This window comes from Pseudomonas sp. OTU5201, from assembly GCF_038440135.1.
Taxonomy (GTDB): domain Bacteria; phylum Pseudomonadota; class Gammaproteobacteria; order Pseudomonadales; family Pseudomonadaceae; genus Metapseudomonas; species Metapseudomonas resinovorans.
In genome coordinates this window covers 1-112,465 of sequence record NZ_JASATC010000001.1, presented here as the reverse complement: position 1 = coordinate 112,465, position 112,465 = coordinate 1, and the positions used below count along the sequence as shown (strand labels likewise).

102 protein-coding genes, 6 tRNA genes and 3 pseudogenes (1 of these 111 cut by a window edge) are annotated in these 112,465 nt (G+C 61.1%); 63 read left to right on the top strand and 48 right to left on the bottom strand.

Annotated elements, in window-relative coordinates; translation table 11 throughout:
* The 9 genes from ppsA to AAHM40_RS00515 all read left to right on the top strand — a co-directional run.
* Window positions 1–1,300 carry the 3' portion of a phosphoenolpyruvate synthase gene (ppsA, locus tag AAHM40_RS00555; protein WP_342242963.1) on the top strand. The gene continues 1,070 nt to the left of window position 1, outside the view, so only the last 1,300 of its 2,370 coding nucleotides appear in the window; the start codon falls outside the window, past its left edge; the stop codon is at window positions 1,298–1,300.
* A gap of 65 nt (window positions 1,301–1,365) precedes the next feature.
* On the top strand, window positions 1,366–2,352 hold the full coding sequence (locus AAHM40_RS00550; protein ID WP_342242962.1) for an alpha/beta fold hydrolase: 987 nt from the start codon (window positions 1,366–1,368) through the stop codon (window positions 2,350–2,352).
* Window positions 2,353–2,546: 194 nt separating this feature from the next.
* Window positions 2,547–2,735: a Rieske (2Fe-2S) protein gene (locus AAHM40_RS00545; RefSeq protein ID WP_342242961.1), complete on the top strand. Its 189-nt coding sequence runs from the start codon at window positions 2,547–2,549 to the stop codon at window positions 2,733–2,735.
* Window positions 2,736–2,755: 20 nt separating this feature from the next.
* Window positions 2,756–3,244: a ribonuclease E activity regulator RraA gene (gene rraA, locus AAHM40_RS00540; protein ID WP_342242960.1), complete on the top strand. Its 489-nt coding sequence runs from the start codon at window positions 2,756–2,758 to the stop codon at window positions 3,242–3,244.
* 47 nt (window positions 3,245–3,291) lie between these two features.
* Window positions 3,292–4,287, top strand: coding sequence for a zinc transporter ZntB (locus AAHM40_RS00535; RefSeq protein ID WP_342242959.1), 996 nt, complete (start codon window positions 3,292–3,294; stop codon window positions 4,285–4,287).
* A 48-nt stretch (window positions 4,288–4,335) separates the two neighbouring features.
* Window positions 4,336–4,590, top strand: a complete 255-nt coding sequence (locus AAHM40_RS00530) for a CrfX protein (protein WP_169338769.1) — start codon at window positions 4,336–4,338, stop codon at window positions 4,588–4,590.
* A 2-nt stretch (window positions 4,591–4,592) separates the two neighbouring features.
* Complete coding sequence (locus AAHM40_RS00525; RefSeq protein WP_280284234.1) at window positions 4,593–5,417, top strand: mechanosensitive ion channel family protein; 825 nt, start codon at window positions 4,593–4,595, stop codon at window positions 5,415–5,417.
* A 95-nt stretch (window positions 5,418–5,512) separates the two neighbouring features.
* Window positions 5,513–6,103, top strand: a complete 591-nt coding sequence (sigX, locus tag AAHM40_RS00520; RefSeq protein WP_280284233.1) for an RNA polymerase sigma factor SigX — start codon at window positions 5,513–5,515, stop codon at window positions 6,101–6,103.
* A gap of 108 nt (window positions 6,104–6,211) precedes the next feature.
* Entirely contained in the window at window positions 6,212–7,264 is a 1,053-nt protein-coding gene (locus AAHM40_RS00515) for an OmpA family protein (protein WP_342242958.1), read from the top strand.
* A 133-nt stretch (window positions 7,265–7,397) separates the two neighbouring features.
* On the opposite strand, the gene cobA is transcribed toward AAHM40_RS00515, so the two are convergent.
* The 12 genes and pseudogenes from cobA to acnB all read right to left on the bottom strand — a co-directional run bounded on the left by cobA (window position 7,398) and on the right by acnB (window position 21,974).
* Window positions 7,398–8,135: a uroporphyrinogen-III C-methyltransferase gene (gene cobA / locus AAHM40_RS00510; protein WP_342242957.1), complete on the bottom strand. Its 738-nt coding sequence runs from the start codon at window positions 8,133–8,135 to the stop codon at window positions 7,398–7,400.
* 136 nt (window positions 8,136–8,271) lie between these two features.
* Window positions 8,272–9,273 (bottom strand): annotated as a pseudogene (locus tag AAHM40_RS00505) (NAD(P)/FAD-dependent oxidoreductase); the annotation flags it as partial.
* 253 nt (window positions 9,274–9,526) lie between these two features.
* Window positions 9,527–11,197: a bifunctional protein-serine/threonine kinase/phosphatase gene (locus AAHM40_RS00500; RefSeq protein WP_342242956.1), complete on the bottom strand. Its 1,671-nt coding sequence runs from the start codon at window positions 11,195–11,197 to the stop codon at window positions 9,527–9,529.
* 92 nt (window positions 11,198–11,289) lie between these two features.
* Window positions 11,290–12,501: a nitrate/nitrite transporter gene (locus tag AAHM40_RS00495; RefSeq protein WP_342242955.1), complete on the bottom strand. Its 1,212-nt coding sequence runs from the start codon at window positions 12,499–12,501 to the stop codon at window positions 11,290–11,292.
* A gap of 416 nt (window positions 12,502–12,917) precedes the next feature.
* Window positions 12,918–13,361 carry a thioesterase family protein gene (locus AAHM40_RS00490; protein WP_280284228.1) on the bottom strand — a complete coding sequence of 148 codons (444 nt, stop codon included), beginning with the start codon at window positions 13,359–13,361 and terminating at the stop codon, window positions 12,918–12,920.
* 80 nt (window positions 13,362–13,441) lie between these two features.
* Window positions 13,442–14,128: a polysaccharide lyase family 7 protein gene (locus AAHM40_RS00485; protein ID WP_342242954.1), complete on the bottom strand. Its 687-nt coding sequence runs from the start codon at window positions 14,126–14,128 to the stop codon at window positions 13,442–13,444.
* Window positions 14,129–14,365: 237 nt separating this feature from the next.
* Entirely contained in the window at window positions 14,366–15,025 is a 660-nt protein-coding gene (locus tag AAHM40_RS00480; RefSeq protein ID WP_342242953.1) for a hypothetical protein, read from the bottom strand.
* Between the two features lie 462 nt (window positions 15,026–15,487).
* Window positions 15,488–16,732 (bottom strand): alanine transaminase, encoded by a 1,245-nt coding sequence (alaC, locus tag AAHM40_RS00475; protein WP_342242952.1) that lies wholly within the window; start codon window positions 16,730–16,732, stop codon window positions 15,488–15,490.
* A 210-nt stretch (window positions 16,733–16,942) separates the two neighbouring features.
* Window positions 16,943–17,521: an ANTAR domain-containing response regulator gene (locus AAHM40_RS00470; RefSeq protein WP_342242951.1), complete on the bottom strand. Its 579-nt coding sequence runs from the start codon at window positions 17,519–17,521 to the stop codon at window positions 16,943–16,945.
* A gap of 21 nt (window positions 17,522–17,542) precedes the next feature.
* On the bottom strand, window positions 17,543–18,757 hold the full coding sequence (locus tag AAHM40_RS00465) for a CmpA/NrtA family ABC transporter substrate-binding protein (RefSeq protein ID WP_342242950.1): 1,215 nt from the start codon (window positions 18,755–18,757) through the stop codon (window positions 17,543–17,545).
* A gap of 189 nt (window positions 18,758–18,946) precedes the next feature.
* Window positions 18,947–19,156 carry a YgdI/YgdR family lipoprotein gene (locus tag AAHM40_RS00460; RefSeq protein WP_280284222.1) on the bottom strand — a complete coding sequence of 70 codons (210 nt, stop codon included), beginning with the start codon at window positions 19,154–19,156 and terminating at the stop codon, window positions 18,947–18,949.
* Window positions 19,157–19,364: 208 nt separating this feature from the next.
* Entirely contained in the window at window positions 19,365–21,974 is a 2,610-nt protein-coding gene (gene acnB / locus AAHM40_RS00455) for a bifunctional aconitate hydratase 2/2-methylisocitrate dehydratase (protein ID WP_342242949.1), read from the bottom strand.
* Between the two features lie 400 nt (window positions 21,975–22,374).
* On the opposite strand from acnB, the gene AAHM40_RS00450 reads away from it, so the two are divergent.
* A complete protein-coding gene (locus tag AAHM40_RS00450) occupies window positions 22,375–22,851 on the top strand; it encodes a DUF1289 domain-containing protein (protein ID WP_342242948.1) in 477 nt (158 codons plus the stop codon).
* 49 nt (window positions 22,852–22,900) lie between these two features.
* Here the strand turns inward: AAHM40_RS00450 and AAHM40_RS00445 are convergent, their stop codons facing one another.
* Window positions 22,901–23,764, bottom strand: a complete 864-nt coding sequence (locus AAHM40_RS00445) for a universal stress protein (RefSeq protein WP_028627774.1) — start codon at window positions 23,762–23,764, stop codon at window positions 22,901–22,903.
* Window positions 23,765–23,938: 174 nt separating this feature from the next.
* Here AAHM40_RS00445 and miaE point away from each other — a divergent pair, with 174 nt between their 5' ends.
* Window positions 23,939–24,541, top strand: a complete 603-nt coding sequence (miaE, locus tag AAHM40_RS00440) for a tRNA-(ms[2]io[6]A)-hydroxylase (protein ID WP_342242947.1) — start codon at window positions 23,939–23,941, stop codon at window positions 24,539–24,541.
* Window positions 24,542–24,614: 73 nt separating this feature from the next.
* Here miaE and AAHM40_RS00435 read toward each other — a convergent pair.
* From AAHM40_RS00435 to AAHM40_RS00425, 3 genes and pseudogenes are all read right to left on the bottom strand, one after another.
* Window positions 24,615–24,815: pseudogene (locus AAHM40_RS00435) on the bottom strand (SPFH domain-containing protein); the annotation flags it as partial.
* A gap of 102 nt (window positions 24,816–24,917) precedes the next feature.
* Window positions 24,918–25,640: a UDP-2,3-diacylglucosamine diphosphatase gene (gene lpxH / locus AAHM40_RS00430; RefSeq protein WP_342242946.1), complete on the bottom strand. Its 723-nt coding sequence runs from the start codon at window positions 25,638–25,640 to the stop codon at window positions 24,918–24,920.
* Window positions 25,637–26,131 (bottom strand): peptidylprolyl isomerase, encoded by a 495-nt coding sequence (locus tag AAHM40_RS00425; RefSeq protein ID WP_028627769.1) that lies wholly within the window; start codon window positions 26,129–26,131, stop codon window positions 25,637–25,639. The genes lpxH and AAHM40_RS00425 overlap by 4 nt, the downstream gene beginning before the upstream one ends.
* 122 nt (window positions 26,132–26,253) lie before the next feature.
* Between AAHM40_RS00425 and AAHM40_RS00420 the strand changes: the two genes are divergently transcribed.
* The gene (locus AAHM40_RS00420; protein WP_342242945.1) at window positions 26,254–27,921 is read left to right on the top strand and encodes a glutamine--tRNA ligase/YqeY domain fusion protein; all 1,668 of its coding nucleotides are present in this window, start codon (window positions 26,254–26,256) and stop codon (window positions 27,919–27,921) included.
* A 2-nt stretch (window positions 27,922–27,923) separates the two neighbouring features.
* The gene (cysS, locus tag AAHM40_RS00415) at window positions 27,924–29,306 is read left to right on the top strand and encodes a cysteine--tRNA ligase (RefSeq protein ID WP_342243072.1); all 1,383 of its coding nucleotides are present in this window, start codon (window positions 27,924–27,926) and stop codon (window positions 29,304–29,306) included.
* A gap of 67 nt (window positions 29,307–29,373) precedes the next feature.
* On the opposite strand, the gene folD is transcribed toward cysS, so the two are convergent.
* Window positions 29,374–30,228, bottom strand: a complete 855-nt coding sequence (folD, locus tag AAHM40_RS00410) for a bifunctional methylenetetrahydrofolate dehydrogenase/methenyltetrahydrofolate cyclohydrolase FolD (RefSeq protein WP_342242944.1) — start codon at window positions 30,226–30,228, stop codon at window positions 29,374–29,376.
* 263 nt (window positions 30,229–30,491) lie between these two features.
* On the opposite strand from folD, the gene AAHM40_RS00405 reads away from it, so the two are divergent.
* The 10 genes from AAHM40_RS00405 (at window position 30,492) to AAHM40_RS00360 (ending at window position 39,716) form a co-directional block, all read left to right on the top strand.
* Window positions 30,492–30,568, top strand: a tRNA-Arg gene (locus tag AAHM40_RS00405).
* A 34-nt stretch (window positions 30,569–30,602) separates the two neighbouring features.
* Window positions 30,603–30,678 (top strand) — tRNA-His (locus tag AAHM40_RS00400).
* A 56-nt stretch (window positions 30,679–30,734) separates the two neighbouring features.
* A tRNA-Leu gene (locus tag AAHM40_RS00395) sits at window positions 30,735–30,819 on the top strand.
* A 116-nt stretch (window positions 30,820–30,935) separates the two neighbouring features.
* Window positions 30,936–31,011, top strand: a tRNA-His gene (locus AAHM40_RS00390).
* Window positions 31,012–31,253: 242 nt separating this feature from the next.
* Window positions 31,254–32,564 carry a trigger factor gene (gene tig, locus AAHM40_RS00385; protein ID WP_342242943.1) on the top strand — a complete coding sequence of 437 codons (1,311 nt, stop codon included), beginning with the start codon at window positions 31,254–31,256 and terminating at the stop codon, window positions 32,562–32,564.
* Window positions 32,565–32,660: 96 nt separating this feature from the next.
* Window positions 32,661–33,302, top strand: a complete 642-nt coding sequence (clpP, locus tag AAHM40_RS00380; RefSeq protein ID WP_028627764.1) for an ATP-dependent Clp endopeptidase proteolytic subunit ClpP — start codon at window positions 32,661–32,663, stop codon at window positions 33,300–33,302.
* A gap of 109 nt (window positions 33,303–33,411) precedes the next feature.
* Window positions 33,412–34,692, top strand: coding sequence for an ATP-dependent Clp protease ATP-binding subunit ClpX (gene clpX / locus AAHM40_RS00375; protein WP_342242942.1), 1,281 nt, complete (start codon window positions 33,412–33,414; stop codon window positions 34,690–34,692).
* A gap of 133 nt (window positions 34,693–34,825) precedes the next feature.
* On the top strand, window positions 34,826–37,222 hold the full coding sequence (gene lon / locus AAHM40_RS00370; protein ID WP_342242941.1) for an endopeptidase La: 2,397 nt from the start codon (window positions 34,826–34,828) through the stop codon (window positions 37,220–37,222).
* A 135-nt stretch (window positions 37,223–37,357) separates the two neighbouring features.
* Window positions 37,358–37,630 carry a nucleoid-associated protein HU-beta gene (gene hupB, locus AAHM40_RS00365; RefSeq protein WP_003087931.1) on the top strand — a complete coding sequence of 91 codons (273 nt, stop codon included), beginning with the start codon at window positions 37,358–37,360 and terminating at the stop codon, window positions 37,628–37,630.
* Between the two features lie 211 nt (window positions 37,631–37,841).
* Complete coding sequence (locus AAHM40_RS00360; protein WP_342242940.1) at window positions 37,842–39,716, top strand: SurA N-terminal domain-containing protein; 1,875 nt, start codon at window positions 37,842–37,844, stop codon at window positions 39,714–39,716.
* A gap of 132 nt (window positions 39,717–39,848) precedes the next feature.
* On the opposite strand, the gene fabI is transcribed toward AAHM40_RS00360, so the two are convergent.
* The 6 genes from fabI to AAHM40_RS00330 are packed head-to-tail and all read right to left on the bottom strand — an operon-like array spanning window position 39,849 to window position 48,051.
* Window positions 39,849–40,643, bottom strand: a complete 795-nt coding sequence (gene fabI / locus AAHM40_RS00355; RefSeq protein ID WP_342242939.1) for an enoyl-ACP reductase FabI — start codon at window positions 40,641–40,643, stop codon at window positions 39,849–39,851.
* 20 nt (window positions 40,644–40,663) lie between these two features.
* The gene (locus AAHM40_RS00350) at window positions 40,664–42,271 is read right to left on the bottom strand and encodes an ABC transporter ATP-binding protein (RefSeq protein ID WP_342242938.1); all 1,608 of its coding nucleotides are present in this window, start codon (window positions 42,269–42,271) and stop codon (window positions 40,664–40,666) included.
* Between the two features lies 1 nt (window position 42,272).
* Window positions 42,273–43,292, bottom strand: coding sequence for an ABC transporter permease (locus AAHM40_RS00345; RefSeq protein WP_342242937.1), 1,020 nt, complete (start codon window positions 43,290–43,292; stop codon window positions 42,273–42,275).
* A gap of 2 nt (window positions 43,293–43,294) precedes the next feature.
* A complete protein-coding gene (locus tag AAHM40_RS00340; protein WP_342242936.1) occupies window positions 43,295–44,380 on the bottom strand; it encodes a microcin C ABC transporter permease YejB in 1,086 nt (361 codons plus the stop codon).
* Window positions 44,381–46,228, bottom strand: coding sequence for an extracellular solute-binding protein (locus AAHM40_RS00335; protein ID WP_342242935.1), 1,848 nt, complete (start codon window positions 46,226–46,228; stop codon window positions 44,381–44,383).
* Window positions 46,225–48,051, bottom strand: a complete 1,827-nt coding sequence (locus AAHM40_RS00330) for an extracellular solute-binding protein (RefSeq protein WP_342242934.1) — start codon at window positions 48,049–48,051, stop codon at window positions 46,225–46,227. The genes AAHM40_RS00335 and AAHM40_RS00330 overlap by 4 nt, the downstream gene beginning before the upstream one ends.
* Window positions 48,052–48,287: 236 nt before the next feature.
* On the opposite strand from AAHM40_RS00330, the gene AAHM40_RS00325 reads away from it, so the two are divergent.
* A complete protein-coding gene (locus AAHM40_RS00325) occupies window positions 48,288–49,730 on the top strand; it encodes an HDOD domain-containing protein (protein WP_342242933.1) in 1,443 nt (480 codons plus the stop codon).
* Window positions 49,731–49,826: 96 nt separating this feature from the next.
* On the opposite strand, the gene AAHM40_RS00320 is transcribed toward AAHM40_RS00325, so the two are convergent.
* Window positions 49,827–51,413 carry a LysM peptidoglycan-binding domain-containing protein gene (locus tag AAHM40_RS00320; RefSeq protein ID WP_342242932.1) on the bottom strand — a complete coding sequence of 529 codons (1,587 nt, stop codon included), beginning with the start codon at window positions 51,411–51,413 and terminating at the stop codon, window positions 49,827–49,829.
* A 98-nt stretch (window positions 51,414–51,511) separates the two neighbouring features.
* On the bottom strand, window positions 51,512–52,291 hold the full coding sequence (gloB, locus tag AAHM40_RS00315; protein WP_342242931.1) for a hydroxyacylglutathione hydrolase: 780 nt from the start codon (window positions 52,289–52,291) through the stop codon (window positions 51,512–51,514).
* Window positions 52,292–52,352: 61 nt separating this feature from the next.
* Here gloB and AAHM40_RS00310 point away from each other — a divergent pair, with 61 nt between their 5' ends.
* The 5 genes from AAHM40_RS00310 to AAHM40_RS00290 all read left to right on the top strand — a co-directional run bounded on the left by AAHM40_RS00310 (window position 52,353) and on the right by AAHM40_RS00290 (window position 58,081).
* Complete coding sequence (locus tag AAHM40_RS00310; protein ID WP_342242930.1) at window positions 52,353–53,117, top strand: methyltransferase domain-containing protein; 765 nt, start codon at window positions 52,353–52,355, stop codon at window positions 53,115–53,117.
* On the top strand, window positions 53,118–53,561 hold the full coding sequence (rnhA, locus tag AAHM40_RS00305) for a ribonuclease HI (protein WP_342242929.1): 444 nt from the start codon (window positions 53,118–53,120) through the stop codon (window positions 53,559–53,561).
* 40 nt (window positions 53,562–53,601) lie between these two features.
* Window positions 53,602–54,339: a DNA polymerase III subunit epsilon gene (gene dnaQ / locus AAHM40_RS00300; protein ID WP_342242928.1), complete on the top strand. Its 738-nt coding sequence runs from the start codon at window positions 53,602–53,604 to the stop codon at window positions 54,337–54,339.
* Between the two features lie 104 nt (window positions 54,340–54,443).
* Window positions 54,444–56,699 (top strand): arginine/lysine/ornithine decarboxylase, encoded by a 2,256-nt coding sequence (locus tag AAHM40_RS00295; protein WP_342242927.1) that lies wholly within the window; start codon window positions 54,444–54,446, stop codon window positions 56,697–56,699.
* A gap of 20 nt (window positions 56,700–56,719) precedes the next feature.
* A complete protein-coding gene (locus AAHM40_RS00290) occupies window positions 56,720–58,081 on the top strand; it encodes an amino acid permease (protein WP_342242926.1) in 1,362 nt (453 codons plus the stop codon).
* Here the strand turns inward: AAHM40_RS00290 and nhaB are convergent.
* Window positions 58,065–59,567, bottom strand: coding sequence for a sodium/proton antiporter NhaB (gene nhaB, locus AAHM40_RS00285; protein ID WP_342242925.1), 1,503 nt, complete (start codon window positions 59,565–59,567; stop codon window positions 58,065–58,067). The two genes, AAHM40_RS00290 and nhaB, sit on opposite strands and share 17 nt — an antisense overlap.
* A 219-nt stretch (window positions 59,568–59,786) precedes the next feature.
* Between nhaB and AAHM40_RS00280 the strand changes: the two genes are divergently transcribed.
* From AAHM40_RS00280 to nudC, 3 genes are read left to right on the top strand one after another with little or no spacing between them, the layout of a single operon-like run.
* Window positions 59,787–60,599 carry a crotonase/enoyl-CoA hydratase family protein gene (locus AAHM40_RS00280; protein WP_342242924.1) on the top strand — a complete coding sequence of 271 codons (813 nt, stop codon included), beginning with the start codon at window positions 59,787–59,789 and terminating at the stop codon, window positions 60,597–60,599.
* A gap of 38 nt (window positions 60,600–60,637) precedes the next feature.
* Complete coding sequence (locus AAHM40_RS00275) at window positions 60,638–62,317, top strand: ferrous iron transporter B (RefSeq protein ID WP_342242923.1); 1,680 nt, start codon at window positions 60,638–60,640, stop codon at window positions 62,315–62,317.
* Window position 62,318: 1 nt separating this feature from the next.
* Window positions 62,319–63,152 (top strand): NAD(+) diphosphatase, encoded by an 834-nt coding sequence (gene nudC, locus AAHM40_RS00270; protein ID WP_342242922.1) that lies wholly within the window; start codon window positions 62,319–62,321, stop codon window positions 63,150–63,152.
* Here the strand turns inward: nudC and AAHM40_RS00265 are convergent.
* Window positions 63,126–63,905 (bottom strand): TSUP family transporter, encoded by a 780-nt coding sequence (locus AAHM40_RS00265; RefSeq protein ID WP_342242921.1) that lies wholly within the window; start codon window positions 63,903–63,905, stop codon window positions 63,126–63,128. The genes nudC and AAHM40_RS00265 overlap by 27 nt on opposite strands.
* A gap of 100 nt (window positions 63,906–64,005) precedes the next feature.
* On the opposite strand from AAHM40_RS00265, the gene AAHM40_RS00260 reads away from it, so the two are divergent.
* On the top strand, window positions 64,006–64,656 hold the full coding sequence (locus tag AAHM40_RS00260) for a hypothetical protein (RefSeq protein WP_028627743.1): 651 nt from the start codon (window positions 64,006–64,008) through the stop codon (window positions 64,654–64,656).
* Between the two features lie 264 nt (window positions 64,657–64,920).
* Here AAHM40_RS00260 and AAHM40_RS00255 read toward each other — a convergent pair whose 3' ends face one another.
* The 4 genes from AAHM40_RS00255 to AAHM40_RS00240 form a co-directional block, all read right to left on the bottom strand.
* On the bottom strand, window positions 64,921–65,688 hold the full coding sequence (locus AAHM40_RS00255) for an SDR family oxidoreductase (protein ID WP_028627742.1): 768 nt from the start codon (window positions 65,686–65,688) through the stop codon (window positions 64,921–64,923).
* A gap of 25 nt (window positions 65,689–65,713) precedes the next feature.
* On the bottom strand, window positions 65,714–66,784 hold the full coding sequence (locus AAHM40_RS00250) for a phosphotransferase family protein (RefSeq protein ID WP_342242920.1): 1,071 nt from the start codon (window positions 66,782–66,784) through the stop codon (window positions 65,714–65,716).
* A gap of 210 nt (window positions 66,785–66,994) precedes the next feature.
* The gene (locus tag AAHM40_RS00245) at window positions 66,995–67,309 is read right to left on the bottom strand and encodes an SCP2 sterol-binding domain-containing protein (protein WP_028627740.1); all 315 of its coding nucleotides are present in this window, start codon (window positions 67,307–67,309) and stop codon (window positions 66,995–66,997) included.
* Between the two features lie 60 nt (window positions 67,310–67,369).
* Complete coding sequence (locus AAHM40_RS00240; protein WP_342242919.1) at window positions 67,370–68,080, bottom strand: histidine phosphatase family protein; 711 nt, start codon at window positions 68,078–68,080, stop codon at window positions 67,370–67,372.
* A gap of 211 nt (window positions 68,081–68,291) precedes the next feature.
* Between AAHM40_RS00240 and sohB the strand changes: the two genes are divergently transcribed.
* A complete protein-coding gene (gene sohB / locus AAHM40_RS00235) occupies window positions 68,292–69,317 on the top strand; it encodes a protease SohB (protein WP_342242918.1) in 1,026 nt (341 codons plus the stop codon).
* A gap of 21 nt (window positions 69,318–69,338) precedes the next feature.
* Here sohB and AAHM40_RS00230 read toward each other — a convergent pair whose 3' ends face one another.
* Window positions 69,339–70,193 carry an alpha/beta hydrolase family protein gene (locus AAHM40_RS00230; RefSeq protein ID WP_342242917.1) on the bottom strand — a complete coding sequence of 285 codons (855 nt, stop codon included), beginning with the start codon at window positions 70,191–70,193 and terminating at the stop codon, window positions 69,339–69,341.
* 111 nt (window positions 70,194–70,304) lie between these two features.
* Between AAHM40_RS00230 and AAHM40_RS00225 the strand changes: the two genes are divergently transcribed.
* A complete protein-coding gene (locus AAHM40_RS00225) occupies window positions 70,305–70,886 on the top strand; it encodes a TetR/AcrR family transcriptional regulator (RefSeq protein WP_342242916.1) in 582 nt (193 codons plus the stop codon).
* Window positions 70,887–70,972: 86 nt separating this feature from the next.
* Here the strand turns inward: AAHM40_RS00225 and AAHM40_RS00220 are convergent, their stop codons facing one another.
* Both AAHM40_RS00220 and AAHM40_RS00215 read right to left on the bottom strand, forming a co-directional pair.
* Window positions 70,973–71,473, bottom strand: a complete 501-nt coding sequence (locus tag AAHM40_RS00220; protein ID WP_342242915.1) for a DUF934 domain-containing protein — start codon at window positions 71,471–71,473, stop codon at window positions 70,973–70,975.
* Complete coding sequence (locus AAHM40_RS00215) at window positions 71,457–73,115, bottom strand: nitrite/sulfite reductase (RefSeq protein ID WP_342242914.1); 1,659 nt, start codon at window positions 73,113–73,115, stop codon at window positions 71,457–71,459. Before AAHM40_RS00215 ends, AAHM40_RS00220 begins: the two co-directional genes overlap by 17 nt.
* A 436-nt stretch (window positions 73,116–73,551) precedes the next feature.
* On the opposite strand from AAHM40_RS00215, the gene AAHM40_RS00210 reads away from it, so the two are divergent.
* A complete protein-coding gene (locus AAHM40_RS00210; RefSeq protein ID WP_342242913.1) occupies window positions 73,552–74,637 on the top strand; it encodes an ABC transporter substrate-binding protein in 1,086 nt (361 codons plus the stop codon).
* Window positions 74,638–74,641: 4 nt separating this feature from the next.
* Here the strand turns inward: AAHM40_RS00210 and AAHM40_RS00205 are convergent, their stop codons facing one another.
* From AAHM40_RS00205 to AAHM40_RS00195, 3 genes are all read right to left on the bottom strand, one after another.
* Entirely contained in the window at window positions 74,642–74,860 is a 219-nt protein-coding gene (locus AAHM40_RS00205; RefSeq protein ID WP_342242912.1) for a DUF2970 domain-containing protein, read from the bottom strand.
* Between the two features lie 55 nt (window positions 74,861–74,915).
* The gene (locus AAHM40_RS00200) at window positions 74,916–75,956 is read right to left on the bottom strand and encodes an RNA methyltransferase (RefSeq protein WP_342242911.1); all 1,041 of its coding nucleotides are present in this window, start codon (window positions 75,954–75,956) and stop codon (window positions 74,916–74,918) included.
* 66 nt (window positions 75,957–76,022) lie between these two features.
* Window positions 76,023–76,631 carry a hypothetical protein gene (locus tag AAHM40_RS00195; protein WP_342242910.1) on the bottom strand — a complete coding sequence of 203 codons (609 nt, stop codon included), beginning with the start codon at window positions 76,629–76,631 and terminating at the stop codon, window positions 76,023–76,025.
* A 173-nt stretch (window positions 76,632–76,804) separates the two neighbouring features.
* On the opposite strand from AAHM40_RS00195, the gene AAHM40_RS00190 reads away from it, so the two are divergent.
* Window positions 76,805–77,098 carry a DUF1883 domain-containing protein gene (locus AAHM40_RS00190; RefSeq protein WP_342242909.1) on the top strand — a complete coding sequence of 98 codons (294 nt, stop codon included), beginning with the start codon at window positions 76,805–76,807 and terminating at the stop codon, window positions 77,096–77,098.
* Window positions 77,099–77,259: 161 nt separating this feature from the next.
* Here AAHM40_RS00190 and metH read toward each other — a convergent pair whose 3' ends face one another.
* Window positions 77,260–80,952, bottom strand: coding sequence for a methionine synthase (metH, locus tag AAHM40_RS00185; protein WP_342242908.1), 3,693 nt, complete (start codon window positions 80,950–80,952; stop codon window positions 77,260–77,262).
* Between the two features lie 173 nt (window positions 80,953–81,125).
* Here metH and AAHM40_RS00180 point away from each other — a divergent pair, with 173 nt between their 5' ends.
* Both AAHM40_RS00180 and nfuA read left to right on the top strand, forming a co-directional pair.
* Window positions 81,126–83,411, top strand: coding sequence for a fatty acid cis/trans isomerase (locus tag AAHM40_RS00180; protein ID WP_446731518.1), 2,286 nt, complete (start codon window positions 81,126–81,128; stop codon window positions 83,409–83,411).
* Between the two features lie 239 nt (window positions 83,412–83,650).
* Window positions 83,651–84,235: a Fe-S biogenesis protein NfuA gene (nfuA, locus tag AAHM40_RS00175; protein ID WP_028627725.1), complete on the top strand. Its 585-nt coding sequence runs from the start codon at window positions 83,651–83,653 to the stop codon at window positions 84,233–84,235.
* 244 nt (window positions 84,236–84,479) lie between these two features.
* Here the strand turns inward: nfuA and AAHM40_RS00170 are convergent, their stop codons facing one another.
* From AAHM40_RS00170 to AAHM40_RS00160, 3 genes are all read right to left on the bottom strand, one after another.
* Window positions 84,480–84,722, bottom strand: a complete 243-nt coding sequence (locus AAHM40_RS00170; RefSeq protein WP_342242907.1) for a DUF1272 domain-containing protein — start codon at window positions 84,720–84,722, stop codon at window positions 84,480–84,482.
* A 10-nt stretch (window positions 84,723–84,732) separates the two neighbouring features.
* Window positions 84,733–85,740, bottom strand: coding sequence for a GlxA family transcriptional regulator (locus AAHM40_RS00165; RefSeq protein WP_342243070.1), 1,008 nt, complete (start codon window positions 85,738–85,740; stop codon window positions 84,733–84,735).
* Between the two features lie 218 nt (window positions 85,741–85,958).
* The gene (locus AAHM40_RS00160; RefSeq protein ID WP_028627722.1) at window positions 85,959–86,228 is read right to left on the bottom strand and encodes a hypothetical protein; all 270 of its coding nucleotides are present in this window, start codon (window positions 86,226–86,228) and stop codon (window positions 85,959–85,961) included.
* Between the two features lie 313 nt (window positions 86,229–86,541).
* On the opposite strand from AAHM40_RS00160, the gene AAHM40_RS00155 reads away from it, so the two are divergent.
* Window positions 86,542–87,210, top strand: a complete 669-nt coding sequence (locus tag AAHM40_RS00155; protein WP_342242906.1) for a PA2778 family cysteine peptidase — start codon at window positions 86,542–86,544, stop codon at window positions 87,208–87,210.
* A gap of 59 nt (window positions 87,211–87,269) precedes the next feature.
* On the opposite strand, the gene AAHM40_RS00150 is transcribed toward AAHM40_RS00155, so the two are convergent.
* Window positions 87,270–88,553: an NAD(P)/FAD-dependent oxidoreductase gene (locus AAHM40_RS00150; protein WP_342242905.1), complete on the bottom strand. Its 1,284-nt coding sequence runs from the start codon at window positions 88,551–88,553 to the stop codon at window positions 87,270–87,272.
* 184 nt (window positions 88,554–88,737) lie between these two features.
* Here AAHM40_RS00150 and AAHM40_RS00145 point away from each other — a divergent pair.
* A tRNA-Val gene (locus AAHM40_RS00145) sits at window positions 88,738–88,814 on the top strand.
* 201 nt (window positions 88,815–89,015) lie between these two features.
* On the opposite strand, the gene AAHM40_RS00140 is transcribed toward AAHM40_RS00145, so the two are convergent.
* Window positions 89,016–89,609, bottom strand: a complete 594-nt coding sequence (locus AAHM40_RS00140; RefSeq protein WP_342242904.1) for an LPD29 domain-containing protein — start codon at window positions 89,607–89,609, stop codon at window positions 89,016–89,018.
* Window positions 89,610–90,091: 482 nt separating this feature from the next.
* Between AAHM40_RS00140 and AAHM40_RS27165 the strand changes: the two genes are divergently transcribed.
* Window positions 90,092–90,292 carry a DUF4160 domain-containing protein gene (locus tag AAHM40_RS27165; protein WP_446731522.1) on the top strand — a complete coding sequence of 67 codons (201 nt, stop codon included), beginning with the start codon at window positions 90,092–90,094 and terminating at the stop codon, window positions 90,290–90,292.
* 3 nt (window positions 90,293–90,295) lie between these two features.
* Entirely contained in the window at window positions 90,296–90,727 is a 432-nt protein-coding gene (locus AAHM40_RS00135) for a DUF2442 domain-containing protein (RefSeq protein ID WP_342242903.1), read from the top strand.
* A 624-nt stretch (window positions 90,728–91,351) separates the two neighbouring features.
* On the opposite strand, the gene AAHM40_RS27160 is transcribed toward AAHM40_RS00135, so the two are convergent.
* Window positions 91,352–91,477, bottom strand: a complete 126-nt coding sequence (locus tag AAHM40_RS27160; RefSeq protein WP_446731521.1) for a hypothetical protein — start codon at window positions 91,475–91,477, stop codon at window positions 91,352–91,354.
* 247 nt (window positions 91,478–91,724) lie between these two features.
* Entirely contained in the window at window positions 91,725–92,333 is a 609-nt protein-coding gene (locus tag AAHM40_RS00125; RefSeq protein WP_342242902.1) for a LysE family translocator, read from the bottom strand.
* A 64-nt stretch (window positions 92,334–92,397) separates the two neighbouring features.
* On the opposite strand from AAHM40_RS00125, the gene AAHM40_RS00120 reads away from it, so the two are divergent.
* On the top strand, window positions 92,398–93,312 hold the full coding sequence (locus AAHM40_RS00120) for a LysR family transcriptional regulator (protein ID WP_342242901.1): 915 nt from the start codon (window positions 92,398–92,400) through the stop codon (window positions 93,310–93,312).
* A gap of 216 nt (window positions 93,313–93,528) precedes the next feature.
* Here the strand turns inward: AAHM40_RS00120 and AAHM40_RS00115 are convergent, their stop codons facing one another.
* Complete coding sequence (locus AAHM40_RS00115) at window positions 93,529–94,401, bottom strand: LysR family transcriptional regulator (RefSeq protein WP_342242900.1); 873 nt, start codon at window positions 94,399–94,401, stop codon at window positions 93,529–93,531.
* 124 nt (window positions 94,402–94,525) lie between these two features.
* Between AAHM40_RS00115 and AAHM40_RS00110 the strand changes: the two genes are divergently transcribed.
* On the top strand, window positions 94,526–95,605 hold the full coding sequence (locus AAHM40_RS00110; RefSeq protein ID WP_446731520.1) for an alkene reductase: 1,080 nt from the start codon (window positions 94,526–94,528) through the stop codon (window positions 95,603–95,605).
* 12 nt (window positions 95,606–95,617) lie between these two features.
* Entirely contained in the window at window positions 95,618–96,013 is a 396-nt protein-coding gene (locus AAHM40_RS00105) for a hypothetical protein (RefSeq protein ID WP_342242898.1), read from the top strand.
* A gap of 301 nt (window positions 96,014–96,314) precedes the next feature.
* Here the strand turns inward: AAHM40_RS00105 and AAHM40_RS00100 are convergent, their stop codons facing one another.
* On the bottom strand, window positions 96,315–96,518 hold the full coding sequence (locus AAHM40_RS00100) for a hypothetical protein (protein WP_342242897.1): 204 nt from the start codon (window positions 96,516–96,518) through the stop codon (window positions 96,315–96,317).
* Window positions 96,519–96,759: 241 nt separating this feature from the next.
* On the opposite strand from AAHM40_RS00100, the gene AAHM40_RS00095 reads away from it, so the two are divergent.
* The 10 genes from AAHM40_RS00095 (at window position 96,760) to AAHM40_RS00050 (ending at window position 104,886) form a co-directional block, all read left to right on the top strand.
* A complete protein-coding gene (locus tag AAHM40_RS00095) occupies window positions 96,760–96,939 on the top strand; it encodes a hypothetical protein (RefSeq protein ID WP_245586481.1) in 180 nt (59 codons plus the stop codon).
* 499 nt (window positions 96,940–97,438) lie between these two features.
* A complete protein-coding gene (gene thrS / locus AAHM40_RS00090) occupies window positions 97,439–99,361 on the top strand; it encodes a threonine--tRNA ligase (RefSeq protein ID WP_342242896.1) in 1,923 nt (640 codons plus the stop codon).
* Window positions 99,361–99,912 (top strand): translation initiation factor IF-3, encoded by a 552-nt coding sequence (gene infC, locus AAHM40_RS00085; RefSeq protein WP_171016514.1) that lies wholly within the window; start codon window positions 99,361–99,363, stop codon window positions 99,910–99,912. Before thrS ends, infC begins: the two co-directional genes overlap by 1 nt.
* A 61-nt stretch (window positions 99,913–99,973) precedes the next feature.
* The gene (gene rpmI / locus AAHM40_RS00080; RefSeq protein WP_016493509.1) at window positions 99,974–100,168 is read left to right on the top strand and encodes a 50S ribosomal protein L35; all 195 of its coding nucleotides are present in this window, start codon (window positions 99,974–99,976) and stop codon (window positions 100,166–100,168) included.
* Between the two features lie 29 nt (window positions 100,169–100,197).
* Window positions 100,198–100,554, top strand: coding sequence for a 50S ribosomal protein L20 (gene rplT / locus AAHM40_RS00075; RefSeq protein ID WP_069084431.1), 357 nt, complete (start codon window positions 100,198–100,200; stop codon window positions 100,552–100,554).
* Between the two features lie 94 nt (window positions 100,555–100,648).
* The gene (pheS, locus tag AAHM40_RS00070) at window positions 100,649–101,665 is read left to right on the top strand and encodes a phenylalanine--tRNA ligase subunit alpha (protein ID WP_077526030.1); all 1,017 of its coding nucleotides are present in this window, start codon (window positions 100,649–100,651) and stop codon (window positions 101,663–101,665) included.
* Between the two features lie 37 nt (window positions 101,666–101,702).
* Complete coding sequence (gene pheT, locus AAHM40_RS00065) at window positions 101,703–104,081, top strand: phenylalanine--tRNA ligase subunit beta (protein ID WP_342242895.1); 2,379 nt, start codon at window positions 101,703–101,705, stop codon at window positions 104,079–104,081.
* Window positions 104,082–104,084: 3 nt separating this feature from the next.
* Window positions 104,085–104,387, top strand: a complete 303-nt coding sequence (gene ihfA / locus AAHM40_RS00060) for an integration host factor subunit alpha (RefSeq protein WP_003282572.1) — start codon at window positions 104,085–104,087, stop codon at window positions 104,385–104,387.
* Window positions 104,368–104,724 (top strand): MerR family transcriptional regulator, encoded by a 357-nt coding sequence (locus tag AAHM40_RS00055; RefSeq protein ID WP_028627713.1) that lies wholly within the window; start codon window positions 104,368–104,370, stop codon window positions 104,722–104,724. Before ihfA ends, AAHM40_RS00055 begins: the two co-directional genes overlap by 20 nt.
* Window positions 104,725–104,809: 85 nt before the next feature.
* Window positions 104,810–104,886, top strand: a tRNA-Pro gene (locus AAHM40_RS00050).
* Window positions 104,887–105,206: 320 nt separating this feature from the next.
* Here the strand turns inward: AAHM40_RS00050 and AAHM40_RS00045 are convergent.
* Entirely contained in the window at window positions 105,207–106,052 is an 846-nt protein-coding gene (locus AAHM40_RS00045; RefSeq protein ID WP_342242894.1) for an XRE family transcriptional regulator, read from the bottom strand.
* Window positions 106,053–106,179: 127 nt separating this feature from the next.
* Between AAHM40_RS00045 and AAHM40_RS00040 the strand changes: the two genes are divergently transcribed.
* The 7 genes and pseudogenes from AAHM40_RS00040 (at window position 106,180) to AAHM40_RS00005 (ending at window position 112,389) form a co-directional block, all read left to right on the top strand.
* Window positions 106,180–106,968, top strand: a complete 789-nt coding sequence (locus tag AAHM40_RS00040; RefSeq protein WP_342242893.1) for a helix-turn-helix transcriptional regulator — start codon at window positions 106,180–106,182, stop codon at window positions 106,966–106,968.
* A 169-nt stretch (window positions 106,969–107,137) separates the two neighbouring features.
* Window positions 107,138–107,308: a YhfG family protein gene (locus AAHM40_RS00035; RefSeq protein ID WP_342242892.1), complete on the top strand. Its 171-nt coding sequence runs from the start codon at window positions 107,138–107,140 to the stop codon at window positions 107,306–107,308.
* Complete coding sequence (locus AAHM40_RS00030) at window positions 107,308–107,904, top strand: putative adenosine monophosphate-protein transferase Fic (RefSeq protein WP_342242891.1); 597 nt, start codon at window positions 107,308–107,310, stop codon at window positions 107,902–107,904. Before AAHM40_RS00035 ends, AAHM40_RS00030 begins: the two co-directional genes overlap by 1 nt.
* Before the next feature lie 239 nt (window positions 107,905–108,143).
* Window positions 108,144–109,558, top strand: a pseudogene (locus AAHM40_RS27155) (aldehyde dehydrogenase family protein); the annotation flags it as partial.
* A gap of 65 nt (window positions 109,559–109,623) precedes the next feature.
* Window positions 109,624–111,012 carry an amino acid permease gene (locus AAHM40_RS00015; RefSeq protein ID WP_342242889.1) on the top strand — a complete coding sequence of 463 codons (1,389 nt, stop codon included), beginning with the start codon at window positions 109,624–109,626 and terminating at the stop codon, window positions 111,010–111,012.
* Between the two features lie 62 nt (window positions 111,013–111,074).
* Entirely contained in the window at window positions 111,075–111,914 is an 840-nt protein-coding gene (locus AAHM40_RS00010) for a phytanoyl-CoA dioxygenase family protein (protein WP_342242888.1), read from the top strand.
* 109 nt (window positions 111,915–112,023) lie between these two features.
* Window positions 112,024–112,389 (top strand): STAS/SEC14 domain-containing protein, encoded by a 366-nt coding sequence (locus AAHM40_RS00005; RefSeq protein ID WP_342242887.1) that lies wholly within the window; start codon window positions 112,024–112,026, stop codon window positions 112,387–112,389.
* Window positions 112,390–112,465 lie beyond the last annotated feature (76 nt).

Below are 112,465 nucleotides of genomic sequence, written 5' to 3'. Positions count from 1 at the left end.
GGAAGGCCGCGCCATCGGCCAGCGCATTGGCGCCGGCAAGGTCCGCGTGATCCACGACGTATCCGAGATGGACAAGGTCCAGCCGGGTGACGTGCTGGTCTCCGACATGACCGACCCGGACTGGGAGCCCGTGATGAAGCGCGCCAGCGCCATCGTCACTAACCGTGGTGGCCGTACCTGCCACGCGGCGATCATCGCCCGTGAACTCGGCATTCCGGCGGTCGTGGGCTGCGGCAATGCTACCCAGGTGCTCCAGGATGGCCAGGGCGTGACCGTCTCCTGCGCCGAGGGTGACACTGGCTTCATCTTCGAAGGCCAGCTGGGCTTCGATATCCGCACCAATTCCGTCGACGCGATGCCTGACCTGCCGTTCAAGATCATGATGAACGTCGGCAACCCGGATCGTGCCTTCGACTTCGCCCAGCTGCCCAACGAGGGCGTGGGTCTGGCTCGTTTGGAATTCATCATCAACCGCATGATCGGCGTGCACCCGAAGGCGCTGCTGAACTTCGCCGGCCTGCCGGCTGAGATCAAGGAAAGTGTCGAGAAGCGTATCGCCGGCTACAACGACCCGGTTGGCTTCTACGTCGAGAAGCTGGTTGAAGGCATCAGCACCCTGGCCGCGGCCTTCTGGCCGAAGAAGGTCATCGTGCGCCTGTCGGACTTCAAGTCCAACGAATACGCCAACCTGATCGGCGGCAAACTGTACGAGCCGGAAGAAGAGAACCCGATGCTGGGTTTCCGTGGTGCTTCCCGCTATATCAGCGAGTCCTTCCGTGACTGCTTCGAGCTGGAGTGCCGCGCGCTGAAGAAAGTGCGCAACGAGATGGGCCTGACCAACGTCGAAATCATGGTTCCGTTCGTGCGTACCCTGGGCGAAGGTAGCCAGGTGGTCGAGCTGCTGGCCAGCAACGGCCTGAAGCGCGGCGAGAATGGCCTGAAGGTCATCATGATGTGCGAGCTGCCGTCCAACGCACTGCTGGCCGAAGAGTTCCTCGAGTTCTTCGATGGCTTCTCCATCGGCTCCAACGACCTGACCCAGCTGACCCTGGGCCTGGATCGTGACTCCGGCATTGTCGCCCATCTGTTCGACGAGCGTAATCCGGCGGTCAAGAAGCTGCTGGCCAATGCCATTTCTGCTTGCAATAACGCCGGCAAGTACATCGGCATCTGCGGTCAGGGCCCGTCCGACCACCCGGATCTGGCGAAGTGGCTGATGGAGCAGGGCATCGAGAGCGTTTCCCTCAACCCGGACTCCGTGCTGGATACCTGGTTCTTCTTGGCGGAAGGTCAGGCCTGACCCTTCGTTAGTCGAAACGAAAAGGGCGGGTTCGAAACCCGCCCTTTTTTGTGCAAGCAGCAATCATGCAAAGCAGTAGTGATCTCTTTCCCGTTGCGCTGATGAGCGCAGAACTCCGTGGCGACCTGACCGAAGACGTCTATCGCCTGAAGCCCGGTAACAGCCCGGACGCAAGTGTAGAACTGGTTCTGACCCGTCTTGGTCGCTTTGGCCAGGAGGATGAGCGTGGCGTACCAGTCATCCTGGTGCACGGCAGCTTTTCCAATCGGCGCTTCTGGTATTCGCCCAAGGGGCTTGGACTCGGACCTTACCTGACACGCGCTGGCTTTGACGTGTGGATCGTCGAGATGCGTGGCCACGGCCTGTCGCCGCGTAACCAGCACTACCGACGCAACCGAGTAGCGGACTACGCGCGCTATGACCTGCCAGCCATCGCTGCTTTCGTTCGCGAACAGTGTGGGCAGGTGCCGCACTGGCTTGGTCACTCGTTGGGCGGAACGACACTCGCTGCGGCCTTGGGTGGGCACTACCTGAGTGACGGAGATGCGGCGTCGGTCGCGCTGTTCGGCAGTCAGATCAGTCGCAACTACTGGCCGCTCAAGGTGCCGCCAGTGGAGTGGACTGGCCGTCTGTTGCTCAAGCGGTTCGAGGTGCTCTCCGGAGCATGGCTCAAGCGCGGGCCTGAGGACGAACCAATCGGTCTTGCCCTGGAAAGCATGCGCTGGCACGGTCTGTTCGGTCGTTTCGGCGATGCGGAGCGGGACTGGTGGGCCGGGCTAGCGGACGTGCGGATTCCAGTATTGGCTGTTGCGGCCGCAGGCGACCTGCAAGACCCGGTCTGGGCCTGCCGAAAACTGGTGGAGCAAGTCCCCGAGGAGAACCGTCACTTCCTGCGCTTGGCGCGGGACGCGGGGTTCAGCGACGACTTCGGCCACATCGAGATGCTGGTGAGCAAGGTCGCCGAGCGCGAGGTCTGGCCGCTGGTGGCGCATTGGCTGGGGCATCAGTCCCTGCCGGTCGCTGCTCAGGGAGCTGAGGTCGTGACGCTCTAGCTCGCTGCCTGCCGACGGTTTCCAGTTTCGGATGGCAGGAGGCTGTGCTAAAGATGGCGGAATCGCGGAGCGGTGGAGGCTTCGTGTTCGTAGCGCTGGAACGACTGATCAATCTGCAGAACGGCTATCGAGGTGATTTTCAGGTTCAAGGGCGGCATTTGTTGCTGATCGTCGTTGATCAGTAGCTGATCCTCATGGAAAATCGTTGCCCACACCAGGGCGCGCCCTTGCACATCGGCACCCTCGAAGGCGGGGTGCTGCGCTGTTCCAGGCATGGCATCGCTATCGACCTGGCCAGCGGCCGTCCGGTCAATGCGCCTTGCCCTCCATTGCAGCGCCTGCCGCTGGCCTACGACGGCGACCGCATCGGTCTCGATCTGTAACTGCTATCAAGGAGAAGTCCATGCAATACGTTACCCCTGATCTGTGCGATGCCTATCCGGACCTGGTCCAGGTCGTCGAACCCATGTTCAGCAACTTTGGCGGTCGCGACTCCTTTGGCGGTGAGATCGTCACCATCAAGTGTTTCGAGGACAACTCCCTGGTCAAGGAGCAGGTCGACTTGCCGGGCAAGGGCAAGGTGCTGGTGGTAGACGGCGGAGGCTCCCTGCGTCGTGCCCTGCTGGGCGACATGCTGGCCGAGAAGGCCGCGAAGAGCGGTTGGGAAGGGATCGTGGTCTACGGCTGCATCCGTGATGTCGACGTGATCGCCCAGACCGACCTGGGTGTCCAGGCTCTGGCCAGCCACCCGATGAAGACCGACAAGCGAGGCATCGGCGACTTGAATGTCGTGGTCACTTTTGGTGGCGTCACCTTTCGCCCGGGTGAGTATGTATATGCCGACAACAACGGCATCATCATTTCGCCGAAACCCCTGGAAATGCCGGCCTGATCAAAGTAGCCCGGCGAGAGCCGGGCTTTTTCTTCCAAGGAGACTGAATGTTCGAGGAGCTGAACGCCCAGTGGGGGCTGGTACATGCCTTCTTGCTGGACGGGCAGGGTGGTGCCGAGCCGATCTCCCGGGAGGCGCTGGCCAACTTGCAGCTCGCGCCTGCACAGAGCCTCTGGTTGCACTGGGATCGCAGCCATCCGCTCGCGCGGCGCTGGCTACGAGAGCAAAGCGGGCTGTCCGAGTTCGCTTGCGACCTGCTTCTGGAGGAAAGCACCCGGCCGCGGATGCTGGCTCTGCCCTGTGACGAGTTACTGCTGTTCCTGCGCGGCGTGAACCTGAATCCCGGCGCGGTCCCGGAAGATATGGTCTCTGTGCGGATCTTCGCCTCGGCGCAGCGCATCCTCTCCCTGCGCCTTCGGCCATTGCACGCCACGGATGAGCTGATCGAACAATGGGCGCGGGGTACCGGGCCGAAGGTGGCTTCCGAGGTGCTGCTGTACCTGGCGGAGCACCTGACCGACAAGGTTGATTCGCTGGTCGCCGACCTGTCAGAGAAGGTCGATGAGCAGGAGGAGCACCTCGATAACAACGAACGGTTCCGTCCGAACCATGACCTGATGCTGCAGGTTCGCCGCCGGGCCGCTGGGCTCAAGCGGTTTCTGGCTCCCCAGCGCGATATCTACGGGCAACTGGCGCGCAGCCGTATGCCCTGGTTCGTCGAACGCGACAGCGAGTACTGGAACGAACTGAACAATCGCCTGACCCGTTACCTGGAGGAGCTGGAGCTGATCCGCGAGCGCATCGGCCTGGTACTGGAAAGCGAAAGCCGTCGCCAGAGTGAGCGCACCAGCCGCACCATGTACCTGCTTGGTATTACTACCGGTTTTTTTCTGCCGCTGAGCTTCATCACAGGCCTGCTGGGCATGAACGTAGGCGGTATCCCGGGCGATGAGGCGCGTTATGGCTTCGTTCTGGCCTGCGTATTGATCCTGGGAATTGCCGGTTTCCAGTTGTGGCTTTTCCGTCGGCTGCGTTGGCTCTGATGTGACCTGGGCTGCTCCTGTCTCGTCTAGCCGACATATCCACGCGAGGTGCGCATGCACGATCCGTTCGAAGAATCCCTGCGGGACCTGCTCAAGGCGTCACCGCAACCCGATCACGATGATGACGCCACGCTGGGTCGGGTGCTCAAGACCGCCAACCGCCAGGTAGGCGCTGGGGATCTGTTCAGTCTGATGGGCCATTGGCTTGAGGCCATGATGATCGCCCTGAACAATGGCTCGCCTCACTTGGCGCCTGTTTCGCGCCGCAATGCTTCTGTCCGTTCTGCAGATAAGGCTGATTGAACATGGAATTCGACCCCTGGACTCAAGGACTCGTTAACGCCATGACCTCGGTGTGGGCACCGGTGGCGGGCTTCATTCCGCGCCTGTTCGGCGCGCTGGTGGTGGTACTGCTGGGCTTCGTGGTAGCCAAGTTGCTGGATACCCTATTGTCGAAGCTGTTGGCCAAGGTGGGGCTGGATCGCCTGATGGCAGGCACGGGCCTGACCAAGATGCTGTCCCGCGCTGGCATCCAGGTACCGGTTTCCACCCTGATCGGCAAGATCGTCTACTGGTTCGTGCTGTTGATTTTCCTCGTGTCTGCTGCCGAGTCCCTTGGGCTGGACCGCGTTTCGGCGACCCTGGACGTACTGGCTCTCTACCTTCCCAAGGTGCTGGGCGCAGCCCTGGTGCTGCTGGCCGGTGTGCTGCTGGCGCAACTGGTCAGCGGCGTGGTGCGTGGCGCCGCTGAAGGTGTGGGGTTGGAATACGCCCACGGACTTGGCCGCATTGCCCAAGGCTTGGTCATCATCATCAGCATCTCTGTGGCCATCGGCCAGCTGGAGGTCAAGACCGATCTGCTGAACAATGTCATTGCCATCGTGCTGATTTCCATCGGCCTGGCAGCGGCGCTTGCGCTGGGATTGGGCAGCCGCGAGATCGCCGGTCAGATCCTCGCCGGCATCTATGTGCGCGAGCTTTATCAGGTCGGGCAACAAGTGAAGGTTGGTGATGTCGAAGGTCAGATCGAGGAAATCGGCACGGTGAAGACCCTGCTGCTTACCGAGGAAGGTGAGCTGGTATCGGTGTCGAACCGTACTTTGCTCGATCAACGGGTAACCAGCCGCTAACACGACGGCTTTTCCCTGCTAATGTATGCCGCCAGACAGGGTGCGCGAACCTCGCGCCCCGGCGGCTTTTGACCTGACTGTCGGCCCGACCCGTTTTGAACAAGCCCCAATCGCTTTCCTTGCGCTATGACCCACGCGAGCTCTCTGATGAGGAGCTGGTGGAGCGCGCGCATGTCGAGCTGTTCCATGTCACGCGCGCCTATGAAGAATTGATGAGGCGCTATCAGCGCACTTTGTTCAACGTCTGTGCCCGCTATTTAGGCAACGACCGCGACGCCGATGATGTCTGCCAGGAAGTGATGCTGAAGGTGCTCTATGGATTGAAGAACTTCGAAGGCAAGTCGAAGTTCAAGACATGGCTATATAGCATCACGTACAACGAGTGCATTACCCAATATCGGAAAGAGCGCCGAAAGCGACGCTTGCTCGATGCGCTGAGTCTGGATCCTCTTGAGGAGGCTTCGGAAGAGAAAGCGCCCAAAGTCGAGGAGCGGGGAGGCCTGGAACGATGGCTGGTACATGTCAATCCCATTGACAGGGAAATTCTTGTGCTACGTTTTGTCGCAGAGCTGGAATTTCAGGAGATCGCCGACATTATGCATATGGGCTTGAGTGCCACGAAAATGCGCTACAAGCGTGCATTGGACCGACTGCGCGAGAAATTTTCGGGCCTTGCCGAAACTTAGTTCGGGAAAAATTATCTCTTAAGGGCCGGTATGTTCTGCTAGAATTGCCGACCAAGTTGTCTGGAGATTGTTCGACAACTTCTGACCACCAATGATGGGGATTTACGGATGAAACTGAAAAACACCTTAGGCGTAGCCGTTGGCTCTCTTGTTGCCGCTCTCTCGATGAACGCGCTGGCTCAGGGCCAAGGCGCAGTTGAGGTGGAAGCTTTCGGTAAGCGTTACTTCACCGACAGTTCTCGCAATCTCGAGGACGGCAACCTTTACGGCGGCTCGGTAGGCTATTACCTGACCGACGACGTTTCCCTGGCTCTGTCGTACGGCGAGTACCACGACATGACCTCCGACGATGCCTTCGGCGTCGACGGCCACAAAGACATCAAGGGCAGCCTGGCTTCCCTCGACGCTGTTTACCACTTCGGTACTCCGGGTGTTGGTCTGCGTCCCTATGTTTCCGGCGGCTTTGCTCACCAGAGCATCAGCAACCTGCCGCCGCGCACCGGTCGTGATCACAGCACCTTCGCCAACGTTGGCACCGGTCTGAAGTACTACTTCACCGAGAACTTCTTCGCCAAGGCGAGCCTGGACGGCATGTACAACCTGGACGCCCAGGAAGCCGAGTGGATGGCTGGTGTAGGCGTTGGCGTGAACTTCGGTGGTTCCACCAAGCAAGCCGAGCCGGCTCCGGCTCCGGTTGCCGAAGTGTGCGCTGATAGCGACAACGACGGTGTTTGCGACAACGTCGACAAGTGCCCGGACACCCCGGCCAACGTTACCGTTGACGCTGATGGCTGCCCGGCTGTTGCCGAAGTCGTACGCGTTGAGCTGGACGTGAAGTTCGACTTCGACAAGGCCAAGGTGAAAGAAGAAAGCTACGGTGACATCAAGAACCTGGCTGACTTCATGAACCAGTACCCGGCTACCACCACCACTGTTGAAGGCCACACCGACTCCGTCGGTACTGACGCCTACAACCAGAAGCTGTCCGAGCGTCGTGCCGACGCCGTACGCGACGTGCTGGTTGACCAGTACGGTGTAGGTTCCGAGCGCGTGAACGCTGTTGGCTACGGCGAAACCCGCCCGGTTGCCGACAACGCCACCGCTGACGGCCGCGCTGTTAACCGCCGCGTAGAAGCTGAAGTGGAAGCCCAGGCCAAGTAATTGGTTTGAGCCTCAGAAAAACCCGGCCTCGGCCGGGTTTTTCTTTGCCCGAAGAAAGTGTCGTGCGCTGATCCAGGTGAAAAAAAGCCCGGCATGGCCGGGCAAACACTACTTCGCAGGAGCGAAGAGAGATTCAGGCGCTTCGTGCCATTGGGAGGACCGCTTCGGCTGCGGCAACCTCGCCGATGACCAGGATGGCCGGGCTTTTCAATTCGAAAGCCTGGGCGTCTGCCTGCATCTGCCCAAGGGTGCTGCGGCATTCGCGTTGATGGGGCAGGGAGGCATTCTCGATCATGGCCACGGGCATGGCACCGGACATGCCGCCCGCCAGCAGCCCCTCGCGAATATCGGCAAGCTTGGCGACGCCCATGTAAACCACCAGTGTCGTGCCTGACTGCGCGAGAGCCCCCCAATTGAGGCTGCTGTCGTCCTGGGTGTGGGCGGTGACCAGGGTGACACCACGGCTGATTCCGCGCAGCGTGAGGGATATGCCGCAGTTGGTGGCGCCTGCCAAGCCCGCGGTGATGCCATTGATCAGTTCGCTCTCGATGCCACGCTCGGCCAGCCATTCGGCCTCTTCACCGCCGCGGCCGAAAATGCACGGATCACCGCCCTTCAGCCGCACCACGCACCTGCCTTGGCGCGCATAGCGCAGCATCAGTCGATGGATAAACGCCTGGGGCGTTGAGCGGCAGCCGCCGCGCTTGCCCACGCGGATAACCCGGGCATTGGGGCAGTGCTCCAGCACCACCGGATTGACCAGGTCATCGATCATCACCACCTCCGCCTGATTGAGCGCTTTTACCGCCTTCAGGGTGAGGAGTTCGGGATCACCGGGGCCCGCACCTACCAGCCAGACTTTGCCGTTCATCGGGGTTCTCCTCGGCGCAACTCGCGCCCTAAATGATTCAGGTCCAGGCCAGCACGTCGTTGTTGGTTAGTTCGATCTGCCAGTCGTGCAAGGGGCAGGCGCCACGCATGCCGGCGACCTGGCCGGGGTGGGGCGCGTCACCAGCACTCAGCATCTCGATGCCGGCCACCTTGAGCTGGGTTCCCGTGCTGGAGCCCTGGTAGCGTGCGAAACCGAGCATGGCCAGATGATTGGCGCAGACCTTGGCCTGCTCCATCAGCGGGGCGACCAGCCCGTAGGAAATACCGCGGTGGTTTGCGCATTCGCCGATGGCGTATATGCGCGGGTCATAGGTCTGCAGGGTGTCGTCGACCAGGATGCCGTGGCTGCAAGGTAGGCCCGCCTGTTCGGCAAGTTCGGTGTTGGGCTTGATGCCGGCCGCCATTACCACGAGGTCCGCCGTGATCACCTCGCCGCCAGCCAGTTGCACGGCGCAAACACGGCCGTCGCCGTTGTCGATCAGTTCTTCGGTGGCGGTGCCCAGGCGGAAACGGATACCGCGAGCCTGCAGCGCGCGCAGTAGCTTCTTGCCGGCCAGCGGGTCGAGCTGTTTTTCCAGCAGCCAGTCAGCCAGATGTACGACCGTGACGTCCATGCCGCGCTGCTTGAGGCCATTGGCTGCTTCCAGACCAAGCAGTCCACCGCCAATTACCGCCGCGTGGCTGTGAGTGCGGGTCGTTTCGATCATGGCGCGGGCCCCGGCGATATCGCGGTAGCCAATCACCCCTTGCAGACGGTTGCCGGGGATGGACAGGCGGCTCGGCGTGGAGCCGGTGGCAATGACCAGGCGATCGTATGCGGCAGTGGTACCGTCTTCGGCGATCACCTGACGGCGCTGGCGGTCGATTTTTACCACCTTGCGATTGAGTAGCAGATCGATGCTGTTCTCCGCGTACCAGGCCAGGTCGTTGAGGATGATTTCCTCGAACGACTGTTCGCCGGCCAGAACCGGGGAGAGGAGGGTACGGTTGTAGTTCGGATGGGGTTCGGCGCCGAACACTGTGATCTGGTACTGCTCTGGCGCGAGACGCAATAGCTCTTCGAGGGTACGCACTCCGGCCATGCCGTTTCCGATCACCACCAGCTTGGATGTCTTCATGCCAGGACACTCCTGCATAAGCGTCGAACAAACAAAAAAGGCGTCCCGCTGTTTCCAGTAGGACGCCTTTGTCCAAGTCCCGTTCGATCGGGAAAGTGCCGTCTCGTCGTTGAGTCGGGCGCTTTTGTAGATTGTCGAAGTGGATCCTGCAGGCGCCGTGCCAACCCTGGGAGGCCACGTACGTCGCGGTCATGCGTAATGACTCGTGGGTCGTCTCGCACTTGCCTGGGGCGCATTGCCCTGATTTGGTGCGTCAGCCTTGCAGCAGGACGATCAGCAGTGCCAGGTTGAGCAGCAGGGATAGGAGGGCCAACCCGCGCCAAACCTTTAGCGGCTCACGCTCCAGTAACGGCTTGGGCTTGGCGGCAAGGGCACGGCGCTCGCCTTGCTCCAGGGCCAGCAGCCATTCTTCCATCGTTTCGTAGCGTCCGGAGGGGTCGGCGACGACGGCGCGAGCCAGGCACTCGTCCAGCCAGGCGGGCAGGTCGGGCCGATAGCGGCTGGCCGGAGTGGGCGTGCCAAAGCGCGGATGCTGGAAGGCTTCGACTTCACCATAGGGATAGTGACCGGTTAGCAGGTGATACAGAGTAACTCCCGCGGCGTATAGATCCTGTCGGGGGGACGGCTGCGCTCCGGCGAAGGCTTCCGGGGCGATGTAGCTGGGCGTACCGGGCAGGCTGTGGGCCTGGTCTTGGGACAGTCCGGGGCAATAGGCCAGGCCGAAATCCAGTAGGCGCAGCTCGCCGTCATCTCCCCAGAGCAGGTTTTCTGGCTTGATGTCTCTGTGCAAGATGTTGCGCCGGTGCAGCTGTCCCAAGGCCTTGAGCAGGCGCGGGGCAATATCCAGCCACTCCGGCAGCGCCATCGTGCCGCTAAGTCGCAGATGTTCGGCCAGGGTTTGTCCTGCGTACTCGCGCTGCACGTAGTACAGGTGCTGGCGTTGGGGTAGCGGATGCGCTTCGGGAAAGTGGCGGCCGGCGACGCGGCGCAGGAACCACTCTTCCAGCATCAGCGCCGGGGCGGCTCCAGGTTCGTCGTGACGGCTGGTGGGCAGGGTCTTCAGCAACCAGCGCCGTTCCTGGCCGTCGCGTACCCGATAGACCATGGACTGGCGGGATTCGGCGATCAGGCGATCGACCTGCCAGCCCTCGAAGTCCTGCCCCTCCAGCAGACGGGGCGGCAACGGCCAGTGATCCAGCTGCGCCAAGGTATCGGCCAGTCCAGTCTGCGGCAGGTTTTCCACGCGAATCAGCAACGCGCTGGCATTATCCTGGCCGCCCGCCAGGTGCGCTGCGCTGACCAGCGCCTGAGCGGCAGCGGGGAGGTCCTGTTCATCTTGGAGGATGCGCTGAATACCCTGGTCGCCGAGAACGGCCCAGACGCCATCGCTGACCAGGACGAATCCCTCGCGTTCCGCCAGCTCACCGTCCAGGTAGTCCACCACCAGGTGCTGGTCCAGGCCGAGCGCGCGCTTGAGCACGTGCTGCATGCCGGGCTGTTCCCAGACATGGTCCTCGCTGAGGCGAAGCAACTGCTGGCCGTCCCAGCGATAGGCACGACAGTCGCCCACGTGGGCCAGGGTGAAACGGCGTCCGCGCAACACCATGGCGGTCAGTGTGGTGAGCAACGGTTGGCCGCCGCCATTGGCCTGGAGCCAACGGTTATGGGCCACCAGCAACCGATCCAGGGATTGGGCCACGGCCCAGGTTTCCGGGGTGGAGTAATAGTCCAGCGCCAGCGCCTGCAATGTGGCACGAGCGGCCAGACCGCCGTCGGCGCATTGGCTGACGCCATCGGCCAGTGCGAAAAGGTAGCCCTTGCTGGCGGCCAGGGCAGGCGCTGGTGTGACTACGCGCAGGGCGTCCTGGTTCTCCGTGCGCGGACCGGTGGCGCTGGCCTCACCGAAGCTGAGTTGCAGGGTCATCTGGATGAGCGTCCTGTATGGCGAAAGGAGCGCGAGGCGCTCCTTGTCGGATCGGGTTCGGCGCCGCTGTTGGCGCCGAAGTCGGCATCAGGTCAGACGCGCGCAGCGGTGACGGCGGCCGAACCCCAGGTGGTGCGCCAGCGCTGCTTGACGCCGTAGAGGCCGAACCACGCCACCACGCCCAGGCTGGCAAACAGCCACAGGCCAAGTTGGTAGTCGCCGGTGTTCTGCTTGATGGCGCCCAGGCCTGCGGTGAGGCAGAAGCCACCAATCCCGCCGGCCATACCAATCAGGCCGGTCATCACGCCGATTTCCTTGTGGAAGCGCTGGGGCACGAGCTGGAACACTGCGCCATTGCCGGCGCCGAGGCTGAGCATGGCGACTACGAAGAGGGCGAGCGCGACGGTGGAGCTTGCGATGTGGAAACCCACGGCGGCGATGCATATGGAGGCTACGGTGTAGACCACCAGCAGGGTCCGGATGCCGCCGATGCGGTCGGCGAAGGCGCCGCCCAGCGGGCGCATCAGGCTCCCGGCGAACACACAGGCGGCGGTGTAGTAGCCGGCGGTGACCGGGGCCAGGCCGTACTGGTCGTGGAAGTAGCCGGGCAGGGTGCTGGCCAGGCCGAGGAAGCCGCCGAAGGTCACACTGTAGAACAGCATGAACCACCAGCTGTCCCGATCGCCCAGGGCTTTGAGGTAATCACCAAGCGCTTTGGGGGCCGGACGGTTGGGTGCGTTGCGAGCCGCGAAGGAGAAGATCGCCAGGGTCAGTACCAGTGGGATCAGCGCCAGGCCGAAAACGTTGTTCCAGCCGTAGAGGGCAGCCAGGCCCGGTGCGAAAAGAGCGGCCAGCACAGTGCCGGAGTTGCCGGCACCGGCAATACCCATGGCCTTGCCCTGGTGCTGCGGCGGATACCACTGGGATGCCAGCGGCAGCGCCACGGCGAAGGATGCACCGGCGAATCCAAGGAAGAGGCCAAGGAGCAGCGCCTGCTCATAGGTGCGCACCCCCATTTGCCAGGCAACGAACAGTGCGACGATCACCACCACCTGACCGATCAGGCCGGCGGTCTTGGGCGAGGTGCGGTCGGCCAGCATGCCCATCAGGAAACGCAATACGGCGCCAGCCAGGATGGGTGTGGCGACCATCATGGCGCGCTGCTGCGTGGTGAGTTGGAGGTCGGTGGCGATCTGCACGCCCAGCGGGCCAAGCACGTACCAGACCATGAAGCTCAGGTCGAAGTAGAGAAAGGCGGAGAATAGGGTAGGCGTGTGGCCGGCTTTCCAGAAACTCGTTGTCATCGAACACCTCATCTGCAGTTAGGGGCCGGGAGGCGCGCCTGTCGTGATCGTGGGCACGGCGGTCGCACCTCCCGGTAAAACGTCGCGCTTGTGGCGCTTCGTCCTGCGGCACAAGCCGCAGCGGGAGTGAGTGAGCTGCAAGCGAACGTCCGGATCCCGGCCCGTCCACCACCCCATCGCTGGGGCCGGAACGAAAAAGGCGTCGCACCACTGCCCGCAATGCTGCGGAGTGACGCGACGCCTTTGTCGTGTGATGGGCAACCGCCGTTGGCTACCTCTGCCAGATACACAGCAAGAGCCGGGCCAATCTTTGGAATACCTATTCCAGGGCGGTTAGCGGGTGTCTGATGGAAACCTGGTCTGATTCAAAAAGGGGCGTGGGGAGGCGGGGTGCACCGAGTTGAGGCCGCTCGGCCTCAGTCCAGCCAGTTCACCTTGGGAAAGGTGTTGCGGAAACCATCAGGCATTGTGACCACGCAAGACGCCCGGTAGTTGAAGAAGACGAAGCCGGACTTGGCCATGGCGACCAGTCGGCCATCGGCCGGGCGGGTGATGCGGAAGGTGATATCGCCACCGTACTTGTTGAAGTCCATGACACCCACCTCGAACAACAACTGATCGCGGGCGTGGGCTTCGGCCCGGTAGGTGGTGGCCAGGTCGGTGACGATTATCCCGGTACCGTCTTCGGCAGTCTCGCTGACGCCGAACTCGAACAGGAATCGCGCGCGGGCTTCCGAGATCATCGAGATCATAGAGTCGTTGCCAAGGTGGTTTGCCCCGTTGATATCGGTGACGCGCACGGTCAGGTGGGTGGAGTAGCAGTACTGGTCTTCCGGGAAGTTCAGGGATAGGCGGGCCATGGGAATCTCGGGCGTAGAAGCGGCAAAGCGCTGATTCTACGCCGGCGAGATCGGATAGCCCGGCATTTCGAGTCTGAATGTCAGCGGTGCAGCCCGTTCAACCAGTAGAAGGTGACGCGGCCGCCTTCGTTGTCGGCTCCGTAGTTGTCCTGGATATAGGCGCCGGCCTTGAAGTAGAGCTGCTGGGCCCCCCAGTAGCCGCTCAGTTCGCGATAGAGATTGCCATCATCGCCGTTGCTGGTGACGGTAATACCCAGTTTGCCGGTAGGCGTGATGCGCAGGTCGTAGCCGAAGCGCTCGCCCAGGTCGACGTTCTCGGCAAGCAAGATGTTCTCCACCTCCTTGTCCCCTGGGCGCTTGCGAAGCAACGCCTCGACCCGGCCGTTGCCGCGCAAGTAGTGGTACTGAATCTTGAGCAGGGGGTCGTTCTCGCTGCCGGGTTCGTCCTTGCTATGGATCTGGCCGATGATGATCTTGTTTTGGCTGGGTACCTGCTCTACGGAGAGCACCGCGCTGAGGTAGTTATCGGCGCTGGCGTGGTACCAGTAACTGAGGGTGCCATCAGCCTGGGTTTCCCGCAGTTCGGTTCGGGGGTATCTGGCATCTTCGGTGCGGGACCCATTCACGGGTACCCAGAAGCTGATACTACCGTCAGCATTTCGCCGAAAGTATTGGCTTTCGTAGCCATTGTTAAGGCGATCGGTGGTGATGAGAGTATTGGAACTGGTGGCTGGGACCGTGAGGTTCCAGGTGCTTAGGTCGATCACTTGATGTCCTTACTGCTGAATACCTAGGGGCAGCAGTTCGTACATGCAGAGGGTGGAAAAGTTCCGGACCAGCTTGAACGAAGGGGGATTCTGGACTTTGGTGCCTGTTCGCGAGGAAGAAGCAGGGGAGTTTTTTTGCAGGGGCGTTGTATCGATTAAAAGTGGGTAATGCAGTTAATGGGTAAACAAGCTGATGAGGCTGTGAGCTGAAACTGGGCATCCCTGCCCAGTCATCTCTTACAGCGAGGCGAGTGCGGGATTCACTCGAGAAGGAGTGACATTTTCAGCTCTGTTGCTTGCCCACTTCACCAGCAGCGTCATCGCGACGAAGCCAAGGCAGATGAACAGCGGGTAAGCGAACATGATTTCGCCAAGGGAGTATTTCCAGCTAAGCGGACGAGCGATGCCCAGCATGGCTCCATAGAACCAGGAGACTCCGGAGACGACACCCGCGAACACCGCGAGGGTACGGGCGTTGGTTTCCATCTTGACCAGCGTGCCGGCTTTTTTGATGGCAGGCAGTACAGCGCTGTGAAGCAGGAAACCGTTTACGGTCAACAGTGTCACGACCAGGATTTTCGCCTGGAGTTTGGGGTTGAGGAAATACACCGCGCCTTTGACAGAGTAGTCCAGCAGTACGATACCTATCCCTGTTACCCAGAGTGCCGCAAGTGCAAGCAGTACAGTTTTCTTCAGAGTATCAAGATGGGTTTTGTCGCTATGGGTAGCATCGTCTTTGCCAGTGATCATTTGCTTGATCATGGCATAGTCGCTGGTCAGGACCAGGCCGATTGCCACGCAGCAAGCGATCAAGTGGGCATAAACAACACCCATGCGCATTAGTTCCATGGTTGCTTCCTGTTTGAACAGGGAAGTAATGAGATGGTACAGCTCCATGGTTTACCTCTTGTTTTACAAAGTAAGTTGGTGTGCTGATGCAGTAAGGGCACCGATATATGTTATTTTCTTACTCTTTAGTCTCTTTGGACTTTGAGTGGTGGTCAGGTTTTTCTACATCTCTATGTATGTTTCATGTCTTCATACGCACTCCTCCTTTTTTGAGACACAGAAACCTCTTGCACATGAACTTGTGCATTTGGAATCGCTCCGGACTCAAGGGGAATAAGACATGCGCGCCATCCACCGACCATGGCTCAAAAGTGACGCGATGTACTCAGGCTATCATCAGAGTGGTGAACCCCTGATTTTGTTCAAAATAACGATCCGAAAGCCGACGAGCGGAGGTGCGTGGGAGGGGGCTTGAAACGCTTGAAAAGGCAAGGAAACCTTGCCGGGCGCAGGTTTCGGGAAAGTTCAGCGGAGAGTGTGTCCCCTGTGACCAGGGGACGTAATCGGGCGTCAGGCCTTGCCGGACTTCCGGGGTTTGGGCGCTGCCGGCGACTCAAGGATTCCATCAGCACGGAACATGCCCTTGATGCCGCGAACGGCCTGGCGAATTCGGTCCTGGTTCTCGATCAGGGCGAAGCGTACGTGATCGTCACCGTAGTCGCCAAAGCCCAGGCCGGGCGATACGCAGACCTTGGCTTCGGCCAGGAGCTTCTTGGAGAACTCCAGGGAACCCATGGCGGCGTAGGGCTCGGGAATCTTGGCCCAGACGTACATCGAGGCCTTGGGGTTTTCCACCATCCAGCCGATTTCGTGGAGGCCCTTCACCAGGACGTTGCGGCGCTGGCGGTATTGCTCGGCGATATCGCGGACGCACTGCTGGTCGCCTTCCAGAGCGGCAATGGCGGCAACTTGCAGCGGTGTGAAAGTGCCGTAGTCGTGGTAGCTCTTGATTCGTGCAAGGGCGCTGACGAGTTCCTGGTTGCCGACCATGAAGCCGATCCGCCAGCCTGCCATGTTGTAGCTCTTGGACAGGGTGAAGAACTCCACCGCAATGTCCTTGGCGCCGGGGACTTGCATGATCGAGGGCGCCTTCCAGCCGTCGTAGACGATGTCGGCGTAGGCCAGGTCGTGCACGACCAGAACGTCGTACTGCTTGGCCAGGGCCACCACGCGCTCGAAGAAGTCCAGTTCCACGCACTGGGCGGTGGGGTTGGAGGGGAAACCGATGATCATCATCTTCGGCTTCGGGATGCTCTCGCGAATCGCCCGCTCCAGTTCGGCGAAGAAGTCCACGCCGGGTACCAGGGGCACTGAGCGTACCTGGGCGCCGGCGATTACCGCACCATAGATGTGGATCGGGTAGCTGGGGTTTGGGACCAGCACCGTGTCGCCATGGTCCAGGGTGGCGAGCATCAGGTGCGCGAGGCCTTCCTTGGAACCGATAGTCACGATGGCTTCGGACTCTGGATCGATCTCCACGTCGTAACGGTCCTTGTACCAGCGCGAGATGGCTCGGCGCAGGCGGGGAATACCGCGGGAAGTGGAGTATCCGTGGGTGTCTTCACGCTGGGCGACCTGCACGAGCTTTTCCACGATATGCGGCGGAGTGGCGCCGTCGGGGTTGCCCATGGAGAGGTCGATGATGTCCTCACCGCGTCGGCGTGCTGCCATCTTGAGTTCGGCGGTGATGTTGAAGACGTAGGGGGGAAGACGATCGATGCGCGCAAAACGGCGCGGTGAACGCTGGTCAGCCATGCTTTCCTCGGATACGTAAGCGCCCGGAACCGTCCGAGCGACGTCGGCCACTGTGGTGGCCTGGCGGCGAAGATAAGGGCTTCGCGGTGCCTTTGTCGAGGGCTGTTTCGCCTGCGCCCGCGGATTAGCCTGATGGCACACCGTCGGGCAGGAGCGGGCTGCGCCTCCCTGAGCGGAGCCCGCGCTTACAAGTAGGGCTGTGTCCGGGTTTCAGTTTCCGAGCATGTCGTGCATGGCGATGATCTGTTCGGCTACCTGGATCAGCTTCTGCTGGCGACTCATGGCCTGGCGCCGCATCAGGGTATAGGCCTCTTCCTCGTTGCAGTTTTTCATCTTCATGAGCAGCCCCTTGGCCAGTTCGATGCGCTTGCGCTCGGCCAACTGCTGATCGCGCACGGTCAACTGGGCGCGCAGGGCTTGGTCGCTCTCGAAGCGGGCCATGGCGACATCGAGGATCGGCTGCAGGCGGTCGGTCTGGATGCCTTCGACGATGTAGGCGCTGACGCCGGCTTGAATGGCCTGGCGCATGACCTTGGGGTCGTGCTCGTCAGTGAACATGACGATGGGGCGGGGCTGGTCACGGGTGACCAGAACAACCTGTTCCATCACGTCTCGGCCCGGGGATTCGGTGTCGATCAGGACCACGTCCGGGCGAATGGCCTCGACTCGGGCCGGCAGGTCGATGGTCAGACCGGATTCGTCGATGACCTCGAAGCCGGCTTCCACCAGGGCGGCCTTGAGGCGGCCGACTTTCTTGGCGGTGTCGTTGATCAGCAGGATGCGCAGCATGGCGGCGGTCTTCCCTAACGGCTACAGGGCAATGGCGCGGGCATTGCCGGCCAGGGAATGGATGGGGAAGCTGCGGGCGTAGCCAGCGGGGTCATTGCCGTCCCAGGTACGACCGTCAATCAGTGTGGCGCTGCGCATCGGGGCGGGAACGGGGATACCGAGGGCTTCGGCGGCTTCGCGGTAGCGATCCAGCTGCTGGACGCGCTGGGCGATGGCGAGATAGTCGGGGTCGTACCGCAACAGGCCCCAGCGGCGGAACTGGGTCATGAACCAGATACCGTCAGAGAGATAGGGCATGTTCACCTGGCCGCCCTCGAAGAAGCGCAGCGGGTGATCGTCCTTCCAGGCGTTGCCCAATCCATCCTCGTAGTGGCCGAGGAAGCGCGGCTCAACGGCCGACAGCGGGACGTCTACGTAGTCGCTGCCGCTGATCAACTGGGCGGTGCTGCTCCTGTTCTCGAGGCTGGCGTCGATGAAACGGCTCGCTTCTAGGACGGCCATGGTCAGGGCGCGGGTAGTGTTGGGGTATTGCTCGGCGAACTCGCGGGTGACGCCGAGGACTTTCTCCGGATGGTCCGGCCAGATCATCTGGCTGGTGGCCAGGGTGAACCCCTGGCCCTGGTCCACCGCCAATGCGCCCCAGGGGCCGCCAGCGCAGAAGCCGTCGATGCGAGCGGCCTTGAGGTGAGCGACCATCTGCGAGGGCGGTACAACGACCGTATCGACATCCTGCAACGGATGTATGCCCTGGGCGGCCAGCCAATAGTTCAGCCACATGGCGTGGGTGCCGGTGGGGAACGTCTGGGCGAAGGTCAGACGTGCACCGTCATGGCGCACGTGGCGGGTCAGTGCCTCGGAACTGGTCACGCCGATGCGCTTGAGTGGTTCGGAGAGGTTGATGGCCTGGCCGTTCTGGCAGAGGCCCATGAGGATGGCCATTTCGGCGCAGGGGCCGCCAATGCCCAGCTCTATACCGTAGATTTGTCCGTAGAGTGCTTGCGCGGCGTCCAGTTCGCCGGAGAGCAGCTTGTCGCGCAGCGTGGCCCAGGAGGATTGGCGCTGGAGGTCAAGGGTGAGGCCGTATGGCTGGGCGAAGCCCTGGGTGGCGGCGACTATGAGTGAGGCCGAGTCGGTCAGGGGCATGAAGCCCAGGTTGAGCATGCACTTCTCTGGCGCGTCGCTGCCTGCGACCCAGGCCAGATTGTCTGCGCGCGTGGTGTTTTGCTTGTCTGTCATCTTGGTTGCCGCCTATCAGCAAAATGGCGCCGATCCGGAGCAGCCGGGGCCGGCCGGAATCGACGCCATTGTCATCAACTCGCTCCGCCGTTGGAGTGAGTATTGTTGATGCTGAGCAAGCAAGCGATATGCCAGAGGGTAGGTAAAGAAGCCGCCGCGACGGGGTAGTGGTTCGAGCTCGGGGCTGCCTCAGCGTTCGATGATCTGTTTCACCTGCGCTTGCGGGATTTGCTGGCTGCGGCCTTCGTCATCTTCGAACTCGAGCATGCCGGTGTCCCGGTCCAGTTCGGGTTTCTCGTGGGTCGTGATGATCTGGCCATCGGTCGTTGCGATCAGGTATTCGCTGGAGCAGCCAACCAGGCCAAGGGCGCAGAAGAGGATCAGGTTCCAGAGTTTCATGACGACGCTCCCCGTCGTGGTAACTGATAACTGGAACATAGCTGCTGACGGGGCAGCTGCAAGGCAGAGAGGGCACCCTTCTGTCGAAAGTGTGTGGCCTTCGGCGGAGTCGTTCGATGCGGCTCCGATTGATCTGCGGTTGCCTGAAGCGCAAAGAAGAAGCCCCGCACGGGCGGGGCTTCTTCGTTACCGGGATACCGATGTAGGCTTAGGCCTGGACCACCGGGATCTTGGCGTTTGCAGCGGCTTCCTTGTACTCGGCGATCTGGTCGAAGGACAGGTAGCGGTAGATATCGGCAGCCATGCTGTCGATGTTCTTCGCGTATTCCATGTACTCCTCGACGGTCGGCAGTTTGCCCAGGATCGAGGCAACGGCCGCCAGCTCGGCAGAGGCCAGGTAGACGTTGGTGGCGTCGCCCAGGCGGTTCGGGAAGTTACGGGTGGAGGTGGAGACCACGGTGGCACCGGTCTGTACGCGAGCCTGGTTACCCATGCACAGCGAGCAGCCCGGCATTTCCATGCGCGCGCCAGCCTTGCCGTAAATGCCGTAGTAGCCTTCTTCGGTCAGCTGGTGCTGGTCCATCTTGGTCGGCGGGGCCAGCCACAGGCGGGTCGGGATACCGCCCTTGACCTTGTCCAGCAGCTTACCGGCAGCGCGGAAGTGACCGATGTTGGTCATGCAGGAACCGATGAACACTTCGTCGATCTTGTCGCCGGCCACGGTGGACAGCAGGCGGGCATCGTCCGGGTCGTTCGGCGCGCAGAGCACGGGCTCCTTGACATCGGCCAGGTCGATCTCGATCACGGCAGCGTATTCGGCGTCCTTGTCGGCTTCCAGCAGGTTCGGCTTGGCCAGCCAGGCTTCCATCGCCTGGGCACGACGTTCCAGGGTGCGGGCGTCGCCGTAACCTTCGCCGATCATCCAGCGCAGCAGGGTGATGTTGGAGCGCAGGTACTCGGCGATGGCCTCTTCCGGAAGCTTGATGGTGCAACCGGCAGCGGAACGCTCGGCCGAGGCGTCGGACAGCTCGAAGGCTTGCTCGACGGTCAGTTCGTTCAGACCTTCGATCTCGAGGATGCGGCCGGAGAAGATGTTCTTCTTGCCCTTCTTCTCGACAGTCAGCAGACCGGACTGGATGGCGTAGTAGGGGATGGCATGCACCAGGTCACGCAGGGTGATACCGGGCTGCATCTTGCCCTTGAAGCGCACCAGTACCGATTCCGGCATGTCCAGCGGCATTACGCCGGTAGCGGCGGCAAAGGCAACCAGGCCGGAACCGGCCGGGAAGGAGATGCCGATCGGGAAGCGGGTATGGGAGTCGCCACCGGTACCGACGGTGTCCGGCAGCAGCATGCGGTTCAGCCAGCTGTGGATGATGCCGTCGCCCGGACGCAGGGACACGCCGCCGCGGGTCTTGATGAAGTCCGGCAGGGTGTGGTGGGTGTTGACGTCGATGGGCTTCGGATAGGCCGCAGTGTGGCAGAAGGACTGCATTACCAGGTCGGCGGAGAAGCCGAGGCAGGCGAGGTCTTTCAGCTCGTCGCGGGTCATCGGGCCGGTGGTGTCCTGGGAACCGACGGTGGTCATCTTCGGTTCGCAGTAAGTGCCCGGACGTACGCCCTGGCCTTCTGCCAGACCGCAGGCGCGGCCAACCATCTTCTGCGCCAGGGTGAAGCCTTTGCCGCTGTCAGCCGGGGATTCCGGCTTCTTGAACAGGTCGGAAGCACCCAGGCCCAGTTCGGCACGGGCCTTCTCGGTCAGGCCGCGGCCAATGATCAGCGGGATACGGCCGCCAGCGCGGACTTCGTCCAGCAGGACCGGGGTCTTCAGTTCGAAGGTGGTGACTACTTCGCCGCTGTCGTGGCGAACGACCTTGCCTTCATACGGGTACACGTCGATGACGTCGCCCATGGCCAGGTTGGTGCAGTCGAATTCGATCGGCAGGGCGCCGGCGTCTTCCATGGTGTTGTAGAAGATCGGGGCGATCTTGGTGCCGAAGCAGAAGCCACCAGCGCGCTTGTTCGGAACGTACGGGATGTCGTCGCCGAAGAACCACAGCACCGAGTTGGTGGCGGACTTACGGGAAGAACCGGTACCGACCACGTCGCCGACGTAGGCAACCGGGAAGCCCTTGGCCTTGACCGCTTCGATCTGATTCAGCGGGCCGACGGAGCCCGGCTGGATCGGCTCGATGCCGTCGCGGGCCATTTTCAGCATGGCCAGGGCGTGCAGCGGGATGTCGGGGCGGGACCAGGCGTCAGGAGCCGGAGACAGGTCGTCGGTGTTGGTTTCACCGGGGACCTTGAACACGGTCAGGGTGACTTTTTCCGGTACGGCAGGCTTGTTGACGAACCACTCGCCGTCGGCCCAGGACTTGAGCACGGCTTGCGCGGAGGCATTGCCATTCTTGGCACGCTCGGCGACGTCGTGGAAGGCGTCGAACATCAGCAGGGTGTGCTTGAGCTGTTCGGCAGCAGTGGTGGCCAGTTCGGCGCTGTCCAGCAGCTCGACCAGGGTGGCGATGTTGTAGCCGCCCTGCATGGTGCCCAGCAGTTCGGTCGCGCGGGCCTTGCTGATCAGCGGGGAGGTGGCTTCGCCTTTGGCGACAGCGGAAAGGAAACCGGCTTTGACGTAGGCGGCTTCGTCGACGCCCGGCGGAACACGGTTTGTAATCAGGTCGAGGAGGAAGGCCTCTTCACCGGCTGGCGGGTTCTTCAGCAGTTCGACCAGGCCTGCGGTTTGTTCGGCGTTCAGCGGCTGGGGCACAACGCCCTGGGCGGCACGCTCTTCTACGTGTTTGCGATAGGCTTCAAGCACAGTTTTACCCTCATCAGTGGCCCTGGAATGTCCAGGGCGCTCATCCAGGAATCCGCCGAACGCATGCGCCGCACAGCTTTTTGGGCTGTCTGGCCAAGGTTTCGGCGGCCTCCATCGAGAAGCTGTTTTCAAAGTTTTACGCCGGAAGGAAGACCTGATGAGGGCTGGCGGCGGACATCCCTGGCGGGATGCCCGGCGCCATTATTTCCTGCCGGATGAACTGTGCTCGTGACGCTTTGAAAACAGCTTCCAACGGATATCGGCGCCTTAAAAGGCGGGCTGATTCTAAAGGAAAGGCTCGGCAAAGTTAAGACGAAATCCCGAATTCACTGAGGGTGACCCTGATTAGACAAAGGACTAAGATGGAGCGCCTGTTTCACCTGCCGAATCCTCCTTCATCATGTCCAACCAGCGCATCAAGACGCCTTGCGTCGGCCTCTGTTCTACTGTCTATGGCGACCATGTCTGCCGGGGCTGCAAGCGTTTTCACCATGAAGTGGTGAACTGGAATCTGTACAGCGAGGACGAGAAGCGAGCGGTGTGGCGGCGTCTCGAAATCCTCCTGGTGCAGGTGATGGCGGCCAAGCTGGAAGTATTCGATCCAGCGCGACTGCGTCATCAGTTGGAGCAGCACCAGGTGCGATTCGTGCTCGAGCAGTCCCATTACTGCTGGGCGTACCAGTTGATCGCGCGGGCATCACGCATGATCAGTCGCCTGGATGCCTATGGAATAGTGCTCCTCCCCGAGTTTCGCGACTGGGCTTTGCCGGACGTGCGGGAAGCCATCGATCGGGAGTTCTTCCTGCTGTCCGAGGCTCACTACGAGCGTTACATCGCGCCGCGCTTCCTGCGCGAAGGTGTCGAGATTCGCGTCTGACGTCACGAAAAAAAGCCGCCAACAGGCGGCTTCTTTCGTTCAGGGGGAGTCAGCGCTGGGCGACCAGCTCTTCCAGGTGGGCGATGATGGCCTCGGGCTTGAGCACCAGCACATCGCTCTCCAGAGCATCCAGCACCACCTCAGCGGTATTGCCAATCAGCGCGCCGGAAAGGCCGGAGCGGGCTACGGTGCCAATCACCGTGACCACCGCTTCCAGCTTGTGAGCGACATGGGGGATGAGTACATCTGCCGGACCTTCCTCGATATGCAACCGTTCGTCGCTGACGTCGTACTCGGCCTGGAAAACGCGACATTCGTCGCGATAACGGGCTTCAATGGTCTCCTTGAGCTGGAACGTTGGGTCCGCCGCCGAGAGCATGGGGGAGGGGTGGGCGCTGATCACGTGCAGGGTGCCGTGGGCGAGTCCGGCGATGTCGTAGCCGTGGCTAACGATGGTGGCGTGCAGCGTGCGATGCTCGCCATCGCTATTGCCCACGTCGACCGCGGCGAGAATATTGCCGTTGGTCCAGGGTTTGTCAGTCTTTACCATCAGCACGGGGCCTGGGCAGTAGCGCAGGAGCTTCCAGTCATCGGGAGTGAGCAGGGCCTTCTTCAGCGGATTGTCCGGCACATGCTGTTTGATCACCAGGCCGCAGCCCTCGGCCTGCTGGGACGCGATGATGGTCTGGTGCTGGCTGTCCAGCCAGCTCTGCTGGGTGCTGACGCTATAGCCCTCGGCCTTGAGCGAATCGGCCAGATCGCTGAGGTAGTCGGTATGGTCGCCCTTGCGGTCGCAGATCAAGAGGTGCAGGTGAGATTGAGTCACCCCTGCGATCAGTTTTGCCCTTTTCAGGGCAAGGCCTTCCGGCCGGTCCGGTTCCAATACCACCAGAATGCTGCGAATGGCTTGCATGGTCCTCATCTCCCTGTCGATGGCTTATAGCCAAATCAAATGTAGTCTCGATTCGGCTTTTGCGTTCTTGACATATATCAAGTGTGTCGGGCTGGTCGTCGCGTCCTGCATTCGTATAATGCTCCGCCTCCGGGAGCCCGGCCAGCGCGGCGCCCAGCATGATGAGAGCTACTTGTGAACTTTCCTGAGATCCATGAATTTCTTGGCTGCCGTACCCCTGATGCCTGGGTAACGGCTGCACTGGCCGATCAGGAAACCCTGCTGATCGACCACAAGAACAACGAGTTCAAGGCGGCGTCCACGGCCATGGCGCTGATGGCCAAGTACTCCACTCATCTGGATCTGATCAACTTCATGTCGCGACTGGCTCGCGAGGAGCTGGTGCACCACGAGCAGGTGCTGCGCATTATGAAGAGGCGCAGGATCGACCTCATACCCGTGTCTGCGTCGCGCTACGCTTCTGGACTGCGCAAGCTGGTACGCAGTCATGAGCCTCAGAAGCTGGCGGATACGTTGGTGGTGGGCGCTTTCATTGAAGCTCGGTCCTGCGAGCGCTTCGAAGCCTTGGTGCCGCATCTGGATGAGGAGCTGGGCAAGTTCTATGGTGGCTTGCTGAAGAGCGAGTCCCGTCACTACCAGGGCTATCTGAAGCTGGCCTATCAGTACGGCGAGACTCAGGACGTTGATCGCACCATCGAGAAAGTGAGGGCGGCCGAGCGGGAGCTGATCGAGTCGACGGATGAGGAGTTCCGCTTCCACAGCGGCGTGCCGGCCTGACCGGCATACAAAAAGCGCCCTGGTGGGCGCTGTCGTTCGGTTGGGTTCTAATCCTTGACCTTCATGTCCAGGGCCAGGCCTTCGCGCGACCAAACCACTTGGTGGCGTAGCCGGCGTCATCTACTGCCTTTTCCTCGCCGAAGATGGTTCGCACGTGAGTGGAGAAGCCGGCTTCGTTATAAAAGAAGATGCCGTTGAAGAGGGCGAAGGCGAGGATGGCGAGGACTACGGGGCCGCCTGCACATTTGATGAGTTGGGCCTTGGTAAGTGGCATGGTCGCTCCTTGACGTTGAATCGGAGCGGCGATGCTGCTGGCCGATAGCCACCCCCTCAAGAGGCGGCGAGTCGGCCTGCGAGGAACACCTCGCAGGAAATGTCAGACGAGGTTGAATGGGGTCTGCAGGAATCCCTGCTCGTCTACCTGAAGCGCCCAGCCTTGTCGGTCCCAGTCTCCCAGGACGATGCGTCGGGCCGATTGACCGTCAAGGTCCAGTTCGTGGATGCCCGGGCGGTGAGTGTGGCCGTGGATCAAGGTCCTGACGCCGTGCTGGCGAAGGATGCGCGGGATTTCTTCCAGGGTGACGTCGGTGATTTCCGCAGCTTTCTGGCGGGTTTGCATCCGACTTTCCTTGCGCAACTTGCGTGCGAGCTTATGGCGGGTGGCCAGCGGCAGGTGGCGCAGGATAAACAGGGTCACGGGATTGCGCAGCCACCGGCGCAAGCGCATGTAGGCTTCGTCCTGGGTGCACAGGCTGTCGCCATGCATCAGCAGCACCGGTTCGCCATTCATCTGTACCAGGCTCGGGTCCGGCAGCAGTGTGCATCCTGCTTCGCGACAGAAGTCATTGCCGATCATGAAGTCGCGATTGCCATGCATCACGTAGATGCGCGTGCCGCCATCGGCCAGCGTGCGCAGCTCCCGGGCGATGGCGTGCTGGAACGGTGTCATGGCGTCGTCCCCGATCCAGGCTTCGAAGAAGTCGCCGAGTATGTACAGGGCTTCAGCGCGCGGGGCGCGGGTCTGCAGGAAAGAAAGAAACGCCCGGGTGATGTCCGGGCGTTCCTCTTCAAGATGCAGATCGGAGATCAGCAATATCACTCGACGATCTCGGCCTTCTCGATGATCACGTCATCAACCGGAACGTCCTGGTGGCCGGACTTCATGGTGGTGGCCACGGCTTTGATCTTGTTCACCACGTCCATGCCTTCGGCTACTTCGCCGAACACGGCATAGCCCCAACCCTGGACGGTCGGCGCGCTGTGGTTCAGGAAGGTGTTGTCGGCGACGTTGATGAAGAACTGCGCGGACGCCGAGTGCGGCTCCATGGTGCGGGCCATGGCGACGGTGCCGACCTTGTTGGACAGGCCATTGTTGGCCTCGTTCTTGATCGGGGCACGGGTGGACTTCTGCTTCATGCCCGGCTCGAAGCCGCCGCCCTGGATCATGAAGTTGCCGATCACGCGGTGGAAGATGGTGCCGTCGTAATGGCCGGCCTTCACGTACTCCTTGAAGTTGGCCACGGTATCCGGGGCTTTGTCTTCAAAGAGTTGCAGGGTGATGACGCCGTGGTTGGTATGCAGCTTGATCATTTGGCTATTCGCTCTATCGAGAAATCCAAGGCCTGTCAGGGGATTGACAGCTTCGGCTATGATAAGCGCTTTGATTTGGCCGGCCTACCCTGAGCCGCGCACCAGCTAGATGTAAGGACCCCATGAGCAAGCCAGAGACTCCCGCCGCTTCCAACTTCCTGCGCCAGATCGTCCAGGCGGATCTGGACGCCGGCAAGCACACCAAGATCGTCACCCGCTTCCCGCCGGAGCCCAACGGCTATCTGCACATTGGTCATGCCAAGTCGATCTGCCTGAACTTCGGCCTGGCCAAGGAGTTCGGCGGTGATTGCCATCTGCGCTTCGACGACACCAACCCGGCTAAGGAAGACCAGGAGTACATCGACGCCATCGAAAGCGATGTGAAGTGGCTGGGCTTCGATTGGGCCGGCGAGGTGCGTTACGCCTCCAATTATTTCGACCAGTTGCACGACTGGGCTGTCGAGTTGATCAAGGCCGGCAAGGCGTTCGTTTGCGACCTGTCTCCAGAAGAGGCGCGCGAGTTCCGCGGCAGCCTGACCGAGCCGGGCAGGAACAGCCCCTTTCGTGATCGTTCGGTTGAGGAGAACCTGGACCTGTTCGCTCGTATGAAGGCCGGTGAGTTCCCGGATGGCACCCGTTCCCTGCGCGCGAAGATCGACATGACTTCGCCGAATATGAACCTGCGCGATCCGATCCTCTATCGTATCCGTCATGCCCACCATCACCAGACTGGCGACAAGTGGTGCATCTACCCGAGCTATGACTTCACTCACGGTCAGTCGGACGCCATCGAGGGCATCACCCATTCCATCTGCACCCTGGAGTTCGAGGATCACCGTCCGCTCTACGAATGGTTCCTGGAAAACTTGTCGGTCCCGGCCCAGCCTCGCCAGTACGAGTTTTCGCGCCTCAATCTGAACTACACCATCACCAGTAAGCGCAAGCTCAAGCAACTGGTTGATGAAGGTCACGTCAGCGCCTGGGACGATCCGCGCATGTCGACCCTGTCCGGCTACCGTCGCCGTGGCTACACCCCGGAGTCCATTCGCAATTTCTGCGAGATGATCGGCGTGAACCGTGCCAGCGGCGTAGTGGATATTGGCATGCTGGAGTTCAGCATCCGCGATCACCTCGATGCCACCGCACCGCGCGCAATGTGCGTTCTGAAGCCCCTGAAGGTGGTCATCACCAACTACCCGGAAGGCCAGGTCGAGAACCTTGAGTTGTCGCGCCATCCGAAGGAAGACATGGGCGTGCGCGTCCTGCCGTTCTCTCGTGAGCTGTACATCGATGCTGGTGACTTCGAGGAGGTTCCGCCGGCCGGCTATAAGCGCTTGATCCCTGGCGGCGAAGTACGCCTGCGTGGCAGCTACGTGATCCGCGCCGACGAGGCTATCAAGGATGCGGCAGGCAATATCGTCGAACTGCGCTGCTCCTACGATCCGGACACCCTGGGCAAGAACCCGGAAGGCCGCAAGGTCAAAGGCGTGATCCATTGGGTCCCGGCCGAAGGCAGCGTTGAATGCGAAGTGCGCCTGTACGACCGCCTGTTCCGTTCGCCGAACCCGGAGAAGTCGGAAGAGGGGGGGAGCTTCCTCGACAACATCAACCCGGATTCCCTGCAGGTGTTGAGTGGTTGCCGTGCTGAGCCGTCACTGGCCCAGGCAAAGCCTGAGGATCGCTTCCAGTTCGAGCGTGAGGGTTACTTCTGCGCCGACCTGAAGGACTCCCGCCCTGGCAAGCCTGTTTTCAACCGTACCGTGACCCTGCGCGATTCCTGGGGCCAATGATGATGCTGTCGATCTACAACACCCTGAGCAAGACCAAGGAGCCCCTGAAGCCGCTGGTCGGCAACCAGGTGCGCATGTATGTCTGCGGCATGACCGTCTATGACTTCTGCCATATCGGCCATGCTCGAGTGATGGTGGCTTTTGACGTGGTGGCGCGCTGGCTGCGTCATCGCGGTTATGACCTTACCTACGTGCGCAACATCACTGACATCGACGACAAGATCATTCGTCGCGCCAATGAGAATGGCGAGCCTTTCGAGGCGCTGGTGGAGCGCATGATCGCCGCGATGCATGAGGATGAGGCGCGCCTGTCAGTGCTGCGTCCGGACATGGAGCCGCGTGCCACCGACCATATCGCCGGCATGCACGAGATGATCCAGACACTGATCGACAAGGGCTTCGCCTATGCTCCGGGCAATGGCGATGTCTACTACCGGGTGGGCAAGTTCGTCGGTTACGGAAAACTCTCGCGCAAGAAGATTGAAGATCTGCGCATCGGCGCCCGTATCGAAGTGGATGAGGCCAAGGAAGACCCGCTGGATTTCGTGCTCTGGAAAGGTGCCAAGCCTGGTGAGCCTAGTTGGGAATCGCCCTGGGGGCCTGGCCGCCCGGGTTGGCACATTGAGTGCTCGGTTATGTCCACCTGCTGCCTGGGCGAGACCTTTGACATTCACGGCGGTGGTCCGGACCTGGTGTTCCCGCACCACGAAAACGAGATTGCCCAGAGCGAGGCGGCCACCGGCAAGCTGTATGCCAATGCCTGGATGCACGCGGGGGCTGTGCGGGTGGATGGCGAGAAGATGTCCAAGTCCCTGGGCAATTTCTTCACTATTCGCGAGGTGCTGGAAAAGTACCATCCCGAGGTGGTGCGCTACCTGCTGGTGTCCAGCCACTACCGCAGTCCGATCAACTACTCCGAGGAAAGCCTCAAGGAGGCCAAGGGCGCCCTGGAGCGTTTCTATCATGCTCTGCGCGGTCTGCCCGATGCGGCTCCGGCAGGTGGCGAGGCTTTCGTCGAGCGATTTGCGGCGGCCATGGACGATGACTTCAACAGTCCGGAAGCCTGTGCGGTGCTCTTCGAGATGGTGCGTGAGGTGAATCGTCTGCGTGATGGCGACCTGCCGGCTGCTGCTGCCCTGGCGGCGCAGCTCAAGACGCTGGGCGGATTGCTCGGTGTTCTGCAACTGGAGTCGGATGCCTTCCTGCGCGCAGGTGCCGAAGGCAAGGTGGACGCTGCTGAGGTCGAGGGGCTGATTCAGGCTCGCCTGCGGGCGCGTGCGGAGAAGGACTGGGCCGAATCCGACCGTATCCGCGACCAGCTGAGCGCCATGGGCGTAGTGCTGGAAGATGGGAAGGGTGGTACCACTTGGCGCCTCGCTGACTGAGTCGCCTCGATCGGATCCGCCCAATAGAAAAGGCCGCTTGATGCGGCCTTTTCTATTTGCTGGCGCCTTACGCGTGGAGCGCTTCGGCGGCGTAGAGGGTGTTTTCCAGCAGGCAGGCGCGAGTCATGGGGCCGACGCCGCCTGGGACTGGGGTGATCCAGCTGGCGCGCTGCTCGGCCACGTCATATTCCACGTCCCCCACCAGCTTGCCGTCGTCCTGGCGATTGATGCCGACATCGATGACGATCGCGCCGGGCTTGATCCACTCACCCTTCACCAGGCCTGGTTTGCCGGCGGCCACTACCACCAGGTCTGCGTTGGCTACGTGGCCTGCCAGATCCTTGGTGAATCGGTGTGTAACCGTTACGGTGCAGCCGGCGAGCAGAAGTTCGAGGGCCATTGGGCGGCCGACGATGTTGGAGGCGCCCACAACAACGGCGTTCATGCCATAGAGGTCGGTGCCGGTGCTTTCCAAGAGGGTCATGATGCCCTTGGGAGTGCAGGGGCGGAGCAGGGGAATGCGTTGGGCCAGGCGGCCGACGTTGTAAGGATGGAAGCCGTCCACGTCCTTGTCGGGGTGGATGCGCTCTAGCAGCTGCGAGGCGTCCAGGTGTTCCGGCAGTGGTAGCTGAACCAGGATGCCGTCGATCGCCGGGTCTTCATTGAGGCGATCGATCAGGGCCAGCAGCTCAGCCTGGCTGGTGCTGGCGGGCAAGTCATGGGCCTGCGACAGAAAGCCGACTTCCTCGCAATCCTTGCGCTTGTGGGCGACATAGACCTGGGAGGCGGGATCGCTGCCGACCAGGATCACGGCGAGGCCGGGGACGCGAAGTCCTTGCTGGCGACGCTCGGCGACACGTAGGGCTATCTGCTGGCGGAGGCGGGCGGCGATCGTTTTGCCGTCGATCAGTTGTGCGGTCATGACGCTAGATTAACCATCGGGAAGGGCTAAAAAGGGCGCGTATTCTCGCATGGAGGGGCGGGCGGGCAAAGGCGGGTGGTCTGCATTTTGTCCTGACGCTTATATCTTTCTGATTTTTTTCAATTTTCTAGTTGACGAGGGGTGGGGCTGGCTATAAGATGCGCCCCGCTTGTCGAGCACAGCCTGTCGTTGGGTAAGGCGGCAAAGACGAATCCAAGTGATTCGGTCTAGGCCGAAGCTTTATAGTCTGCTCGCAGATATAAGCGCCCGTAGCTCAGCTGGATAGAGCATCCGCCTTCTAAGCGGATGGTCGCAGGTTCGAGTCCTGCCGGGCGTGCCATTTGGCACATTTGGCTCAAGCAATGCGTAATATGGTGGGCGTAGCTCAGTTGGTAGAGCACAGGATTGTGGCTCCTGGTGTCGTGGGTTCGATTCCCATCGTCCACCCCATATTCCAGAGAGCGCCAGGCAACGTGCCTGGCGTTTTCGTTTCAAGTGTTGTCTCTGCGGACGTGGTGGAATTGGTAGACACACTGGATTTAGGTTCCAGCGCCGCAAGGCGTGAGAGTTCGAGTCTCTCCGTCCGCACCATGATGTTCGAATCGTTCTGAATAGTGGATGCTCCGCGGATTCTTGGCGATTCTGGTTGTAAGGCGGTGGCCCCAGTGGCTACCGTTGCTGATGAAAGTCAGTGAATGCGCAATATGGTGGGCGTAGCTCAGTTGGTAGAGCACAGGATTGTGGCTCCTGGTGTCGTGGGTTCGATTCCCATCGTCCACCCCATATTCATGAAGGCGCCAGGCTCATTGCCTGGCGTTTTCATTTCCGGATCGAGGCGGCTCCGGCGCGGTGCGGAATCAGGGAGCTGCCCGACTTCCCGAGGTGTCGCGAATTCCCTTTCTTTTCTCTCTTCGATTTGCCGGCTGTTACTGGCGGGTGACTTCTGTAAATCGACCCACTAGAATGCATGCCCTTGATTCTGGGGCCGGAACGGCCGGCTTATGTCTGTGCAACGAGGATTATCCATGCAAGTTTCTGTAGAAAGCACCTCCGCTCTTGAGCGCCGCATGACCATCGGCGTGCCGGCCGAGCGCGTCGAGAACGAAGTGACCAAGCGCCTGCAGCAGACTGCCCGCCGCGCCAAGGTTGCCGGTTTCCGTCCGGGCAAAGTGCCGATGAGCGTCATTCGTCAGCGCTTCGAGGACTCCGCTCGTCAGGAAGTCCTGGGTGACCTGATCCAGTCTTCCTTCTATGAGGCTGTTGTCGAGCAGAAGCTGAATCCGGCCGGTGCCCCGTCTGTCGAGCCTAAAGTGTTCGAGAAGGGCAAGGATCTTGAATACATCGCCACTTTCGAAGTGTTCCCCGAATTCAAGGTTGCCGGTTTCGAAGAGATCGCCATCGAGCGCCTGCAGGCTGAGGTTGGTGACGCTGATGTCGACAACATGCTGGACATCCTGCGCAAGCAGAACACCCGTTTCGAGGCTGTTGAGCGCGCCGCCGAGAACGGTGATCAACTGAACATCGATTTCGTCGGTAAGGTGGACGGTGAGGCCTTTGCTGGCGGCTCCGCCAAAGGCACCCTGCTGGTGCTGGGTTCCGGTCGCATGATTCCGGGCTTCGAAGAGGCTCTGGTTGGCGTCAAAGCCGGTGAAGAGCGTGTGATCAATCCGACCTTCCCGGCCGACTACCAGAATCTGGACCTGGCTGGTAAGGCTGCAGAGTTCACCGTGACCGTGAACGGCGTTTCCGCTCCTCAACTGCCTGAGTTGAACGATGAGTTCTTCTCCCTGTTCGGCATCAAGGAAGGTGGTCTGGAAGGCTTCCGCGCCGAAGTTCGCAAGAACATGGAGCGTGAGCTGCGTCAGGCCACCAAGTCCAAGGTGAAGAACCAGGTGATGGACGGTCTGTTGGCTGCCAACCCGGTTGAGGTGCCGAAGGCCCTGATCGGCAACGAAGTGAACCGTCTGCGCGTCCAGGCTGTTCAGCAGTTCGGCGGCAACATCAACCCTGAGCAGCTGCCGGCCGAGCTGTTTGAAGAGCAAGCCAAGCGTCGCGTGGTCCTGGGTCTGATCGTGGCTGAAGTGGTCAAGCAGTTCGAGCTGAAGCCCGATGAGGCCCGCGTGCGCGAGCTGATCGAAGAAATGGCCTCCGCCTATCAGGAGCCGGAGCAAGTCGTGGCCTGGTACTACAAGAACGACCAGCAACTGAACGAAGTCCGTTCGGTTGTGCTGGAAGAACAAGTTGTAGATACTGTCCTGCAGAAGGCCAAAGTAACCGACACGTCGGTTTCCTACGAAGAGGCAGTCAAGCCGGCAGAAGCTCCGAAAGCCGACTGATCGTTCCGCCTCCTTCGAATACACCATAAGCCAGCCTCCGAGCTGGCTTATGCGTCTTTGAGACATGACTATCTAGTTAGGGAGTGATCGCAGGACATGTCCCGCAATTCTTTCGTGCAGCAAATGCCTGACATCCAAGCCGCTGGCGGTCTGGTGCCTATGGTGATCGAGCAGTCCGCCCGCGGCGAACGAGCTTATGACATTTATTCGCGCCTGTTGAAAGAGCGCGTGATCTTCCTGGTGGGCCCCGTAGAAGACTACATGGCCAATCTGGTGGTGGCGCAGCTGCTTTTCCTCGAGGCCGAGAACCCCGACAAGGACATCCAACTCTACATTAACTCTCCGGGTGGCTCGGTGACTGCCGGTATGTCGATCTACGACACCATGCAGTTCATCAAGCCCGACGTTTCGACCTTGTGCATTGGTCAGGCGTGCAGTATGGGAGCGTTGCTGCTGGCTGGTGGTGCTGCGGGCAAGCGTTTCTGCCTGCCGCATTCGCGTATGATGATTCACCAGCCGCTGGGCGGTTTCCAGGGGCAGGCCTCGGACATCGAGATTCATGCCCGTGAGATACTCACCATTCGCGAGCGCCTGAACAAGATCCTGGCCGACCACACTGGTCAGCCGATTGATGTGATCGCACGCGACACCGACCGCGACAATTTCATGAGTGGTGACGAGGCAGTCAAATACGGCCTGATCGATCAGGTGCTCAGCAAGCGCCAGCTCGTGGGCTAAGCCTATCCGCAAGACTGCGGCCGGAGAATATCCGGCCGTTTCGCGGGGTTGAAAATGCCCGCATTTGCCTTCATCTTGTGTTTCAAGCCTACCCGATTGGATCGATCGAATGACTGACACCCGCAACGGCGAGGACAACGGCAAACTGCTTTATTGCTCTTTCTGCGGCAAAAGCCAGCACGAAGTACGCAAACTGATTGCCGGTCCCTCCGTATTTATCTGCGACGAGTGCGTCGACCTGTGCAACGACATCATCCGTGAGGAGGTGCAGGAAGCCCAGGCCGAGAGCAGTGCGCACAAACTGCCTGCGCCCAAGGAAATTCGCACCATCCTCGACCAATACGTGATTGGTCAGGAGCGGGCGAAGAAGGTTCTCGCGGTAGCGGTGTACAACCACTACAAGCGTTTGAACCAGCGCGACAAGAAAGATGACGTCGAACTGGGCAAGAGCAACATTCTGCTGATCGGGCCCACCGGTTCGGGCAAGACGCTGCTGGCTGAAACGCTGGCTCGCCTGCTTAACGTACCCTTCACCATCGCTGATGCCACTACCCTCACCGAGGCGGGTTACGTTGGCGAAGACGTTGAGAACATCATCCAGAAGCTGCTGCAGAAGTGCGATTACGATGTAGAGAAGGCCCAGATGGGTATCGTCTATATCGACGAGATCGACAAGATTTCCCGCAAGTCGGACAACCCGTCCATCACCCGCGACGTATCGGGCGAGGGTGTGCAGCAAGCCCTGCTGAAGCTGATCGAAGGCACCGTAGCCTCGGTTCCGCCGCAAGGCGGTCGCAAGCATCCGCAACAGGAATTCTTGCAGGTTGATACCCGCAACATACTGTTCATCTGTGGCGGTGCGTTTGCTGGCCTGGAAAAAGTGATCCAGAACCGTTCGACCAGAGGTGGTATCGGTTTCAATGCCGAAGTCCGCAGCAAGGATCTGGGCAAAAAGGTGGGCGAAGCCCTCCGTGAAGTCGAGCCGGAAGACCTTGTGAAGTTCGGTCTGATTCCTGAGTTCGTAGGTCGACTGCCGGTCATTGCCACCCTCGACGAACTGGATGAGGCTGCGCTGATGCAGATCCTCACCGAGCCGAAGAACGCGCTGACAAAGCAATACGCCAAACTGTTCGAAATGGAAGGTGTGGACCTCGAGTTCCGTCCGGACGCGCTCAAAGCTGTTGCCCGTCGGGCGCTGGAGCGTAAAACCGGTGCGCGTGGCCTGCGCTCCATCCTTGAAGGTATCCTGCTCGACACCATGTATGAGATTCCCTCTCAAACAGATGTAAGCAAGGTAGTCATCGACGAAAGTGTCATCGAAGGATCGTCCAAGCCTCTGTTGATCTACGAGAACAACGAGCAGCCTGCCAAGGCGGCGCCTGACGCTTGATGAAACAAAGGGGCCTACGGGCCCCTTTGTATTTACTGCCTTAAAGCTTGTTTTTTCCCGGGCCTAACCCCATCTTAGGGCCAAGGGTTTTCCCATCTGTTTACGGCCCGAGGGCCGCCGTAGAGCTGATACCATGAATACGACTGCCGAATTACCTCTCCTGCCATTGCGTGATGTCGTGGTCTATCCGCACATGGTCATTCCCCTTTTCGTGGGGCGTGAGAAATCCATCGAGGCTCTCGAAGCTGCGATGACGGGGGACAAGCAGATCCTCCTGGTTGCCCAGAAGAACCCGGCCGACGATGATCCGGGCGAAGATGCCCTATATCGCATGGGTACTGTCGCCACCGTTCTGCAGCTCTTGAAGCTACCCGATGGCACAGTGAAAGTGCTGGTTGAGGGCGAGCAGCGGGGCGCCATCGAGCGTTTCATCGAAGTTGACGGTCATTGCCGCGCCGAAGTCAGCCTGGTCGACGAAGTCGATGCAGGCGAGCGCGAATCCGAAGTATTTATCCGCAGTCTACTCAGCCAGTTCGAACAGTACGTTCAATTGGGCAAGAAAGTCCCGTCCGAGGTGCTTTCGTCGCTGAACAGCATCGATGAACCGGGTCGCCTGGTGGACACCATGGCTGCCCACATGGCGCTGAAGATCGAGCAGAAGCAGGAAATCCTCGAACTGACCGACCTTCCCGAGCGTGTCGAGCATGTCCTGGCGCTGCTGGATGCCGAGATCGATCTGCTGCAGGTCGAGAAACGCATTCGTGGTCGCGTCAAGAAGCAGATGGAGCGCAGCCAGCGCGAGTACTACCTGAATGAGCAGATGAAGGCTATTCAGAAAGAGCTGGGGGACATCGATGAAGGTCACAACGAAGTCGAGGAGTTGAAAAAGCGTATCGACAACGCTGGGTTGACCAAAGAGGCGCTTGCCAAGGCTAATGCTGAGCTGAACAAGCTGAAGCAAATGTCGCCAATGTCCGCTGAAGCGACTGTGGTGCGCTCCTATATCGATTGGCTGGTCAATGTCCCATGGAAGGCCGAGAGCAAGGTTCGACTGGATCTGGCCAAGGCCGAAGATATCCTCGACGCTGATCATTACGGCCTGGAGGAGGTCAAGGAGCGCATCCTCGAATACCTCGCCGTGCAGAAGCGCGTGAAGAAGGTCAAGGGGCCGGTTCTTTGCCTGGTAGGCCCGCCCGGTGTCGGCAAGACCTCGCTGGCCGAGTCCATTGCGCGTGCCACCAATCGCAAGTTCGTGCGCATGGCCCTAGGCGGTGTGCGTGACGAGGCCGAGATTCGCGGTCATCGTCGTACCTACATTGGTTCCATGCCAGGTCGTTTGATCCAGAAGATGACCAAGGTCGGCGTGCGCAACCCGCTTTTCCTGCTCGACGAGATCGACAAGATGGGCAGCGACATGCGCGGTGATCCTGCTTCTGCGCTGCTGGAAGTGCTTGATCCCGAGCAGAACCACAATTTCAACGACCACTACCTGGAAGTCGACTACGACCTCTCGGACGTAATGTTCCTGTGCACTGCCAACTCCATGAACATTCCGGCACCGCTGCTGGATCGTATGGAAGTGATTCGACTGCCGGGTTACACCGAAGACGAGAAGGTCAACATCGCCGTCAAGTACCTTGCCCCCAAACAGACCAAGGCAAACGGTCTGAAGAAGGGCGAGGTGGAGTTCGACGAAGAGGCCATTCGCGACATCATTCGTTACTACACCCGAGAAGCCGGTGTGCGTAGCCTTGAGCGCCAGCTCGCCAAGGTCTGCCGCAAGGCTGTGAAGGAACACGCTCGCGAGAAACGCTTCGCCGTGCAGATCACTGCCGAATCGCTGGAGCACTTCCTTGGCGTGCGTAAATATCGCTACGGTCTGGCCGAGCAGCAGGATCAGATTGGTCAGGTAACTGGGCTGGCCTGGACTCAGGTTGGCGGCGAATTGCTGACCATCGAGGCAGCAGTCGTTCCTGGCAAGGGGCAACTGACCAAAACCGGTTCGCTGGGTGATGTGATGGCAGAATCCATTACGGCGGCTCTTACCGTGGTGCGTAGCCGGGCGAAGAGCCTGGGTATTCAGGCGGACTTCCACGAGAAACGGGATATCCACATCCATATGCCCGAGGGCGCTACTCCGAAGGATGGCCCCAGCGCTGGCATCGGCATGTGCACTGCGTTGGTTTCGGCCATGACGCAGATTCCGGTTCGTGCTGATGTGGCTATGACCGGGGAAATTACACTGCGGGGTCAGGTACTAGCGATTGGCGGTCTGAAAGAGAAATTGCTGGCCGCACATCGTGGTGGAATCAAGACCGTGATCATTCCCGAAGAGAATGTGCGCGATCTGAAAGAAATTCCCGAAAATATCAAGCAAGACTTGGCGATTAAACCAGTTAAATGGATTGACGAGGTCCTGCAAATTGCGCTGCAATACGCGCCGGAGCCCTTGCCCGATGCGGCTCCGGAGATGGTTGCAAAGGATGACAAGCGCGAGACTGATTCCAAGGAGCGAATCAGCACGCATTAGCCGGGGGGCTTCCTTGACACATTTTTAGAGCCCTTGTTATAAAGCGGCTCTTATGTGTTAGCAGGCCAACCAGCACCCGCTTTGCTTACACCAAACAACTAAGAAACAACTCAACAGAAATAAGGGGACTTAAGAGTGAACAAGTCGGAACTGATTGATGCTATCGCCGCATCTGCTGACATCCCGAAAGCTGTAGCTGGCCGCGCGCTGGACGCAGTTATCGAATCCGTTACTGGCGCTCTGAAGGCTGGTGACTCCGTGGTCCTGGTTGGCTTCGGTACTTTCGCTGTTAAAGAGCGTGCTGCTCGTACTGGCCGTAACCCGCAGACTGGCAAGCCGATCAAGATTGCTGCTGCCAAGATCCCTGGCTTCAAGGCCGGCAAAGCTCTGAAAGACGCCGTCAACTAAGCGTCTTTCGGGCTTTGCCCGATCAGGCCGGGCAAGCCTGGCCTGATAGCGGAGCGGTGGAAGCGAAGGGTTTCTTCCTACCACCAGAGAGGTCGAATCTCAGACTCCGCAAGCTACGAGAAGGCGCATCCTAGGATGCGCCTTTCTCTTATTCGGATACTCTACCCGCGTTACTCGGCTGCGACTCAATGTGGCCGTTTCTGGGGGACCCATGCTGCAGAACATACGGGACAATTCACAGGGGTGGATTGCCAAAACCATCATTGGCGTCATCATCGCGCTGCTGGCACTGACCGGCTTCGACGCCATCTTCAATGCCACCAGCAGTCGCCAGAGCGCGGCTGAGGTCAACGGTGATGAGATCACCCTGGACCAACTAAGCGAAGCCGTGAACATGCAGCGTCGCCAGTTGCAGCAACAGTTGGGTAAGGACTTCGATGCCTCCCTGCTGGACGAGAAGCTGTTGCGTGAAGCCGCGCTGAAGGGGCTGATCGAACGTAAGCTCCTACTGCAAGGCGCTGGAGAGGCCGACTTTGCTTTCTCGCAGAGTGCTATTGACCAGTTGATCCTGCAGACGCCGGAGTTCCAAGTGGACGGCAAATTCAATGCCGACCGCTTCGATCAGGTGATACGTCAGATGAACTACAGCCGTCTGCAGTTCCGCCAGATGCTCGAGCAGGAAATGCTCATCGGTCAGCTGCGTGCCGGATTAGCTGGCAGTGGTTTCGTGACCGATGCAGAAGTTGAAGCTTTCGCTCGTTTGGAGAAACAGACTCGCGATTTCGCGACTCTGACCTTGAAGGCTGACCCGGCTGCAGTCAGCGTTTCTGAGGATGAGCTCAAGGCCTACTACGACGGTCACGTCGACCAGTTCATGAGCCCCGAGCAGGTGGTGATCGAATACGTCGAACTGAAGAAAGCTGCCTTCTTCAGCCGGGTTGAAGCCAAGGAGGAAGACCTCCAGGCCCAGTACCAGAAAGAGATCAGCAACCTTGCCGAACAGCGTCAGGCCGCCCACATCCTGGTAGAGATCAGCGACAAGCTCAACGAGGAGCAGGCCAAGGCCAAGATCGAGCAGATCAAGCAGCGTCTGGACAAGGGCGAAGACTTTGCCGCCCTGGCCAAGGAGTTCTCTGACGACTCCGGCTCCGCTACCAATGGAGGGGACTTGGGCTTTGCCGGCCCTGGCGTCTATGAGCCGACTTTCGAAGAGTCGCTGTACGCGCTGAAGCAGGGCGAGGTTTCCGTTCCGGTGCGTACCCAGTACGGTTGGCACCTGATCAAGCTGCTGGGTGTGCAGGCGCCTGAGGTGCCAAGCTTCGAGAGTCTGAAGCCGAAACTGGAGCACGACATCAAGGCCCAGCAGGTCGAGCAGCGCTTTGTCGAGGTAAGCAAGGAGCTGGAAGATGCCGCATTCGAGGCTTCGGACCTGGCGCAGCCCGCGCAGGAGCTGAACCTGGAAGTGAAGACCAGCGCTCCGTTCGGTCGTGAAGGTGGCGAAGGCCTGACCGCAAATCGCCAAGTCCTTCAGGCCGCGTTCAGTCCGGAAGTGCTGGAAGACGGCGCCAACAGTTCTGCCATTGAACTCGATCCGGACACCGTGGTCGTTCTGCGCGTCAAAGAGCACAAGAAGCCAGAACAGCTGGCGCTGGACAAGGTCAGTGACAGTATCCGCCAGCACCTGTTGGCGCAGAAGGCCGGTGAAGCCGTCAAGACCAAGGGTGACGCCTTGATTGCCAGCCTGCGCGAAGGTAAGACCCCGGTTGAACAGGCCCAGGATGGTCAATCCTGGCAGGTGGTAGAAGCCGCGACCCGCAGCCAGGAAGGTATCGAGCCGGTTGTGCTGCAGACCCTGTTCCGCATGCCGAAACCTGCAGCCGCCGACAAGCCCGAGTTCACTGGCGTAAAGCTTGGCAACGGCGATTACGTGGTGATCCGCCTGAACGGCATCAGTCAGTCGGAAGAGAAGTTGTCTGAGCAGGAGAAGGCGATGTATAGCCGCTTCCTCGCCTCGCGCAGTGGCCAGCAAGACTTTGCTGCCTACCGTCGCCAATTGGAAGATAAGGCGAAGATCGAACGTTTCTGACGTGTGTGTATGAAAGAGGCCGCACTGCGCGGCCTTTTTCTTTGGTGCGCCAGTCACGGCGCTACGCGCCAAGCCTGGCGCACCTACAAAAAAGCCCGCACATAAGTGCGGGCTTCTTCGTTAGTGCGGCTATCAGTCTTCGATGTTGCCCATGGCGGTGGTGTTGAAACCGCCGTCCACGTACATGATCTCGCCGCTGATACCCGAGGCCAGGTCGGAGCAGAGGAAGGCACCGGCGTTGCCAACTTCCTCAATGGTCACGTTGCGACGCAGGGGGGTCTGCTTCTCGTTTGCGGCGAGCATCTTGCGGAAGCTCTTGATGCCGGAAGCAGCAAGGGTGCGGATCGGACCAGCGGAGATGGCGTTCACGCGTGTGCCTTCCGGGCCGAGGCTGCCGGCCAGGTAACGCACACCGGCTTCCAGGCTGGCCTTGGCCATGCCCATGACGTTGTAGTTCGGCATGGTGCGTTCGGCGCCCAGGTAGGACAGGGTCAGCAGGCTGCCGTTGCGGCCTTTCATCATTTCGCGGCCGGCCTTGGCCAGGGCCACGAAGCTGTAGGCGCTGATGTCGTGGGCGATGCGGAAACCTTCGCGGGTGGTGACTTCGGTGAAGTCGCCGTCCAGTTGGTCGCCCGGAGCGAAACCGACCGAGTGGACGATGCAGTCCAGGCCGTCCCACTTCTTGCTGAGGGCCTCGAAGACAGCGGCGATTTCTTCGTCGTTGGCCACGTCGCAGGGGAAGCAGAGTTCGGCGTTGGAGCCCCAGCTTGCGGCGAATTCTTCGACGCGGCCTTTCAGCTTGTCGTTCTGGTAGGTGAAGGCGAGCTCGGCGCCTTCGCGATGCATGGCTGCAGCGATGCCCGATGCGATGGACAGTTTGCTGGCTACGCCAACGATCAGTACGCGCTTACCGGCGAGAAAACCCATGTGCTTTCATCCTCTTCTGGTTAATGGGCAGTTTCTGGAGCCAGAAATGCGGCTTCCAGCAACTGCTTCGTATAGCTGTGCTGCGGTGCGGCGAAGATGCCCTCGGCTGGACCCTGCTCGACCACCTGCCCGTGCTTGATCACCATCAGATGGTGGCTCAATGCCCGGACCACAGCCAGATCATGGCTGATGAACAGGTAGGTCAAGTCGTACTTGGTCTGCAGCCTACGCAACAACTCCACCACTTGGCGCTGAACCGTCCGGTCGAGCGCCGAGGTGGGCTCGTCCAGCAGGATCAGTGCCGGTTTCAGCACCAACGCCCGGGCAATGGCAATCCGCTGCCGCTGCCCGCCGGAAAACTCGTGGGGGTAGCGGTGCCGGGTTTCCGGGTCCAACCCTACCTCCAGGAGCGCGTCGATGATGGCTTGTTCCTGCTCCGCCTCGGTGCCGATTCGGTGGATTCGAAGCCCCTCGCCGACAATCTGGCCCACGCACATGCGCGGGCTGAGACTGCCGAAGGGGTCCTGGAAGACCACTTGCATCTCGCGCCGGAACGGCCGCACGTCCTTCTGCGACAGTCCGTCCAGTGCCTGGCCCTGGAAACGGATGCCGCCCCGGCTGCCCAGCAGCCGGAGAATCGCCAGGCCCAGCGTGGACTTGCCGGAGCCGCTCTCGCCCACGATACCCAGGGTCTGGCCCTGCAGCAGGCTGAAGCTGACGCCGTCCACGGCCTTCACGTGGTCCACGGTGCGTCGCAGCAAGCCCTTTTTGATCGGGAACCACACACGCAGGTCATCGACCTCCAGCAGTGGTGCCCCCACCGGGTTCTGTGCCGGCTGGCCCGAAGGCTCGGCGCCGAGCAGTTCCTTGGTGTAGGGATGCTGCGGTGCGTGGAACAGCTCATCACACGACGCTTGTTCGACGATGCAACCTCGCTGCATGACACATACGCGATGCGCAATTCTCCGCACCAGGTTGAGGTCGTGGCTGATCAGCAGCAACGCCATGCCCAGGCGTGCCTGCAGTTCTTTTAGCAGCTCGAGGATTTTCAGCTGGACGGTGACATCCAGTGCGGTGGTGGGCTCGTCAGCGATCAGGAGTTCCGGCTCGTTGGCCAGTGCCATTGCGATCATCACCCGTTGCCGTTGCCCACCGGAGAGCTCGTGGGGGAAGGCCTTGAGACGTTTGTGCGGCTCAGGGATTCCGACCAGCTCAAGCAGTTCCAGGGTGCGTTTGGTGGCGGCCTTGCCAGTCAGCCCCTTGTGCAGGCCCAGCACTTCGTTGATCTGCTTCTCAATGCTGTGCAGCGGATTGAGCGAGGTCATGGGCTCCTGGAAGACCATGGCGATGCGGTTGCCGCGAATACCGCGCAGCTTGCTTTCGGGCAGCTTCAGCAGGTCCTTGCCGGCGTAGTTGATGCTGCCGTTCGGGTGGCGGGCGAGCGGATAGGGCAAAAGGCGCAGGATGGAGTGCGCGGTTACCGACTTTCCGGAGCCGCTTTCGCCCACCAGGGCCAGGGTTTCGCCTTTGCGGATGTCGAAACTGACGCCCTCGACTACACGCTGGACCTTCTCACCGGTGACGAACTCGACGGCGAGGTTGCGTATTTCGATCAGGTTCTCGCTCATTTCACTTCCTCGGGTCGAACGCATCGCGCGCGGCTTCGCCGATGAACACCAGTAAGGTCAACATGGCCGCTAGCACCAGGAAGGCAGAAATGCCCAGCCAGGGAGCCTGCAGGTTGGATTTGCCCTGTGCCACCAACTCGCCGAGGGAGGGGGCTCCCGGTGGAAGGCCGAAGCCAAGGAAGTCCAGCGCGGTCAGGGTGCCGATGGCGCCGGTGAGGATGAATGGCATGAAGGTCATGGTGGACACCATGGCGTTGGGCAGGATGTGTCGGAACATGATGGCGCCATTCTCCATGCCCAGTGCGCGGGCCGCGCGCACGTATTCGAGGTTGCGGCCACGGAGAAATTCGGCACGCACCACGTCCACCAGGCTCATCCATGAGAACAGCAGCATGATACCCAGCAGCCACCAGAAATTCGGCTGCACGAAGCTGGCCAGGATGATCAGGAGGTAGAGCACCGGCAGGCCGGACCAGATTTCAAGGAAGCGTTGGCCGGCCAAGTCCATCCAGCCGCCGTAGAAGCCCTGCAAGGCTCCGGCGATTACGCCGATGATGGAACTCAGCAAGGTCAAGGTCAGGGCGAACAGCACCGAGATGCGGAAGCCGTAGATGACCCGAGCCATCACGTCGCGCCCCTGGTCGTCCGTACCCAGCCAGTTTTCCGCCGAGGGCGGTGCCGGAGCCGGTACCTTGAGTTCGTAGTTGATGGTGTCGTAGCTGAAGGGAATGGGGGCCCAGATCATGCTGCCGCCCTTGGATTCGATCAGCTCGCGGATATAGGGCGTCTTGTAGTTGGCTTCCAGCGGGAACTCGCCGCCGAAGGTGGTTTCCGGATAGCGCTTGAGGAAGGGGAAGTACCACTGGCCGTCGTAGTCGACCATCAACGGCTTGTCGTTGGCGATCATTTCGGCGCCCAGGCTCAGGACGAAGAGGATCAGGAACAGCCAGAGCGACCACCAGCCGCGCTTGTTGGCCTTGAAACGTGCGAAGCGGCGCTGGTTGATGGGGGAGAGGGCCATGCTCAACCCTCCCGGTTTTCGAAGTCGATGCGTGGATCGACCAGGGTGTAGGTGAGATCGCCGATCAGTTTCACGACCAGTCCCAGCAAGGTGAAGATGAAGAGTGTGCCGAACACCACGGGGTAATCGCGATTCAGCGCGGACTCGAAGCTCAGCAGGCCCAGGCCGTCGAGGGAGAAGATCACCTCGATCAGTAGCGATCCCGTGAAGAACAAGCCGATGAAGGCCGCCGGGAAACCGGCGATGATCAGCAGCATCGCATTACGGAATACGTGGCCATAAAGCACGCGGTTTTCCGATAGGCCCTTGGCGCGGGCGGTGGTCACGTACTGTTTGTTGATCTCGTCGAGAAAGCTGTTCTTGGTCAGCAGGGTGAGGGTTGCGAAGTTACCGATCACCAGCGCAGTCACTGGCAGGGCCAGGTGCCAGAAGTAGTCGAGCATCTTGCCGGTCAGGCTCAGTTCGTCGAAGTTGTTCGAGGTGAGGCCGCGAAGGGGGAACCAGTCGAAGTAGCTACCGCCGGCGAAGAGCACGATCAGCAGGATGGCGAACAGGAACGCAGGAATGGCGTAGCCGATGATGATCGCGGTACTGCTCCAGACGTCGAAGGCGCTGCCGTGGCGCACGGCCTTGGCGATCCCCAGGGGTATGGAGACCAGGTACATGATCAGGGTGCTCCAGAGCCCGAGGGAGATGGACACCGGCAGCTTCTCGATGATCAGGTCGGTAACCTTGGCATCACGGAAGAAGCTATTGCCGAAATCCAGTTTCAGGTAGTTGGTGATCATCAGCCAGAAACGCTCCGGAGCCGGCTTGTCGAAGCCGTACATCTTCTCGATCTCGGCCACCAGTTCCGGGTCCAGGCCCTGGGCGCCGCGGTAGTTCGAGCCCGCTGTAGCAACTTCCGAACCTCCGCCGGAGATGCGTCCGGTGGCGCCACCCGCCGCGGCATCGAAGCCTTCCAGTTTGGCGATCATCTGTTCCACCGGGCCACCGGGGGCGGCCTGGATGATGATGAAGTTGATCAGCAGGATGCCGAACAGGGTGGGAATGATCAGCAGCAGTCGACGCAGTATGTAAGCGAGCATTTACTGGGCATCCGGCTCGGAGGGGGCTTGCTCGGACTCGCCAGCAGTTTCCGTGCCTGGTTTCTGCCACCAGGTCATCAGGCTGTAGTCATAGAGCGGCGTCGTTTCGGGGCGCTGGAAGTGGTTCCAGTAGGCCACGCGCCAGGTGTCGACATAGTAGTTGGGCACCACATAGTGACCCCAGAGCAGTACCCGATCGAGGGCGCGGGCGTGTACCACCAGGCTTTTGCGCGAGTCGGCGCGGATCAGACCCTCCACCAGCTTGTCGATGGCAGGGTCGCGCAGGCCGATGAAGTTGCGGCTGCCGGCACTGTCGGCGCTGCGCGAGTGCCAGAACTCCATCTGTTCGTTGCCCGGGGAGCTGGACTGCCCCCAGGTGGCCGGAATCATGTCGAAGTCGCGCGAGCGCAGGCGGTTGATGTACTGGGAAACGTCCACGCGGCGAATCTGCAGGTCGATGCCTAGCTCCGCCAGGTTGCGCTTGAAGGGCAGGATCACCCGTTCCAGGTTGGCCTGGGCGATGAGTATCTCAAAGGCCAGGGGCTTGCCATCCGGGCCGACCATCTTGTCGTTCTCGATCTTGTAACCGGCCGCCATGAGCAACTGGTAAGCGCGGCGTTTCTGGTCGCGGATGATGCCGCTGCCGTCACTCACCGGCGGTTTGAACACCTGGGTGAAGACTTCTCCCGGCACCTGGTCACGTAGCGGCTCGAGGATTTTCAGCTCCTCGGCATCAGGCATCTCGTGGGACGCCATCTCCGAGTTCTCGAAGTAGCTACTGGTGCGTTTGTAGGCGCCGAAGAACAGCTGCTTGTTGGCCCATTCGAAGTCAAACAACTGGGCAATGGCCTCGCGTACCCGGCGATCCTGGAATGCCGGTCGGCGAATGTTGAAGGCAAAGCCCTGCATCCCGGTCGGGTTATGGTTCGGGATGGCTTCCTTGACGATCTTGCCGGCGCGCAGGGCAGGGCTTTCGTAACCGGTAGCCCAATCCTTGGCGGAGTACTCCAGGTTGAAGTCGAACTGGCCGGCCTTGAAGGCCTCCAGTGACACCGACATGTCGCGGTAGTAGTCGACGGTTATCGCATCGAAGTTGTAGTAACCGCGCGTGACCGGAAGGTCTTTGGCCCACCAGTCCTTGACCCGCTCATAGCGAATGGAGCGGCCAGCGTCCACCTTGGCGATGCGGTAAGGGCCGCTGCCGAGCGGCGGGGCGAGATCGGTCTTGCCGAAGTCGCGACCTTCCCAGAAGTGCTTGGGTAGTACCTGGATCTGGCCGAGGATCAGCGGCAGTTCGCGATTGCCCGCGTGCTTGAAGTCGAAGCGCACGCGCAACCTGTCCTCGGCCTCAACCTTGGCCACGTCGGCGTAATAGTGGCGGTACATGGGGTCGCCATGCTCGACCAGCGTGTTGAAGGTGAAAATCACGTCCTCGGCCGTCACCGGCTGGCCATCGTGGAAGCGCGCCTTGGGATTCAGGTAGAAGCGCACGTAGCTGTTGTCCGGCGCCTTTTCGATCTTCTCCGCCAGCAGGCCGTACTCGGTGAAGGGTTCATCCGGGGAGTGGAAGGTAAGGCTGTCGTAGATCAGGCCGATCTGGTCGGCCGAATTGCCCCGCGGAATGAAGGGGTTGAGGCTGTCGAACCCGCCGACGCCGGCGAGACGCAGGACGCCACCCTTGGGCGCATCCGGGTTGACCCAGGAAAAGTGCGTGAAGTTCGCCGGGTACTTGGCAGGTTCGTCATACAGGGTGATGGCGTATTTGGGCTCGGCTGTGGCGAGGCCGGCCAGGGACAGCAGCAGGGCGCCACAACCTTGCAGGCAGCGGTTGCGCAGCGTTTTGCTCATCGGGCGTTCTCCGTGGGCTTCAGCCACCAGGCACGCAGGCCCAGGGTGTAGGGCGGCGTGGTGACGAAGGCGAACCGGTTGCGGTAGGCCAGGCGGTGATAATTGATGTACCAGTTGGGGACGCTGTAGTGCTCCCAGAGCAGGGTGCGGTCGAGTGCTCGCGCGACGGCCAGTTGTTCGTCGCGGCTCTGGGCGCCGAGTAGCTTGTCGATCAAGTCGTCGGCCACCGGGTTGGCGACGCCCGCGTAATTCTTGCTGCCCTTCACGCCCACCTGGCTGGAGTGGAAGTAGAGGTATTGCTCCAGGCCCGGACTCAGGGTCTGCGGCAGGGTCATCAGGATCATGTCGTAGTCGAAGTGGTCGAGGCGCTGCTTGTACTGCGCGCGGTCCACGGTCCTCAGGCTGACGTCGATGCCGATGCTGGCAAGGTTTTCGCGATAGGGCTGGAGGATGCGTTCAAGGTTCGGGTTGACCAGCAGGATTTCAAAACGCAGCGGCTGGCCACGATCATTCACCAGGCGCTGGCCGGACAGTTTCCAGCCGGCTCCGGCCAATAGACCGAGGGCGCGGCGAAGGGTTTCCCGCGGGATGCCGCGACCCTCGGTGGTGGGCACCTGGAACGGCTGGATGAACAGCGACTCCGGCAACTCCTTGCGGTGGGGTGACAGCAGCAGCCACTCGTGCCCCTCGGGCTTGCCCTGGGCGCTGAACTCGCTATTGGGGTAGTAGCTGGTGGAGCGCATATAGGCGTTGTTGAACAGGGTACGGTTGGTCCATTCGAAGTCGAACATCAGCCCCATCGCTTCGCGCACCTTGCGGTCACTAAAGATGGCGCGGCGGGTGTTCATGAACAGGGCCTGGGTCTGGGTCGGAATCTGGTGCGGGATCTCGGCGCGTATGACGTCGCCACGGGCGATGGCCGGGAAACGATAGCCATTGGCCCAGTTCTTCGCCTGATGCTCGACGTAGAAATCAAACTCCCCAGCCTTGAAGGCTTCGAACGCGACGTTGCTGTCGCGGTAGAACTCCACTTCGACCCGATCAAAGTTGTACTTGCCACGGTTGGCCGGCAATTTCTCGCCCCACCAGTCCTTGACGCGCTCGAATACCAGGCTGCGTCCCGGCCGGACCTGAGTGATGCGATAAGGGCCGCTGCCCAGGGGGGGCTCGAAGGTGGTGGCCTTGAAGTCGCGGTTTTCCCAGTAGTGCTGGGGGAGAACGGGCAACTCGCCAAGGCGCAGGATTAACAGCGGGTTGCCGGCGCGCTTGAGTACGAAGCGAATGCGGTGGCGGTTGAGGATGTCGACCCGCTTCACTTCCTGCAGGCTGGTGCGGTATTGCGGATGGCCGTTCTCGACCAGCGTGCGGTAGGAGAAGGCCACGTCATAGGCGGTAATCGGCTTGCCGTCGTGGAAGCGGGCTTCCTCCCGCAGGTTGAACACCACCCAGCTTCGGTCCTCGCTGTATTCAACGCTCCTGGCGATCAGTCCGTAGCTCGAGGCGGGCTCGTCCCCGGACGGGTCGTACTGGCCGGTACCCACCATCAACGGCTCGTTCAACTCAGTGACGCCGTACTGCAGGAAGTTGGGCGTGGCCACCGGGCTGGTGCCCTTGAAGGTGTAGGGATTGAGGGTGTCGAAGTTGCCGAAGGCCATCACCCGCAGTGTTCCGCCCTTGGGGGCGCTGGGGTTGACCCAGTCGAAATGGTCGAAGTTGGAGGGGTACTTCAGGGTGCCGAACTGCGCATAGCCGTGGCTTTCAATCAGGCTGGCGAAGCAGGGTTGGGCCAGCAGGCCGATGAGCATGAACGCAAGGCGACGCATCAGGTGGGGGTCCGATCCATGGCTGTTGTGTCGGGCATATGGGCGCTGGCCTCGCTGGCGGGAAGGCGCGGGCCTCGGGCCGGCGAAATCGTGTCGGGGGTCACGCGCTGCGGGTGTCGGCGGTGACGGCAGGCAAGTACAGTAACAGCTTGTACAGGCAAGAAAAAAGGGCCAGCCTGCGGCTAGCTGGCCAGCATTCTGGCCACCATCCGGAAATTTTCGCAGAGGTGCCAATCTTGGGTGAACGCAGCCATGGTTTGCAGTCATGGATCGACCGCCTCAACGAGGCCGAATTGCCCGCCCTGGCCGCGGTGGTGCAGGATTTGCACCAGATGGCCCAACAGGACAAATCCTCCGTGCAGCAGTTGGCCGATGTGCTGCTGCGTGACGCGACCCTGACGTCCAAGGTGCTGAAGGTCGCCAACAGCGTCTATTACAATCCCTCCCAGGAGGCGATCCGCACGATCTCCCGCGCCATCGTACTGATCGGTTTCGAGAATGTGCGCCTGATTGGTCTCTCAGTGAGCCTGATCGACAGCCTGCTGACTCGCGGCCCGCGGGAGCAGTTGCCAGCACTCCTGGCGCGTTCCTTCCATGCTGCAGTGCAGGCACGCAACATTGCAGGCTACCTGCTGGCGCGCAGCCAGGAAGAGGTGTTCATAGCTGCCCTTCTGCACAACCTGGGGGAGCTGGCGTTCTGGGGCTGTGGCGGCGATCAGGCCGATGAGCTGGCCGCCGCCTTGGTGCAACCGGGGATCGACGAAGAGCAGGCCGTACGCGACGTGCTGGGTACCAGCTTTCGCCAACTGACCTTGGGTCTGGTGCGTAGCTGGAACCTGGGGGAACTGGCGAGCCTCGCCCACGCCGGCTCGTCCCAGAGCGACCCTGCGGTGAAGGCTGTGAGCTTGGGCGTGCGCATCAGTGAGTCGGCCCTGCAGGGTTGGGACTCTCCCGCCATGACGCTACTGGTGGAACAGTTTGCCAGCCTGGTGGGCCTCGGTCGGGAGGAGGCGATGCAGCAGGTTCTGGCCAATGCCGATGAGGCGGTCAAGGTGGCGACGACCTTTGGCGCCAGCAAGCTTTGCCACCTGATTCCCCATACCGACCCGGAACAGATTCGCGTTCAGCGCGAGCAGCGCCAGGCACGGTTGCTTCAACCCAACCTGCTGGTCATGCAGCAGGCCCTGCAGGAACTGGGCATGCTGGTGTCGCGCAAGGCCGACGTCAACCTGGTGCTGGATACCCTGCTCCAGGGCTTGCACAGGGGGGCCGGGATAGAGCGGGTAATGGTGGCGGTGCTGGCAGACCAGCGCAGTCGCTTCACGGCGCGCCGCGCAGTGGGTGAGGGTAGCGAGCGTTGGCTGAGTGACTTCGCCTTACCGGCCGACCTGCCCGAGCAGGCCAACCTGTTCAGCTACGTCTTGCGTACCCGCGAGACCCTGTGGATGGGCGTTCCCGCCAGTTACAGCCTGAACGACCTGGTGACGCGCCCGATGCGCGAGTGGTTGGGGCAGGGGATGTTCTTTGTCGCGCCACTGCTGGCCGGCAAGCGCGAGATCGGGGTGATCTACGCCGATTGCCGACTTTCGGGCCGGGCGCTGAGGCATGAGCAGTTCGTGGCATTTCAGCATTTCGCCCAGGCAGCGGGGCGGTGCCTGGCGGCGATGGCGCAGAAATAGTCGCGGGCAGAGGGCGCGAGGTCCAGCGTGCGGGCTGCAGGTGATACTGGACCGCGCCTTGCTCGGCGTCCATCTACGCCGAGTGGGTCGAGGGCGTCAGGGCAGGTAGACGGTCAGGGTCTGGCCCGGCTTCAGGCCGGTGCCACTGCGCGGATTCCAGCGTTGCAGGTGTTTCATCTCGACGTTGAAGCGCTTGGCGATCAGGTAGAGGGAGTCGCCCTGCTTGACCTTGTAATAGGTCACTGATTCACGGTCCTTGCCCTTGGACTTGCTGCCTTGGCTGGCGCTGGCGACCTGAATGGCGCCGCCTTGCAGTTTCAGGACCTGACCGGCCTTGAGGTGATTGCCCTTGAGCTGGTTCCAGCGCTTGATGTCCTGCACATTCACCTTGTACTCGCGGGCGATGGTCCAAAGGTTATCGCCACTCCTCACCTTGTGGCTGCGCGTCGGGGCGGGTGCAGGAGCACTGGCGACGTTCTGGAACAGCGGCTGCCCGGGCTTCAGTCCAGGCTCGACCGGAATGCTCAGTTGCTGGCCCACACGCAGGTGGTTGCCGGAAAGGCCATTGATTTCCTTCAGGGTCTTGACCGTTACGTGATAGCGGTTAGCGATGCCGTGCAGGCTGTCGCCATTACGCACTCGATACTGCTGCCAGTCCACCAGCTCCTGGGGCTTCATCAGGGCGAGGTTGGCGGTCAGCAGCTCGGCCTTCTCGGTCGGCACCAGCAAGTGTTGCGGGCCGTCCATGGTGATGCGTTTCTTGAAGGCCGGGTTGAGCTGGTACATCTCGTCGGCTTCCATGTCGGCCAGCTCGGCCACCTGCGACAGGTCGAGGCGCTGCTGCTTGACTTCCACCACTTCGAAGTAGGGTTCGTTGGCGATGGGATTGAGGTTCACGCCATAGGCTTCAGGTGCCATCACCAGTTGCGATAGTGCCAGCAGCTTGGGCACATAATCCTGGGTTTCCTTGGGCAGCGGCAGGTTCCAGTAGTCGGTCGGCAGGCCGAGCTTCTGGTTGCGCTCGATGGCCCGGCTGACGGTGCCTTCGCCCGCATTGTAGGCGGCCAGTGCAAGCAGCCAGTCGCCGTTGAACATCTCGTGCAGGCGTTCCAGGTAGTTCAGCGCGGCGTTGGTGGAGGCGGTGATATCGCGACGGCCGTCGTACCAGTTGGTCTGGCGCAGGTTGAAGTAGCGGCCCGTGGACGGAATAAACTGCCAGATGCCTACGGCATGGCTGCGCGAATAGGCAAAGGGGTTATAGGCGCTTTCCACCACCGGCAGCAGGGCAAGCTCCAGGGGCATGTTGCGCTCTTCCAGGCGCTCTACCACGTAGTGGATATAGAGGCTGCCACGCTCGCTGGCGCTTTCCAGGAAGGAGGGCTTGCTGACGTACCAGAGGCGCTGGCGCTCAATGCGCGGGTTTACGCCGATTTCATTCTGCAGCTTGAAACCGTTGCGCATGCGGTCCCAGATGTCCTGAGGCTCGCGCTCGGTTTCGGCTTCTTCCAGCCACTGGGGATGCTGGTTCATGCCCAGCGCGCGGTCGGTGTCGCGGCCCTGGTCATCGTCCCTCTGGCCCATGCCAGAACAGCCTGCAAGCGTAGCCGCGCACACCACGACGAGCGCTCGCGCGGCTCGTGCCAATGCATCCAGGTCGAAGGTTCTGAACGGCGTAGATAACATTGGCTGTGAGGTTTTTCCGGCAAAAAAGTTCGGCGATTCTAGAAATCGACCTATGGTTGGTCAAGTTTTCACCAGTCCGCCAAAGCTTGACCGAGTGTTCAGAACTGGTCTTTCCAGGCCCGAAGGGTGGCGAAGACCTCGGTTGGCGTAGGGTTATCCCGACCGGCCCGCTCGTCGGCCATTTGTTTAACGGATGTTTCGGTTACCCGCAGGAAGGGGTTGGTGGCCAGTTCCAGGGCAATGGTAGATGGCAAGCTGATCCCCCCTTGCTCGCGCAGCAGGGTGACTTCGTCAAATCGCATGGACGTAGCGCGGTTGGTGGGCTCCACGGCCTTGGCAAAACGCAGGTTGCTGAGCGTGTACTCATGGGTGCAGTAGATGCGCGTGGCCACCGGCAGTGCGGCCAGGCGGGTGAGAGAGTGGTGCATCTGTTCCGGGGTGCCTTCGAACAGACGGCCACAGCCGGCGGCGAACAGCGTATCGCCGCAGAACAGTAGCGGTTGCCTGGCGTCCGCATGGTAGTAAGCGATATGGCCCAGGGTATGGCCAGGGACTTCGATCACCTGGAACTCCAGGCCCAGTACCTGCACCCGGTCACCTTCGTTCAGGGCCTGGTCGCGCGAGGGGATCGTTTCCCGGGACGGCCCCAGCACGCGGGCGCCGCAGGCTTCCTTCAGGCGAACCACGCCGCCGATGTGATCGTGGTGGTGGTGGGTGACCAGGATGTCGGTCAGTTGCCAGCCGGGATGGGTTTCAAGCCAGGCCAGTACCGGCCCGGCGTCACCCGGGTCGACCACCGCGCAGCGGCGGGTTTCGGCATCTTGCAGCAGCCAGAGGTAGTTGTCGGAAAAGGCGGGGAGGGCATCGATCTGGATCATGAAGGGAGTCGCCAAGCAGAGAGCAATGGAGCATCTTAGGGCTCTGACGCAGGAGATTGCCATGACCGAGAAAGCATTCGCTCAAGCCGATGCCGACTGGCTCGAGCTGATCACCGGGGCTCGTTCCTGGTTCGCAGGCCCCTTGGGCGGGTTGATGCTGTTCGAAGAGCAGCGGTTGCTGGAGGACGAACTGGCGCGCTACTTCGGCGGTTACCTGGTGCATTACGGCCCGCGCGCGGAGTTACCGCCCGGCGCCAAGCAGATCCAGCGCAGCGTCCACTTGGGTGCGCCCCTTCCAGGGGTGGAAATCGCTTGCGAAGAGGCCGCCTGGCCCTTGAGCGAGCATGCCGCCGACGTGGTGGTGCTGCAGCACGGTCTGGATTTCTGTCTTTCTCCCCATAGCCTGTTGCGCGAGGCTGCCCGCAGTGTGCGGCCCGGCGGTCACCTGATCATCGTCGGGGTCAATCCATGGAGTGCCTGGGGCGTGCGCCATTTCTTCGCTCGCGACGCCCTACGCCAGGCGCGCTGCATCTCGCCTACGCGGGTCAATGACTGGCTCAACCTGCTGGGGTTCGCGCTGGAGAAACGACGCTTCGGGTGCTATCGTCCGCCGCTCGCTTCGGCCACCTGGCAATCCCGCCTGGCCCGCCTGGAGCGTTGGGGCGCCGCCGGACAAGGATTCGGTGCGGGCTTCTATCTATTGGTGGCGCGCAAGCTGGTGATCGGCCTGCGGCCATTGCGTCAGGCCCGGCGCGAGCCCATGGGCAAGCTGGTTCCCATGCCGGTTGCCAAGGTCAGCCGGTGCGATTCGAAACATGAGGCATAAGTGAGCGATCTGGTCGAGATCTATACCGATGGCGCCTGCAAGGGCAATCCCGGCCCTGGCGGCTGGGGTGCGCTGCTGGTCTACAAGGGCGCCGAGCGCGAACTTTGGGGTGGCGAGCGCGATACCACCAACAACCGCATGGAGCTGATGGCCGCCATCATGGGGCTGGTCGCGCTCAAGCGCTCATGCGAGGTAAAAATCATCACCGATTCCCAGTACGTGATGCAGGGCATCACCGAATGGATGCCCAACTGGAAGAAGCGTGGCTGGAAGACCGCGGCCAAGCAGCCGGTGAAGAATGCCGATCTCTGGCAGGCCCTGGACGAGCAGGTGAATCGCCACACCGTGCGCTGGCAGTGGGTGCGCGGCCATACCGGCCACCCCGGCAACGAGCGGGCCGACCAGTTGGCCAATCGGGGTGTCGCTGAATTGAATGCCCGCTAGAATTCTGCCCTTGCGGCAATCTCCTTCATAGGTTCTGAACATGCGTTATGTAGTCCTCGACACTGAAACCACCGGCATGCCGGTTACCGATGGTCACCGGGTCATCGAGATCGGCTGCGTCGAGATGGAAGGCCGGCGCCTGACCGGGCGGCACTTCCACGTTTATCTGCAACCCGATCGCGAGGTGGATGAAGGCGCCATCGCGGTACACGGCATCACCAACGAGTTCCTGGTGGGCAAGCCACGCTTCAAGGATGTTGCCGATGAATTCTTCGAATTCATCAAGGGCGCCGAGCTGATCATCCACAACGCGGCGTTCGACATCGGCTTCATCAATAACGAGTTCGCCCTGCTGGGGCAGTCCGACCGCAGCGACGTCACCGAGCACTGCACAGTGCTCGACACCCTGATGATGGCCCGCGAGCGCCATCCGGGGCAGCGCAACAGTCTGGACGCCCTGTGCAAGCGCTACGACGTCGACAACTCCAACCGCGAGCTGCACGGCGCATTGCTCGACGCCGAGATCCTCGCCGACGTCTATCTGGCGATGACCGGTGGCCAGACCAACCTGTCCCTCGCTGGCGATGGTGGCGACGGCAGCGGTGGCCGTGCTCAGGCTTCGCCGATTCGTCGTCTACCGGCCGATCGCGCACGCAGCCGAGTGATTCGCGCCAGCGAAGAAGAGCTGGCCGCCCATGCTTCCCGCCTGGCGGCCATCGAAAAGTCCGCCGGCTCACCCGCACTCTGGGTTCAGATGGACGCGTCTCCGGCTTCCTGATTGCGACCTTTACGTACAGCCAGTGGCAGCAGGGGTACCGCCCCTGCGAACGAGCTTCTACCCTGAGGGCATAGGCGGGCAGGCCCGCCCCTCAGGGAGCCACAATGTATAAAGAGCTCAAGTTCCCCGTCCTCATCGTCCACCGCGACATCAAGGCCGACACTGTTGCCGGCGACCGGGTGCGCAGCATCGCCCGGGAGCTCGAGCAGGAAGGCTTCACCATTCTCTCCACCGCCAGCTCCGCCGAAGGGCGCATCGTCGCCTCGACCCACCATGGTCTCGCCTGCATCCTGGTCGCCGCTGAAGGCGCCGGGGAGAACCAGCGGCTGTTGCAGGACGTGGTGGAATTGATTCGTGTTGCGCGGGTGCGTGCGCCGCAGTTACCGATCTTCGCCCTCGGTGAACAGGTGACCATCGAGAATGCGCCGGCCGAGGCCATGGCCGACCTCAACCAACTGCGCGGCCTGCTTTATCTTTACGAAGACACCGTGCCTTTCTTGGCACGCCAGGTGGCCCGCGCCGCTCGCAGTTATCTGGAAGGGTTGCTGCCGCCGTTCTTCCGCGCCTTGGTGGAGCACACCGCGCAGTCCAATTACTCCTGGCACACGCCGGGGCATGGCGGCGGCGTGGCTTATCGCAAGAGCCCGGTAGGCCAGGCGTTCCACCAGTTTTTTGGCGAAAACACGCTGCGCTCGGACCTTTCGGTATCGGTACCAGAACTGGGGTCTCTGCTCGATCACACCGGTCCGCTGGCCGAAGCCGAAGCGCGGGCATCGCAAAACTTCGGTGCCGACCACACGTTCTTCGTGATCAACGGCACCTCTACTGCGAACAAGATCGTCTGGCACTCCATGGTGGGCCGCGATGACTTGGTGCTTGTGGACCGCAACTGTCACAAGTCCATCGTCCACTCGATCATCATGACAGGCGCCATTCCGCTGTATCTGACGCCGGAGCGCAACGAGTTGGGCATCATCGGGCCGATCCCGCTCAAGGAGTTCAGCCGTGAGTCGATCCAGGCAAAAATCGACGCCAGCCCCCTGGCCAAAGGCCGCGCGCCCAAGGTCAAGCTGGCAGTGGTGACCAACTCCACCTATGACGGCCTCTGCTACAACGCCGAGCTGATCAAGCAGGCCCTGGGCGACTCGGTGGACGTGCTGCATTTCGATGAGGCCTGGTACGCCTATGCCGCCTTCCACGAGTTCTACGCTGGGCGCTACGGCATGTGTACCGGCCGGGATGAACGCTCGCCGCTGGTATTCACCACCCATTCCACCCACAAGCTGCTGGCGGCGTTCAGCCAGGCTTCGATGATCCACGTGCAGGATGGCGGGGCGCGCCAGCTGGACCGGCATCGTTTCAACGAAGCCTTCATGATGCACATCTCCACCTCGCCCCAGTACGGCATCATCGCCTCGCTCGATGTGGCGTCGGCGATGATGGAAGGCCCCGCCGGGCGTTCTCTGATCCAGGAAACCTTCGACGAGGCGCTGCGTTTTCGCCGGGCACTGGCCAATGTGCGACAGAACCTCACGACGGACGACTGGTGGTTCGGCATCTGGCAACCGCCGCTGGTGGAAGGCGCCGACAGCGTAGCCACGGTGGACTGGCTACTGCGCCCGGATGCTGATTGGCACGGCTTCGGCGATGTGGCGGAAGACTATGTGCTGATCGACCCGATCAAGGTCACGCTGGTAACGCCGGGCCTGACGGCCGATGGCAAGCTGGGCGACCAGGGCATTCCCGCAGCCGTTGTCAGCAAGTTCCTCTGGGAGCGTGGGCTGGTCGTGGAGAAGACCGGCCTCTATTCCTTCCTGGTGCTGTTCTCCATGGGCATTACCAAGGGCAAGTGGAGCACGCTTCTCACTGAGCTGTTGGAGTTCAAGCGCGGCTACGACGCCAACCAGAGCCTGGCCGAGGCGTTGCCTTCGATCGCCACCGCCCATGCGGCCCGTTATGCCGGCATGGGGTTGCGCGACCTCTGCGACGCGTTGCATGCCTGCTACCGCAACAGCGCCACGCCGAAAGCGTTGCGACGCATGTACACGAAACTGCCGGAGCTGGCGATGAAGCCCGCCGATGCCTACGACAAGCTGGTGCGTGGCGAGGTGGAGGCCGTGCCGCTGGATAAGCTGCAAGGGCGCATTGCTGCAGTGATGCTGGTGCCCTATCCGCCGGGCATACCGCTGATCATGCCGGGTGAGCGCTTCACCCCGGAAACCCGCGCAATAATCGATTACCTGGAGTTCGCGCGCATCTTCGACCTGAGCTTCCCTGGCTTCGATATCGATGTGCACGGCCTCAACTGTCAGGAAAGTCCTACAGGTCGCTGCTATACAGTGGACTGCATCAAGGAATAAATCGGCCAGCGGGGAACGCGATGGCGACTGGGGAAGGGGAGAAGACGCGGGGCAGCATGGGCTTCTGGACCTGCACCGCGCTGGTGGTCGGCAACATGATTGGTTCGGGGGTGTTCCTGTTGCCTTCCAGCCTCGCGGCCTACGGTGGGCTCAGCCTGTTCGGCTGGCTGATCTCCAGCACTGGCGCCGTGATCCTTGCCCTCACCTTCGCCCGCCTGGCACGGCTCAGCCCAGCGGCTGGCGGTCCTTACGCCTACACGCGAGACGGATTCGGCAACTTCGCCGGCTACCTTTGTGCCTGGACCTACTGGAAGGCGGCCTGGATCGGCAATGCCGCCATCTCGGTGACGCTGGTGGGTTACCTGCAGGTATTCATTCCGGCCCTGCGTGACCCGGTGCTGATGGTGGCTACGGCGATCGGCGCCATCTGGCTCTGTACCTTGATCAACCTGCGTGGCATTGGCGCCTTTGGCCTGGCGCAGAACCTGCTGACGGTGCTCAAGCTGGTGCCCCTGCTGCTGGTGGGCGTGCTGGGCTGGTTTTCCTTCAATCCCGAGTACTTGCGAATACCCGAGGCAAGCGAACTTCCAGGTGGGGTTGGTTATGCCCAGGCCATCGCCACCACGGCGGCGCTGACCCTCTGGTCCTTCATCGGCCTTGAGTCGGCGACCGTGCCGGCGGACCACGTGGACAACCCGAAGCGCACCATCCCGAGGGCCACGGTATTCGGCACCCTGGTGGCGGCCGGCGTGTACATCCTTTCCATCACTGCTGTGCAGGGCGTGTTGCCACCCGAGGTGCTGGCGCGCTCCACCGCACCCTTCGCCGACGCGGCGCGGGTGCTGGTAGGGGAGTGGGGCTACCACCTGGTGGCCGGCGGTGCGGTGATCGCGTGTCTCGGTGCGCTGAACGGCTGGGTCCTGCTGCAGGGCCAGATCCCCATGGCCACCGCCCGCGACGGCCTGCTGCCGGAGTCCCTGGCCAAGACCAACAAGCACGGTGTGCCGGCCAATGGCCTGCTGATTTCCGGGGTGCTGGTCACCGCGCTGGTGCTGGTGGATGGCCAGGGCGACCTGGTGGACGTGTTCAACGTGATCATCCTGCTCGGCACCATGACGGGCGTCGTGCCGTATGCCTTCTGTACCGCCGCCCTGCTGCAGCAGCTGGCGGTGAAACCCGGCGACTTCTCCGCGGGCGAACGTGGGCGGCTGGTGGCCATCGGCGTGCTGGGTTTCGTCTACTCCATCTGGGCTCTGTATGGCACCGGCGAGCAGGCCATCTTCTGGGGCTTCCTCGTGCTCATGGCCGGTATCCCGCTCTACACCTGGCGCCAGTGGCGAAACCGGGTGCAGGCAGACGCCGCCGTCAGAGCCAATGGCTGACAGCCCACCAGCCGAGCACGCCCATCACGATGGTGTAGGGCAGCGCCATCCACACCATGCGTCCGTAAGAAAGGCGCACCAGCGGCGCGATGGATGAGGTGAGCAGGAAGAGGAAGGCTGCCTGACCATTGGGGGTCGCCACACTGGGCAGGTTGGTGCCGGTATTGATGGCCACTGCCAGGATGTCGAAGTGCTCGCGGGTCATGCCGCCGGAGTCCAGCACGTTCTTCACTTCAGTGATGTAGATGGTGGCGACGAAGACGTTGTCGCTGATGGCCGAGAGCAGGCCATTGGCGATGAACAACATGCCTGGCTGCTCATTCGCCGGCAGTGCCAGCACCGCTTGAATGATCGGGGTGAACAGGTGCTGCTGCTGGATGACCGCCACCACCGCGAAGAATGACACCAGCAGGGCGGTGAAGGGCAGGGCGTCCTGGAAGGCGCGGCCGATCTGGTGCTCGTCGGTGATGCCGTTGAAGCTGGTGATCAGCACGATCACCAGCAGGCCAATCAGGCCCACCTCTGCCAAGTGCAGCGCCAGGCAGAGGATCAGGATCAACGCCGCTGCACCTTGAACCATTAGCGCAAGCTGCTGGGCTTGGGTGCGTCGTGCATTCTCTTCCTGAGCGAAGTCGGCCAGGACCTGCCGCACGCTGCCAGGCAACTCGGCGCCATAGCCGAACCAGCGCAGCTTCTCCAGCAGCACGCAGGTCAGCAGGCCCGCCGCCAGTACTGGCATCGATACCGGGGCTACCCGCAGGAAGAATTCCTTGAAATGCCAGCCGGCCTCATGACCGATCAGCAGGTTCTGCGGTTCGCCCACCAGGGTGCAGACCCCGCCCAGCGCAGTGCCCACGGCGGCATGCATCAGCAGGCTGCGGAGGAAGGCGCGAAACGTTTCAAGGTCCTCGCGGCTGGAGCCGGCCACGTCACTGTCCGAGTCGGGGCTGTGCTCGTCGCCCGCGCCCTTGCCCGAGGCGACGCGGTGGTATACCCCGTAGAAACCCAGGGCGACGCTGATGATCACCGCGGTTACGGTCAGGGCATCGAGGAAGGCCGACAGGAAGGCCGCCAACAGGCAGAACATCAGCGCCAGCACGGTCTTGCTGCGCACCCCGAGCAGCAGTCGGGAGAACAGCAGGAGCAGCAGGTCCTTCATGAAATAGATCCCCGCCACCATGAACATCAGCAACAGGAGCACCGGGAAGTTGTGTTCGAGCTCCTTGTACACCGCATCGGGAGTCGCCAGACCGAGTAGCAGGGCCTGTATCACGAGCAGGCCACCGGGCAGCAGCGGATAGCACTTGAGCGCCATCGCCAGGGTGAAGATGAACTCGCCCACCAGCAGCCACGAACACAGAACGGGGCCCAGCATCCAGAGCACCAGCGGGTTCAGCACCAGGAACGCGATGATCGACAGCTTGTACCAACGGGGCGAGTTGCCGAGGAAGTTGCGACCGAGTGCGGCGGCGGGCGAGGCGGGCATCGAGGTTGTCCTTGGTTTTGTAATTGTTGGAAGGCGCTGGGAAGGTGCCAGCCCGGTCCCTGTAGATCAAGCGTTTAAGCCGGGTTTTCGATTTGAAGTGGCAGTTGCATGGCGTGGCCTGCGTCACAGTGGGCAGCATCGACTTTTACTTCGTGCTTGTTATAGTTGCCGGGCTTCCTGAACGACTCCATTTTTGTGGCGCACGCCGAGGACTGACCCGTGCCTGATTACAAAGCCTTCCGCGTAGAGTTGGCAGACAAGATCGCCCATGTGCAGATCAACCGTCCGGAAAAGATCAACGCGATGAACGCCGATTTCTGGAAAGAAATCGTCGAGATCTTCCGCGAGATCGAAGACAACGACGAAGTGCGGGTGGTGGTGATTTCTGGCGCGGGTAAGCATTTCTCCTCCGGCATCGACCTGATGATGCTGGCCTCGGTCGGCGCCCAGCTTGGTCCAGATGCCGGTCGCAACGCACGTGCCCTGCGCCGCAAAATTCTCGAACTGCAGGCCTCGTTCAACGCCATCGACAACTGCAGCAAGCCGGTGATTGCGGCAATCCAGGGCTACTGCCTGGGCGGTGCCATCGACCTGATCTCCGCCTGCGATATGCGCTATTCGACAGTCGACGCGCAGTTCTCCATCAAGGAAATCGACATCGGAATGGCGGCTGACGTCGGCACTTTGCAGAGGCTGCCGCGGATCATCGGTGACGGCATGATGCGTGAGCTGGCCTACACCGGCCGCACCATCGACGGTGAAGAGGCGCAGCGCCTCGGGCTGGTCAACCGTACGTACTCCGACCAGGACAGCCTGCTCGATGGCGTGTTCGGCATCGCCCACGAGATTGCCGCCAAGTCCCCCATCGCAGTGCGCGGCACCAAGGAAATGATCCGCTACATGCGTGACCACCGGGTCGACGATGGCCTCGAGTACATCGCCACCTGGAACGCTGCCATGCTGCAATCGGCCGATTTGCGCGTGGCCATGACAGCCCACATGAGCAAACAGAAACCAGAGTTCGCTGACTGATGCGCTACCGCACACTCGCGCGGGAGGCGCATTAAGGCATGGTCACCGGAGTCACTTCGCTGGGGCTGGTGCGCGACGAATTGTTCGCCACCATGGAGCAGGCTGAACAGAGTCTCGAGCAGTTCATCGCCGAACGCCAGAATGGCGGCCTGTTGCAGCAGGCGGTGGAAGCCATGCACCAGGTGCGTGGCACACTCAAACTGATTGAGCTGACCGGCGCTGAACTGCTGGCCCAGGAGCTGCTGGACCAGGCGACGGACATTCCCACCGGGGCCGGTGAGGAGCGCGACGTCCAGTTGGCGGCCCAGAGCAATGCGCTGCACGTGCTGCGTCGCTACCTGGAAAACTTGGATGTGCACCGCCAGGAAATGCCTGAACTGCTGCTGCCGGCGATCAACGACCTGCGCCAGGCCGGCGGCCAGCCGCCGCTGCCGGAAAGCTATTTCTTCAGCGTGCGCCTGGACCAGACGCGCCAAGGGGCGACTGCATGCAGTTTGCCGGCTGGTGCTGATCGGGAGGCTTTGGCCCGACGTTTCCGTCAAGCCTACCAGCAGGGTCTGCTTGGCTTCCTGCGGGGTCAGAAGGTGCCCAGTGCCCTGCGCATGATGGAACGCGCCCTGGGCGGCCTGGAGCGCCTGTTCGCCGAGCAGTCCCGTGGCCGTCTCTGCTGGATCGGCGCGGCGGCCATTGAATCGCAGCTGGACGGCCAGTTGCTGGCGCGCAAGTCGCGCAAGCAACTGTTCTCGCGCCTGGACCGAGAGCTCAAGCTGCTATTGGCCAACGCTGCCTACGAGGCACCACGCAGCTTGCAGAAAGAACTCCTCTACCTGGTGGCGCTCGCCGACAGTCAGGGGCCGCGCTCCCGCGAGCTGCGCGAAGTCTTCGGCATGACCGCGCTACCGTTCTCCGATCAGCTCCTGGAACAGGAATACCAGCGCCTGTCCGGACCGGGGCAGGCGGTGATGCGTTCGCTGTCCTCGGCCATATTCGAAGAGCTGAACAGCGTCAAGGACATGATCGACCTGATCGAGCGTGGCACTGCGCCGATCGAGTCCTTCGAGAGTCTTCATACCCTGCTGGGCAAGCTGGCCAAGACTCTGGTCATGGTTGGCTTGAACTCCCCCGGCAACGCCTTGCAGTCGCAATTGCCGATGGTTGCCGCCTGGAACGCAAGCGCGCCGGTTGAGCCCAGCGAATTGCTCAAGCTGGCCGATGCCGTGCTCTATGTGGAAAGCATGGTGGCCGGTCTCGACAGTGGTGAGCGTCGGGGCGCGCGGCTGGTGGCTGAACCGGGGCACGAGGCGGAATCCTTCGCCAACCACCAACTGGCCGAAGCGCGTATCGTGGTACTGGACGAGGCCCAGGCCGGACTGGCCCTGGCCAAGCGCGCCATTACCGCCTACCTGGAGTCCAACGGCGAGAAACCGCACCTGGCCAACGTGCCGGTGAGTCTGCAGGCCGTTCGCGGAGGGCTCTGGTTCCTTGGCCAGGAGCGTGCTGCTGCCCTGGTCGGTGCCTGTGCCGAGTACATCCAACAGCAGATGCTGGAGACCCCTCTCATGCCTTCGGAGCAGATGTTGGAAACCCTGGCGGATGCCCTGACCAGCCTTGAGTACTACCTCGAAGGCGGCGCCGGCATGCGCCGTGGCTTCCAGGTCGACGTCCTCGACCTGGCTGCCAACAGTGTGCGGGCCCTGGGCCTGCCAGTGGCGGCCTGACATGGCCGGTGAACGCTGGCATTCAGGCTTGCTGGATGTCTCCAAGCCTGGAGGCTGGGCCGTGGCCCATTGTCGCCAGCAGTTTCTCACCGACAGCAACGGCGTGCTCTTCCCACGTGAGTGGCTGAAGCGCCAGGAACTGCCGGTGTTGGCCGAGCATGGTATCGGCCACTTCGACGGCGATTCCATCTACCTGCTTGAACTGGCCCATCCGGCTGAAGTGGCTGGTTGCCATTGGCAGGGCCTGCGCCAGGTCATGCTGCAGGGGGATCACGATGTCTTCCGCATGCTCGGCTATGCCAGTCAGATCGGAACCTGGGCTGACCAGAACCGGTTCTGTGGTAGCTGCGGCCAGCGCATGGAGCCGGTTGTGGGCGAGCGGGCGATGCGCTGTCCGAGTTGCGAAGTCCACCACTATCCGCGACTTTCGCCGAGCATGATCGTGCTGGTCAGTCGTGGCGATGAGCTTTTGCTGGCGCGTTCTCCGCGCTTCGTCAGCGGCGTCTACAGCACACTGGCCGGCTTCGTCGAACCGGGCGAGTCGGTGGAGGAGTGCGTGGCCCGCGAAGTGCGGGAAGAAGTCGGCGTGGAAATCGGCAATATCCAGTACATCGCCAGCCAGAACTGGCCTTTCCCGCATTCGCTGATGCTCGGTTTCCATGCTGAGTACCGTAGCGGCGAGATCGTGCCGCAACCGGGTGAGATAGAGGACGCCCGCTGGTTCCCCTTGGATGCGCTGCCGCCCTTGCCGGCGCAGCGCTCCATCGCGCGTTACCTCATCGACCTGTACGTGGCGCGGCGCCTCGGCTTAGCCGATCCAGTGCTGCCACGCTAGGCGCGCGGTCAGCGCCAACACCACCAGTATGAACACCGGACGGATGAACTTGGCGCCGCCCTTGATGGCGGTGCGCGCACCCAGGAAAGCACCTGCCATCAATGCCACGCCCATGCTGATGCCCAGCGCCCAGGCCACCTGTCCTGCGGCGATGAAGACCACCAGGGCCATGGCGTTGCTGACGAAGTTCATGCTGCGGGCGACGCCGCTTGCGCGCACCAGGTCCAACGGGTAGAGCAGCAGGCTGCTGACGGTCCAGAAGGCACCTGTGCCCGGGCCGGCCACACCGTCGTAGAAGCCGAGGCCGAGGCCCTGGGGCCACTGGCGGCCGCGAGGGATGACAGCATCCTGGCTATGCGCCACGTCCGGGGTCTTGCCGAATAGCAGGTACAGGCCGCATCCGAAGACCACCACCGGCAGCATCTGGTTGAGCCAGGCAGCGGGAAGCCAATGGGCGATCACCGCGCCCAGGGCGGCACCGATGGCGGTGGCAATCAGCGCATTGCGCCATTTGCCGGGATCGAACAATTTGCGCCGATAGAAGGTGAAGCTGGCGGTGGCCGAGCCGAAGGTGGCGCAGAGTTTGTTGGTGCCCAGTACCAGGTGCGGCGGCAGCCCGGCGGTAAGCAAGGCGGGGATGGTCAGCAGTCCGCCGCCACCGGCGATGGCGTCGATGAATCCGGCAAGAAAGGCGACAGCGGCGAGAATCGCCAGTGTGGCGGGATCGACCGCCAGCTCGAAGGGGAATGGCATGGAAAACGAGGTCCGTGTCTACAACTGCCGCGTGGCTTGTGGCTGCGGCGTGGGGAGTTGCGCATAATGCCGGCATTTTCACGCATAAGGAATGGGCTCCATGCAGTATGACGGCCTGGCCTGGGCAACCGCCCTGCTGGCAGTGTTGGTCGCGGTGGTGGCGGGACGTATCCTCTTCGATCGCGGCTGGTTTCTGGGTTGGCTTCGCGGTACCTGCGGCCTGGCGTTCCTGGTTCTGGCGCTGCTGGTGGCATTGGTAGCCAAGGACCTGTGGAGCTACAACGCGCTGCCTGAAGACAAGCCGCTGGTGACCCTGAACTTCAAGTCCACGGGCCCGCAGAGCTACCAGGTCACGCTACTGGAGGGCGGCACCGAGCGTGAAGTGTTGCTGGATGGCGACCTCTGGCAACTGGATGCGCGACTGTTCAAGTGGAAAGGCCTGGGTGAGTTGCTCGGCCTGCAACCGGGCTACCGCCTGGAGCGACTATCGGGGCGCTTCCTCGCCATCGAACAGCAGGCGCTGGCCCAGCATCCTCGTGTGCAATTGGCGGCGAGTCCATACGGCGTTGATCTGTGGCGCTGGTTGCGACTGGCCCAGCGTGACTTCTTCCTGTTCGTGCCTGAGGCGCAGCGCGTGACCTACCTGCCAATGGCGGATGGAGCCGTCTACTCCGTGAGCCTGTCGCCCACAGGTCTGCTGGCCCAACCGTTGAATCAGGTGGCCAAGGAAGCATTGAAGGACTGGCGCTGATTCCGGATTTATTGTCTGGGAAACCGCACTGGGGGCGATTTAATTCGCGAACGAATTCGCACAGGATGCGAAGCCCAAAGATCGATTCAGCGGTAGGGTGGACCACGCTTCAGCGGTCCAACATTCGAGGCCCGGCATAGCGCAGCCGGTGGATGGAAAAGCGCCATCCACCCTACTGGATTGCGGCGTTGACATTGAATCTCCCATTAAATCACAGACATGAAAAAGGGAGCCCTCAGGCTCCCTTTTTCATGGGCGATATCCTCAGGAAAGGAAGCCACCGTCGACGTTCAGCGCAACGCCGGTGGTGTAGCTGGAGGCATCGCTGGCAAGGTAAAGGACGGTGCCTGCCATCTCGCTTGGGTCCGCGACGCGCTTGAGCGGGATGCGCTGCAGGGCGACATTGAGAATGGCATCGTTCTTCACCAGGGCCGAGGCAAACTTGGTGTCGGTGAGGCCGGGCAGCAGGGCGTTGCAGCGAATGCCGAACTGGGCGCATTCCTTGGCGAAGACCTTGGTCATGCTGATCACGGCGGCCTTGGTCACCGAATAGATGCCCTGGAACTCGCCCGGGGAAACGCCGTTGATGGAGGCGACGTTGATGATGCTGCCGCCGCCGTTCTGCTTCATCAGCTTGCCGCCTTCGATGGACATGAAGTAGTAGCCACGGATGTTCACGTCCACGGTCTTCTGAAAGGCCGACAGGTCGGTGTCCAGCACGTTGCAGAACTGCGGGTTGGTGGCGGCGTTGTTGACCAGGATGTCGAGGCGGCCGAACTTCTCGCGGATCTCGGCGAAGACGCTCTGGATCTGTTCCATTTCGCCAATGTGGCAGGCGATTGCGGTGGCCTGGCCGCCTTCTGCGATGATGGCGTCGGCAACGGCCTGGCAGCCTTCGATCTTGCGGCTGGAAACGATCACGTGGGCACCTTGCTGGGCCAGCAACTTGGCAATGGCTTCACCGATACCGCGGCTGGCGCCGGAAACAAAGGCGATCTTGCCGTCGAGGTCGAACAGATGGGTCTTGGACATGGGGTTCCCCTTGTTGTAAGCCGGTTTACAGCCGTGATTGGTTGATGACTTGCAGGCTCATCTGCTCCAGCAGCTTGTTCATGTGAATGAACTGTGCAAAGCGCTTGTCCTGGGTCTGCCCGTGGAAGTAGCGGTAGTAGATCTGCTGCACGATGCCGGCCAGGCGGAACAGGCCGTAGGTGTAGTAGAAGTCGAGGTTGTCGATGCGCGTCAGGCCGGCACGCTCGGCGTAGTAGTCGGCGAACTCCTGGCGGGTCAGCATGCCTGGCAGGTGGCTCGGCTGACGACGCATCAACTGCACGGGGGCCGGGTCTTTGGCTTCGATCCAGTAGGCAAGGGTGTTGCCCAGGTCCATGAGCGGATCGCCGATGGTGGTCAGTTCCCAATCCAGTACCCCGATGATCTCCATCGAGTTGTTCGGATCGAGGATCACGTTGTCGAAGCGGTAGTCGTTGTGGACGATGGCCGGCTTGTGGTGGTCGGCCGGCATCTTGTCGCGCAGCCACGCCTTGACCGGCTCCCAGGTCGGGGCGTCCGGGGTCAGGGCCTTCTCGTAGCGGTCGGTCCAGCCGGCGATCTGGCGCTGCACATAGCCTTCCGGCTTGCCCAGGTCGCCCAGGCCGCAGGCCTTGTAGTCGACATTGTGCAACTCCACCAGCTTGTCGATGAAGCTCAGGCACAGTTCGCGGGCCTGGCCTTCATCGAGCGTCATGTCGGCCGGCAGGTCGGCGCGCAGGATCACGCCCTTGACCCGTTCCATCACGTAAAACTCGGCGCCGATCACCGATTCGTCGGTGCAGTGCACATAGGCCTTGGGGCAGTAGGGGAAACCGGCGTTGAGCTGGTTGAGGATGCGGAACTCGCGGCCCATGTCGTGTGCGGACTTGGCCTTGTGGCCGAAGGGTGGGCGGCGCAGCACGAACTCCTGGTTGGGGTATTCCAGCAGGTAGGTCAGATTGGAGGCACCGCCAGGGAACTGGCTGATGCGCGGGGTGCCTGCCAGGCCGGGAATGTTGGCCTTGAGGTATTGGTCGATAACGGCGGCGTCGAGCTCTTCGCCTTCGCGGATACGGGTGGACTGATCAGTAAGCGTCATGCTTATCCCTTCTACTTATGATGGGGGCCCGAGACTATTCGCTAATCTAATGCCGCTTCAGGGGCGTCACAAGCCGAACTAGCCGTTATAGACAAAGGTGTTGCAGCACAATCAGGCTGCCTGATTCGCCCGTACCGCTTGCGTCGGGCGAAAAAAAACCGGAGCCCATGGACTCCGGTTTCTTGGTGCATGGCTTTTCGCGAGAAGAGCTTAGACCGGGAACAGTTCGCCGAGCTTCATGGCCAGCATCATGTCGCCTTCGGCGCGCAGCTTGCCCGCCATGAAGGCCTGCATGCCGTCGGTTTCACCGCTAGTGATACCCTTCAGGGTAGCGCTGTCCATGATCAGGGTGACGTTCGGGTTCGGGGCATCGCCCTGCTGTACGTCGCAGGTGCCGTCCTTGACCACCAGGTAGTGGTTGTCGCCGTCTTCGATGTTGAACTGGAATACCAGATCCAGGCCAGCGGCGGCACCGGCGTTGAACTTGGACTGCATGGTTTTGACGATGTCAGCAACGTTGGTCATGGTGTTTTCCTTTTTCTAGGGTTTTTTCTAGCGGCTTGTTCCAGCCGCAGTGGGCCGGACTCAGCGATAAGTGATGAGCTCCGGCGCCTTCAACAGTTCCAGATGCACATGACTGTTGAAGGAAGCCAAGGTTACCTCGCTACCGCGGAACTTCAGACGGTTGAGCGAGGTGTTGACGATCTGCCAGTTGAGCCCGAAGGCACTTTCGGCCGGAATGCCGGCAACCAGGTGGAGCAGGGCTGTGATAGTGCCGCCGGAGGTGAACACGGCAATATTCTGTTTGCTGTCCGCCTTGGCCAGGATGCGCTCCATCCCTCCGCGAACCTGTTCGACGAACTCCAGCCAGCTTTGTAGCCCCGGCTTGTCGTGGGCGCCTGAGACCCAGCGCAGGATCAGCTTGGAGAACAGTCGTTGGAACTCCGCGCGGTTTTGCGCGGCATTGCGCAAGACGTGCAAGGCTTCGGGCTCTTCCGGCAGCAGGTCGGGGAGCAGGGCGCGGATCACTGCGTCTGCATCGAACTCGTTGAAGGCCGGGTCGATATCGATGACGGGCGCTGTCAGGCCGGCAGCGCTGAATTGCGCCAGGGCAGATTGCGCCGTGTGCTGTTGGCGACGGAGGTCACCGCTGTAGCAGCGATCGAAGCGCAGGCCCAGTTGGGCGAGGTGCTCGCCGAGCACCTCGGCCTGACGAATGCCGATGGGCGAAAGCACATCGTAGTCGTCGGCGCCGAAGGAAGCCTGGCCATGTCGAATCAGGTAGATGCTGCCCACGTACGCTACCGTCCCGCGAGGTTGAAAGTTCCGCGAGGGTATGAGGAAGCCTTAGGCCTGTCAACGAAAAAACATACGCTTGTTTGAATGCATTCCCACTGTTTATGCAGACGTTTCAGCTCGCTGGCGAGCAGGGGTTCGCGCCGTTATGCTTGTTGGTCTTTGCGCCGCCGAAAGGCTGGCGCCAGTGGGGATGACAAGGGGGATACACGTGGAGTTCTTTGCCGAGTATGCAGGCTTTCTGGCCAGGACGGTGACCGTGCTGGTGGCCATCCTGGTGGTGCTGGCGGCTATCGCCGCACTGCGTGGTCGCAACCGGCGCGTGGCCAGCGGCCATCTGGATGTCCGCAAGCTCAACGATTTCTACAAGGACTTGCGCGAGCGCCTGGAGCACTCGGTCTTGGACAAGGCGCGCCTGAAGTCACTGCGCAAGGCCGAAGCCAAAGCGGCGAAACAGGCGAAGAAGTCGGCAGGGCAGAAGTCACGGGTCTTCGTGCTGGACTTCGATGGCGATATCAAGGCCTCTGCCACCGATCACCTGCGCCATGAAGTGACTGCGCTGCTGTCCATGGCCACGGACAAGGACGAGGTGGTGGTGCGCCTGGAGAGCGGCGGCGGCATGGTGCACAGCTACGGCCTGGCGTCGTCGCAACTGGCCCGCATTCGCGACGCCGGTGTGCCGCTCACCATCTGTGTGGACAAGGTGGCTGCCAGCGGCGGCTACATGATGGCGTGTATCGGCCAGAAGATCCTTGCAGCGCCGTTTTCCATCATTGGCTCTATTGGCGTCGTTGCGCAGCTGCCCAACGTGCATCGCTTGCTGAAGAGACACGATATCGACTTTGAAGTGCTCACCGCCGGCGAGTACAAGCGCACCCTCACTGTGTTTGGTGAGAACACCGAGAAGGGACGGCAGAAGTTCCAGGAAGACCTCGAGACCACCCACGAGCTGTTCAAGGGTTTCGTCGGTCGCTACCGACCTCAGCTGGACATGGCCGAAATCGCCACGGGCGAGGTCTGGCTGGGCATGGCGGCGCTGGAGAAGCAACTGGTGGACGAACTGCGCACCAGCGACGAGTACCTGGCTGAACGCGCCAAGGAAGCCGAGCTGTTCCACCTGCACTATGCGGCGCGCAAAAGCTTGCAGGAGCGCGTCGGCCTTGCCGCCAGTGTGGCCATCGATCGAGTGCTGCTGAACTGGTGGGGACGCCTCAGTCAGCAGCGTTTCTGGCAATGAGCCCAACGGGCCCGGGCTGGTTCAGGCCAGTTCGGGCAGCAGCACGCTTTGCCACAGGGAGCGTTCGTACTGCGGCTTGAAGAAGCCGAAGTGACCGATGCTTTTCTCGCCCACATCCGCCGGGGCGATGCGCTTGAAACTCTTCTGCGCCTGGCGATAGAAACTGTGCAGCGACTCGGTGTTGCGCCCGGACATCATCTCGTCGTCGGTGAAGGAGATGGAGGTAATCGGGGTGCGTACCGCGGAATAGGCTTCCCGCACACGCTCACCTTCAGCGCCCACCGCGTATTCCGGGTTCAGGCACCAGCGGCGCCACTGTTGAATCACGCCCTTGGGCAGGTCGCCCACCATGCCTAGGCGCTTGCCAGGGAAGTAGCCGGCCAGCGGCGTGACCAACGGTGCCACCAGGAACCACAACAACCAGACCCGACGACGCAGCTCGGCGGTGTTCTCCCGCCAATAGCCGCTGCCAGTGGCAATGGTCAGCACCTTGCTGATGCGCTCGGCTCCCTCGACGAAGGGCAGGATCTGCCCGCCCAGGCTGTGCCCGATCCAGTAAAGCGGCTTGTCCCCGGCGGAATTGGCTACGAGCGAAAGCATGGTGCTGCAGTCATGGCGGGCCCAATCGAGAATATCTACGTCCAGGTCCCGCAGGTGGCCGTTGCGAGATTGGCCCATACCGACATAGTCGAAAGTGGCAACCAGATAGCCGCGTTCCGCTAGCCAGGTGGCGAAGGGCGCGTAATAGCGCTGGGGAACGCCCATGGCGGGTACTATCAGCACCGCGGCCAGGGCCTCGCCTTCGGGGCGGAACCAATTGGTGCTGATGAGGTGGCCGTTGCCGTTGTCGATCCGGGATTCTGTCGAACTGATCATTGCATCCGTCCTGGCGGTGGAAAGGGCTTCTGGAAAAACGCGAACCCGGGCAGTATACGAAAGCTAGAAAGTTATTCTAGAAAAATATTCTAGTTTCATTAAAGGAATCCAATGGGCCGTCCCTCCCGAAAAGACGACATCCTCCAGGCTGCGCTGGCCTGCTTCAGTGAACAGGGCGTGGATGCCACCACCATCGAGATGATCCGTGACCGATCCGGTGCCAGCATCGGTAGCCTGTACCACCATTTCGGCAACAAGGAGCGCATCATTGCCGCTCTCTATCTGGAGGGGGTGAGTGGCTATGCGCGTTTGCTGGAGGCGGGGTTCGCCAAGGTGCATAGCGCCGAGGGTTGCATCAAGCTGCTGGTGGCCTGTTATGTCGACTGGGTGCTGGAGAACCCGGACTGGGCGAGGTTCATCCTGCACAGCCGGGGGAGGGTGGAGGCGAGCGAGCTGGGTGAGCAGCTGCGGGAAACCAACCGCCTGCACCATGGGCGCATTGAAGAGATACTGCGGCCTCATCGCGAATCAGGTGCCTACCGTGAAATGCCTCGCGACTGCTTCGTTTCTGTTGTCATCGGGCCGGTCCAGGACTTCACCCGTAACTGGCTGGCAGGACGCACTCGCACCAGTCTGGCCGATTGCCGCGAGCTGTTCATGCAGGTGGCGTGGGATGCGGTTCGCGCGCCGTAGGTAGGTGCCATCACCTGTAGGAACGCGCTCATGGACGATGAAGCCAAAGAGCCCCGCGTGTGCGGGGCTCTTTGTTGGTGCATCACTCAGGCCGTACGGCGGCGGAACAGCGGCAGGGGCTGGTCGCTGGATGCCTGGTAGACCTCGGAGAACTCTTCGAAGGCCTTGAGGGCGTCGTACGGGTCCTTGTCCGCCCGCAGTGCAAAGGCGTCGAAGCCACAACGCTGGAGGGCGAAGAGCTGGTCGCGCAGCACGTCACCTATGGCGCGTACTTCACCCTTGTAGCCGTAGCGTTGGCGCAGCAGGTAGGCGGTGGAGGAGTGGCGGCCGTCGGTGAAGGCGGGGAAGTTCAGTGCGATGACCTGGAAGTGTTCCAGGTCGTCGGCGATTTCTTCGATCTCTTCGTCGCTGTCCAGCCAGACACCGAGGCCGCCGTCGCGGGCTTTCAGCGCATGGGCGTGATCGCGCCAGAGCGCCAGCGGGATGATGATGTCGTCGCAGTTGGGGATACCGTCCAGGGGTGCGTCCTTGGCCAGCAGATGCCAGGTTTCGTCGATGACCTGACCGTTCTTAATGATTCGCTGCATATACGCGCTCCTTGAACGGGTCGATACCGATGCGGCGGAAGGTGTCGAGGAATTGCTCGTCTTCGGTGCGCTGTTCCACGTAGACCTTGATGATCTTCTCGATCACGTCGGCCATTTCGTCCTGGGCGAAGGACGGGCCGAGGATCTGCGCCAGGCTGGCATCACGGCCGGCGCTGCCGCCGAGGGACACCTGGTAGAACTCCTGGCCCTTCTTGTCCACGCCGAGAATGCCGATGTGGCCGACGTGGTGGTGGCCGCAGGCGTTCATGCAGCCGGAAATGTTCAGGTCGAGGTTGCCGATGTCGAACAGATAGTCCAGGTCGTCGAAACGGCGCTGGATGGCTTCGGCCACCGGGATCGACTTGGCGTTGGCCAGGGAGCAGAAATCGCCGCCTGGGCAGCAGATGATGTCGGTCAGCAGACCCACGTTCGGGGTGGCAAAGCCGAGTTCGCGCAGCTCGCCCCAGAGGGTGAAGAGTTGGGCCTGCTCGACATCTGCCAGGATGATGTTCTGGTTGTGGCTGTTGCGCACTTCGCCGAAGGAGTAGCGATCAGCCAGGTCGGCGATAGCGTCCAGCTGCTTGTCTGTGACATCGCCCGGCGCGACGCCAGTGGGCTTGAGCGACAGAGTCACCGCGGCATAGCCGGGCTTCTTGTGCGCAATCACGTTGCGCTCACGCCAGCGGGCAAAGCCCGGGTGCTCGGTATCCAGGGCAGCGAGGGCAGCGTCCTGGTCTTCCAGGGTCTTGTACGTCGGGTCGACGAAGTGCTTGGCGACACGCTCCACTTCGGCTTCGGTCAGGGTGGTCGGGCCATCCTTCAGGTGTACCCACTCGGCGTTCACGCGCTCGGCGAACACTTCCGGGGTCAGTGCCTTGACCAGGATCTTGATGCGCGCCTTGTACTTGTTATCGCGACGGCCGTAGCGGTTGTACACGCGCAGAATCGCGTCGAGATAGCTGATCAGGTGCTGCCAGGGCAGGAACTCGTTGATGAAGCTGCCGACGATCGGGGTACGGCCAAGGCCGCCACCGACTGATACGCGGAAGCCCAGTTCGCCGGCTTCGTTCTGCACCGCTTCCAGACCGATGTCGTGGACTTCGATGGCGGCACGGTCGCTCACAGCGCCGTTGACGGCGATCTTGAACTTGCGCGGCAGGTGGGAGAATTCCGGGTGGAAGGTGGACCACTGACGGATGATCTCGCACCAGGGGCGCGGGTCGACGAGTTCGTCACGGGCAACGCCGGCGAACTGGTCGGTGGTGGTGTTTCGGATGCAGTTGCCGCTGGTCTGGATGGCGTGCATTTGCACGGTGGCCAGCTCGGCGAGGATTTCCGGCACGTCTTCCAGTTCCGGCCAGTTGTACTGGACGTTCTGGCGGGTGCTGATGTGGGCGTAGCCCTTGTCGTAATCGCGAGCGATCTGCGCCAGCTTGCGCACCTGGACGGAAGAGAGCAGGCCGTAGGGCACGGCGACACGCAGCATGGGCGCGTAGCGCTGGATGTACAGGCCGTTCTGCAGGCGCAGCGGGCGGAATTCCTCACCCGAAAGCTCGCCTTCCAGATAGCGGCGGGTCTGATCGCGGAACTGCTTGACGCGGTCCTCGACGATCCGTTGATCGTACTCGTCGTATACGTACATGAAATGTCCTGTTGTCAGGCTGCTTACAGCTTTTCTGCGCGCACGGCCGCGCACTCCCCGCGGAGCCGGAGGAAGATACCAGTTCGGGGTTATGCGCAAAAGTGATGTTTGAGTATATGTAAAGAACCAGAAGTTATTGCCCTGAGACCGCGCATAGCCCTTTGGCTTGAGGCCCGGCGGGGGGTGGTCTTTACTCGAAGTGCAAGCCGCCTATAACCACAACAATTGGGGGACGTCATGACCGAGCATTCCGAAGATTCCAGCCAAGACAGCAAGGTCGATGCCTGGGCCATCTTCTTCTTGATCCTGATCGCCGTTTCCGCTGCGGTGTTCTGGGTCAGCCACCAGTAGACAGCGGGGCCTGGCGGCCCCGTTACCTCCGATCACCCGGTAAGAAGCAGTTATACTGCGCCGCCGATTTTTCCTGGGTGATGGAATGAAAGGACTGGGTGCTTGCCTTCTACTGTGCCTCTGCCTGGGTGTTAGCCAGGCGCTGAGCGCCGCTTCCGTGGTTTTTCTCAATCCGGGGCGTCACGACGAACCCTTCTGGGCGAGTTATGCGCAGTTCATGCAGGCGGCCTCCAACGACCTTGGCATGGACCTTGAGATCCACTATGCCGAGCGCGACCTGGGCTTGATGCTCGACCAGGCCCGTGAGGTGTTGCAGGGGGCGGATCGTCCTGACTATCTGGTGTTCGTCAATGAGCAATACGCAGCGCCCGAAATCCTGCGTCTGTCGCGCGGTAGCGGGGTCAAGCTGTTTACCGTGAACAGCAACCTGACGCCTGATCAGCAGCTACTGACCGGGGGCACCCGGGAGCGCTACCCCGACTGGATTGGCAGCATGGTCCCCAATGATGAGGAGGCCGGTTACCTGATGGCGCGCTCGCTGTTGGAACAGCAGGAGCGCCTGGCGCCTGGCCAGCCCTTCGATATGCTGGCGTTTTCCGGCGTCAAACAGACGCCCGCGGCCCAGCGACGTGAGCAGGGCCTTATGCAGGCACTGGCCGAGTTCCCCAATGCCCGTCTGCGCCAGTTGGTCTACAGCGAATGGAGCCGTGAGCGCGCCTATACCCAGGCCCTGCAGCTGTTTCAGCGCTACCCGGATGTGAAACTGGTGTGGTCGGCCAACGATGAAATGGCCTTTGGTGCGATGCTGGCCGCCACCGAGTTGGGGCGCAAGCCTGGGCAGGACCTCCTTTTCTCTGCACTGAACAATTCACCGGAAGTCTTGCGCACTTATCTCGATGGCAAGATCAGCGCCTTGGTCAGTGGTCACTTCACCTTGGGCGGCTGGGCCATGGTGCTGTTGCATGACTACGACGCTGGCTTGGATTTCGCCCGTCACGGTGGCAAGGATCGTGAAGTGCGGTTGTTCATGGCCCTGGACCGGGACAAGACAACGCGGCTCTTGCGACATATCGAGCGGTATGGCTTCGACCTGGACTTCCGGGCCTTCAGCCTGGTGGGCAAGAAAGGCGCGCGCGACTATCGCTTCTCCCTTGCGCCTCTGATCGACTGAGGCTTCAGAGGCCGGCGAAGTGGAGTACCAGGCGCACCAGGCCATAGAGCACCAGCACGAAGACCACGGTGAATAGCACGCCGAGGATGATGAAGTGGCTGGGCTTGCCGCGACTGAAGTCGCGGGTGCGATTCTTCCCGCTCTGCACGCCGAAGGCAGCTGCCAGCACGCTCTGCAGCATTTCGCGGAAGCTCAGGGGTTGGTCGTGATTTTTGTCGTCCATGGGACACCTCCTGGCCTGAGCTTAGCTCGTCGGCACGAACGTGTTGTCCGATCGCTCAGGAGGCGGGGCGAGGCAAGCGGCGAGTGTTGACCAGTTCCACGGCACGGGCGCGCAACTGGCCGCAGCCACCCTCGACGTCCTGGCCAGCAGAATTACGCACCTTGGTAAGAATGCCGCGACTGTGCAGGTAGCGGACCATCTGCACGATTCGATCACCATCGGGGCGCTGGTATTCGTCGGCATCCAGGCTGTTGTAGGGGATGAGGTTCATCACCGCGTACTTGCCCTTGAGCAGGCGCAGAATGCCGTCCATTTCATCCTGGCTGTCGTTGATGCCCTTGAGCAGCGTCCACTGGTACTGGATGGGATAGCCGATGGTGCGGGCATAGCGCTCGCCCAGTTCAACCAACTCATCCGGAGCGATGCGCGGTGCCTTGGGCAGCAGCTGCTCGCGGAGGTCGGCACGGGTGGTGTGCAAGGACAAGGCCAGGGCTGGCTTGACCCGCTCCTGGGGCAGGCGCTCGAAGACGCGCATGTCGCCGACGGTGGAGAACACCAGGTTCTTGTGACCGATACCGCCGTCAGTGCCCAACAGATTAATGGCCTCGAGCACGTTCTCCAGATTGTGCGCCGGCTCGCCCATGCCCATGAATACGACTTTCTTCACTGGCCGGAAGCGGCGGGCGAGGGCGACCTGGGCGACGATCTCGGCGCTGCCCACCTGGCGCAGCAGTCCGCTCTTGCCGGTCATGCAAAACACGCAACCCACGGCGCAGCCGACCTGGGTCGAAACGCAAAGCCCGTCGCGGGGCAACAGCACGCTCTCCACCATCTGGCCGTCGCGCAATGCCACCAGCAGGCGGGCGGAGCCGTCTACGCCGGGGTGCTCCGAACGTAGGTGAACCAGTGCCTCCAACTCGTTGGCCAGCGCGGGCAAGCCGTCACGGACGCTGAGCGGCAGGAAGTGCTCGGTGTGTTGGCGGCGGGTGCCGGCATCCAGGGGCTTGCCCTGCAGCCAGGAACGCACCACCCGTCCGCTGTGGACAGGGAGAGCGCCGAGGTCGGCAAGGCGTTGGTGGATATCGCTGATACGCATGGGGCGCGCATCCTACCACTGTCCCCAATGAGGTGGCAGACCCTCCGACCAGCCGGTTGGCGCGCGTCAGGGCGCCTCTACGCTGATGGCCAGGGCCGAGGTCAGTCGAATCACCACCTCCTGGTTGAGGTAGGTGGGTTTGAGCTCTATGTCAGGACGCACTCTCACGACCTTGCGGCTGCCATCGGCGAACTCCAGGGTGGCAGTGTGCTGGGTGGTGTCGATGGCCTTGACCACGGCGGTGATTTCCACGGTGTCCGCGATCAGCATCCCCGGCTTGCTGCCTTCCGGTGCCGTCGCCACCAGTCCGGCCGCGCCATCTTCCTGAGCTTCGCCTGGTGCGCGCAGTTGGATAACGCGCTCGTGAGTCACCACCGCCTTGACCCGGTCACCGGTTTTAAGCTGCGAAAAATTGCGCATTTCCGGCACTGCATTGAAGGTCTGGCGGTTACCCTGCTCGTCCTCGAGCGTGAAGGTCCGCTTCTGATGATCGACAGCCGTGACAACTGCCGAGATCTGCTCGGTCTCGGACGCGACGCCGCCGGGCACACCCTGGGCGTAGGCTTCGGCTGCGCTGGTGGTCACGTTCAAACCATCGTTCTCGGCATGGCTGCTGCAGGCCGTGATGAGTCCGAAGGCAATCAGGAGTGCGGGAATTCGGCTGGCGTAGGGCATGTTGTATTCACCTTGGTCGGTCGGGTTCCTGAAGAATCGGATGCGCACGTGGCGAACATTCCGTTTCGCCCGGGCAATCCGCCTGGTCGGCTTGTTCAGCGTAGGCGAGGCGGTGGCATTTGCCTCCGTGGTATTCTGGCGCGCTGTTCGATTCAGCGATTCTGGAGCTGTTCATGAAGTTCATCCATCAACGCGAGCACCTCAACGAGGGCGATCTGGTCGTCATCCAGTGCTCGCAGACCTGCAACATCCGTTTGATGAGCGATGCGAACTTCCGCAGCTTCAAGAACGGCGGTCGCCACAGCTACCACGGCGGCGCCTTCGACCGCTTCCCGGCGAAGATCGTGATCCCCAGCACGGGCTTCTGGAACGTCACCCTCGACACCGTTACCCGCCGCGCCATCAGCGTCACGCGCAAGCCCAACTTCGAGTGGTCGATCAAATTCGTGCGGCGCAGCAAGACCTGAGCCCCCACAGAATGAAAAAGCCCCGCGATGCGGGGCTTTTTCATGGGCGTTGGCTTTACCTGTAGGGGCGAATTCATTCGCCAAGGGACGCGCAGCGCCCCCCCTGCGAGACCCAGGGCCGAACCTGACGGTCCGGTTGGCGAATGATTTCGCCCCTACAATCAGCTCTCGTACCCGAGGTTCGGCGACAGCCAGCGCTCGCTTACGGCCTGGTCCTGCCCCTTGCGTTTGCTGTAGCTCTCAATCTGGTCGCGCTCGATTTTGCCCACCGCAAAATACTGGGCTTCGGGGTGTGCGAAGTACCAGCCGCTGACTGCGGCCGCCGGGAACATGGCGTAGTGCTCGGTGAGCGTCACGCCGCTGGTGCCTTGTGGGTCGAGCAAGTGGAAGAGGGTGCCTTTCTCAGTGTGATCCGGGCAGGCCGGATAGCCTGGAGCGGGGCGGATGCCTTTGTATTGCTCCTTGATCAGTGCCTCGTTGTCCAGGCGCTCGTCGGCCGCGTAGCCCCAGTATTCCTTGCGCACGCGCTCATGCAACCACTCGGCGCAGGCTTCGGCCAGGCGGTCTGCCAGAGCTTTGACCATGATGGCGCTGTAGTCGTCGCCTTTGGCCTCGAACTGCTTGGCCAACTCCTCGGCGCCGATGCCGGCGGTGGTGATGAAACCGCCGACGTAGTCCGTGATGCCGCTCTCCTTGGGCGCCACGTAGTCGGCCAGGCAGAGGTTCGGCTTGCTGTCGGGCTTGATGGTTTGCTGGCGCAGGTGGTGAAGTCGCGCGAGGGCCTTGCCGTGGCCGTCGTACACCTCCACGTCGTCATGATCCACCTGGTTGGCCGGCCAGAAGCCGAATACTGCGCGGGCCTTGATCAGCTTGCCGTCGATCAGTTGCTTGAGCATGGCCTGGGCGTCGTTGAACAGGGAAGTGGCCGCTTCGCCCACCACTTCATCGGTGAGAATGCGCGGGTACTTGCCGGCCAGATCCCAGGAGATGAAGAAGGGGGTCCAGTCGATGTACTGGGCCAGCACCGACAGGTCGATGTCCTCCAGCATTTGCACACCGGTGAAGCTCGGCTTGGGTGCGCGGTAGCCAGTCCAGTCGAACTGAGGTTTGTTTGCCAGGGCATCGGAATAGGCCAGGCGCTCGGTGCGGGCGGCGCGGTTGGCGGTGCGCTCACGCACCTCGACATAGTCAGCGCGGGTTTTCTCGACGAAGCCGGCCTTCAGTTCCTTGGACAGCAGTTGGGTGGCTACGCCCACGGCACGAGAGGCGTCGGTGACGTACACCACGGCGTCGTTGCTGTACTGCGGGTCGATCTTCACCGCTGTGTGGGCTTTGGAGGTCGTGGCGCCGCCGATCATCAGCGGCAGGCTGAAGCCCTGGCGCTGCATTTCCTTGGCGACATGGACCATCTCGTCCAGGGACGGGGTGATCAGTCCGGAAAGGCCAATGATGTCGCATTTCTCGGCAATGGCAGTCTGGAGGATCTTCTCTGCCGGAACCATCACGCCGAGGTCGACGATGTCGTAGCCGTTGCAACCCAGCACCACGCCGACAATGTTTTTGCCGATGTCGTGCACGTCACCCTTCACGGTGGCCATGAGAATCTTGCCTTTGGCTTCCGGCTTGTCGCCTTTTTCCTCTTCGATGAAGGGAATGAGATGGGCAACCGCCTGCTTCATGACACGGGCGGACTTCACCACCTGGGGCAGGAACATCTTGCCGGCGCCGAACAGGTCGCCCACCACGTTCATGCCTGACATCAGTGGCCCTTCAATCACCTCGATCGGGCGTGCGCATTGCTGGCGGCACTCTTCGGTATCTTCGACGATGAAGGTCGTAATGCCTTTCACCAGGGCGTGCTCCAGGCGCTTGCCCACCGGATAACTGCGCCATTCCTCGTTCTCGGCTTCCTTGACCGCTCCGCCGCCTTTGTAGGTGTCGGCGATGGCCAGCAGGGCCTCGGTGGAGTCAGGGTTGCGGTTGAGTACGACGTCTTCGACCTTTTCACGCAGCTCGGCGGGAATTTCGTCGTAGATTTCCAACTGGCCCGCGTTGACGATGCCCATGGTCAGGCCGTTCTTGATCGCGTGGTAGAGGAAGACCGAGTGGATCGCCTCGCGCACGGGGTTGTTGCCGCGGAAGGAGAAGGAGACGTTGGACACACCGCCCGAGGACAGCGCATAGGGCAACTCGTCGCGGATGTAGGCACAGGCTTCGATGAAGTCCACCGCGTAGTTGTTGTGCTCTTCGATGCCGGTGGCCACGGCGAAGATGTTCGGGTCGAAGATGATGTCTTCCGGCGCGAAGCCCACTTCGTTGACCAGGATGTCGTAGCTGCGCTTGCAGATTTCTTTCTTGCGCGCGGCGGTATCGGCCTGGCCGACCTCGTCGAAGGCCATCACCACCACGGCGGCGCCATAGCGCTTGCACAGGCGGGCGTGGTGCTTGAAGGCTTCCACGCCTTCCTTCATGGAGATGGAGTTGACGATGCCCTTGCCCTGGATGCATTTCAGGCCCGCCTCGATCACTTCCCACTTGGAGGAGTCGATCATGATCGGCACGCGGGAGATGTCCGGCTCGCCGGCGATCAGGTTCAGGAAGGTGACCATGGCCGCCTTCGAGTCCAGCATGCCCTCGTCCATGTTGATGTCGATCACCTGGGCGCCGGCCTCAACCTGCTGCAAGGCGACTTCCAGGGCCTCGGTGTAGTTCTCTTCGCGGATCAGTCGGGCGAACTTGGCGGAGCCCGTGATGTTGGTGCGCTCGCCGACGTTCACGAACAGCGAGTTGCGGTCGATGGTGAAGGGCTCCAGTCCCGACAGGCGACAGGCCTTGGGGATATCCGGGATAGCGCGCGGGGGATACTTGGCCACGGCTTCGGCGATGGCCTGGATGTGCGGCGGGGTAGTGCCGCAGCAACCGCCGACGATGTTGAGGAAGCCGCTCGCCGCGAACTCCTCGACCACCGAGGCCATTTCCGCCGGCGTTTCGTCGTACTCGCCGAAGGCGTTGGGCAGGCCGGCGTTCGGGTGGGCGGAGACGTGGGTCTCGGCCTTGTTGGACAACTCTTCGAGATACGGGCGCAGGTCCTTGGCGCCGAGCGCGCAGTTCAGGCCCACGGAGATTGGCTTGGCGTGGCGAACCGAGTTCCAGAATGCCTCGGTGGTCTGGCCCGACAGGGTGCGGCCGGAGGCATCGGTGATGGTGCCGGAGATCATGATCGGCAGTTCGAAGCCCAACTCCTCGAACACGCCCTGCACGGCGAAAATCGCTGCCTTGGCGTTGAGGGTGTCGAAGATGGTCTCGATGAGGATCAGGTCCGAACCTCCCTCAATCAGTGCGCGGGTGGCTTCGGTGTAGTTCTCCACCAACTCGTCGAAGGTGACGTTGCGGTAGCCGGGGTTGTTCACGTCCGGCGAGATGGAGCAGGTGCGGCTGGTTGGGCCGAGTACGCCGGCAACGAAGCGCGGCTTGGCCGGATTCTCTGCGGTCTTGGCGTCGGCCACTTCACGGGCCAGGCGTGCACCTTCGACGTTCAGCTCATAGACCAGCGCTTCCATGCCGTAGTCGGCCTGGGACACGCGAGTGGCGTTGAAGGTATTGGTTTCGAGGATGTCCGCACCGGCGTCCAGGTAAGCCTTCTCGATGGCCTGGATCACATCCGGGCGGGAGAGCAGCAGCAAGTCGTTGTTGCCCTTCACGTCGCTCGGCCAGTCGGCGAAGCGGGTACCCCGATAGTCCTCTTCCTGCAGCTTGTAGCTCTGGATCATGGTGCCCATGCCGCCGTCGAGGATCAGGATGCGCTCTTTGAGCGCCTGTTGCAGGGCTTGCTGGCGGGCGATGCGGTCGGACATGGGAACTACCTGAGGGATGGCGTGAACAAAGGCGGGGATGATAACAAAACCTTAGTAATTTTTAGCTTGTTCGCCATTTCCATGAATTTTGTTCATGTTGGCGGTGGGGCGAGATCACCGCTCTGATCTGCAAGCCAGTAGAATCCGCCCATTTGCTCCTCATGGATCGAGTCATGTCGCTGCGAGTCCTCGCCACCCTGGTTGTCTTGCTCATGCTGTGGATTCGCCCGACGTTGGCGGGCGAGCTGTCCTACAGCCGTGACATCCAGCCGATCTTCACCCAGAAGTGCGTGGCGTGCCACGCCTGCTACGACTCCCCCTGCCAGCTCAATCTCGGCAGTGCTGAAGGTGCAGCGCGCGGCGCAAACAAGCTTCCGGTTTATGACGGTGGACGCACCAAGGCCCAGGAAGTCACTCGACTGTACGTCGATGCCCAAGGCGCGGAGGCGTGGAGACGCAAAGGTTTCCATTCCGTATTGGACGCCAACGGCGCCCAGGCCGCGCTGATGGCGCGGATGTTGGAGCTGGGGCGGTCCGTCCCGCCGAAACCCAACGCCAAACTACCGGCCGATCTCGATATCAGTATCAACCGGCAGAATCAGTGCCCCTTACCCGGCGAGTTTGACGACTACGCACGCAAGCATGCCCGAGCCGGAATGCCTTTCGCCGTTACTGGCCTCAGCGAGGCGGAGTATCAGAAGCTGCAAAGCTGGATTGCCGAAGGTGCCAAGGTGGAGGAGCAAGTGGTACAGCCCAGCGTTGCCGAAGCGCGCCAGGTAGCTGAGTGGGAAGCGCTGCTGAATGCTCCAGGCGCCCGTGAAACGCTGGTGGGGCGCTGGTTGTTCGAGCACCTGTTCCTTGCGCATCTCTATTTCGAGGGCGGAGAGTCCGGTCATTTCTTCCAGTTGGTGCGCTCGCGCACTCCCAGTGGGCAACTCATCGATCCCATTGCCACGCGCCGGCCTAACGAAGATCCGGGTAATACGTTCTATTACCGTCTCTGGCCCATCCAGGGCGTGATCGTGCACAAGACCCACATCACCTATCCGCTGAGCGCGGCGAAGATGGCGCGGGTCAAAGAGCTGTTTTATTCCGGCGACTGGGCCGTGGACCAGGTGCCTGGCTATGGTGTGCAGCGTCGCGCCAATCCCTTCGAGACCTTCCAGGCCATTCCGGCACAAGCGCGCTACCAGTTCATGCTGGATAACGCCGAGTACTTCGTGCGTACCTTCATCCGCGGCCCCGTCTGCCGTGGGCAGATTGCCACCGACGTCATCCGCGATAACTTCTGGGCGCTGTTCCAGGCTCCCGCCCACGACCTCTACATCACCGATGCTGAGTACCGTGAGCAAGCGACGCCGCTGCTGGCGATGCCGGGTCAGTTCGACGACATCGGTGACTTGCTCGGCCTCTGGCACACCTACCGCGACAAGCGCAACGAGTACGAAGCGCTACGCATGGAGGCATACGCCCATGCGCCGCCTCCAAGCTGGGCGCACATCTGGACCGGCAACGACGATGCGCTGTTGTCCATCTTCCGCCAGCACGACAGCGCCTCGGTGCGTAAAGGCCTGATCGGCGACGTCCCCCAGACCATCTGGTGGATGGACTATCCACTTCTCGAGCGCACTTACTACCAACTGGTCGTCAACTTCGATGTGTTCGGCAACGTTTCCCACCAGGCGCAGACGCGACTCTATTTCGATCTGATCCGCAATGGCGCTGAGGTCAACTTCCTTCGTCTGATGCCGGCCGAATCTCGCGCGGCCTTGCTGGGTGACTGGTACCAGAAAAGCGGCAAGGTAAAGATGTGGATGGATTATCAAAGCATCGACAAGGACACCCCCACCGCCTTGTCCCTGCCCGAGAAGGACCCGAAACGCACCTTTGCTCAGGAGCTGCTGATGCGCTATGCGGGCCTCAATGCGCGTCCCGATCCGATCAACCGCTGCCGTGACGGCCGCTGCTACCGGCCTGGCATCGTGCCGGAGCTGCAGGATGCGGAGCAGGTGCTCAGTCGCCTGGTGAGCCGGCCGGCAGCGGGCTTGAAGGTGGTCGAGCAATTGCCGGAAGCAACCCTACTGCGCGTCGAGCTCCCCGACGGACAACGCGAGGTCTACAGCCTGTTGCGCAATCGCGCCCACAGCAACGTGGCTTTCATGCTGGGTGAGCAGCTGCGCTACCAGCCAGGGCTGGACACACTGACCCTCTATCCTGGTGTGCTCTCCAGCTACCCGAACTTCATGTTCAACCTCAAGGCGGGGGAGGTGGAGGCTTTCGTCAACGCCCTGGAACAGGCGAAGGATGGTGCCGCGTTCAACAAGCTGGTGGAGCGTTGGGGTATTCGGCGTACCCATCCGCAATTCTGGTTCTACTTCCATGATCTGGCCGCCCATATCCGCGAAACGGAGCCGGTGGAGGCGGGGGAGTTGGACATGAACCGCTATCAGAACCTGTGAGTGCCTGCCCACGATTTACTTCGCGTCAGAACAACTGCGTTGAGAATGGCTTCGGCTGTGTGCTTCAAAGCGCGTAAACCCAGCATCCTCGCCATTCTCGCCCTGTCCTTTGCTAGCTCGCTACATCGCAAGCAGCTTCCGGAGCCGGGCTGGACGCGAATTATTCCTACTAAATTGGTAGGGCTTTAACCCCTGTTCCCCTTTGGCGTACACTGCGCCCATGTTTGCGAGGAGTTGCCATGAGCGCCATCACCATTACCCAAGCTGCCCAGGATTATTTGGCTGACCTGCTGGAGAAGCAGAACACCCCGGGCATCGGTATTCGAGTCTTCATCACCCAGCCGGGCACCCAGTACGCCGAAACCTGCATCGCCTACTGCAAGCCGGGCGAACAGAAACCCGAGGACAATGCCGTTGCGCTGGCCGCTTTCACCGCCTGGATCGACGGTGTCAGCGAACCCTTCCTGGAAGATGCCGTGGTGGACTACGCCACTGATCGCATGGGTGGTCAGCTCACCATCAAGGCGCCGAACGCCAAGGTGCCGATGGTCAACGAAGAAAGCCCGCTCAACGAGCGCATCAACTACTACCTCCAGACGGAGATCAACCCAGGCTTAGCCAGCCACGGCGGCCAGGTGAGCCTGGTGGATGTGGTCGAAGAGGGCATCGCTGTGCTGCAGTTCGGCGGCGGCTGCCAGGGCTGCGGCATGGTCGACATGACCCTGAAGGATGGCGTCGAGAAGACTCTGATGGAGCGCATTCCGGAGCTGAAAGGCGTGCGTGACGTCACCGACCACAGCAACCGCGAGAACGCCTACTACTAGTAAGGCGTGCAACGCATTGAAAAAGGCGACCTTCGGGTCGCCTTTTTCATGCTCATGGGTCCTCCCCACCGCAGTTTGGGCTGAGTTGCGCGAAGCCCAATGCTTTGAGAGTAGGCAGGAACGTCCAGAGGATGTGCCAGCGGATCATTTCAGCGCGGTACTCCAGCGACAAGCCGCAAATATTCATCCCGAGCGGCGTGACATTCGTCACCAACAGTATCAATCCAGCGTGTTGTGCTGATCTTCAGCTCGGGCAGTCGGCGGGTTTCAGGATGCGCCGATCGGAAGCGGGATGCTTCGCGAGCGCCGTCGCTGGACGGATCGGCCGTCGAAGCAGCTCACCACCGCAGTTGGGGCAGGTTCCGTGCAGGCGCTGATCGGCACAATCGCGGCAGAACGTGCATTCGAATGAGCAGATCATTGCCTGGGTGGACTCGGGCGGCAGATTCTTGTCGCAGCATTCGCAATTGGGGCGGAGTTCGAGCATGGCGGGATCCTCAGTCAGATGTCGGGCGTCCGAAGCGCTCCGCGTATTCCTGCGGGCTGACGGACAGGTGTTTGTGAAACGTGCGACGCAGATTCTCGGGGTGGCCGAAACCAGTCAGGTGCGCCACCCTGGCGATGGATGCCTGGGCGTCCTGCAGCAGCGTGCGGGCCGCTTCCACACGGACCCGTTCCACATACTTGCCAGGGCCCATGCCCAGTTCCTGGGCGAAGAGACGCGAAAGACTGCGCGGCGCCATCTTCGCCTGGGCCGCAAGGGCCTCCAGGGACAGATCGGCACCCAGGTTGGCGGGAATCCATTCCAGCAGGGCGGCCAACCGCGGTGTGCGGCTGGGGTCCGGGGTGAGTAGGGCGCTGAATTGCGTCTGTCCGCCGGGGCGACGTAGGAACAGCACCAGATGCCGGGCCACTGCCAGTGCAATCGGACGACCCAGGTCCGCCTCCACCAGGGCCAGCGCCAGGTCGATACCGGCGGTGACACCTGCAGACGTAAAGACATGCGCATCGCCGTCCCGGCCCTCCGGGTCGTAGGTATGCAAGCGGTCTCCTTGCACGTCCACCTCGGCGTGGCGGCTCAGCGCCGTTACATCCGACCAGTGCGTTGTGGCTTGGCGGCCATCCAGTAGCCCGGTCGCAGCCAGGACTAAGGCGCCTGAGCAGATCGAGCCCAGGCGGCGTACATGGGGTTCGGCCTGTCGCAGCCAGTCCAGAAGCTCGATGTCTTTGCAGAGGCTTTGCATGTGCATGCCGCCTGGAATCAACAGCGTGTCCAGGCTGGCAGGGTCGACTTCGCGCCAAGCCTGCTCAGCAACCAGGCTGAAGCCGGCCGAGGTTTTCACGGGACCTGCTTCGGGGCCGAGGAGATGCAGCACATAGGAGAGGGGCAGGCCCTGGCGCTGGCGCTCGACGTTGGCCGAGGCAAAAACTTGCAACGGGCCAGTGACGTCCAGGCTCATCACCTCGGGAAAGGCCAGGCAGGCGATGTGACGAATCGGGTCCATGACGATCTCGATGAAGGAGATGGCGTCAGTCTGCAGCGAATGGAGGGTGGCAACAATGACAATAAGCCCACAGATATCGCCAGTGGTGGCGAAATCAATCACCTGCTGGGGTGGTCAGCTTGATTGTTGGTTTGGGGGAGGGCGATTGCAGGGAAAGAACGGCCTGGGCGAGCAGGAAAGGCCTGCCCGCCGCGCATTGGGCACTGGCGCTGGTGCGATTATTCCGGCATCGACCAGGGCTCGAGGTCGTAGCCTTTGCGGCTCAACTCCTCGCGGGACTGCTTGAGGATGCTTGCCAGTTGCTCCGGATCGGAATAAGTGCTGCTAGGGATCTTCGAACGGCCGAGCAGGCGGGTGCTGGTACGGTCGATCACGCTGATGCTGAGTTCACCGGTGCCGTCTTGCAGGGCCCAGGCAACACACTGAAAGGGTTTGAATGCACGACCTGCGATGATCAGTGCTTCGTTGAAACGCAGCGGAGTATTCATGGGAGGGGTCTCTCCATATTGTGCCCAATGAAGGTGACGGTGCGGCTTCACGCCTTTGTTGCACTGTCGTGAATGTGGATGGCGAGACCCGACTGATAAGTCACAGCACGTCGTGAAAAACTAAGTTTTTGTCGCTGAAATGAACGGGTAAGCGACTTTTGTACCGGGCGTTGTGCGTTTTTGTCGGTTTGGAGGGTATACAGAGTGCTCTGGCATTGTTCCTGATAGCACCGGGCTAGCGCCGCAATGTACCCGGCGGGCTCCTGCCAGTATCATCTTCGATCGTTCGAGGTTGCCTACAGCGAGTGTTGCCGTGCCCGTCCTGAACCGATTGTTCCGCCCCGTCCTTGTTGTCGCATGCGTTGCTGCGCTGGTCGGTTGTGCTGCCCAGCCGCTATCGCCGAAATTGCGGGCGGGCCCGGAGCGGGTCGAGCTGAACGGCGTGCCGTTCTTCGCCCAGAATGCCTACCAGAGTGCGCCGGCTTCTATGGCGGCCTTGCTGACTCAGCAGGGGGAAGAGGTAACGCCGGGCATGATCGAAAAGGAGCTGCAACTGCCCCAGAAGGAAGCCTCCCTGCGTGAGGGGCTGGTGGCGACGGCGCGCCAGCATGGCTTGATGGTTTATCCGCTGGGCAACCAGATGGATGAGTTGTTGGAGCAGGTGGCTGCGGGCAATCCGGTGCTGGTGCATTTGCGCGAAGGCTTCGGCTGGATGCCCTCCTGGCGCTATGTGCTGTTGATTGGCTACGACCGCGCCAACCAGCAAGTGCTGTTGCGCCACGGTCATGAGCGCCGCGCCCTGATGAGTTTCAGTGCGTTTGAATCGGGCTGGGGTGAAGCGGGGAGCTGGGCAGTACTGGTGCAGGCACCGAACCAGTTGCCGGCATCGGTGGAGCGGTCTCGCTGGCTGAAGGCGGCCGATGAGCTTGCTGCGGCGGGCCAGGTCAACGCGGCGAAGATGGCACGACTGCAAATGCCCTGACAGGCAGTCACGGAAACGAAAACGGCGCCCCTGGGGCGCCGTTCTCGTTTGCAGGCGAATCAGACGCCCAGCTTGTCGCGCAGGCTGTAGTACCACGCGCCCATCGCAGTGAAGGGCACGCGGAACATGCGACCGCCAGGGAAGGGGTAGTGCGGCAAGCTGGCGAAAGCGTCGAAGCGCTCGGCCTGGCCGCGCAGGGTTTCGGCGATCACCTTGCCGGCGATGTGGGTGTAGGTCACGCCATGGCCACTGCAGCCCTGGGAGTAGTAGATGTTGTCGCCGATCCGGCCGACCTGGGGCAGGCGCGACAGGGTCAGCAGGAAGTTGCCGGTCCAGGCGAAGTCGATCTTCACGTCCTTGAGTTGCGGGAAGGTCTTCAGCATCTTCGGCCGGATGATGGCTTCGATGTTCGCCGGGTCACGGGCACCGTAGACCACGCCGCCGCCGTAGATCAGGCGCTTGTCGCCGGAAAGACGGTAGTAATCCAGCAGGTAGTTGCAGTCCTCGACGCAGTAATCCTGCGGCAGCAGGGTCTTGGCCAGTTCGTCCGACAGCGGCTCGGTGGTGATCACCTGGGTGCCGCAAGGCATGGACTTGCTGGCCAGCTCGGGAACCAGGTTGCCCAGATAGGCGTTGCCGGCCACGACGACAAACTTGGCTTTAACACGGCCTTTCGGGGTGTGTACCACTGGGTTGGCGCCGCGTTCGATGCGAGTGGCCGGGCTTTGTTCGTGGATGACTCCGCCCAGGGACTCAACGGCCGCGGCTTCGCCCAGGGCGAGGTTGAGCGGGTGGATATGGCCCCCGCTCATGTCGAGCATGCCGCCGATATAGTTGTCGGTCGCCGCAACTTCGCGAATGCGTTTGGCGTCCAGAATTTCGAGCTGGGTATGGCCAAAGCGCTCCCACAGCTTCTTCTGGGCTTCCAGATGGCCCATCTGCTTCTTGGTGATGGCTGCGAACACGCCACCATCCTTCAGATCGCACTGGATGTCGTACTTCTTGATGCGGTCGCGAATGATGCGGCCGCCCTCGAAGGCCATGTCGGCCATCAGTTTGGCGTTCTTCGGGTTAGCGGCGCGCTCGATCGAATCGATGTCGCGGCTGTAGCTGTTTACGATCTGGCCACCATTACGGCCGGATGCGCCGAAGCCCACCTTGGCGGCTTCGAGGATCGTGACTTTGAAGCCGTTCTCTAGAAGGAAGAGGCCGGTAGAAAGGCCGGTATAGCCTGCGCCTATGATGCAGACGTCGGTTTCGGTCTCGCCTTGCAGTTCAGGGCGAGCCGGTACCGGGTTGGCCGAGAACGCGTAATAAGACTGAGGGTAGGGAGTGTGCGTCATAATGGAATCTCTGTTTTTTATTTTTTACAGATGTGCTGATGCTACCTGAGTTAAAACGGGTCGGCTAGCCTCTGTGCAAAATATTCAACGAGGCGATGAACAGTAAAAAATCCACTTTTTCAGAGAGTTAGCGAAAAAAGGTGTTGACAGGGAAAAGTGAATCCGTAGAATGCGCACCCATCGAAGGCACATAGCTCAGTTGGTTAGAGCACCACCTTGACATGGTGGGGGTCGTTGGTTCGAGTCCAATTGTGCCTACCAAATCGAACCCGCGTCACGCGGGGCTTAGAGGGCGATCCGAAAGGATCGCCCTTTTTGTTTTGGGAATATTTTGGGAATATTCTGGAAAAACGCTCCACTCAGCTTAGAGCTTGAATCCCGCCTAAGCTTTTCTGAACGCCACCTCCTTCTCTTCGTGGCCGGCCTGATAGTAGGTCGTCATTTCCTCATTGGCATGCCCCATCAGCAGCTGTACGTACTCCACCGAGAAACCCTGTTGCTCGTATACTCGGCTCCGGCGAAGACCGCCACGAATGGCGTCTTCTCGTGCTGGTAGATGTCCTCCATGCCGTCGAAGTAGCCGCCCTTGTGCCGGCTCACGATAGCTTCAACGGCATTTTTGGTCGGCCCATCGGTCCTGCTCACCGAGACGCTGCCGTAGTGGCTCTTGCGTGCGGAAAACTTCACTTTCGGGAAGGCCTTGCGCAACGCTGCGCGCATGTTCGCTGCCGCCAGCTTACCGCTGTACACGTCGTCACCCTGGGTCAGGTGCTGCAGCTCTGGCGCCGCCTGCGGACACTCAACCTCGATGGCAAAGGCTGTCTCCGCGTTGTGCCGGGCCAGCGTGTCGGCAGCAAGTTTGCGTTCCGCGTTCTGCAGCAGCTGGGCGATTTCCTCGGCGCTGGCCTGCTCGTCGTAAATGGTCCACTGGATTCCGCGGACGATGGCCTCGGGGAGCTTGTGCGAGATCGAGCCATTCTCAAACACCACGTCGAACTGGGCATTTCCGCCGCGCACGCCGACCCCGTCCCACATCGTTTGCACACTTTCCGGCAACTGGCGCCGTGAATCGCAAAGACCACACCTTGGCCGCAGTAGGGCAGGGCACAGCTAACCCGAGTCCCGGCCGTCACCGCCTGCATCGAGATACCCCCACTTGCTTCGCTGAGTGACCTTTTCGCCTGGCCGAGCCCGGTCATCGTTCAGGGCGTGCGAAAAGGGTGCGCAGGGAAGCGCGCTGAAGTTCGTCAGTGGCACAGGAATGGAGGGAAATGGACAACGTGGGCGAGAGCCCGGGCAAGCGGAGCGCGCAGCGCCGGGACGGCGCGGAGACTCAAACGATGAAAACTCGCATGGGCGAGCCTCACAGCAACCATCGGGGGTCCAATGCAAAGCGCGACAGCGCGGTCCGTAGGCACGAGTCCAGCTCTAGGCGCCCCTATGAGAGTGGCAGTACGCGATAGGAGGACTGTTGCTAGAGAAAATTTTCCCCAACAATCTTGCCTATGGCCACCGTACACAGCGACCGTAACTGAAAAATCAAAATCTACCCGGACGACCATGCGCCGCCGCACTTCGATGTGCAAGCGCCCGACGGCGAGTCGCTGGTAGAGATCGACGGGCTCAGGGTTCTCGGCAAAGGTGCCGAGCCCAAGGCCCTGAAAGCCGCCCTGGCGTGGGCGGCTGACCACACGGCTGATTTGCAGCGCGTGTGGGATGAGCAAAACCGGAGGAACTGACCCATGATCAGCAAAGCCAAGATCAGCAGCGTGGAGCCCATTGCCGGCAAGCATGCCTTGCTGGTGGTGTTCGCCAACGGTAAGCCCTACAGCATTGACCTGCGCGAGCACATCCGCAGCTTCCCAGTCCTCAAACCACTGGAAGATCTGGCGCTGTTCGGCACCGCCCAGGTCGGTGAATGGGGTTTCGATGTGACCTGGGGCAATGACCTGGAACTGGCGGCCACCACCCTATACCGGTTGGCGCTGGAGCAGGCCGGTGAAGTGATGCCTGTTCAGGCGTTCAAGCGTTGGATGGCCGCTAACAAATTGTCGTTGACCACTGCCGCCGTCGAGTTGGGCTTTACCCGCCGCACCATCACCGCCTATAGCAGCGGCACTGCGCTTGGCCTGCAAGGGCTGGGAGTTCGAGCACAAGAGCAAGAAGGCGGATAAAACCGAGGGTAGAAAGGCGCGGCATATCGCATGATGTTCGGCTGCTGGTAGCCGCGGCCGTTGAGTGCGACTGACGATCCAGGGCCAACTGGGACAGGCGTTTCGCGGGTGGCCAGGATCTACTCCTTGGTGATCGGCATCACCACCGCCCAAACTAAGCGTCGACCATGGCAAGCTTCTGCGCGTGGTTCTTGCTGATCCGCTCCACCCGGATGTCGCGAAGCGCACGCAGGGTCATTTCGTGCTGGCGGTACTGAGTGCGGCACACGTATCGCAGGGTGTCCCGTGTGCACTGACTGACACACGATTCCCACCATAACGCCATGCACCTTTACGAGCGCATCGCTCATCGCTCGGGCTTAATCCAGTACCGAAAGCTATTTACTTGACGCGCCAGTGCGGGTCTGTACTCAAGACCCGTTCGGCATATCGCTATCCTTCGTGATCCTGGCAAGGTCGTGATAGATGTTGCCATCCCTGCCGGCACGCGACAACGCCGCACACTCGACAGAGTCCATTGCCCGCCGTTCCCCGGACGAGTTTGCGCGTGTCCGATCAGCTCGCACATTGGGACATGTGGTGCGTACAACCGTCATGTAGAGTTCCAAATGTTGCCGAGCCTAACTAGTCCAGGCGCACGGTTAGGTAGCTGACCAGCTTGATCGGTTCACTGCTGTCGACGATGGCGAACCTCAAATCACGCTTGCTGCGCGGCAATCGCTTGGCGCAGCGCTTGGTGGTCGCCTTGATCGCGTTGTCGGTGCTGTGAATACGAGCCGCATGGAAGAGGGCGGGGGTGGCGTCTTGGAGGTTCAGGCTGAGGTGCTCAACTCAAATTGGCAGGCAGTATCGGTTAGCCCGGCGCTAGGCTCAATTTCGCTGATTCGAAGCGTGGGAGTTGAATAGCATCGGTCTGATGCTGACGTGGTACTTTCGACCCGATATAGCGGCCGGTCGCATCAGGCAGCAACCGACCAAGAGCGGACGCTCAGTGCATTCACAATGTTGTCGCCAGCATCACACCGAAACTCACTAGCAATCCTCCAAAAGCGCGATCCACCCAATGCCGAACCGCAATCAACTTTTCCCGAATCTGGCCGGTCGAAAAAAACATCGCGACAAGGCTGAACCAGGTGATATGGGCTGCTGAAATGAATACACCGTAGGCAATTTGAATGGGCAAGGTTGTCTCGGGTCGCACTACACCTATGAAAAGGCTAACGATGAAAATCGATGTTTTGGGATTCAGTGCATTAGTCAGGAACCCTGTGCGAAGAGCGGCAATATCTGACTGTGCAGCGGCTGGAGTAGCAAACTGACCTACGGCGGGCATGGCCCCCAGCATTTTTATCCCGAGATAAATCAAATAGGCGGCGCCGGCCATCTTCAGTGCACTGAATAGCCAGAGCGAGTGCTGAAGAACCAGTCCAAGCCCCAGGAGGGTGTAGCAGACATGCACAACGACCCCAAGGCCGATACCGGCTGCCGTAAGGACTCCGGTACGGCGTGAAAGCAGCAGGCTGTTTCGAGAAACAAGGGCAAAATCAGGCCCGGGACTGATGCATGCCAGCAAAGTTATAGTGACTACAGCTATCCATTCGTTCATGAGGTAATTTGGCTCTGGTTCGAGATAGCCATATTCTTGCTGTGCATTAAGCGGATGACTAACGATGCTTTCTCAAGAAAAAGGTGAGCCTGAGTCACCATTATCGATTTCTCGCCTGCCCTCGCTGGTTGCTTTGCGCTGCTTCGAGGCCGCCGCCCGATTAGAGAACTTTGCCCGTGCAGCCGCAGAGTTGCATGTCACTCCGGGCGCGATAAGCCGCGCCGTGCGCTTGCTGGAGGATGAGCTGGGTGTCGATTTGTTCGAACGTCGTAGTCGGCGTGTGTTTCTCTCAGACGACGGGCGCAAGCTGGCAATCGCGGTGCGCGAAGGCTTGGGCTTGATGACTCAGGCAGTAACGGAAATACGTGTGAAGGCACGTCGCGATCGACAACTAGTGCTTTCTTGCGAACCCACGTTGTTAATGCGCTGGCTGATTCCACGCTGGAGTGAATTCCAGATGCGCCGCCCGGACTTGAACATTCATCTTGTGGCAGGAGGTGGGGCCTTCTCCTTCGATCACGGTATAGACCTCGCGATCCGCCGCGACGATTTTCCCCGCCCTGCTCATTACTATGCGGAAGAGTTGTTCCGTGAAAGAGTTGCCCCGGTGTGCCGGCCTGATAGGGTTTGCGAGTGGTTCACTGCAGACGGCAAGCTCGTTGCGGCCGCGCCCAAATTGCTCACCCGAACACGCCCTAACGCTTGGCAAGAATGGGCCGCTGCTACAGGCCGATCCATGCTTCCGGCGGAGGGGCAGTGCTTTGAGCACTTTTACTTTAGCTTGCAGGCAGCAGTCGCCGGCCTTGGTGTAGCCATTGGCCCCTGGCACTTGGTGCAAGACGATATTCATAACGGCGTGTTGGCAGCACCTTCTGGGTTCGTTGAAGATGGTTCGCGGTATTGCCTAATTTCTCCGACAGCATTCGAACCGGATAGTGTGGAGATGGAATTATTGGAGTGGCTGCGCGCCTCGGGATGATGCCGTAGATGACGAGTGACAAGTGCAATGTCATTCGTTGAAAGGCAGCTATCGGTCGGTAGTTACCTTTGACCAAGGGCAGAAACCGGCCAGAAACGGTCATCGAGTGGCTACGAAACCAGGGGCGATTCAAAGATCAACGTCGGCGCATTGGACTGCGCTGGTTGTCCAACTTTCTCGCAGAGCAATTGCCGCAGCGCATGCGCTGGGCGTCCTTCACTCACGGTTGAACTGCTCAGTGAGGAAGTCGATCAACACGCGTACTTTGGCCGGCACCAGCCGGGTCTCGGTAATCGCGTAAACCGGCAGGGTCTCTGCCTTCCAGTCGGGCAGCACGCGATGCAATCGGCCTTGATCAAGATCCTCGCCGATCATCTCGTCCACCAGCATGGCGATTCCCTGGCCGAGCAGAGCCAGGCGGCGCAGCATGCCGACGTTGTTAAGCAGGTAGCGTCCCTGTACTGCCAGGCTCAATTTCTGTTCGCCATCGTGCAGTACCCAGGGTGTATCCAGCATGCGCAGACACTGATGTTGCAGCAGTGCTGCAGGGCTGTCAGGCACACCATGCCGGGCCAGGTAGCTCGGGCTGGCGAAGAGGCCGCGTTGCAGGGTGCCAAGGGGGCGGGCAATCAACTGTGAGTCGGGCAAGGCTCCGATACGTATTACCAGGTCAACCTGATCGCGGATCAGGTCCAGGCGCTTTGGCGTGAGGTCCAGGTCGAACTGGATCTGCGGATAGCGTTCGGCGAACTCGGCCAGTAGCGGTGCCAGGTAGACCACGCCGAAGTCGATGGGCATGGACAGGCGGATCAGGCCGCTGGGGTTGTCCACCAGCTCGGAGAGTTCTTCATGGGCCAGGCGCGCTTCGTCGACGATACGCCGGCAGCGCTCGTAATACAGCCGACCGCCTTCGGTGAGTTCGATGCGCCGTGTGGTGCGGTTGAGCAGGCGCAGACCGATGCGTCGCTCCAGTTCGGCGATGCGCCGCGAGACCGTGGAGTTGGGTATGCCGACCGCCTCGGCAGCGCCGCGAAAGCTGTTGGCCCTGATCACTTCGACGAACAGCTCCATGTCATTGAGCAGCTTCATACAGCACTCCATTGCTCCATTGATGGAGCAATCATTCCTGATTTGGGGACTTTATCCTATACATGCAGGACCGGATGATCCGTTCACGCCTGATATCCCTCTGCGTGAATCTGGAGACCTTCCTATGACCGCTCAACTGCTCAGCCCCGCTCGCCTGCATGATCTTGATCTGCGCAACCACATGGTGATGGCACCGATGACGCGCTCACGGGCCGATGCTGCCGGGGTGCCGCGGGCGTCCACGGCCACTTACTACGCTCAGCGTGCCAGTGCCGGGCTGATCATCAGTGAGGCGATCAATATCTCGGCAGACGCTGTCGGCAGTCCGCTGACCCCCGGCCTCTATAGCGAGGCGCAAATTGTTGCCTGGCAACAGGTGACGGCGGCGGTGCGTGCGGCAGGTGGCAAGATTTTTGCGCAGCTCTGGCATACCGGCCGGGTCGGTCACTCCAGTGTGCGTGGCGGCTCGTTGCCGGTGGCGCCATCGGCAGTGGCGATCCAGGGCCAGCAGCACTTCACTCTGGATGGCATGCAGGATTACGAGGTGCCGCGCGAACTGACTTTGAGTGAAATCCGGGCTGTCATCGCCGATTTCCGTTGCGCTGCTCAAAACGCCAAACGCGCGGGCTTTGACGGCGTTGAGCTGCATGCCGCGTTCGGCTATCTGCCCAATCAGTTTCTGGTGGACTCGGCCAACCTGCGCATAGACGAGTACGGCGGCAGCATCGCCAAGCGCAGCCGCTTCGTGCTGGAGGTGATGCAGGCGCTGATCGAGGTGTGGGGCTCCGCTCGCGTGGGTATCAAGCTGTCGCCGGTGATTCCCTTCAACAGCATGATCGACAGCGACCCACTGGGGCTCTACAGCTACCTGCTGGGTGAATTGAATACGTTGCAGCCTGGTTATGTGCATCTGATGCGCGCGCTATTCCCGCTGGACAATTTCCCTCACTGGCCGCGTGACGTTCTGGCAACGTTTGGCCCGCTGAGCCGCAGTCCGGTAATTGCCAACGGTGGTTATGACGCAGCGAGTGGCGAGGCGGCGCTGAAGGCTGGAGAGGCCGCGCTGGTATCGTTCGGTACGCCCTTCGTCGCCAATCCCGACCTGCCGGAGCGCTTTGCCCGGGGCGCCGAACTGGCTCAAGCCGATCGCGCGACCCTGTATGGCGGCGAGGATGCGGGTTTTATCGACTATCCGACCCTGTGAAAGGAGACCGCCATGACTCGCACATCACTGGGCAAAGGCCTGTTGGGGTTCGCAATCGTCGCCACCGTGGCGATAGTGGCCATCGCTGATGTGTTCAACGCCACCCACTTGTTCAATCCGGATTGGCCAGGTCATGCGCGATTTCATATCGGCATGCAGTTCACCACTCTGATGCTGGTTAGCCTGTTTTCCCTGGCCGCCTTGCGCCGTGGTCAGGTATGGGCGGCCGGATTGGCTCCTGGCAGCTTCTGGCCTGGCCTGTTCGTGGCTTATTTGATCCCCGGTACCGATGTCTATGCCAGCCAAGCTTTGCGAGAGCTCGGTGTACCGATCAATCTGCTGTTAGCGGCAGTGCTACTGGGCATCACTGCGTTTGGAGTCCTGTTGCAGCTCCCCAAAGAAAAATGAACATCGGTCGCAAACTGGACGATCATGTTTGCGAAGATGCTTGTGACTGACCACCGGCTTACGGCGAGCACTCACTGACTTAGTCAGCCGGATAGTACTCGCTGTTCCAGCTTTTGAGTCGCCACTGTTTTCTAGAATCTTTGACTGACAACTGCTGGCCGATTTCTGCCTATATCGACAGGTAGCTACGGGTCTTGGCTGGTAGAGGCCAACGCAACGTCCCCTGCGGCCTGGTCGAGAGTGTTCTTCCGTCAGGGTCTGCGAAACGGTCAGTCAGTGAAGCAACTCAAGTCCTGTTGCACTACAGGAAGGGTGGAATGATCGTCGCGAGCCGGCGGCCTGGGCACGCGGAGCGCGCAGCGCTTGGTGGTTCGCCGAACTGGCCGACCAACTGGTAGAAGTCGGCCTGGGTCTTCACGTCCCGCTCGATCACCTCGCGGACCAGGTCCGCCTTCAACTCGCGATTCTTCCCCCGGAAGTCGTCACCCTTGTAGCGGGAGAGCACTGAGGCTGCGTCCTGCGGATTCGCCCGGGTGGGGAGCAATTGTCGTGGCGATAGTGTCTTAGGGATGGCTGGCGTTTTTCAGTTCATGTGAGGCTTTAATCTGGGTGCGTTGTTGGGGGGTGTCATGGGTACTGGGTCTTTGCTGGGTGCGTTTCTGGTGTTCTCTTTCCTTTCTGGTTGGGCTATCGCTGATCATCGTGATGAAAAGTGGGAGGACGAGTACCGGGATGGGCCCTGTCGCGTGAAAGAGGTCTCTGACAAGGGTGACTACAAGTTGGAGGTCAAGTGCCCGGATGGGCGCGGCAGGACTTGGCGACGGGGTGAGTGGAAGGACGAATACTGGGATGGTCCCTGTCGGGTCAAGGTTGAAGCCAAGCGTGACGAGTACAAGAAAGAGGTCAAATGCGAGGGTGATGATTGACTTGGTGTTTGGTGGATTGGGGCAGTTGCGTGGTTCGTGCTTTGCTGATCGTTCAATTCGCTAGCAATCTTTGTGGGGAGTCGGCTCGTCATTCCGGCCGGGAGTTGTCTCTTTCCCGGGTGGCTTCACTACCGTCGCCCGTAAATACATCGCTAAGCTATTGATTCTGTTGTGCTAGACTGTGCGCTTTCGTGACGTTTACAGCATGTCTTTCCCTTTGGCGTAAGGCGTTTGGGGCGGGTTGTCACCATTGGCGTGATGTCCGGCTCGCTCGGAAGGCAAGGGTCACTCGCGTGGCCCTTTCTTTTGTGGCGCTTGTCAGGGGTTCGGCTTTCTGAAAGCATCCCGCTCTTCATTATTACCTCCAGTGACTCTGGTTCGGCTTTGGTTTGCCGCAAGGCTCCTGCCACCGTATGGCAGGCATGCCGTCGAATCGCGTACTGGCTCATCCCAACCCATGTGGCCTTTGGTAGAGGTCACCACTAGGAGAGGAGGCGCCATGCCCATCATCACTCTTCCTGACGGCAGTCAGCGCACTTTCGACAAACCTGTTTCCGTGCTTGAAGTGGCTCAGTCCATTGGTGCGGGTCTGGCCAAGGCAACTCTGGCCGGTAAGGTCAACGGCAAGCTGGTCGATGCTTGCGATCTGATCGAAGACGATGCCTCGCTGCAGATTGTGACTTCCAAGGACGAGGAAGGGCTGGAAATCATTCGCCACTCCTGCGCGCACTTGGTCGGCCATGCCGTCAAGCAGCTCTATCCGAGCGCCAAAATGGTGATCGGTCCGGTCATTGAAGAGGGCTTCTACTACGATATCGCCTTCGAGCGTTCCTTCACGCTCGAGGATATGGCGGCCATCGAAAAGCGTATGGCCGAGCTGATCGACAAGGACTACGACGTCATCAAAAAGATGACCCCGCGCGCCGAGGTTATCGAGCTGTTCAAGTCGCGTGGCGAGGAATACAAGCTGCGCCTGGTTGACGACATGCCAGACGAGACAGCCATGGGCTTGTATTTCCATGAGGAGTATGTGGACATGTGCCGTGGTCCGCACGTGCCGAATACCCGTTTCCTCAAAGCGTTCAAGCTCACAAAGATTTCCGGCGCCTACTGGCGCGGCGACTCGAAGAACGAGCAGCTGCAGCGTGTCTATGGCACTGCCTGGGCTGACAAGAAGCAGCTGGCTGCCTATATCCAGCGCATCGAAGAGGCTGAAAAGCGCGATCACCGTCGTATCGGCAAGCAGCTGGACCTGTTCCATCTGCAGGAAGAAGCGCCGGGCATGGTGTTCTGGCATCCGAGTGGCTGGACTGTTTACCAGGTTCTGGAGCAGTACATGCGCAAGGTTCAGCGCGATCATGGTTACGTGGAGGTGCGTACTCCGCAGGTAGTCGACCGCATTCTCTGGGAGCGTTCGGGCCACTGGTCCAACTATGCCGAGAACATGTTCACCACTTCGTCGGAAAGTCGCGACTACGCGGTGAAGCCGATGAACTGCCCGTGCCATGTGCAGATCTTCAATCAGGGCCTGAAATCCTACCGCGACTTGCCGCTGCGTCTGGCCGAGTTCGGTGCCTGCCACCGTAATGAGCCGTCCGGCGCCCTGCACGGCATCATGCGTGTGCGCGGCTTCACTCAGGACGATGCTCACATCTTCTGCACCGAAGATCAGGTGAAGAAGGAGGCAGCTGACTTCATCAAGCTGACCCTGCAGGTCTACCAGGACTTCGGTTTCGCCGATATTTCGATGAAACTGTCCACTCGTCCGGTCAAGCGCGTAGGTTCCGACGAGCTGTGGGATCGAGCCGAAGGTGCCCTGGCGGATGCGCTCAACGAGTCTGGCTTGAGCTGGGAATACCAGCCGGGCGAGGGTGCGTTCTACGGTCCAAAGATCGAGTTCACCCTGAAAGACTGCCTCGGTCGTAACTGGCAGTGCGGTACCCTGCAGTACGATCCGAACCTTCCGGAGCGTCTGGATGCCAGCTATATCGCCGAAGATAACAACCGTAAGCGTCCGGTGATGTTACATCGCGCTATCCTCGGTTCCTTCGAGCGCTTCATCGGCATGCTGATCGAGCACTACGCTGGTGCGTTCCCAGCCTGGCTGGCGCCGACCCAGGCGGTGATCATGAACATCACCGACAAGCAGGCCGATTTCGCCCTCGAAGTGGAGCGCGCGCTCAACGAAAGCGGGTTCCGTGCCAAGTCCGACTTGAGAAACGAAAAAATCGGCTTTAAAATCCGCGAGCATACTTTGCTCAAGGTTCCCTATCTCTTGGTTATTGGAGACCGGGAGGTTGAGACTCGATCCGTTGCTGTGCGCACCCGAGAGGGTGTCGATCTGGGTTCCATGCCCTTCGAAAGCTTCTCTGAATTGCTCGCACAAACGGTTTCCCGGCGTGGTCGCCAAGAATTGGAGTAATCACTATTAAGCGTGAAATGAGACAGGACAAGCGGACTCAACCGAAGGCCCCGATCAACGAGAATATCTCGGCTCGTGAGGTGCGGTTGATTGGTGCTGACGGCCAGCAGATTGGCGTCGTCTCGATTGATGAAGCGCTTCGCGCTGCTGAAGAAGCCAAGCTGGATCTGGTAGAGATTTCCGCCGATGCGGTGCCGCCTGTTTGCCGGATCATGGATTACGGCAAGCACCTCTTCGAGAAGAAGAAGCAGGCCGCTGCGGCGAAGAAGAACCAGCACCAGCAGCAGATTAAAGAAATCAAGTTTCGTCCAGGGACGGAAGAAGGGGATTACCAGGTAAAACTACGCAACCTGGTACGTTTCCTAAGTGAAGGGGACAAGGCCAAGGTATCCCTGCGATTCCGCGGTCGTGAGATGGCCCACCAGGAGCTGGGCTTGGAGCTGTTGAAGCGGGTCGAAGCTGACCTCGTCGAATACGGTACCGTAGAGCAGCATCCTAAGCTGGAAGGACGCCAGCTGATGATGGTCATCGCCCCCAAAAAGCGAAAATAACCCCCAGGGCACTGGCAGGCCTTGCGGTTATATGTATTGATTGAATGCGGAGTATCCGAACATGCCAAAGATGAAAACCAAGAGCGGTGCTGCGAAGCGCTTCAAGAAGACTGCTTCCGGCTTCAAGCACAAGCACGCTTTCAAGAGCCACATCCTGACCAAGATGACTACCAAGCGTAAGCGTCAGCTGCGCGGCTGCACCCTGGTGCACCCGTCTGACGTCCGCAAAGTAGAGCGCATGCTGCGCGTTCGTTAATCTGGTCAAGATTTTAGAGGAGTTTACTCATGGCTCGTGTTAAGCGTGGCGTCATCGCTCGCAAGCGTCACAAAAAGATTCTGAAACTCGCCAAAGGCTACTACGGCGCACGTTCGCGTGTGTTCCGCGTTGCCAAGCAGGCGGTAATCAAGGCTGGCCAATACGCCTACCGTGACCGCCGTCAGCGCAAGCGTCAGTTCCGCGCTCTGTGGATCGCTCGTATCAACGCTGGTGCTCGTCAGAACGGTCTGTCCTACAGCCGCCTGATCGCTGGCCTGAAAAAAGCTGCCATCGAGATCGACCGTAAGGTTCTGGCCGACCTGGCAGTGAACGAAAAAGCGGCGTTTGCTGCGATTGTCGAGAAAGCTAAGGCCATTCTGGCTTAAGTCCCCGACAATCACCGGGCTTGCCCGGTGCTGAACGTCACCGATAGGGGAAGGGCCTTGCGCTCTTCCCCTATTTCGTATCTGGAGTCTGTACATGGAAAATCTGGATGCGCTGGTCTCGCAAGCGCTTGAGGCCGTGCAACAAACTGAAGACGTGAATGCCTTGGAGCAGATTCGCGTTCACTACCTTGGCAAGAAGGGCGAACTGACTCAGGTAATGAAAACCCTGGGCGACCTGCCGGCAGAGGAGCGTCCCAAGGTAGGCGCCCTGATCAATGCTGCCAAGGAGCGCGTTCAGGACGCATTGAACACCCGCAAAGAGTCGCTTGAGCAGGCAGCCCTCACGGCCAAGCTCGCGGCCGAGCGTATCGACGTGACCCTGCCGGGCCGCGGACAGGCCTCTGGTGGCCTGCACCCGGTGACTCGCACATTGGAGCGCGTCGAGCAGTTCTTCACCCGGATCGGCTACGGCATTGCCGAAGGCCCTGAGGTCGAAGACGACTACCACAACTTCGAAGCACTCAACATCCCTGGCCACCACCCGGCTCGGGCAATGCACGACACCTTCTACTTCAATGCGAACATGCTGCTGCGTACCCACACCTCGCCGGTACAGGTGCGCACCATGGAGTCCCAGCAACCGCCGATCCGCATCGTCTGCCCCGGCCGTGTCTATCGCTGCGACTCGGATATCACCCACTCGCCGATGTTCCACCAGGTCGAAGGCCTGCTGGTAGACGAAGGCATCAGCTTCGCCGATCTCAAGGGCACCATCGAAGAGTTCCTGCGCGTTTTCTTCGAGAAAGACCTCGGTGTTCGCTTCCGTCCCTCCTTCTTCCCCTTTACCGAGCCGTCTGCCGAAGTCGACATGCAGTGCGTGATGTGTTCCGGCAAGGGTTGCCGCGTGTGCAAGCAGACCGGCTGGCTGGAAGTGATGGGCTGCGGCATGGTTCACCCGAACGTGCTGCGAATGTCCGGCATCGATCCGGAGAAATACCAGGGCTTCGCCTTCGGGATGGGTGTGGAGCGTTTGGCCATGCTGCGCTATGGCGTCAACGACTTACGCCTGTTCTTCGACAACGACCTGCGCTTCCTCGCGCAATTCCGCTAGGTCGTAGTGTCCGAAACGATTCCCTTAGGAGAGCAGGATGAAATTCAGTGAACAATGGCTGCGGAGCTGGGTAAGCCCGCAGGTATCCCGCGACGAGCTGGTGGCTCGTCTGTCCATGGCTGGCCTTGAAGTCGATAGCGTCACTCCGGTGGCGGGTGCCTTCAGTGGCGTGGTCGTGGGCGAGGTGCTGAGCACCGAACAACACCCGGACGCCGACAAGCTGCGCGTCTGCCAGGTGAGCAACGGCAGCGAGACGCTCCAGGTCGTGTGCGGCGCGCCTAATGTGCGCCCCGGCCTGAAGATCCCCTTCGCCATGATCGGCGCTGAACTGCCGGGCGACTTCAAGATCAAGAAAGCCAAGCTGCGTGGCGTCGAGTCCAACGGCATGCTCTGTTCTGCTTCCGAACTGCAGATTAGCGATGAAAACGATGGCCTGATGGAACTGGCTGCCGATGCGCCGGTTGGGCAGGACATTCGCGCCTACCTGGGCCTGGATGACGTGATCATCGAGCTGGGCTTGACCCCGAACCGTGGCGATTGCCTGAGCCTGTCCGGCCTCGCCCGCGAAGTGGGTGCGCTCTATGCCGCTCCGGTTACCCGTCCGCAAGTTGCCGCTGTTGCACCGGCCCATGACGAAGTGCGTCCGGTCGAAGTCTCTGCACCGGCTGCCTGCCCGCGCTATCTCGGCCGCGTGATCCGCAACGTCGACCTGTCTCGCCCGACTCCGCTCTGGATGGTCGAGCGCCTGCGTCGCTCCGACGTGCGCAGCATCGATGCCGCAGTCGACATCACCAACTACGTGATGCTTGAACTCGGCCAGCCGATGCACGCCTTTGACCTCGCCGAAATCAATGGTGGCATCCGCGTACGCATGGCGGAGGAGGGCGAGAAACTCGTCCTGCTGGACGGCCAGGAAGTCACCCTGCGTCCCGACACCCTGGTCATCGCCGACCACAACCGTGCCCTGGCCATCGCCGGCGTCATGGGTGGCGAGCACAGCGGCGTCAGCAACAAGACCTGCGATCTGTTCCTGGAAAGCGCCTTTTTCGACACCATTGCTGTCGCGGGCAAGGCACGTTCCTACGGCCTGCATACCGATTCGTCCCATCGCTTTGAGCGTGGTGTCGACTTCCAGCTCGCCCGCGAAGCCATGGAGCGCGCCACCGGCCTGCTGCTGGAAATCGTTGGCGGCGAAGCCGGTCCGATCATCGAAGCCGCCAGCCAGGAGCACCTGCCGAACGTTGCGCCGGTAGCCCTGCGTGCCGATCGCATCACCCAGATGCTGGGTATGGAGATGGATGCTGCTGAAATCGAGCGTCTGCTCACTGCCCTCGACCTCAAAATCACCGCTGAAGGTGCTGGCCAATGGCGAGTTGACGTGCCGAGTCACCGCTTCGACATCAGCCTGGAAGTGGATCTGATCGAAGAGCTGGGCCGCCTCTATGGCTACAACCGCCTGCCGGTTCGTTACCCGCAAGCCCGCCTCGCGCCCCGCGCACGTTCCGAGGCTTCTGTCGAGTTGCCGACCTTGCGTCGCCTGCTGGTGGCTCGCGGTTACCACGAAGCCATTACCTACAGCTTCATCGATCCGAAGTTGTTCGAACTGTTCAATCCGGGCGTGAAGCCGCTGATGCTGGCCAACCCCATCTCTGCAGACATGGCCGCCATGCGTTCCTCGCTGTGGCCGGGCCTGGCCAGTGCGCTGCAGCACAACCTCAATCGCCAGCAGTCCCGTGTGCGCCTGTTCGAAAGCGGTCTGCGCTTCGTTGGCCAACTCGAAGGCCTGAAACAAGAACCGATGCTGTCTGGCGTTCTGTGTGGCTCCCGTCTACCGGAAGGCTGGGCTCACGGCCGTGACGCGATCGACTTCTACGATGCCAAGGCGGATGTAGAGGCCATTCTGGGCGCCGCTGGCAACCTCGGTGCGTTCAGCTTCGTGGCGGGCGAGCATCCTGCCCTTCATCCGGGCCAGACCGCTCGCATCGAAAGAGAAGGGCGCCTGGTTGGCTTCCTGGGTGCACTGCACCCGGAACTCGCCAAAGCCCTGGACCTGGATCAGCCGGTCTACATGTTCGAGCTAGTACTGGCTGAAGTGATGCAAGGCAAGCTGCCGAAGTTCAGCGAACTTTCGCGCTTCCCTGAAGTGCGCCGAGACCTCGCCCTGCTGGTGGATCGCGACGTTGCCGCCGAATCGGTGCTCGCCACCATCCGTGAGGCGGCCGGCGAATGGCTGACTGACCTCAGGCTATTTGACGTGTATCACGGTAAAGGCATTGATCCGCTTAGAAAAAGCTTGGCGGTCGGCTTGACCTGGCAGCATCCATCGCGCACTCTTACTGACGATGAGGTGAACAACACAACGCAAAACATCGTCACCTCGCTGGAAGACAGGTTCAATGCCACGTTAAGGAAGTAGCGTATGGGGGCTCTGACGAAAGCTGAGATGGCTGAACGTCTTTATGAAGAGCTTGGCCTGAATAAACGGGAAGCCAAGGAATTGGTGGAGCTGTTCTTCGAGGAAATCCGTCAGGCGCTGGAGCACAACGAACAGGTGAAGTTGTCCGGGTTCGGCAATTTCGACTTGCGCGACAAGCGTCAGCGGCCTGGCCGAAACCCGAAGACAGGAGAGGAAATCCCGATCACGGCTCGCCGTGTGGTCACTTTCCGTCCAGGGCAGAAACTCAAAGCCAGGGTCGAAGCTTATGCTGGAACCAAGTCATAACGACGAGTTACCGCCGATTCCAGGCAAGCGGTACTTCACTATTGGCGAAGTTAGTGAACTCTGCGCAGTCAAACCTCACGTGCTGCGTTACTGGGAGCAGGAATTTCCCCAGCTCAACCCAGTAAAGCGGCGCGGGAACAGGCGTTACTACCAGCGTCAGGATGTGCTGATGATTCGGCAGATCCGGGCGCTGCTATACGATCAAGGCTTCACCATCGGCGGTGCGCGCCAGCGCCTCTCCGGAGACGAAGCCAAGGAAGACACCACGCAGTACAAGCAGCTCATCCGCCAGATGATCTCCGAGCTTGAGGACGTCCTCCACGTATTGCGGAAGTGAAGTTTTCAAAAAAACCTTCCACAATTCAAAAGCTTAATGTATAGTTCGCTCCGCTTCCGGTGATCCGGAGCGAGCTACAAAACGTCGGGGCGTAGCGCAGCCTGGTAGCGCACTTGCATGGGGTGCAAGGGGTCGAGTGTTCGAATCACTCCGTCCCGACCATATTCAGAGAAAGGCCGGTTCAGAAATGAACCGGCCTTTTTCGTTTCTGCCGCCTGCGTGGAGTTAATCATCGATTCCGATGAATCCACTTCCGGCGCCGTTTTTGGTGGCGCACGTTTCTTGCGGCGCGCAAAGAAAGCACTTCGTCAAATTCTCTGGCGAATGGTCGGCAATCCTCTCTACTAATATTAAACGGCATGTGCTGCACCTCACCCAAAGGTGTAGCTGCATAGTGACACGGCTCTAGGAGGGCTTTCAGCTGCCTGCGGGCAGCTAAGTGTCCAAACGTAGGGTCAATGGCGCTCTGTTGAGGCGCGCGTTCACAGCTTACGTGCGCTCCACGCCAGCAATGCGCTGGCATGAATTACGACTTCACCCATTGATGCAATCCGGCCCTTGTGCACCGGATTATCCGCAACGATCTCCACCTGATCATTTCCGGCCAACTGCAAGCTCCGGATGAACAGATGGCCCGCCCAGGTGAACAGGTACACCCCATCCCCCACGAACTCGGTCACCCCGCAATCGACAATGATCGGGTCGCGGTCATTGATGGTGCCCTCCATGCTTTGTCCCCACTGGGTGACGACGGCCAAGTTGGCAGCACGGGTGTAGTTGACGCCTTGTTCCCGCAGGAATGACTGGCTGACGGTGATGCTGTGCACCGCTTCGCTGCAGTCGGCGGGCAGCTTTCCATCGGGCGCCAGGGCCTGTAGGTCCAGATGGGGGATGCAGATTTCGCCTTCACGAGCGGCGTTTCGAGGCGACGCTGGGAGAGGAGACTCACCGATGGCCAGGGGGCTGGATTTGAGGTTTTCCGCTAGAGCCTGGGCGATGCGTTGCTTGGCGGCATTGTTGAGGCTTTTGCCGGCATGCTTTTTCAGCATTTCCAGGATGAGGGCGATGGTTGCGTCTTTCGCTTCGCTGGCGCGGGCTGTTCGTGCGTAGGAGCCGATGGTGACTGTGCGTCCTTCGTCATTCACGAGCCAACTGACATCGCACTCCAGTGCTTTCGCGAGTGCGATCAGGTTCTTCCCGCTGACCTTGTTGGCGCCCGTGGTCCAGTGGGTGACGGCACCTTTGGAGACGCCTACGAGTTGAGCCAACTCGGCGGCACCCAAGTGCAGCGCCTGCATGCGCGATCTGATGCGGTCGGGGAAGTCCATGGTTAAGGATGCTAAACACGGCATGGTTTAGATTCCTTGTCATGGTTTGTTTATTTTCCTAAACTTCGAGAGTTTAGTTTGCCTTCCTCTTTCTGTAGCGGCTTTCAGATTCTGGCGACCTTGATCTATGCACGGACAGCTCGTTGAATGGACCCAAGACATTGCCGGCGTATTGGCGCGGCCTCCCGGTCGCCCTCAATTAGCAGCACTGGCCGGCTGGCTAAAACGCCTGGCCTTCGCTGATCACTTCGCATTGTTCATTCATGAAGGGCGCCATCCGCCGCTGGCGCTGTTCGACACCATCCCACCGAACCTGCGTCAGTTATTCGTTGGCGACTACCAGGCCGGCTCTTATCTGCTGGACCCGTTCTACCTGGCCTGCGTATTCGGCCAGGCCGATGGGCTGTACAGCATGCGGCGGCTGGCGCCGGAGCGCTTCTATAACACGTCGTACTACTGCAGTTATTACCGTTACCTGGGTTTGAGCGAGCAGCTCGGCTTCATCATCAGCCTGGGTGAGCAGGGCAGCGCGGTGTTATCGCTGATGCGGCTGCGAGGCGGTGCGGCCTTCAGCGATGGGGAAATGCAGTTGTTACGCGGTGCTGCGCCGGTAGTCGAACAGGTCGTGCATGCGGCTTGGGAGGTGCGCCGGCAGCTGCGCCCGCAGGGTCGCTCTGGTGTGGACGACAAGGTGGATGAGGCATTCGAGCAGTTCGGCCGTGGTGTGTTGACTGCGCGGGAGTGCGAGGTGGCGCGGTTGTTGTTGGAGGGGCACTCGAATCTTTCGGCTTCGCAGCGGCTGCGGATCGCGCCGGGGACAGTAAAGGTGCACCGGCGGAATCTGTACGAGAAGCTGGAAATTGGCAGTCAGTCGGAGTTGTTGGCGTTATTTGTGAGGGAGTTGAAGAGGGGCTGAGGGAGGCGAAGTCTGTCAGCAGAGATGGACGACATCGCGTGGCGACTGCGTTGCCCTTTGCGAATGAGTTCGCCACCACCGAAGGGGAAGGGCAGTGCTTGCGGCGCTGTTGGAGCCTCGGAAACGCCTTCCGCTATAATGGCGCGGTACGCAACGAGAGAGGCCCCTGATGCCAACCCCGTCCCTACAGGCCAAGAGGGCCTATTACGCCAAGGCGCGCCAGTCCAATTACGCGGCCAGCTTGCGTCTGGAGGGCTTCGACACGACGCCTGCCGATGCCGAGCGCAAGCTTCCCTCCCGCGAATCCGTCCTGAGTGCCTTCCGTTTTAGGCAGGGCTGATGGTCGACAAGTACGGTACCGGTCAGGACCCGTACTGCTACCCCGGTACGACGGTTCTGCGTAATCACCTTGGCCTGACCGACGACGATGCGCTCAACGAAGCAGAGCGCGCCCTTTCTGAGATTGCCGCCAGCGAGATCGAATTCGCACCTCCTCCCTATGATCTGGCCGCGCTCCAGAGCATCCACCGCCAGTTGTTCGGGGATCTGTACGGCTGGGCCGGCGAGTTGCGCACGTTGGATATCTCCAAGGGCGGCACGCACTTCTGCAACCTCACCCGCGTCGAGCCCGAGGCCAACAAGATATTTGCCGCGCTGGATCGTGCCAACTGGCTCGAGGGACTGGAGCGTAGCGACCTGGCCGTTGCTGCCGCCGAGCACTTCGGCGACCTGAACATGATCCACCCCTTTCGCGACGGTAACGGCAGGGCGCAGCGGATTCTGTTCGAGCACCTCATCGTCAACGCTGGCTACGAGATCAGTTGGTGGCCGGTGGAGGAGGGTGAATGGCTGCAGGCCAACGTCGACGCGGTGGTTTGCGACTACAGCGCGCTGATCCGCATCTTCGATCGCTGCATCGGTCCGCCGATTGCCTGAGCGCCCGGCTTCAGTAATGAGCTGCATGGGCATCGTTTCACTCATTCTCTTCTACGAATCTGCTTCGTCCCCATCGCGCGCCTCGTGAGTCTCGAGGTGCGGGTTTGTCTCGCGTTATTGGCCTCTACGAAATATCTGACAGCCGTGCGAGGTGGCCCGTACCACAGTCGGCATAGGCGCCTTCCGCGAGGGCGTTGATAGCCTCGGCCCATCAATCAAGTCGCGCGGGGAAAGCCACGATGAGCGAGCCAACGCTCTACATCGATGGGTGTTGGGTGGCACCGAAGCTCAGGCAGCGGTTCTGTAGCGTTGATCCGGCCCTGGAGAAACGCATCATGGAATTGGGGGCGGCTGGCGCGGAGGATGTTGACCTGGCCGTGAAAGCTGCCCGAACGGCCTTCAACTGTGGCTGGGCGCAGATGCCCGGCAGCGAGAGGGCAGGGTACCTGGATGCGCTGGCCGATAATCTGGAGCTGCGCCAGGAGACTTTGGCGGTGTTGGAGGTTCGCGACAACGGCAAGCCCTTGCGCGAGGCGGTCGCAGATGTAGCCGATGCCATCGAGTGTTTCCGCCGCTACGCAGGTCTGGCGCGGGAGCTGGACGAGCGTCAGGACCAGCCGCTGCACCTGATTGACTCACGCGTCAGCTGTCGTATTCGCCACGAGCCATCGGGAGTGGTGGGGCAGATCATCCACTGGAGTTTCCCGTTGCTGATGGCGGCGCGGACGATTGCGCCTGTGGTGGCTGCAGGGGCGACATGCGTGGTCGTGCCGTCGGAGCTCACTCCACTGACTGCCCTGGAGGTGGGGCTGGCGGCGAGCCGCGTCGGGCTCCCTCCTGGGGTGCGGAACATTCTGTCGGGCTTCGAGGGGCAGACCGACCGTGCCCTGGTTCGGCACCCGGGCGTGGACAGGCTGTCCTTCGGTCGTTGGCCTCTCGGGGTCCAGACGCCCTCGACCGCCCTGGCCGGGGGAAGGGGGTTGGGTCCGGAGTCAAGCGGCAAGGCGGCCTGCATTCTGTTCGATGACGTCGACGTAGAAGCCGCGGTGGAGTGGATAGTGCTCGGCGCCTTCCTCAACCAGGGGCAGGCCGCTGGTTCCATCGCGCGACTGGTGGTTCAGGAGAGCATTGCGCCCCGCCTGCTGGAGCGGCTGGTTGAGTCCGTGCGCGGTATGCGTCTGGGCCCAGGGATAGTGGCGGGGGTTCACATGGGCCTCTCATCAGTGCCAGGCAGCATCGGAAGTTCATGGCGGTGGTCCAGCACAGCCAACGAGCTGCGAAGTTGCTCATCGGTGGAAGACGCCCGGCTCACTTGCCGGTCGGCCACTTCGTTGAGCCGACGATCTTCGATGAGCCCGACATCAGGCATGAAATCTGGCGCGAGGGTATCTCCGGCCCGGTGTTCTGCGTAAAGCGCTTCAAGACGGAAGCGGAGGCTCTGGCTCTGATCAACCACGGTGGCCATGACCTGGCGACCGCGGTGTTATCCGTTGACCTGGAGCGTGCTACCCGCATCGCCAATGGCCTGCGTGCCGGGGTGGTCTGGGTCAACTGCTCGAACCCGGCTTTCATCCGGGAGCCCTGGGGGCTGGAGATCTATGTGGAGAGCAAGCAGATCATCCGACACGACAATGCCGAACGTTTGGGCTGGTACTCGAGGTGGGGGAATGCGGGCAGCTCCGACGGCTTCGTTGATAACAACAATAGGGAGGCGACTCAATGGAAGGGGCTGTAATGCGCCGTGGTTTGAATACGCGGCATATCCGATTCATTGCTCTGGGCTCAGCTATCGGCACGGGGTTGTTCTATGGCTCGGCGGCGGCCATCCAGTGGGCGGGGCCTTCGGTGTTGCTGGCCTATCTGATTGGCGGCCTTGTGGTTTACCTAGTGATGCGCTCCTTGGGGGAAATGGCTGTGCGCTCGCCGGTGGCTGGCTCCTTCGGCCAGTACGCAAGCTGGTATCTGGGCCGCTACGCGGGGTTTCTAACCGGTTGGACCTTCGCTTTCGCTGTGGCGATGGTGTGTCTGGCTGACGTAACGGCCTTCGGCATTTATATGGGCTTGTGGTTTCCCGATACGCCGCGCTGGATCTGGGTATTGGGCATCGTTTGCTTCATTGCAGCGTTGAACCTGTGCAACGTGCGGGTGTTTGGCGAGTTGGAGTTCTGCCTGTCGCTGATCAAGGTGCTGGCCATCGTCGCCATGATCACGGCCGGTTTGGGCGTGCTGCTGCTGGGTAGTCGGCTGGGCGATGGCTCGGGCGGAGCGCCGGCGCTCAGTAATCTGTGGGCCCATGGTGGATTCTTCCCCAATGGCGTCGAGGGCATGGTGGCGTCTTTCACCATCGTGATGTTCGCGTTCAGCGGTATCGAAGTGATTGGTCTCACGGCGGGAGAGGCGAAGGACCCGCAACGGATGATTCCTAAGGCCATCAACTCTGTGCCGCTGCGCATCCTTCTGTTCTACGTGCTCACGCTGTTGGTGCTGATGGCGCTGTATCCCTGGCCGAAGATCGGTAGCCAAGGCAGCCCCTTCGTCCAGATATTCAGTGGGCTGGGAATAGATTCGGCTGCCAGCATCCTTAACCTGGTGGTGATCTCGGCAGTGGTATCCGCGATCAACAGTGACATTTTCTGCACCGGTCGAATGCTCTATGGCATGGCTGAGACTGGCCATGCGCCGGCAGCATTTGGGCGCTTGTCGCGCCATGGCGTGCCCTGGATGACCGTGGTAGTGATCGCCGTCGCGCTGCTTCTGGGCGTGCTGCTCAACTATCTGGTGCCGGATGAGTTGTTCCTGACATTCGCATCCTTGGTGACGTTTGCAGGGGTGTGGGTGTGGCTGATGATTTTGCTCTCCCAGGTAGCGATGCGTCGGAGTCTTGGTGATGTGGAGGCCGCGAAGTTGCACTTCAGGGTGCCGTTCTGGCCTTACGGGCAGTACTTCGCCATTGCCTTCATGGTGTTCATTTTCGTCGTTTTGGGCATTTTCCCGGAGACGCGAGTCGCGCTCTATGTGGGCGCCGTCTGGTTGGTGCTGCTCTCGCTCGCTTACTGGCGTTGGGTGCGGCCGAAGGAAGTTGAACCACGTGCGCTTGAGCTGTCCTGACAGGAATGGCGGCCCATTGCTCTGTCGATGCGCATTACCTTGGGAAAGAAAAGGAGTCCTGCATGGCGCGGCACAATTATGAGTTCGAGCTTCCCCAGTCGACGATCGAGGCGTTCCAGCGTGACGGCGCGGTTTGCATCCGCCAGTTGTTTTCGGCCGATGAAGTCGCGCTGCTGGAGCTGGGTATCGAAATCAACCTCGCCTCACCCAGCAACAGGGCCAAGGTGGCTAGTAGTCCGGATGATCCGGGCTGGTTCTTCGAGGATTTCTGTAACTGGCGAGATATAGAGGAGTACCGGCGCTTCATCTTTGAGAGTCGGGTGGGCTCGGTAGCGGCTCAACTAATGGGCGGAGGCAGCGCTCGCCTGTACCACGACCACTTGCTGGTGAAGGAGCCGAATACCCGCCAGCGCACGCCCTGGCATCAGGACCAGCCCTACTATAACGTGGATGGCAAGCAGAACTGCAGCATGTGGATGCCAGTGGACCCCGTGGCGCGGGAGTCGACGCTGGAGTTCGTGGCCGGTTCCCATCTGGGGCCCTGGCTCATGCCGCGGAGCTTCCTGGACAACCAGGCCCGCTGGTTCCCGGAGGGTAGCCTGGCCGACCTGCCGGACATCGAGGCGGACCGCTCGCGCTGGAACATCCTCGGCTGGGAGCTAGAACCGGGGGATGCGGTGTTCTTCCACATGCTGACGCTGCATGGTTCCGGCGGAGTAAGCGGAAAACGAAGGCGGCGGGCATTCTCCTTGCGTTTTCTCGGCGAAGACATGCGCCATGCCTCTCGGTCCTGGAAGACGTCGCCGGAGTTTCCAGGGTTGATCGACCAGTTGCCCGACGGTGCGCCTCTGGAGCATCCGTTGTTTCCGATTCTGTGGCCGAGAGGGCGGAACGGCGCCTGACCCGCTGCTATCTGAAGGGGTTGGACAGCGTCCGGCCCCTTCCAATTGCCTTGTCGTTTCCAACAGGCGGCGTATCGTGATAGGCACACTCTCGCGTGGAGGTGTTCCTATGTTCCAGGTAATGCGAAATGGCGAGAATCGCGTAGACGTCGACTTTGCCGGAAAACTCGATAGCAATGGCATGCGTACAGCGATCGATCAGTTGTCGCAGCAGTCCGAAGGCATCGCCCATGGCCGAATGCTTTATCGGATAGGCAAGTTCGAAATGCCGACGCTGGGCGCCATGGCTGTTGAGGTGTCCCATATTCCACAGCTGTTCAAGGTCGTCCGCCGGTTTGACCGTATGGCGGTAGTGGCCGATAAGGGATGGGTGAGGAAGGTGAGCGAGGTTGAGGGGGCGCTGATTCCGGGGTTGACGATCAAGGCTTTCGGTTCACAGCAGGCGGCGGAAGCTGAAGCCTGGCTCCAGCGCTGAGCCATTGGGTACCATCCCCAGCGCGCCGCCTTTGGGCGGCGCTTCTATATGTAGGAAGAAGTCGGCGCTGCCGGTA

What these genes read in the sequence shown, in the direction of transcription:
- AAHM40_RS00480 (WP_342242953.1), bottom strand. Translation starts at nt 15,025, where the DNA reads ATGGAGCTGTACCATCTCATTACTTCCCTGTTCAAACAGGAAGCAACC.
- AAHM40_RS00265 (WP_342242921.1), bottom strand. Translation starts at nt 63,905, where the DNA reads ATGCCATTCCCCTTCGAGCTGGCGGTCGATCCCGCCACACTGGCGATT.
- AAHM40_RS00150 (WP_342242905.1), bottom strand. Translation starts at nt 88,553, where the DNA reads ATGACGCACACTCCCTACCCTCAGTCTTATTACGCGTTCTCGGCCAAC.
- AAHM40_RS00535 (WP_342242959.1), top strand. Translation starts at nt 3,292, where the DNA reads ATGTTCGAGGAGCTGAACGCCCAGTGGGGGCTGGTACATGCCTTCTTG.
- AAHM40_RS00005 (WP_342242887.1), top strand. Translation starts at nt 112,024, where the DNA reads ATGTTCCAGGTAATGCGAAATGGCGAGAATCGCGTAGACGTCGACTTT.
- AAHM40_RS00450 (WP_342242948.1), top strand. Translation starts at nt 22,375, where the DNA reads ATGTCCAACCAGCGCATCAAGACGCCTTGCGTCGGCCTCTGTTCTACT.
- AAHM40_RS00035 (WP_342242892.1), top strand. Translation starts at nt 107,138, where the DNA reads ATGCCAACCCCGTCCCTACAGGCCAAGAGGGCCTATTACGCCAAGGCG.
- AAHM40_RS00340 (WP_342242936.1), bottom strand. Translation starts at nt 44,380, where the DNA reads ATGCTCGCTTACATACTGCGTCGACTGCTGCTGATCATTCCCACCCTG.
- dnaQ (WP_342242928.1), top strand. Translation starts at nt 53,602, where the DNA reads ATGCGTTATGTAGTCCTCGACACTGAAACCACCGGCATGCCGGTTACC.
- AAHM40_RS00255 (WP_028627742.1), bottom strand. Translation starts at nt 65,688, where the DNA reads ATGTCCAAGACCCATCTGTTCGACCTCGACGGCAAGATCGCCTTTGTT.
- pheS (WP_077526030.1), top strand. Translation starts at nt 100,649, where the DNA reads ATGGAAAATCTGGATGCGCTGGTCTCGCAAGCGCTTGAGGCCGTGCAA.
- AAHM40_RS00230 (WP_342242917.1), bottom strand. Translation starts at nt 70,193, where the DNA reads ATGATCAGTTCGACAGAATCCCGGATCGACAACGGCAACGGCCACCTC.
- nfuA (WP_028627725.1), top strand. Translation starts at nt 83,651, where the DNA reads ATGAGCGCCATCACCATTACCCAAGCTGCCCAGGATTATTTGGCTGAC.
- clpP (WP_028627764.1), top strand. Translation starts at nt 32,661, where the DNA reads ATGTCCCGCAATTCTTTCGTGCAGCAAATGCCTGACATCCAAGCCGCT.
- AAHM40_RS00055 (WP_028627713.1), top strand. Translation starts at nt 104,368, where the DNA reads ATGCTGGAACCAAGTCATAACGACGAGTTACCGCCGATTCCAGGCAAG.
- AAHM40_RS00195 (WP_342242910.1), bottom strand. Translation starts at nt 76,631, where the DNA reads ATGCCCTACGCCAGCCGAATTCCCGCACTCCTGATTGCCTTCGGACTC.
- cobA (WP_342242957.1), bottom strand. Translation starts at nt 8,135, where the DNA reads ATGAACGGCAAAGTCTGGCTGGTAGGTGCGGGCCCCGGTGATCCCGAA.
- AAHM40_RS00420 (WP_342242945.1), top strand. Translation starts at nt 26,254, where the DNA reads ATGAGCAAGCCAGAGACTCCCGCCGCTTCCAACTTCCTGCGCCAGATC.
- gloB (WP_342242931.1), bottom strand. Translation starts at nt 52,291, where the DNA reads ATGATCCAGATCGATGCCCTCCCCGCCTTTTCCGACAACTACCTCTGG.
- rplT (WP_069084431.1), top strand. Translation starts at nt 100,198, where the DNA reads ATGGCTCGTGTTAAGCGTGGCGTCATCGCTCGCAAGCGTCACAAAAAG.
- AAHM40_RS00200 (WP_342242911.1), bottom strand. Translation starts at nt 75,956, where the DNA reads ATGCGTATCAGCGATATCCACCAACGCCTTGCCGACCTCGGCGCTCTC.
- AAHM40_RS00260 (WP_028627743.1), top strand. Translation starts at nt 64,006, where the DNA reads ATGCAGTATGACGGCCTGGCCTGGGCAACCGCCCTGCTGGCAGTGTTG.
- AAHM40_RS00215 (WP_342242914.1), bottom strand. Translation starts at nt 73,115, where the DNA reads ATGTACGTATACGACGAGTACGATCAACGGATCGTCGAGGACCGCGTC.
- nudC (WP_342242922.1), top strand. Translation starts at nt 62,319, where the DNA reads ATGGCCGGTGAACGCTGGCATTCAGGCTTGCTGGATGTCTCCAAGCCT.
- AAHM40_RS00490 (WP_280284228.1), bottom strand. Translation starts at nt 13,361, where the DNA reads ATGGCCCGCCTATCCCTGAACTTCCCGGAAGACCAGTACTGCTACTCC.
- AAHM40_RS00330 (WP_342242934.1), bottom strand. Translation starts at nt 48,051, where the DNA reads ATGCGTCGCCTTGCGTTCATGCTCATCGGCCTGCTGGCCCAACCCTGC.
- AAHM40_RS00295 (WP_342242927.1), top strand. Translation starts at nt 54,444, where the DNA reads ATGTATAAAGAGCTCAAGTTCCCCGTCCTCATCGTCCACCGCGACATC.
- AAHM40_RS00310 (WP_342242930.1), top strand. Translation starts at nt 52,353, where the DNA reads ATGACCGAGAAAGCATTCGCTCAAGCCGATGCCGACTGGCTCGAGCTG.
- lon (WP_342242941.1), top strand. Translation starts at nt 34,826, where the DNA reads ATGAATACGACTGCCGAATTACCTCTCCTGCCATTGCGTGATGTCGTG.
- AAHM40_RS00290 (WP_342242926.1), top strand. Translation starts at nt 56,720, where the DNA reads ATGGCGACTGGGGAAGGGGAGAAGACGCGGGGCAGCATGGGCTTCTGG.
- AAHM40_RS00135 (WP_342242903.1), top strand. Translation starts at nt 90,296, where the DNA reads ATGATCAGCAAAGCCAAGATCAGCAGCGTGGAGCCCATTGCCGGCAAG.
- AAHM40_RS00010 (WP_342242888.1), top strand. Translation starts at nt 111,075, where the DNA reads ATGGCGCGGCACAATTATGAGTTCGAGCTTCCCCAGTCGACGATCGAG.
- ihfA (WP_003282572.1), top strand. Translation starts at nt 104,085, where the DNA reads ATGGGGGCTCTGACGAAAGCTGAGATGGCTGAACGTCTTTATGAAGAG.
- AAHM40_RS00115 (WP_342242900.1), bottom strand. Translation starts at nt 94,401, where the DNA reads ATGAAGCTGCTCAATGACATGGAGCTGTTCGTCGAAGTGATCAGGGCC.
- fabI (WP_342242939.1), bottom strand. Translation starts at nt 40,643, where the DNA reads ATGGGTTTTCTCGCCGGTAAGCGCGTACTGATCGTTGGCGTAGCCAGC.
- AAHM40_RS00045 (WP_342242894.1), bottom strand. Translation starts at nt 106,052, where the DNA reads ATGGACTTCCCCGACCGCATCAGATCGCGCATGCAGGCGCTGCACTTG.
- alaC (WP_342242952.1), bottom strand. Translation starts at nt 16,732, where the DNA reads ATGGCTGACCAGCGTTCACCGCGCCGTTTTGCGCGCATCGATCGTCTT.
- AAHM40_RS00220 (WP_342242915.1), bottom strand. Translation starts at nt 71,473, where the DNA reads ATGCAGCGAATCATTAAGAACGGTCAGGTCATCGACGAAACCTGGCAT.
- AAHM40_RS00120 (WP_342242901.1), top strand. Translation starts at nt 92,398, where the DNA reads ATGCTTTCTCAAGAAAAAGGTGAGCCTGAGTCACCATTATCGATTTCT.
- metH (WP_342242908.1), bottom strand. Translation starts at nt 80,952, where the DNA reads ATGTCCGACCGCATCGCCCGCCAGCAAGCCCTGCAACAGGCGCTCAAA.
- AAHM40_RS00465 (WP_342242950.1), bottom strand. Translation starts at nt 18,757, where the DNA reads ATGACAGACAAGCAAAACACCACGCGCGCAGACAATCTGGCCTGGGTC.
- AAHM40_RS00015 (WP_342242889.1), top strand. Translation starts at nt 109,624, where the DNA reads ATGGAAGGGGCTGTAATGCGCCGTGGTTTGAATACGCGGCATATCCGA.
- AAHM40_RS00360 (WP_342242940.1), top strand. Translation starts at nt 37,842, where the DNA reads ATGCTGCAGAACATACGGGACAATTCACAGGGGTGGATTGCCAAAACC.
- AAHM40_RS00470 (WP_342242951.1), bottom strand. Translation starts at nt 17,521, where the DNA reads ATGCTGCGCATCCTGCTGATCAACGACACCGCCAAGAAAGTCGGCCGC.
- tig (WP_342242943.1), top strand. Translation starts at nt 31,254, where the DNA reads ATGCAAGTTTCTGTAGAAAGCACCTCCGCTCTTGAGCGCCGCATGACC.
- rraA (WP_342242960.1), top strand. Translation starts at nt 2,756, where the DNA reads ATGCAATACGTTACCCCTGATCTGTGCGATGCCTATCCGGACCTGGTC.
- AAHM40_RS00495 (WP_342242955.1), bottom strand. Translation starts at nt 12,501, where the DNA reads ATGACAACGAGTTTCTGGAAAGCCGGCCACACGCCTACCCTATTCTCC.
- AAHM40_RS00275 (WP_342242923.1), top strand. Translation starts at nt 60,638, where the DNA reads ATGGTCACCGGAGTCACTTCGCTGGGGCTGGTGCGCGACGAATTGTTC.
- AAHM40_RS00110 (WP_446731520.1), top strand. Translation starts at nt 94,526, where the DNA reads ATGACCGCTCAACTGCTCAGCCCCGCTCGCCTGCATGATCTTGATCTG.
- AAHM40_RS00165 (WP_342243070.1), bottom strand. Translation starts at nt 85,740, where the DNA reads ATGGACCCGATTCGTCACATCGCCTGCCTGGCCTTTCCCGAGGTGATG.
- AAHM40_RS00345 (WP_342242937.1), bottom strand. Translation starts at nt 43,292, where the DNA reads ATGGCCCTCTCCCCCATCAACCAGCGCCGCTTCGCACGTTTCAAGGCC.
- AAHM40_RS00040 (WP_342242893.1), top strand. Translation starts at nt 106,180, where the DNA reads ATGCACGGACAGCTCGTTGAATGGACCCAAGACATTGCCGGCGTATTG.
- cysS (WP_342243072.1), top strand. Translation starts at nt 27,924, where the DNA reads ATGCTGTCGATCTACAACACCCTGAGCAAGACCAAGGAGCCCCTGAAG.
- AAHM40_RS00445 (WP_028627774.1), bottom strand. Translation starts at nt 23,764, where the DNA reads ATGCAAGCCATTCGCAGCATTCTGGTGGTATTGGAACCGGACCGGCCG.
- AAHM40_RS00125 (WP_342242902.1), bottom strand. Translation starts at nt 92,333, where the DNA reads ATGAACGAATGGATAGCTGTAGTCACTATAACTTTGCTGGCATGCATC.
- AAHM40_RS00500 (WP_342242956.1), bottom strand. Translation starts at nt 11,197, where the DNA reads ATGACCCTGCAACTCAGCTTCGGTGAGGCCAGCGCCACCGGTCCGCGC.
- AAHM40_RS00180 (WP_446731518.1), top strand. Translation starts at nt 81,126, where the DNA reads ATGTCGCTGCGAGTCCTCGCCACCCTGGTTGTCTTGCTCATGCTGTGG.
- AAHM40_RS00030 (WP_342242891.1), top strand. Translation starts at nt 107,308, where the DNA reads ATGGTCGACAAGTACGGTACCGGTCAGGACCCGTACTGCTACCCCGGT.
- AAHM40_RS00160 (WP_028627722.1), bottom strand. Translation starts at nt 86,228, where the DNA reads ATGAATACTCCGCTGCGTTTCAACGAAGCACTGATCATCGCAGGTCGT.
- AAHM40_RS00205 (WP_342242912.1), bottom strand. Translation starts at nt 74,860, where the DNA reads ATGGACGACAAAAATCACGACCAACCCCTGAGCTTCCGCGAAATGCTG.
- AAHM40_RS00525 (WP_280284234.1), top strand. Translation starts at nt 4,593, where the DNA reads ATGGAATTCGACCCCTGGACTCAAGGACTCGTTAACGCCATGACCTCG.
- AAHM40_RS00350 (WP_342242938.1), bottom strand. Translation starts at nt 42,271, where the DNA reads ATGAGCGAGAACCTGATCGAAATACGCAACCTCGCCGTCGAGTTCGTC.
- AAHM40_RS00190 (WP_342242909.1), top strand. Translation starts at nt 76,805, where the DNA reads ATGAAGTTCATCCATCAACGCGAGCACCTCAACGAGGGCGATCTGGTC.
- AAHM40_RS00545 (WP_342242961.1), top strand. Translation starts at nt 2,547, where the DNA reads ATGGAAAATCGTTGCCCACACCAGGGCGCGCCCTTGCACATCGGCACC.
- AAHM40_RS00245 (WP_028627740.1), bottom strand. Translation starts at nt 67,309, where the DNA reads ATGACCAACGTTGCTGACATCGTCAAAACCATGCAGTCCAAGTTCAAC.
- thrS (WP_342242896.1), top strand. Translation starts at nt 97,439, where the DNA reads ATGCCCATCATCACTCTTCCTGACGGCAGTCAGCGCACTTTCGACAAA.
- AAHM40_RS00250 (WP_342242920.1), bottom strand. Translation starts at nt 66,784, where the DNA reads ATGACGCTTACTGATCAGTCCACCCGTATCCGCGAAGGCGAAGAGCTC.
- AAHM40_RS00460 (WP_280284222.1), bottom strand. Translation starts at nt 19,156, where the DNA reads ATGAAACTCTGGAACCTGATCCTCTTCTGCGCCCTTGGCCTGGTTGGC.
- AAHM40_RS00210 (WP_342242913.1), top strand. Translation starts at nt 73,552, where the DNA reads ATGAAAGGACTGGGTGCTTGCCTTCTACTGTGCCTCTGCCTGGGTGTT.
- AAHM40_RS00335 (WP_342242935.1), bottom strand. Translation starts at nt 46,228, where the DNA reads ATGAGCAAAACGCTGCGCAACCGCTGCCTGCAAGGTTGTGGCGCCCTG.
- clpX (WP_342242942.1), top strand. Translation starts at nt 33,412, where the DNA reads ATGACTGACACCCGCAACGGCGAGGACAACGGCAAACTGCTTTATTGC.
- AAHM40_RS00105 (WP_342242898.1), top strand. Translation starts at nt 95,618, where the DNA reads ATGACTCGCACATCACTGGGCAAAGGCCTGTTGGGGTTCGCAATCGTC.
- nhaB (WP_342242925.1), bottom strand. Translation starts at nt 59,567, where the DNA reads ATGCCCGCCTCGCCCGCCGCCGCACTCGGTCGCAACTTCCTCGGCAAC.
- folD (WP_342242944.1), bottom strand. Translation starts at nt 30,228, where the DNA reads ATGACCGCACAACTGATCGACGGCAAAACGATCGCCGCCCGCCTCCGC.
- pheT (WP_342242895.1), top strand. Translation starts at nt 101,703, where the DNA reads ATGAAATTCAGTGAACAATGGCTGCGGAGCTGGGTAAGCCCGCAGGTA.
- AAHM40_RS00170 (WP_342242907.1), bottom strand. Translation starts at nt 84,722, where the DNA reads ATGCTCGAACTCCGCCCCAATTGCGAATGCTGCGACAAGAATCTGCCG.
- AAHM40_RS00320 (WP_342242932.1), bottom strand. Translation starts at nt 51,413, where the DNA reads ATGTTATCTACGCCGTTCAGAACCTTCGACCTGGATGCATTGGCACGA.
- rpmI (WP_016493509.1), top strand. Translation starts at nt 99,974, where the DNA reads ATGCCAAAGATGAAAACCAAGAGCGGTGCTGCGAAGCGCTTCAAGAAG.
- AAHM40_RS00515 (WP_342242958.1), top strand. Translation starts at nt 6,212, where the DNA reads ATGAAACTGAAAAACACCTTAGGCGTAGCCGTTGGCTCTCTTGTTGCC.
- AAHM40_RS00225 (WP_342242916.1), top strand. Translation starts at nt 70,305, where the DNA reads ATGGGCCGTCCCTCCCGAAAAGACGACATCCTCCAGGCTGCGCTGGCC.
- AAHM40_RS00550 (WP_342242962.1), top strand. Translation starts at nt 1,366, where the DNA reads ATGCAAAGCAGTAGTGATCTCTTTCCCGTTGCGCTGATGAGCGCAGAA.
- AAHM40_RS00425 (WP_028627769.1), bottom strand. Translation starts at nt 26,131, where the DNA reads ATGATCAAGCTGCATACCAACCACGGCGTCATCACCCTGCAACTCTTT.